This is a genomic window from Bacillus sp. PPSBB_2, assembly GCF_045291115.1.
Taxonomy (GTDB): Bacteria; Bacillota; Bacilli; order Bacillales; family Bacillaceae_G; genus Bacillus_A; species Bacillus_A cereus.
On the sequence record NZ_CP147983.1, the window covers coordinates 3,586,759 to 3,702,101 of the forward strand.

Below are 115,343 nucleotides of genomic sequence, written 5' to 3' on the forward strand. Positions count from 1 at the left end.
GAGGGTGTTGCAAAACTCATAAATATCCAAAAATGAATGCATAAAGAAACCCGTTTTCCTGGAAGAATGATAGTATCCTAAAACTATCTCCAGAAAGGACGGATTTACTAGTATGATAACCAATTTTGATCAAAATCAATCCATTTTACAAATTTTATTTGCCTACGTAGACAGTTTAACCATTGGAGGCGTTCCGCCTATGACAGGCCGCCCACCCATCTGTAGAAAAGCTTTACTCAAATGTTTTTTTATAAAAACGGTATTCCAGATCAATTCATTACGTAAGTTAACTCGTTTTTTACATCAATATCCTTCATTTCGTGTATCTTGTGGCCTTTCGCTTGTTCCTCATATATCTACTTTTTCACGTGTAGGCACTTGGTTTCGCAACGAAGAAATTCCGTTGCTTCATAAACAAATTCTTCAAGAAAAGAATTTAGGGTTAATTCCGTGCGTTTTAATTGATAGTACAGCCTTACGGAGTAGTTTATATGATTCTCAAGCGAAATGGGGAAAATCTACTCGCTATGGTTGGTATAAGGGATATAAAACTCATGTCTGTTCTACACCAGAAGGTGTTATATTGTCGTATGCATTTACAACCGCAAATGTACATGATAGTAAAATAGCTCCTGCATTGCTTCGGGATATACAAAACCAAAATGTGTTATTTTCCGTTGCAGATGCCGCTTATGATAGTCAGCACATTCATGAAATTGCCGGAGCATGTGATATCTTTGCGATCAATCCAATTAACCCGCGTAATAGCGGACCAATCAAAAGTACACATCGTCGTGTAGTGTCTCATTTTCTACAAACTACCTTTGGCAAACAGTTGATGAAAGAGCGTGGAAAAATTGAACAACAGTTTAGTCATCTCAAAGATAAAGGGCTGGAACAGCCACGTTGGTATGGTCAAAATCGCTATCTATTGCATGTTCAGCTAGTTTTTCTGATTCATAACATTGCATATTTATTTTAGTTTTGCAACACCCTCAAAAATAATAAAAAGGTTCACTCCTCGTAAATATAGAATTACTTACTATGTTAATAAAAGAGGAGTGTACTTGCATGTTACATATTTTAAAACAACAATATAATCTTATTAGTGCTACAAGAGAAACTCTATTTTCGTTTTTGGAAGAAATCCCAGTAGAAAAATTACATAGCACAGTTTCTAATTTCGGAAGCGGTAGCATTATAAAGACTCATATTCATGTAGCCGATTGCTATCGATACTGGCTTGGATCATTCGCATTCAAGCAAAAAAGAGCAGATTTTTCATTTGCTAGCGATTACGAAATTGAGCATGCAGATGTGGAAAAAGTTCGCGCTAGATTTAAGTTAGTAGATGAGACTGTACAACGTTTTTTAGATGAATACAATGACCGTTGGCTCGAAAATATAGCAAATGAAGTGAAATGGCAAAAAGAACCTTGGAGCACAACTCCGCTATGGCTTTTAACTCATACGGAGACGCATGAATTTCACCATAAAGGACAAATTGTATCTATGGCTCGTCACCTTGGATATACTCCTCCTGATACAGACCTTAGTTAATACATTCGTGTTCATTTAAAAGCGGAATGAGCAGCAAGAATAATAGTATGATCAAAAAACTCGTTGATACATTTTGTTGTGTATAAAACTTTTATTATTTGTTTTAGGTATACCATACCATTATAAAATTCATGTAACATCGAATTAAGATTCATATTTTTTATGTAACTCATTGAAGAAAGTTTAAGTATTTATACATTCAATTACTAACTAAAGGAGAAAATTATAATGAGATTAGAGAGCGAAAGAATTTATTTAAGGCCTCTTTGTCAGCTAGATGCTCCTATTATATTAGAAAGTACAATGGATGATAAAATAAGATATATGACTGGAACTAAGTCCACTTTTTCATTGGAGCAAATTACAAAACATATAGATCATATAAATAATGATTCAAGTCGCTATGATTTCGCTATTTGTTTACAAAGTACTGACGAGATGATTGGAGAGTTGTCGATTTTAGATATCGATGAGGAGAACAAAAGAGCAGGATTCAGAATATCAATGATTTCAATAGCATTAACAGGACAAGGCTATGGAACTGAAGCTATTAAAATAGTTTTAAGTTTTACTTTTGAACAACTATCATTAAATCGTTTACAGTTAGAAGTATTTAGCCATAATTTACGCGGAATTAAAGCTTATGAAAAAGTTGGTTTTGTAAAAGAAGGAACCTTACGTCAATCTTTATTTTATAACGATACATACTCAGATGAAATTATTATGGCCATACTTAAAAGCGATTATATAGACAGACCTTTGTAAATGGATGTACTTAATCTATTAAACAATTTTAAAGAACCTTACCACAATAAAATGCAGTAAGGCTCTTTCTTTTTTTATATCAAATAACAGCTCTTAAAACATGTATAATCGTATCAATACCAAATAGTCTCCGCATAATTATATGCATCACTATTCGGAATGGCATGTTTCCCTTGTGCTTGTGCCTTTCTTGGATCTAAATCATATACCATTGGCGCATAGCATGATGTTTGCCCTTTATTTACAACACCATTTCCTCCAGCACTTCCGCAAGTGTATGCCTTTCCATCTGTTTTTCTAACAATCCTTGCATCAGCTTCATTATTATAAATTGCCAGGCGAGTTACAGTAACTTTCGCCCATGCTGTCTTACATGTCGTGCTAAATTTTAATTCTACATAAGAATTTGAATCAATCCACTTCTTTTCTTTCGTTACTGCGGATTGATCACAGCTATTATAATAAGGACTTTTCCCATCATATGAATGGTCTTCTGCGTATGCTTTATCATTGTTGGTCGTACTAAACACACTAGTTACGATGAGCAATGCCAGACAAAGACATGCGCTTACCTTTTTAAAAAGCTTCATAGAATTCCACTCCTTTATTAATAACGTCCAGTTTTCCCGTAGCCGTTATTAATCGTCACCGCTTCGGCATCAGCTGTATAACCAAAATCAGCAGTTAAATCAAACACCATTCCTGTATACGTACTCGTTTGTCCTGTTTTTATTGCTCCATTGCCACTATTAGAGTCTACTGATTTTTGGAATACACCATTTTTATATTTATTAATAACAGCGTAAGCATATACCCCTCCAGAAACAGAAGGAGCTGGTTGATCTAAAACAAGCTTAGACCATGCTGCATGACATTTATTACTGTAACGTAAATACACTGTTCCTACTTTTTTACTACCTTCATAAACTGCTGTAGACTTTGCATTAAATCCATCTGCATCACACGTCGTACTTCCCCCGTATACTTTCGTTGTTGCTGGATTTTTCCCGTCATAATAACTGCTTAAATCAGTAGCTGCAAATGTACTTCCTTGGAAACTAAATAATACACCTATACTTGCCGCACTTAACACGCATACTTTCATTAACTTTTTAAACATTTTAAATTCCCCCTCAAAATGATTATATATACTAAAGACAACCTATACTGCTATGTAAGCCCTCCTTTCACGTTTCCTAGATGCATCTTACAGAAACGAATAAATGTTGTAAATTCCCTTATGATTATTGGAATATACGAAGGGCTTTACTTATCCTTGTAAGAAAAAAAGTTGAGAAATACAAATTTTATAGCATCCTTTATTTAAAACATAAAAGAACCGATACTTGTTATATTCAAGCATCGGTTCTTTATACAAAATTGCCATTGTTTCTTTTATATAAAATAAATATTTCTCCACTTAATCCGTTGTAAAAAATCCCCTCGTTACATCAATAAATTGCTGCAGTGGTGCTGTCATCCATTTATCTTTATGCCAAGCAATTTGTGTATAAATTGGAGATATTGTTTCGTTTAACATTAACTCCTTTAACGTCCCTTCCCGTATATCTTTTTCTACTACTATCGCTGGTAAAACGGCTATACCTAAATCTGCAATAACACATTGTTTAATTGCTTCAACACTAACAAACTCAATTTTATTTGCTGGATATACATCTTCCCCGCGAAATAGCTCTTCAAATAAAGTCCGATACGAGCAGCCTAATTCTGTTAGTAAAAGTGTTTCACTCTCTAAATCTTTTATAGAAACTGAAGGTTGTTCAAGTAAACGGTGCCCTGGAGCAGCTACTACTTTTAATTCTTCTTTCATAAGTGGTTCCACATGTAAAACATCTTCTGTTTTACACTCATCCAAAATAAATGCAAGATCTACTTTCCCCTCCATCAATTGTTCCTTCGCATCTTTATTGGAGTGTGCTGGTTTAAATATAAGTTTTATTTTTGGGAATTGTATTTTAAACCTCTTTAATATAGAAGGCAGTCTGTATGTACATTGACTTTCTTGTGCACCAATTATTAACGTACCTGCTATTTCTTCATCATCTTTCACAGCCATTTTCGCTTCGTTACTGAGTGCAATCAGCTTGTCGGCATATAGTTGAAACTTCCTACCTGCTTCAGTTAAGAAAAGACGTTTCCCTAATCTCTCAAATAGTGGTGTACCGAGCTCAGCCTCTAATGTTTTAATTTGTGCTGTAACGCTCGATTGGGCAAAGTTTAATTTCTTCGCAGTTTGTGTAAAGTTCAAAGTATGTGCCGCTACTTTAAATGTAATTAACTGTTTTATTTCCATTTATCATCCCTCTTTTCAATCGATATTTTCGATTGATTCCATCGAAATAATCCTCTTTGTCTATTGATATTTGTATTGTATGATAAAGAACATCTATAAACAATATAAATGGAGGTATTCCATATGAAAGCACTTTGTTTCGAAACATTCGGAGACGCTAATGTTCTACACTATAAAGAAATACACGATCCAATCATAAGTCCAAATGAAATTCTTGTCCGCACGAAAGCAATCGGATTAAACTTCGCTGATATTTATAGACGCCGCGGCGATTATCATCTTGCTGGCAATCCGCCTTATGTATTAGGTTATGAAGGAGCTGGAATTGTTGAAAAAGTAGGAGCTGACGTTACTACTATCAACCTAGGAGACCGTATTGCATTTGCGGACGTCCCATTTGCAAATGCAGAACTAGTTGCCGTTCCATCTGAAAAAGTAATCCCACTACCAGATTCTATTTCTTTTGAAACAGCCGCTTCTGTCTTATTACAAGGATTAACTGCACATTATTTAACGCACGATAGCTATCAACTAAAACAAGGTGATATAGCTTTAGTACACGCTGCAGCTGGTGGCGTCGGTCAACTTCTGATTCAAATGATTAAACTACAGGGCGGAACAGTAATTGGTCTTACATCATCAAAAGAAAAAGCAAAGATAGCTACATTAGCTGGTGCCGATCACGTATTTTTATATAACGAAGAATGGCATACGAAAGTACTTGAAATGACTAATGGAACTGGAGTAAATCTTGTATATGAATCAGTAGGTTCTACATTAGAGGAAAGTTTTAACGCTACTAAAATTGGCGGTACTGTCGTATTTTACGGAATGGCTGGTGGTAATCCTGCTCCAGTTGATCCACGTATGCTTATGGATACTTCAAAAACTTTAACTGGCGGAGACCTTTGGAACGTTCTTACCACTTATGAAGAACGTAAAAAACGATCTACTCAATTATTCGATTGGATCGCAACTGGAAAATTAAACATTTCAAATCCTACTACATTCTCTTTACAAGACGGTGCTCTTGCTCATGAATTATTAGAGAGCCGTAAAAGCACAGGGAAGATTTTATTAATCCCATAATTCACAAAATGAAAAGGAAGCTAGATTTCTCTACCTTCCTTTTCTTATTTCTATTTGAGATTTAATTATATTTCCACACTTTCTTTCCCTTTTGCAACATAACTCATATCTCCAACCGACTCGACTGTATATGTTCCATCTTGATATACAATCTTCGTCACACTAGCATTTTCCACCCCAAGTTTTGTTTTGCTACTGTCTAACATTTCTATTAAGGTAGTAATCAAAAGCCCATGAACGACAACTAAAACGTTACCACCACCATTTCCAGCAGCTTCTTCACTAATTTTATCTATCTCAGCTTTTATACGAGTAGAAAATAATTCCCAATCTTCCGCCTGTTTTGTAGGATCTGCTACTCTAATAAGATTAATCACTTCTTGAATAGAAAACTTCATAAGTTCTTCTGGTGATGCAACGCCTGCAGCTTTTCCAACCACATCCCACATATTCTCAAGTTTTTCACCTTCAAAAATACCGAAATTTAATTCTCGCAAATCTTTTCTTTGCTCAAGTTTTAATTTTGATTGCTCACTATATTTTAATACTAAATTAGCAGTTTCAATCGCTCGGCCGCTATCACTACTATACGCATTCATAAAATGAATATCTTTTAATCCTGTTCCTAAATTTGTGGCAACTTCAACACCTTTTTCTACTAATGGAGAATCAGCCCAACCTTGCGCGCGATGATTCGTATTTAATATTGTTTTACCGTGTCTTGTAACATATAACGTAACTGCATTCTCATTGCTATCTGTTTCTCGCTTATTCATTTCATTCTCTCCCTTTACGTTTCTATATCAATTTTACCACCTCAATTATTCATTGAGCAAAATATACGTCAGTAGATCCGCTTAATAAAAAAAGCTATCTTTCTGTATATCCATACAAAAAGATAGCATCTTTTATGATTACATTTCTTAACCGTTACTCCTACTCAGCAAAAGCACTCGAATATTGTACAATTCCTTCTACACCTAGAAGAGCATTTTCTGTTAATTCCTTTATCATAAATACCTCTTCAGGCACTTCAAACGGTGCTTTTACATTCCACTCACTTGCTTTCTTAAAACCAAATTTCGGGTAGTACTCTGGATGTCCTAATACTACAACTGATCCGTATCCAAGTTCTTTCGCTTTTTCTAAAGCAGCCGTAATCAGTTTTCCACCAATTCCTTTCTTCTGATGGCCCCTAGCAACTGAAACTGGTGCAAGTGCTAACGATTCTACAGAAGTTCCACATTGTTCTATTGTAATTTTCGATAACATAATGTGACCAACTATATCTTCATCTACCGCAACAATTGATAACTCCGGAACAAACGCGTCACATTCTCTAATACGTTTTACAAGTTCATGTTCTGTTTTATCACTAAATTCTTCCTTTAAAAATGCTTCTTTTACGACTTCTTCTGTTTTTCTATAATCATTTTTTTGTTCTTGTCTAATCGTTACCATTTTAACTTATCCTCTATTCTTTCTTATTTCTTTTTGAATTTTACGAAGTGCTTTTTTCGATCCGCGCTCAATATCGTGTTGCATTTTTCTTTCTTTATAATCAACAAATAGTGTATTTAAATCGTATCCTTCTGGATATAACTCCTTCGCTGCTACTTCTAAAGTAATACGTTTCACATTTACTTCAACGAATTCACCGTTATAATATACAACAACGTTATAAAAATTATCTTTTTCCTTATAGATGATACCAAAATCATCATGATCCAATAAATTAACACGATCTCCGATTTTGTACTCATAATGAGATTCTCTTTTTTCTTGTACAAATTTCGGTTTTCTAATTTTACTTTCATTCACTTTTTCTAAAGCGTACTCTTTATTTCCCATATACTCTTTCGCTCTTTTCAGCACATGTTCTTTTACGCTCATTTTATTCGCAATCCAAAGTGCATTACTTTCTCCTGATTTTCCGATAACTAATTTATAAAGCGGATCTAACGTTTCACTATTAAATTGCATCGCTGCATTCATAAAGTCATCGTGCATTTCTGAGAATCGTTTAATTTCTCCGTAATGCGTACTCGCAACGGTAATACATCCTGCAAGGTACAACTCTTCTAAAATAGATATTGCAAGTGCTGCACCTTCATTCGGTTCTGTACCGCTCCCTATTTCATCAAATAAAAGTAACGTATTATTATTTGACATCCTCATAATCTCAGAAAGATTTTTCATATGAGATGAAAATGTACTTAGTGCGTTTTCGATACTTTGATTATCACCAATATCTACAAATACATTTTCAAAAATAGCGATTTCTGTCCCTTTATCTCCTGCAATATGAAGACCTGACATTGTAGCTAATGTTAACAATCCAATTGTTTTTAACACAATTGTCTTTCCGCCCGCATTCGGCCCTGTAATAATTAAACTACGATACTCTTGACCAATTTTAAAATTTAAGGGTACAACTTGCCCTGTTAAAAGCGGATGCTTACAATTCACTAAATGAATGTAGCCATGATCATTTAACTTCGGTTCTATTCCATCAATCGATTTACTAAACTTCGCTTTCGCAAATACCATATCATACTGACTAATTAGCTCCATGTTAATCTTTATACTATAAATATTTTCTAATACCATCCCTGATAAAGTCGCTAAAATTTGATATTCTTCAACCGCTTCTTCTGCTTTCAAACCTGCTAGTTCTGCATTCAATTTCGTAACCGTATGCGGTTCTATAAATACAGTAGAACCTTTTGCCGAGGCTTCAATAATACTTCCGGCAACTTGGTTTTTATAGGAAGATTTAATTGGAATCGTATAACGGTCATCCTTTTTACTAATAAAGAATTCCTGAATGAATTTCTTATTTGCACTACTATTTAAAAACTTCGTTAAACGTTCTTTTATTTTCCCATCTACAGAATCGATATTATTTCGAATTCGTTTTAACTCTTTACTTGCAGCTGCATCAATACTATTTCCTTTAATTGAAAAGTTAATTTCCTCTTCAATACTTTTATATTCAGTCATTGAATTTGCATAAGAAGCTAATACTGGTGCAAAAAATTCTTTATCTAACATAAACTTTTTAATCTTTCTACATCCACGTAAAAAGTCTGAAACACTCACTAATTCTTCTGGATCTAAAATCATACCTTTTTCTAATTTTTGAATTGTACTAGCAATATTAGAAATGCCGAAGAAAGGAACATGCCCTTCTGCATCTAATATAGCTCGTGCTTCTGTCGTTTCATTCAACCGATTTCTCACTACTTTTATACTCGTACTCGGCTCTAATTTGTTTAATAATTCCTTACCTAATCCACTTACACAATAAGATTTCACTATATCCTTTAATTCGTTATATTGTAACTTTTCAAAAGTCATCGTATTCATTTTGTTTCTCCTCACTATGATTGATTTTTATCATAAATGAAGATACCTACTCATTAGATTCCAATGAGTCATATATAAAATTCCATAATTATACAATAAAAACATATACAAAAAAGCTGCGGGGATACCGCAGCTTTTACATTTACAAGGCATGTGTAATAACATATGAGGAAATAAGCCATAAAAAATAGATGGCAGTCCCTTATTACACGCTTTATAAAGTATTGTAGGTATCTTCATAGGTTTTGAAATAAATGCATGACAAAATTAGGGGTATGATGTACATAAAAATCCCCTGGTCTTATCCGATTTATTTCATTAAATTTTTCCTATTTAATACCTACCGCACTCACAAAAAGCACCTCTCATTAAGTTATATTATAGTCATTGAAATCTAATTTATTGAAATCATCATACTATATGTTACGTGAGAAGTAAAGGTGTCATACTTTTATAACTATACAGAATGTAAAAAGGAAGAGGAAAACTTATATTTCAGTCTACCTCTTCTTTTTCATCACCAAATTACTGCTGAACATATATGGAAACTGATCCTCCACTTACTTGGAATTGCCCCCATCCGTCCTTATTAATTGTTACAGTATTTGTTTGATTACCCGTAATATCGTACCATACTTCCCCTGCGTTATTCTTTCCAACATCCATCCACTTCGCCCCTCCTGGTCCATCAGAGATTAATGTTGCTAAACCAGAATTAGCATGTACACTATCACCTTCTCTTGTCCAGCCAATCACATCTGGATGATCAAAATAATCCCGCTGCGTACCATATGCAAAGTTTTTTCGTGCCGTCAAAATCGGATCAATTTTGTCCTTTAACGCTGGAATTTCATAGTTACTATTTCCTTTTGTACCATAGTAATCACCATAGAAAACAGAAGGATACCCCTCTGCACGCGTTAAAATAAATGCATATGCCAACGGTTTGAACCAAGGGCTCACTACAGATTCCAATGACTGACCAGGCTGTGAATCATGATTTTCAACTAGAGTAACCGCAAGTGTAGGATGATTCGCAACTACCGTTCCTTTTAAAATATTTCTCATATCATAATTCCCATTTCCTGTTGAAGCATAGTGAAAATTATAATGAAGTGGTGCATCGAACACAGATTGATTATAATTAACCTTCGCTAAATAATTATTTAAAGTCTGGATATCATTTTGCCAATATTCAGCTACTGTAAACATTTCTTTCCCTGTTTGCTGTCTAACGTGATTTACCCAATCGCGCAAATATTCATGATCAATATGTTTAACAGCATCTAAACGAAAACCATCTAAATTTAATTCATTCGCATACCACGTTCCCCATTTTTTCATTTCATTCGCAACATCTGGATGATCAAAATCAAGATCCGCATACATCAAATAATCATAATTCCCATTCTCGCTAGACACTTCCCAGTCCCATGCTTTACCTATGCCCCTAAATTTATAAATTCGGTTTAATTTCCTTCCTTCATCCCAATCCGTTCCGTCAAAATGATACCATTTCCATTTGAAATTAGAATAAGAATCTCCACGCCCTGGAAAGTTAAATCCCGTCCACGCACTAATTTCATAATCACCTGATACTTCATTATTTCGATTGCTCGGGTCTACCTCAACTGCTGTGACAGTTTCTGTATAATCAGCCCCACCTTTATGATTCATAACTACATCACCGTATACATCGATGTTTTTCTTATGTAAAGCGTCAATTGCAGATTTCAATTGTGCTTTCGTCCCATATTTCGTCCGCACTGTTCCCTTTTGATTGAATTCCCCCAAATCATATAAATCATATGCTCCATATCCTACGTCATTTTGCGTAGTTCCTTTATATGCAGGTGGTATCCAAACAGATGTAATTCCTTTTTCCGCTAAATTTTCAGCATCAGTACGCAAACGATTCCAATGATTCCCATCATTCGGAGCATACCACTCAAAATACTGCATTAACGTTCCATTGTTAACTGTGTCTGCATATGCTTTACTCCCCTCATATATACTAGGTAAAAACATAACAAATGACAATCCGACTATTGTTATTCTTTTAAACATATGTACACCATCCCCTTCCAAGAAAACGTTTGCATGGTTTATCAGAATTATTATAATATTCGTCCCACCGTTAGTAAAGTAGCAATCTCTCACTCTCCCATATTATTTTTAATCTAATTTCAAATATTCAACGTAGTTTTCATTTCACATCCTATTCAAGATTGTTTACAATTTACCTATAAAAGCATAACGGAGGGATTTCGATGACAGACTTTCAAAAACAATTTTTCGCACGATTACATATAGAAGAAAAAGACACAGTTTCATTTGAAGATTTATCTAACATTATGTACGCAATGGCACAAACTGTTCCTTTTGAAAACTTAAATATTCTCGAAAAGAATTTTAAAGAAATATCAAAAGAAAATTTGAAAGAGAAAATTTTAGTAAATAACCGTGGCGGTCTTTGTTATGAACTCAATCCTACTATGTATTACTTCCTGAAAGATTCTGGATTCGATGTTCATCTCGTTTCAGGAACAGTTTATAACGCTGCAAACTCCATATGGGCTGTTGATTCTGGCCATATCGCAACCGTTTTAACACATCAGAATGAACTTTATTTAATTGAAGTAGGATTCGGATCATACTTACCTCTTGCCCCTGTCCCTTTCTCAGGTGAAGTCATTCACTCTGTTACAGGAGATTATCGTATTCGTAAAGAAATGACCGAAAAGGGAAACTACATTTTAGAGATGCGGAAAAACAATGAGTTCTTGGATCAATCTTCTGCTGATGATTGGACGTTAGGCTATGCATTTTATATAGAAGAAGTGGATGAAGAAAAAGCAAATATAGCACAAAAAATTATCGTTGAACATGAAGGATCACCCTTTAATAAAGTACCTCTTATTGTAAAACTAACTGAAGATGGGCATGCCTCTTTAACGAAAGATAGCCTTACAGTAGCGAAAAATGGTAAAAAAACGAAAGAAACCGTTACAGACATGCAATATACAAACCTTTTACATTCAAAATTCGGAATTACACTATAAGTATGTAAGCCTTGTTATTTTAGCAAGGCTTTTCAATTTTCAGCAGGGATTTTTTGCAATTTGTTGTATTTCATAGTTATATAGAAATATAACTACATGTTTAGAAAGGAAATGATTATGACAGAACTTAAAGATCGATTACAAGTAGCTGATATAGAAAAATGGGATTTAACAGACATTTACCATACAATTGAAGATTGGGAAAGTGATTTTCATAAAATTGAAGTATTAACGAAGGAATTACACGAGTTTAATGGCAATATTCACAATGGCAATAGTTTATTAGCTTATTTAACGAAGAGTGAAGAAATTTCTAGCATAATATCTTTAATGTTCGCTTATGCACGATTACAATCTGACCTTGATACACGCGATACTGACGCGCAATCTCTTGTCGATAAAGTATCACAATTACACGTGAAAGTAAGTGCAGCGAAATCTTTCTTTTCCCCCTTCTTACTTAGCATAGACGAAAACACATTACATTCTTATATAGAAGATACAGAAGGCTTACAATATTATAAAGAAGACTTATTTGAATTATATCGTTATAAAAAACACGTATTGAATAAGGACCAAGAAGCAATTTTATCACAAATGGGTGAAGCTCTTTCTTCTCCACAGCACACATTTGGTATGTTAAATAATGCAGATATATTATTTGGTGAAGTGACGACTGACGATGGAGAAAAAGTGAACTTAACACGCGGAATGTATGCAAAGTTAATAGAAGATACGAATCGTGAAAAGCGTAAAGAAGCTTATAAAGCATATTACAAACCATATGTTCAGTTAAAGAATTCCATCGCATCTACTTTATCCGCTGCTATTAAAAATAATGTTACTGTTTCGAAATTAAGAAACTATCCATCAGCGCTAGAGAAATCATTATTTGGCGATATGGTTCCGAAAGAAGTATACGAAAACCTAATTGATACAACGAAAAAAAACATTCAAACATTACATACATACAATGAAATTCGAAAAGAAAAATTAAACGTAGATGAACTAAGACAATACGACTTAGGCGTCGATTTAGTAGAAGGTGCAAAACAAGACATCCCATATAGTGAAGCATTTGACATTATGATTGCATCACTAGCTCCTTTAGGAGAAGAATATATTGAGACATTAAAAAGTTTTAAAGATAAAAGATATATAGACGTAAGAGAAACACCAGGAAAACGTTCTGGTGCTTATAACTTTGGTGTATACGGCGTTCATCCTTTCATTCTTTTAAATCATCACGATGATTTAAACAGCCTGTTCACTCTTACTCATGAATGCGGTCACGGTATGCATACGCACTATTCACATGGATACCAACCAAGAATTTCTGCACATTATTCTATCTTTGTCGCAGAAGTCGCTTCTACAGTAAATGAAGTGTTATTAATTCACTATTTATTAAAAGAAGCAAAAGATACGGACGTGCGTAACCATTTAATTAACCATTTTATTGAGAAATTTAAAGGTACTTTCTTTACACAAATTATGTTTGCAGAATTTGAAAAAATCACACATGAAATGGCTGAACAAGGTAAACCATTAAATGCACAAGTCTTCAGTGAAATTTATGAAAAGCTATTTAAAGAATATAACGGTGATTCACTTGTATTTGATGAAGAAGTAAAATACGGATGGGCTAGAATCCCTCATTTCTATCGCCCGTTTTACGTATACAAATATGCAACTGGATTCGCATCTGCCATTCAAATCGCTGATAAACTATTAAGTGATGATCCGAATGCTCAGAAAAATTATATTGAATTCCTGAAAGGTGGAAGTTCTGACTATCCACTAAACCTATTGAAAAAAGCTGGTGTTGATTTAACTACGCCAGAACCGATTGAAAGTGCATTGAAACAATTCACTCAACTTGTTGAGGAGTTTTCAACATTATAAAAAGCATGCAGAGTATATGCTCTGCATGCTTTTTATTTGAATTACTCTATTCTATATGCTGCTGCGTCACACAATGAATCATACCACCGTATGCATACAATTCGTTAACATATATACCGACAATTCTTCTCCCTGGAAATTGACCTTCAATGATTTGAAGCCCTAATTTATCATGTTCATCACCGTATATAGGTACCAATACAACTTCATTACCAATGTAAAAATTTAAGTACGATCCTTTACAATCTGCTTCTTTTACCAATTTTCTTGTTACTGGTACTGGAATGAGCTGAAATGGCTTGCCATCTATATTTCTTGCTTGTCGCAATTCTTGATAATGCTTTTCGTACGCCTCCAAAAGATATGACTCTCCTTCACCGAAAGGATCATATTCATACAATATCGTATTTTCATTTACAAACCGTGCTGCGCCATCAATATGATAATCCGTATCTTCATCATAATTATCTTCTCCACGTATACCAGTTATCCATATAAAATTTGTTACTCCTAAATATTTCGTTAACTCCATTTCAATCTATTTTCGTAACTAAAAAACAAATTTGTGTCACATACTCTTCTGCTAAACAATCACATTCAGATCCCTTTATATAAACCTCATATGGCGAATTAATTATCACATACCCATTTCTTTCAATCCATTCTTCTAACGCTATATAAGCGTAACCTATATAGTCGTAACTTCCATAATGCATAGTAGTAACGATATGATGTGGACTTAGTTGTTTCATTTCATACTCTTGTGCTACGTCTTCATCATTCCCCTGCATAACCGGAATTCTTAACTCAATATCACTGTTACTTGGAATATATTCTTCATCATAAAAGACTGCAGATGGAGAACCGACTATTTGAAAGTTATTTTTTTGTACCTCTTCATATAAGTCATAAAAATAATCATCCATATCATCTATATCTATTTTTACTCTTTGAGTAATTAGCGTTACTTCGTTCCTCATTCCCATTAATATATCGTAACTTCTATGACGAGCAATATTTAGACTACTATTCACCTTTACCATTTCATTCATTTCTGAAATAACCTGTAAATTTTGCTTCACTTCATGAGACAACTCGATAATTTGTGATTGTATATGTTGAACAAACGAATCTTGATCTGATGACTGCAAAACAATTTTAATTTTTGGAAGAGGAAATTTATACTCCCTTAACTTTTTGATTTTCAACGCTACTTCCAGCTGCTCTTGTTCATAATATCTATACCCATTAACCGGATTCACATATGCCGGTTTTAATATCTCCTCTTTGTCATAATGTCTTAACATCCGCGTACTCATTTTACAAATCCGAGAAAACTCAGCGATGGTATACATATCAATACTCCTTGAATAGATTTTCTTTTCATTACTTATTTATTAAAACCAATCAAAAATCTTCTTCATTGAAAAATCTCCATTCTGATTTTTCAATCTTCTCATTTTTGAAGGTAACAAATGACTTGGACAATACCATGTTAAACAATTCATTGCGCCTCCCATTGTTGATATTTCTCCTACATGAATTTGAATAACTTGTTTCTCCGTATACTGTTGAATATAACGTAAAACTTCCTCATCTTTAGCTAGTCCAAACTTAGGAACATAAAGAGCATCACATGATTCTAACATATTTATATACAACCCTTTTGCCGATGCTATCTCTTGATCATATTGTCCTTTCTCTGTATATGATGAGGGAACAACTATAAATTCAGCTTCTGGCATTTGTTCTTGAATAATCTCTTGAACACTATATCTAAATTCATGATCCCCTAAAAAATCACTAATAAACATTGTATGTTCATCAATAAATTTAACCATTCCGTCTGCGTGTGCTAGTACATCCCCTTCTTCAGCAGGAATAATAATAACTCGGCTCACATCTAAATCCCATTCTAACTGCTCAATAATTTCCTCTTCTGTCCAATCATCGTTATCATCAAATATGCGTTCTGTTAATATTACAGTATCTTTTTTATTCCAAATAAGATTACCGCCATCTAATATTAATGGGGATTTTTCATATTCAAAGTCATTCTTTTTCAACCATTTATTAAATTGTTGATCTAAATATCGCCCTTGATCATCTAGTAAATAATTTGGTCGATATTTAAATTTAACTAGATGATTTGTGACAACCGGTGCAACATCTCTTAGCCAAATATCATCATACTCAAAACAGCTCGTATGAAAGTCTTGTTCTTCAGCAGATAAAGATATAAGTTGATCCGCAATTGATTTCTTTTCATTTAAACATTCATTAAAGTAAATCAAGTCTTCATAAAATGGTTGATAATATTCATTTGATTCGTCTGGTATTGCAGTAAAAATAATTCCATTATGTTTTTGTTCCATATTATTTACCTCGCTTTTTAATAGTAGTTACATAATTGATTTCACAAAGCCAACTAATCCTCAATTCATGTCTTTTTCATTCCAACTCATGCAACATGTACATTTCATGAATGGATTATAGCATGGAGGAATATTATATATTTATATAAAAAATATAAAGCTGACGTTAAGCCTTAAATTGACTCTTGACAAGTTTTTAAATAACCTATTTTAAAACAACAATAAATGATTAAATGATTTTTTTATCAAGATTCAAACCCATTACTTCTAATAGATCATTTTGATTATATAGATTCACCAAATGCGCTTCTACTCCTATACAAATTCCTTCTAGCGGAAGATCATTTGGATCCTGACCAAAGGGATCTTCAATTTCAACCCCTATTGCTTCAATACCTATGAATGCAAAACTTATAAATGTAAACTATTTTGATTATTGTAATGAATCATATTTACAAAAACCTCTTTCTCTATTAACCTTTTATTCTTTTAAATCATGAAAGTATACAATTAAATAATAGAATCATAAACCCTATCATTATGAGGCTGGTTAAGATTATTTCTTTCAATACCGTTACTCCTTTTTTGCAAAAAGATAAAATATCTTATTTAATTCAACAACAAATGTCACTATTCTAAATCCCGACGCATCATTTTAGAATTCGCAATGAACAATGCACTAATTAATACAAAGATTGCACAGGCATATAACAATAAATCTAACGGACTATCGTGATCTATAATGATGAGACGCACAATAGCTGTTATACCTATATATATAAAATATCGTAATGGAAAATGAAAATTCATTTGAAAATACTTTATAATCATTACGATGAATTCAAAGTACAAAAAGAATACAACGATACTATCAATTAAATGATAACTAGATTCATTACTATCCAATTTCATTTCTTGTATAAACTGAATGACTTCTTTCATAAGAAACACACTTAGAACAACCCCTAAGCAAATTAAAGCTACATTTAAAATGTACTGCAAAACGATAGGGAAATACGAAAACACTATTTTAAAATTCTTTAACACAAACATTTTTCTCCTTTACCATATAAAACGAAAAGCGAACATACACTATAATTCATTCATCATTATATTGAATTTTATTATTATAAATAATAAGGAACGACAAAATAGGTAATAAGATTCCACCTATTTTGTCTATATAGCAGAACAACGAAATTACAATCAATTACTTCAATGCAATGGGTTGTTGTTGTGTCACACAATGAATCGTACCTCCGTTTTTATACAACTCTCTCACATCAATACCGACTACTTTACGATCTGGGTATAACTTCTGAATCGTATCGTTTGCAATTTTATCATTCGGATCATTATAATTAGGCACTAATACAACTGTATTTCCGATATAATAATTGATATACGCCCCCTTATAATCGAGAGTTTTTCCATTTTCTAAAGCAACCTTTTCTTTACTAAGCGGCAAGTATTCATACTTATATTTCTGTCCTGAAGCATTTTTTGCATCTAACAATGTATCCATATCTTTATTAGATAAACCCCATTCGGCTAGGTCATCTTCTTTCATCGTTACAATAGTAGATTTATTATGGAATTTAGCAAATCCATCAATATGAAAGTCCGTAATATCTAAATTAGGTACTCCGTCTAACCAAATAAAGTTTGATACCCCAAGGTCACTTATATATTTTTCAATTTCCTTTTCTGATAAATCAGGATTTCTATTTTTATTCGTTACTGCACTTCGAGTTAATAACGCAGTCCCATTGCTGTCTAATTCAATTGCGCCGCCTTCAAGGACAAATTTCCCCCAATCAACTCTTTCAATTCCTGATTGTTTACTAACATTCTTACGTATTTGAGCATCATTTTTATAAGGTGTTTTCTTCCCCCAACCATTAAATGCTGGATCTAATATTTTGAGATTTTTATTGCTGTCATAAACAAAAATTGGTCCACTGTCCCTTGCCCATACATCATCAGTAGGCGCGATAAAGAAATCAATCTTCTCCATATTCAACCCTTCATCTGTTAAAAGGTTATTGATTCTTTCTTTTTCTTCCTGGTCATATGCAACAATGTGGACTTTCTCACCCTCAGTTAAAGCACTTGCCATCTTAACCCAAATAGGTTCAACTTCCTTCTTATACTCTTCACCATATGTGTATTCATGTGGCCATTGCAGCCATGTACCTTCATGTTTATCTTTTTCATCTGGCATCGTATATTTCCCAGCATTTTTCTGTACCTCTACTTTTTCCCCTTCTTTCCCTTTAACATTTTCATTGTTACCCTCAAAAGAGCATCCACTAATAATTGTTGTAGATAATGTAGCTATTAAACAAAACTTTATTGCTTTTTTCATTTTTTCAACCTCCTGTTCTTGTCTCCAATAATATAAAGCTTCACATAGTGTGAATCTCAAGCTTTTTTATCAATGTAAAAATTACCAATTTTTCTTTGCATTACTTAGCATTTAACTACCTATTTAGATTTATTCATATGTCAATCACCTTTCTTACCTATTGATCCCGCTATTTATGAGCAGTAAGACCCTCACCTCAAAATTCAGCGGAAGCAAAAAAGTTAGGTGGGGGCCCTGCTGTCCGTAAAAGCCCGATTGATGAGGGCTTCTACTCAGTGGGGATGAACAAAGCCCCTCCACTGAATAAAGTTTCACTTTATTCAGTAAGTAAAACTTTACAAAATAAAAAAATCGGTATTGATAATTACATATCAATACCGATTTTTTATAATTATTTTCCTTCTATTAAATCATTCGCCATTTTCCTGAATTCTTGATTAAATGCGTCATTCATACCATTTTGGACGTTAGAAAATAATATGACAAACGTTCGTTTATCCCAGTTAAAATTATTAAAAGTGTTCCAGCCAGCTAATACACCGTGGTTATGATAATAATCTGGGTAAATATAGAAACTAAATCCATATTTTCTTGCAGGTGATGCAGAAAACATATCTGATACACTTTGTTTAGAAAGTAGTTTACCATCCATAATAGCTTCATCTAACTTTTTCATATCTTCAACAGTCGTATACATTTCACCACAACCATACAGCCAGTTCATTTTTAAGCGCGGCGTGGCTATTAACTTATTATCTTTTTTCGTATACCCTTCTGCTAAGAAAATATCTTCTGGAAGTGTTGCGCCCATTCCAGATTCATTCATTTCAACGGGAGTCAAAATATTTTCTTTCACATATTCAGCAAGTGGTTTATTCGATATTTTTTCTACAATATATGCAAGCACCATATAATTATAATCTGTATATTTCCATCCTGTCCCTGCTGGAAATTGTAACGTTTGTGCCCCAATCCACGTTACTAATTTTAACCGTGATGCTGCGTCAACACTACCTTGTCCCTGTTCTGGTAATCCAGACGTATGTGTTAACAAGTTTCGTAACGTAATATTTTTATCTGCTGGAAACGATGGGATATATTTATTTACATTGTCTTCAATGTTCAACTTCCCTTTTTCTTTTAGTTGCATAATAGATATTGCAACAACTGTTTTCGTAATAGAACCAATGCGATATTTCGTTCTTGGCGTTGTTAATACTTGATCTTTCACATTCGCATAACCGTAGCCTTTTCGTAAAATCACATGACCTTTACTTGCTACAAGAACACTTCCATTAAATCCTTTATCTTTTAAGTACTGATCTAGTTTTCCAGCTGCAATTTCATAACGCTTTTTCTCATTCGCATCAATTTCCTGCTTAACATCTTTTTGCTTACTATTTACATTAGAAAATGCCTTTGCATCATATTTTTTTCCTTTATTTGCATGTATTAGTGTAACAATACTTCCACAAAAAACTGCAAAAATAAAGAAAACGATTAACCATTTCTTTAACATACTAGGAACCCTCTTTTATCTAGTTTCACTTAACGTACATCCATTCTATTTTATATCTTTTAATTATCAAGTATATTATAATATTATTTAATATTCACTCTGTTAAAACTAGATTCCTTTTTCTCATTTTCAATTTTGACTACTCTCTATTGTATTTCTTTCTTGCAAAATTTCCAACATACAATCGGATGCATTACACTACAATTTCAAATTCTTTTGTAACATTTGTTACATACTAAAAAGAATGGAGATGTAATATGAAAAACACCGATAAACGCAATCGTTTAGATGATAAGATGTTTCATTATCGGATAACAAAAAATAACATGGTATTAATTGAATATTACGGAAAACAGATTATGGTATTAAAAGGAAATGATGCTGAAAAATTTTTAAATAAAATAAATCATGCAAATAACGATAAAGAAAAACAGCTAATTATGGCTAAAATTACAGGTAATTTCAAAAGAGGTAATGAACGAAATTGAAAACGAATCTCATTTCCATTTTGATTATACAACAAATAAAAAAAGAAATGTCGCTCATTCAACATTTCTTTAGACTTTCTTCATAAAAAATTTACATTGCTAACATTCCTTCATTTTCTATACTTCCTATATAAGCTAACCGCTGAAATAGTTAGTAATACAACTATGCATAACCACGCATACGTATATCCCTTCTTATCTACAATATAACCAAATAAAGCAGGCGCAGCAATAATGGCAATTTGATTTAATGTAAGTGCAAAACTCACTGTCATCCCTACCGATTCTTCACTTGCTGATTCCGCAACTTCAGTTATAAAAAGACTAAACCATCCAATTGAAAAGAATCCTAACAACGCACTTACACCATACAATACATTCGTTATTGTATGTATGCTCATTACTAATATTAGAATGAAGAAAATAGAAATACAAACAGTTATAAATAAGAGGGTACGCCTATTCCCCTTATAAAATAAATCACTAGTAGCTGCTAATATAACCCTACCAACCATTCCAGAAAAGAACATAACGGAAAATACTTTTCCAGCTAAAATTGGCGTGATTGATTGTTCCAATACTAAAAATTTTATAAAGTGCGCAACTAACACCATTTGCAATGAAATCATACAAATGCCAGTTATATAAATTGCATACAACTCTTTTTTACACATCACTTCTTTTAACTGCATCCAAAAAGAAAGTTTACTACGTTCTTGTTTAACTTTCTCTTGAATATATGGTTCCTTATAAAATATAAAAAATAAAAACCCTCCAATTATACAAATACATGCAATACTATTTACCGCATAGGCCATATTATATTTTATTGTAAGAAACGGGATCAATACTCCCGCTAATGTACCACCAATCGGTATACCGGCTTGTCTAATCCCCATCGCTAACCCGCGATTTTCTTTTGAGAACCACTTCATTATCACCTTACTTCCTCCTGGCTGCGAAACACTATAAAACGTTCCTACTAATAAAAGTACAAAGAGTAACCCATTAAATCCATTGACCATATTAGTCAGTAAAAACGAACCTCCTAGTAAAAATGAACTTATCGAAATTAACAACTTTTCATTGTATTGATCAAGTAGCCGCCCGACAAAAAGCATACAAAATAGCGGTCCTATATTTACAACACTTACTAACAATCCAATCTCCGTATTCGTAAGTGCATATTCTTCTTTCCAAAATAAAGCAAACGCTCCAACACCATACGTTATAAGTGTCGCTGTTGTTTGAGCAACCGTCGCAAAAATTAACATAACCCACTTATAAGTACTATTCACCCTTTCTTCCATTAACACAATAATCCCTCCATCCCCTTCCATTGTATGAAAGTTCTGATATCATATAAAATAAAGATTTATCATGTAATCCATCAAAAAAAATGATACCTTTTCTGGAGGGATGATACTTGGATATAAAAGATTTAACTGTATTTTACGAAGTTGCGAAAGAAAAAAACATATCTCACGCAGCTAAAAATTTAAACTATGTACAGTCTGGCGTAACAATGCGTATGAAACAACTAGAAAATGAACTAGGTGTACCTTTATTTTACCGAAACGGAAAAGGTGTAACTTTAACTTCTAACGGTGAGATTTTATTAACATACGCTAAACAAATTATTCACTTAATGGATCAATCTATTAAAGCAGTTCAAAGTAATGGGATCGAACCAAGGGGCACTTTAAAAATTGGATGTACAGAATCTACAACCGCTGTAAGACTTCCATCTATATTAACGGCCTATTATGAGAAATACTCAAAAGTCGAATTGATTTTAGAATCAAATACGACGGAACAATTGATTAGGCTTGTACTAGAACGAAAACTGGACGGAGCGTTTATAGCTGGCTCTACTCAGCATGCTGAACTTCATACAAATATATTTCGTGAAGAAGAATTAGTTCTCATTAGTAAAAAGCCTTTATCTTCCTTTAAAGACATAGGAGACATGAATTTACTTGCATTTAGTCACGGGTGCTATTATAGAAATTTATTAGAAGATTGGCTTCAAGAAGAAGGAATTTCACCTAAGCGAGTATTAGAGTTTGGAACAATTGAAGCGATACTCGCATGTGTAAAATCAGGTATGGGCATAGCAATTATGATGAAGTCTATTTTAAATGGTCATCAACATGACATATCATTCAACCCTTTGCCAAATAGCTTCAAAAAAGTTCCTACTACTTTTATTACTAGAAAAGATATATATCACTCTGCTGCATTACAAAAATTTATGGAGATGACTCACAATGCGTGAAAAGAAAATACGTGGTATGAAACGAAAAACAAACACTATGATAAAGCGAATTGAGGAACATACAAAACCGTTCCCTTCTACTTTCTATAACGATGAATATTGGAATATGCTATTGCCAGTTTCTCAAGCTTTTATCGATTCTTGTAAAACGGCTAGAAAAGTAAAACGATTATGTATTCAAACCTTATTAAATCAAGCAAATCATTTAATAAATATAAAACCTAGGGATACACATACATATCGAGTTGTTGTTTTGATTTCTATAAATAATTTGTGGGATTCGCAAATCATTATATTTAAAAATGAGGACTACTTTCATAATTTCTTTAATAGAGATAGTGAATTTCAAAAATGGATTCTTCTTTCAAATGAAATTGATTTTTGGGAGACATGGGAAATGTCAGTTTGTCATTCCTTCAAAACGCTTCACTTTCAAGAAATTATTTATGATGCAGATGAATGCTATGAAAAAGAGATTCTGTTTATCGGAGAGTTAGATTAAAAAGGGTATACCTAAAACACTGGTATACCCTTTTCCACTTATTTTTCCTTCAATACACTATGTAATCGATCCGGATAATTTGTAAACATTCCTGTAGCACCCCATTTGATTAACAGTCTCATATCTGGTTTCTCATTAATTGTATAAGGGTGAATTAACAGTCCATTTTTCCTAGCCATTTTCATATAGGACTCATCAATAATTAGTTCCCCGTTATCATTACGTAAGTTTGGTCCAATACCCGCTGCATACTTTTTAATTTCTTGAAAATCATCATTTGTTACACTTTTCGGTTCATGTGTAATGCCAGACCATTCAACAATTTCATTGTTTTCATTTGGATAATACCAAAGCAATTGAACTAACGGAATATTTTCATTCATACTATGAATCTTTTTCAAACTATCTTTACTAAATGATTGAATCATAACACGGCTAGAAGACATGTTTTGGCCTACTAAATTATATTTTTGTAACAACGCCAACAATTTCTCTTCCATTCCTGGATACACATCTGGTGATTTTGTTTCAATATAATACTTCATACTTCTTCCATACTTTTGGAAGATTTCTTCAAGAGTTGGAACCTTTTGCCCAACATACTCTTGCTTAGCCTTTTCTGGATACGCTTTATTAAACCATGATCCAGCATCTAAACTCTTTATTTCGCTTAACGTTTTATCGCGTACTTCGCCTGTTCCATTTGTAGTGCGATCAACTGCTGTATCATGCATTGCAATTAATTGGCCATCCTTTGTTAATTGAATATCTAATTCTAAATAATCCGCTTTCATTTTTTTCACTAAATCATAAGAAGCAAAAGTGTGCTCAGGTGCATGCCCACTTGCTCCGCGATGTGCAATATTTAAAAACTTATTCGTATTCCATTCATGCTTTCCTTCTGCTTTCGCATGAACAGCTCCCCCAGCAAAGATACTTCCAGTCATAAAGAAAATAACTAAAACGCTAATAATCTTTCTCATTCTTCTAACCCTTCCTACGTTGCAAATTTCAACAAGCTAATGAGATTTACACGAAACAGAAGACACACTTTCATTATTTTTATAAACCTATATTAAAATTCCAATCTTACAAATGTTTTCTATATTATTAATATAGAAAACTAGTATTATCCTATTTAATTTCTATAACCCTCCTTTTCACATGTAACTCCCTATTTTGTACGGTTCATTCAATAAAAAAAGCCATAAATTATTTAGGCTACACTCCTGTGTCCCTAAATAAATTTATGGCTTTTCTCAAATATCTCCGGCCTCTATTAACTTGTCGAATTTAATCATATCAAACCTATTGAAATTTGTGAATATTTTTTTCAGTAGAGTGAAGCACATAAAACAATATTTCTGTAGTTACTTAAAAATCACATAATAAATTTCTCATTACCTCTTCCAATACTATATCTGGATTTACTACCGTTTTTTCCGAACGCCATCCGATAAAGCCATCTGGTCTAATTAATACAGCACCTCCATTCTCTATACCATATAATTTGCTAAAAATATCTTCTGGAACAACAAAGTCTCCACTTAAGCCAACACGATACCCTTTTATATTTATTCCTAATTTAGCTGAAACAGCATGTGCTGCCTCAGCCCAAGAACTATTTTCTACTCCTGTAAGTAATACAAAACTGTTACCGAATAAGTCTAATGTAGAAACTTTCTTCCCTTCATACGTTCCCCATAAATGTGGCGCTCGCGTTCCAGGTCTTCCGTTCAACTCTATGCTATCCATTCTATGCGGAGTGACTGAATCATCTATAATTGCCTCTGAACAATACTGATATCCAACTGTAACAGCTAAACCATCCATATTATTCAAACTGCCTTCCTCTCTATTCGCAGCACGAAACAGTAAACTACTTGCATAAGCTGTCGTTAATTTTGCAACAGAGTGTCTCTCCTCATGATATGTTTCTAACAGTTTTGGTTTTGCCTTCCCTTTTATAACAGCCGCTAATTTCCAAGCTAAGTTATGCGCATCTTGTATTCCTGTATTTGAACCAAATCCTCCTGTTGGCGGCATAATATGTGCTGAATCTCCAACTAAAAAGGTTCGATTCCCTTGAAATTTCACCGCTGTACTTTCGGCCGCTTCCCACGGTAAAACACTTAATATTTTTGATTCAACATTTGTACTTCCAATTGCTATTTGAATAATTTGTTTACAACGTTCTATAGTGAAGTCCTCTAGCCCCTCTCCTTTTAATGGATCGTAGGCTACATGATAAATCCATTTTTTTACGTTATCAACCGGGATAAGTGCACCAAGAACCTCCGGATGAAGTACCATCGAAAAACCGAATGCGTCTCCTTGTATAAACTCTCTTAAATCAGCTTCAAAATAAATATTCATATAATAGCCACCAATGGTTCCACGACCCTCAGTTTTAATCCCTAACTGCTCACGTATTTTACTTTTCGCTCCATCCGCTGCAATTACATAGTCACAATGTATGACACTTTCTTTTTCTGTTTCACGATTTCGAATCTTTGCTTTTACCCCGTTTTCACTTTGTTCAAATGAAACTAATTCATGATAAAAAGATAGTTGCCCGCCTAGCGTTTTTGCCTCTTGTAACATCATCTCTTCTAAAATAATTTGATAACATGCAGTTTGTTTTGATGGACTAATCTTTTCTATTTTTTGAAGTAACTCTTCATCGTTTCTGTATTGCGTCGCTCTCATTTGTTCCAAGTCTTCTTTATTCGCTTCAGCTATTGTATGAACCGCTATTCTTCCTCGGCAGTTCTCTAATGCTTTACCTGCCAATTTAATTCTTTGTTCCAAGCCTAATTCTCGAAATAACTCCATTGTACGTAAAGTAAGACCACCTGCTTTCGGATGAATGGCAGTAGACGGATGCCTTTCAATAAGTAAGTACTCAATGTTATGTTTTGCAAGAAATAACGCAGACGCTAACCCAGATAATCCCCCTCCAACAATTAAAACTGGTACATAATTCGATTTCATATATTTACCCTCCACATCATTGTTCTGAGCTCAGTGACATAAATATAATCAAAAAAAACATTAAAATATAGACTTATATTTCATTTTGAATTATCATATAGATAGATTACGCCCCAAAATTCCTTTTACCTTTTCATACATCTATAATCCACCTGAATTGTGTCTGTATGAAAGTGTAAAACAAAAGAACTTACTTTACGTTGAACCATGTTCTATCGTAAAAATCAAAAATAATATAAACATTATAAGCGGTCGTAACCTTATGGATTATACAAGGTTACGACCGCTTATTTTATTGTTACATCATTTTTTGTTTTTAAAACTTCACCTATTGTGTTATGTAATCCTTCCAATCCCTTTTCTATCTCCCTATAATTTTCAACAATAAAAAATTCATTCGTCTCGATTTTCTTTCTCAATATTGCACCTCATGCAACAATCATGTAGCATTACCGTATCGAAGTAATGGTTTATCATCTTAAACCTTTCGACTAATTACCTGGAGGCAAAGTGATTGAAATGAATAAACAAGAACAATTAAATATTATAAAAAAAGATTTTATTGATTCTCAAAAAGTATTATTGGCAATTGGTGATGAAACACGTCAAGCTATTTTATTAGTGCTAATGGAAACAGAATGTCAAACAGGATTACGTGTAGGAGAAATCACGAAGCAAACACACCTTTCCCGTCCAGCAGTATCACATCACCTTAAGATTTTACGAGAAGCTGGCATTATTTTAATGAGAAAAGAAGGTACAAAGAATTTTTATTATATTGATATACGTACAAAATTAGGTTTATTAAAAAATCTTGTATTAGATATTGAGAAGCTATTGCAAAACTTTTATTAAAACTTGGAGGTATAAGATATGAAAGCAATGATAATTGATAGATATGGAAAAGTACCAATGCGTATGGCAGAGGTACCTACTCCTGAAATTAATGAGTATGAAGTGCTCGCAGAAATTCATGCAGCTAGTATTAACCCAATTGATTTTAAAATACGTGATGGAAAAGTTAAAATGTTACTGAAATATGAAATGCCTCTAATCCTTGGGAATGACTTTTCCGGTGTCATCACGAAGGTTGGATCAAAAGTGACTCGTTTTAAAGTCGGTGATGAAATATATGCTCGTCCAAGAAAAAATAAGATTGGTACTTTCGCGGAGTATATAGCCATTCATGAAGATGATATTGCTTTAAAACCAAAAAATCTAAGTTTTGAGGAAGCGGCTTCGATTCCACTCGTTGGCTTAACTTCCTATCAAGCTTTACATGACATCATGCAATTACAAAAAGGACAAAAGATTTTAATTCACGCTGGATCCGGTGGTGTTGGTACTTTCGCTATTCAGTTAGCAAAAATAATGGGTGCTACTGTTACAACGACTGCTAGTGAAGCTGGTGCAAATTTAGTAACGTCTCTTGGCGCAGATGAAATTATTAATTACAAAACAGAAAAATTTGAAGATATACTAAAAAATTATGATGCGGTATTTGATACAATCGGCGGTGCAACACTTGAAAAATCATTCAATATTATAAAAAGCGGAGGAAACATTGTTTCCGTTTCAGGTATGCCGAATGCTCGCTTCGGTAAAGAATTTGGTTCAGGATTCTTTAAAACTCTCTTATTTTCATTAGCCAGCAAAAAACTTACTGCACTTGAAAAAAAGCATAATGCTCAATATTCATTTTTATTTATGAAGCCAAGCGGGGATCAATTACGTACTATTGCAAACTATATTGAAGCCGGAAAAATTAAACCGGTAATCGATCGAGTTTTCCCTTTTGAAGATGCGCAAAAAGCAATGGAATATTCAGAGTCTGGAAGAGCAAAAGGAAAAATAATTGTAAAAATTAAATAATAATAAAACCTCCATTTTCTTAAAATGGAGGTTTTAAATTTGCTGTTAAATAGACATAGTGCAATGAAGTCCTTACAATAGATTGCAAGGGGAAATATTATATTATACTTTTAGTTAACTTTACAAAGAATACATACGTACAAATACATAACTTAAAATACAAAAAGGAGGAGATACAATGACTAAAAATAATGAAACAAGTTGGAATTTAGATAATAGTTATACGACTTTACCACAATCATTTTATACAGAAATCCCCCCTACTCCCGTAAGTTCACCGGAGTTAGTTAAACTAAACCATTCATTAGCGATATCTCTTGGCTTGACCCCTGAAGAACTGAAAAAGGAAGCTGAAATTGCTATTTTCGCTGGTAATGCACTCCCAGAAGGAGCTCATCCATTAGCTCAAGCATATGCTGGTCATCAATTCGGACATTTTAATATGTTAGGCGACGGTCGTGCTCTTTTAATTGGCGAACAAATTACTCCTTCAGGTGAGCGTTTCGATATTCAACTGAAAGGTTCTGGCCCTACTCCCTATTCACGCCGAGGAGATGGCCGTGCTGCACTCGGTCCGATGCTACGTGAATATATTATTAGCGAAGCAATGTATGCACTCGATATTCCAACTACCCGCAGTTTAGCAGTTGTCACAACCGGTGAACCAACCTATCGTGAAACAAAGTTACCTGGAGCAATTTTAACTAGAGTAGCTAGTAGCCATATTCGCGTCGGTACATTTCAATATGCTGCAGCTCGTGGTTCAATAGAGGACCTGAAATCACTAGCTGACTATACGATAAAAAGGCATTACCCAGAAATTGAATCTCATGAAAACCGATATACTGCATTACTACAAGAAGTCATTAAAAGACAAGCCAGTCTTATCGCAAAATGGCAACTTGTTGGATTTATTCACGGCGTAATGAACACTGACAATATAACGATCAGTGGCGAAACAATTGATTACGGTCCTTGTGCATTTATGGACAATTACGACCAAGGAACTGTATTTAGCTCTATTGACACACAAGGTCGTTATGCATATGGAAATCAACCATATATGGCCGCATGGGATCTAGCACGACTAGCTGAATCTTTAATACCAATTCTGCACGAAGATGAAGAAGAAGCATTAAAAATCGCTCAAGACGAAATTTCGAAATTTAGCGTACAGTATGAAAAACAGTGGTTCCTTGGAATGAAAAAGAAATTAGGACTATTTAGCAACGAAGAACAAGATCACTCATTTATTGAGCAACTTTTAAAAATGATGGAGAAATATAAAGCGGATTACACAAATACATTCCGTTCATTAACTCTTGATGCTATCGAAAATACAGCTCTATTTGAAAGTCCTGAATTTAAAGAATGGTACAAACTGTGGCAATCTCGATTAGACAGACAAGAACAATCGAAAGAAAACGCCTACGAGATGATGAAAAATAATAACCCATCAATCATCCCGAGGAACCACCGTGTAGAAGAAGCATTAGAAGCAGCTGTTACAAATGACGACTATAGCGTAATGGAGAAACTTCTTGAAGCTTTATCAAACCCTTATGCGTATTCTACAGATCAAGAAGAATACTACGCTCCGCCTGCACCGACGAATCGCCCTTATCGTACTTTTTGTGGCACTTGATTAAAAATTTGTTTTTATTTTAACCCAAAAATTTATTAAGTTAACTATTAATCACAAACTTAAAAGTTGCTTTCAATATTGAAAGCAACACATTTAGTATCCAACCTTAAACAAGTCACAAATTATAATTTGTGACTTGTTTAATTACCCACGTTCAATAGAAGATTTGTTTTGCAGGCATCGTTGTATCTTCAGAGACAGCATATGGATTTTCATTAGGTTTTATAATTATAAACGTTCCACCATATCCACTTTGAGCTAATTTATTACAAAGACCTTCTACCATAAAACCCCATAACTCCAGCTGCTATTCCCATTATAGATAATCCAAGTTTTTTCTTTATTTCAATGCTGCTTTTTCAAGTATTCTCTTTTTTATTTCATAACTCATAAAAAAATACTTTTCTGCTTTTTCTATATTACCTACTTTATGAAACTCTAATGCCAGACTTTCAGTATATTCGTGAATATACTCCGATAAATTTTTTCTTTCAAAGTAAGAAAAACCTTCGAGAATAATTTTTTCTATTTTTTCTACCTCTAAATGCTGACAAAATCCCTTTAGAATTAAAAAGTGATATCTATATTCATCATTTTTTAATTCCTCACAAACCTTCAATCCACTTTCAATTAATTCCTTCGCTTTTTCTATTTCACCTAATTTATAATATTCTCTTGCCTCTAAAAAGATTGCCTTATAATGAGTAGGCATTTTTTTAGAAACCTCAGATAAGTGTCTAATTGCTAAAACTGAAAGATTTTGACTCGCATACAATAAACCTAAATTATGTCTGATTCTTAATACTAACATTTCAGCATCATTTTTTTGTAAAATGTTTATTGCTGACGCAATATATTCCTCACCTTTATCATGCTGCTTTAATTCCGAAAAAGATAATCCTAATATATTTTCGCACAGCGCTATGTTCACTTCATACCCTGCTTGTTTAACAAAGATATCTCTTGCTTTTGAAGCGTATTCAATAGCTGAATATGCGTAATGCAAGTGGTATTTTAATATAGCAACTCTATAATTAAACTCTGCATATTCAATTTCATCTGAAATATGCTCTAATAACCCTTCAGCTTTTTCAAAATAGTTGCTAGCTTCACTATAATTAGTAAGAATTGTATAATGAATGGCTTTGAATAAATAATAATAATAATTAGAATATTCATCATTTGGTTTAGGCAATGCATCTATTTTATCAAAAGCTTTTTTCAAATTACCTAAACCATCTATTAACACTTTATATCGAAATTCTAACAGATAATAGTGAAATGAAACCTTTACATCTGATTCGATAATATAAAGCTTTTTATCGATCTCCCCTTTTAATTTTTTTGCTTCACTTATACGTTGAGCTCTAATATCTCGATACCAATCATTCAGCATCTTAGTAATTAATTCATTGCCAGTGATTTGTATATTCATCAAATCCACTCTCCTTCTTTTAATTATCATAAAAATAACATAATTCGATTTTTTATATCTATCTATATATATATTTCTCAACAATTGAACGAAATTCATTCACTGAATTTCGTTCAATATTTTAATAAATCCGCTGTAAATATGAATACTTTTTCTTATAACCTCTGAATATGAGTATCCTTAAAACCCGTCTCATATTTCAATCCATATCCAAACATTCGATCCATTCCAATATGCGCTGTCCATATTAAGCCAATCATTATAACGGTATCTATCTTAAAATAGACACCTATTAGAACAATTAATATGGATATGATATATGTGTGACATACATTATATATTTTCGCACCAACGTGATTATTAATCCCATATGCTAACATTGATAGATCCGGCGCTAAAAGGAATACAAAAAATATAATCCAACTAAACTCATATATCGAATACATATAAATCGTGGCTAAAAATACAACCATTCCTTCAAAATGTACAATACGTTTTTGCATTATTTATCATTCCTATTTTTCTATATTTATTAATACATTTTCATCGCTAAAAGTATTCTTTTCATTTTTTGCATTTTTTGACCAGATGGTTGCTAATATTGGCCCTGCAATGTTATGCCATACTGCCGCTAATACACTTGGGAGTGCAGCAGCCGGTCCAAAATGCAAAATACATTCCAGCTACATTACTTATCGCTTCTAGTACTTTCATCCACTCAGCCCCTATCTTTTAATTGAAACACCTTATTCGGATTCAAAATATTTTGCGGATCAAGAGCTTTCTTTATTTTCTCCATTACAAATAATGCTGCCCCATGCTCTTCTTCTTGATACTTTCGTTTTCCGATTCCAACGCCATGTTCTCCTGTACACGTTCCTCCTCGTTTAAGAGCATACTGAACGATACTTTCATTTATTTCGTCTGCCTTCTTCACTTCCTCTTTATCATTTGTATCAATCATTAAGAGTACATGGAAATTCCCATCCCCAACATGACCGAGAATACCGCCAATAAGCCCTACTTTATCTAATACCTCTTTTGCATGTTGAATCGCTCCAGCTAATTCCGAAATTGGCACACATACGTCTGTACTCATTAGCTTTTTACCAGGATAACTATGCACGTAAGAGTACGCTAAGTTATGTCTTGCATCCCACAGTTTATTTCTCGCTGCTGTTTCCATCTCAAATGCAATTTCTATACATTTATGATCAAGAACGATTTCTTTCGTAAATTCAATATCTTGCTTTAACCCTGCTTCATTACCGTGAAACTCTAAAAACAGTGTCGGTTCTTCTCTGTAACTTGTTTCATTGTAATGATTTACTTGTTTCATAGATAATTCATCAACGAGTTCAATTCTCGCGATTGGAATACCTGCCTGTAATATGTTAATTACAGCTTCTACTGCATCATTTATAGTTGGAAACGATGCCCTCGCAGCCATAACATGTTCTGGTATACCGTATACTTTTAAAGTTAACTCCGTGAAACATCCAAGTGTTCCTTCTGAGCCTACGAAAATACCATTTAAATGATAACCTGATGATGACTTCGCCGCTAAATTCCCGGTATGTATTACTTCTCCATCAGCAAGAACGACTTCTAAATCTCGGACTTGATCACGCATTACCCCATACTTTACCGCTGTCGTTCCGCTCGCATTTGTAGCAGCCATTCCTCCTAACGTTGCATCAGCTCCTGGGTCTACACTAAAAAATAATCCATACTTTTTCAATTCTTTATTAAGCTGAGAGCGCGTCACCCCTGGCTGTACTCTCACAAGAAAATCCTTTTCTCTTATTTCAAGTATTTTGTTCATAAGAGAAAAGTCCATTGTAATTCCTTTTTCGTAAGGAATTACATGTCCCTCTAAACTGGACCCTACTCCAAATGGAACGACAGCTGTTCCGTGCTGACTCGCTATTTTCATTATCGCGCTAACTTCTTCGGTCGTTTTTGGAAAAACAACTACATCAGGTAAACTACTAACATGGTAAGATTCATCTTTACTATGTAACTCTCGTACTGTCATATTTATTACTACTCGATCTTCAGGAAGTATGCCTTTTAATTCATTTACTACATGTTCAATTGTTATTTCCATAATCAACTCTCCTTTTTAAATTTAAAACAAGTATACCATCTTTATGCAAAATAATTAGAAAAATGAGATTTTTAAACCTAAACATACAAAAAAGAACCTGCAGCACACGCTACAAGTTCTTTTCCACTACATTTTAAACGATTTCTTTATTAACAACATAAACCAAATTAAAGTAACTGCCATCAACGAATGAGAAAATCCTACAATATAAGTTAACCCTTTAAAGTCAGCTCCATTTAACTGAAGAAGCCCTCTCGCTGCTAGCGAACCTAACATTAATGTTAATGCAATGTTATGTAAAACAAACCACTTATTAAACCCTTGCACTTCATGAAACGCGAATACTTTTGCTAATCCTAAAGCAATTAAAAAGAAGAAAAAGCCAAGTACAAGTGTATGTGTATGCAAAAGATTTAACAAAGTAGATCCTAAAATCCCTTTATACTTACCATACTCCCTAGCGAAAATCCCTGATAATAAACCGATAATCAAATACGTAAAAGATGCATTATATAATTTCTTCATTATGTACCTCCTTGAGTAGAATGTGTAGTGTGTCATATTTAGTAATAATGATAGTTATATAGTAAAAACTCCTAGTCACCTAGGAGTCATTGTATAAGCATCTCACTCTTTACAATCAATCCTAATTATAAAATATCTCTCTATACAAAACAAACGAACTTTATGTGAACAAACAAAGCTCCATTAAAATATGTTGCACTTTTGTTTTACACAATCCATACTAATTGTTATAACTTTTTAAAGGTGGTGTAATAATTGATAGTTCTTGAAACCGAACGTCTTAACCTTCGTTGGTTTGATATAAAAGACGCTCCTTTTATTCTTGAGTTAGTAAACGATCCTGCATGGATTCAGTTTATCGGTGACAAAGGAGTTAGAAACTTAGAAGATGCAAAAAGTTATATTGTAAACGGTCCCATCGATATGTATAACAAACTCGGATTTGGCCTTTACTTAGTAGAACGAAAAGAAGATCTCACTCCACTTGGTATGTGTGGCCTTATTAAAAGAGATTCATTAGAAGACGTTGATATCGGATTTGCCTTTTTAGAGACATTTCGTTCACAAGGATACGGCTACGAGTCAGCTTCTGCGATAATCGAATACGGTGTACAAAAGCTCAGCATGAAACGAATTGTAGCAATTACTTCTATAGATAACATCGCCTCAGGAAAGCTTTTAGAAAAAGTAGGATTACGATTTGAGAAAATCATTTCAGATTCAGGAGAAGATTTAAAATTATTTGGGTATAACGCATAGTAAAGAAGGTCGCCGTGAATGGTGACCTTCTTTACTATTTTACTGATCTCGTCATAATACTTTTAGTTCCATTATAGTTTTGCAGTAATTCTTGTGATTACTACTATGCCTTTCATATCACATTTTTTGGAAATTCATAGAAATAAAACTTTCACATTTAAATAAATTATATTAATATATCAAATAAAGGAAGTGAGAATAAATGGAACAACCGCTATTTTTATTAGTTCTTCAATTCATTGCATTCATATTAATCATTTGTATCGTATATGGAATGTTGTACAATACCGTATTAAATTTAAATATGCCTAAATGGACTGCACATATAGTAGCTACGGTCTTTTCCCTTGGTATTACCTATCAAGCTTTTAGAAATTTTATTTAAAAAACTTTTGTAGCAATTACTTCTATTGTTGATGCAGTAAAGCTTTTAGAAAAAGCAGGATTGCAATTTGAGAGGGTTATTTCAAGATCAGAAAACGTAACCATTTTTTATAAAGTCTTTCCAGCGCAAAATAGTGAAGAAGTTAGTTCCGCTGAAAGTGTGTTTGCATAAAAAGAAATGAATTTAATTGATGCTACAAAAATTTTATTTTAATTCTGGTTCTATTGTTTGGAATCGTTCTAGGGTACCATTTGTGTGGACTTTAAAAATTTTCATTTGCGCACCAAAATGTTGCGTTAAGTAAAATGTATCACCAGTTATTAAATTTCCAATCTTCCAATCAGGTTGATATGTACTTTCCATGGAACTTTCTAAATCCCCAATCATTATTAAATTGATATATAATGAAGATGAACTACTCAACATTTTCGTTAAAGATAGTCTATCAACCTCTAACTACCTAATGAACTCAAGTAAACACATCTTCAGTCATTTTAAGAGGTACAAAAGGCACCCTTTCGGGTGATTTTTGTATAAAAATTCTATTTTTTTATATTCGATACCAACCACGAACCTTTTTAAAATAATAGTATCATTATGTCTCCTTTTTAGAGATTATTTTTAATTACCTTGAATTTTTTGCACCAGAACCGGAAAATCCCTGACTACTCGAAATATCAACTATCAGGTGCTAATATTCAATAACGCGTACTGAAAATGATTAAACATTTTTATAAACCAGTGGAACATTTAAGAAATCAATTTTTCTCTTATCGAAATTTAATTAGCTTACAGTAATACAGTGGTCATATATTTTTAAGAATAACGGAAGAATATATAGAAATTGCTACAGAAATGTGAAGTTTAATTAATTTAGGAGGAACAAACTTGTTTAATCAGCTTGTAAAAGTTATACCGAATTTATTTACGATTGGAAATTTATTGTGCGGTGTTTTCTCAATCACCTTGAATATGAGTGAATATTTAGGAGCAGCCTCCATTCTCATTTTCTTTTCAGCTGTTTTAGATTTTCTTGATGGAAGAATTGCAAGAAAATTAAAAGTGAACAGTGAGTTTGGCGTAGAATTGGATTCCTTAGCTGATATTGTTAGTTTCGGCGTCGCTCCTGCGCTTTTATTTCATACGATAGCAACACCTTCTATTTTAACTTCTTTGGCATTTATCCTATTCCCAACAATGGGTGCTTTAAGATTAGCTAAATTTAGTATTAAACCAACTATTGGATATTTTAAGGGATTACCTATTCCAGCTGCAGGATTATCATTGGCTGGTATGGCATTGTTTTCATATAGTAATGCATGGATTACTTTAATCCTCGCCCTCTTAATGGTAAGTCCCATTAGGTTTAAAAAATTTTAATGAAGGTCACGCCCAACGCCATTAAGGAGCATTTTAAATGGATTTAACGCGTCAATAAGTATAAAAAAGCGGGACAATAATATTAAATTAGGTGCCCTTCGAAAAATTAAAACCTTGTATTTATGGCTATTGGGTTAATCCATCGATATGTTATTCTGAAACGTCAGTCCACTTTTAACAGGAGCTCCCTTTATCAAGAGAGCTCCTGTTCTTATTTCTTCTTCTTTTCTGTTGGTTGGCTTTGTTTAGCAAAATTAGATGAATCATCAAAATTTGGTTGCTTTTTACCAGCATTATTACTTCTACCTTTTCCCATATGTAATGCACCTCCCCTCCCCCTTACTATTCCCAATAAAAAAATTCTCTTGCATCCAAGAGAATTTTAAATTAGGTTCTTATTGATAATACCTAAGTACTTCCAACACTGCCATTCCATAAAAGATGGATCCAATGTTAAATTATTTAATGCTAAAACAAATATTACATTTTCATATTTAACTGGATAATCAATTAATAATCCTAATGTATTTCCTGAATCTGCGACAATTATGATTCCCTTTTCTAACACGTCATCTATAACTTCTTTTAATTATTCTTACCTAGCATATAATATTTTCCTACACATTGAGATTGCATGTTGTATAAGGAAGCCCTTCTTCTTTCCATGCAAGAAATCCTCCCTTTAAATTCACTACTTCCTTTATACCAGCTCTTTGTAAAATACTAGCTGCTATAGCGGAACGTAATCCGGTTCGACATTGCAAAACTATTGGAAAATCTTTCGGTATATAATCTAGTTGTTCAAATAGATTACCTAAAGTGATATGTATTGCATCATGAAGGTGTCCTTCCTCCCACTCTTTTTTACTACGCACATCGATAACCTTAACGCTTCCACCTTTTATATGCGGATATAATTCAATCGATGTTTTTTCTTTGTAACTTTCAAATCTATCAAGTCTTTGTATTACTTTTAAGGGTGCAAAAGCAATAATATTATCTAACCCAATAGATTCAAATTCTCTAATAACTGCCTCTACTTTAACCTTTTCCTCATCTAGAATTATTAAAGTTTCTTTTTTATAATCTAATAACCATCCACACCAAGTTGTGAAAGAATTGTTATAAGGTATGTTAATTGACTTCTCGATATGACCTGCAGCAAAACTCTCTACATCCCTTATATCAACTATTTGATAAACGCTCTTCAAAATTTCTTGAAGTTCTTCTACTGTATTAATAGCAGTACTTTTTCTCTTCTTACGAATTGGCGGACCATACTTATTTAAATTCTTCATTAATGAAAAATACTTTGGAGGCTCTGGCTGTCCCGTCAATAAAGTCGATATAAAATCACTTTCTTCATTACACCGAAATGCCCAATTGAACATCTTTTCATAACCTAATGTAGAAGTTGGAATTGCTCCTAATGCTTTTCCACATGCGCTTCCCGCACCATGTGATGGCCATATTTGCAAATAATCAGGAAGTATTTTTATTTTTTGTATAGAATCAAATAATTGTTTCGCTCCTATTTTTGCAGTATCTTTAATACCGACTGCAGTTTCTAATAAATCCGGTCTTCCTATATCTCCTACAAATATAAAATCACCTGTGAATATTCCTATCGGTTTATCATTCGTATAATTATTTTGACTTGTATCAGTTACTAAAAAAGAAATACTTTCAGGCGTATGCCCTGGGGTGTGAATTACATTAAATTTTATATGACCTACTTTAAACTCTGTGCCCTCTCTAACCAATTTGTATCGACCTTCGTTAAGATATTGATATTTCCAATCACAATCTCCTTCATCAGATACATATAAATTTGCATGGTAAAGATTAGAAAGTTCTCTAGACCCAGAAAGAAAATCAGCATGAATATGAGTCTCAGCCGCAGCAATTACTTCCATCCCCTCTTTCTTAGCAAATTCTATATATTGTTCTATATAGCGACTAGGATCAATAACGATTGCTACGCCTTCTTTCTGACAACCGACTAAATAGGAAGCATGTGCTAATTTTTCATCATAAAAATATTTTAAAAGCATAGCTATTCCCTCCAATTAGTTATTTCAAATTAATTTTCAATTTTTGTAACCACTTTTTATCTTCTCCTATAGAATCCCTTTCAACATTAAATTCCAATACATATATGGCAACATATATCTTTTAAGTAAAAACATACTATACCGTTCTTTCGCTTGATTAAATGGAAACGTTTCTTGAGGCTCATGTTCATAGTTAAATTCAGCAAGTATAAGACTTTTATATCCTGTAACAATCGGACATGATGTATATCCATCATATTTAGCCTGTAAATCTCTTCCGCTAAGTACGTCCATAATATTTTGTTTTAAGACGGGTATTTGTTTTCGAATTGCTGCTCCAGTTTTAGAGGTAGGTAAATTGGTACAATCTCCAAGTCCAAAAATATTTTTATATTGCACATGCTGCAAAGTATAAGGGCTTATATCTACCCACCCCTGATGATCACTTATCTCACTCTCTTTAATAAAATTAGGTGGCCCCATTGGCGGAACAACATGTATCATACTATATGGTACGGTTTCTCTTTTTAGTGTTTGCGTATCTTCAAAAATTGCCTCTCTCTTTTCGGCGATAATTTCCACTAGATTTTTATTATAATTCGTTATAATTTGCTTTCTTTCTAGTACTTGTTCTAAAGTATTTGCATATCGTGGAACCTGAAATATGTTATTGTTTGCAGAATAAAATATTACTTTACTTCTGTTTCTTACACCACTATTACAAAAATACTCCTCTGCTAAGTACATAATTTTTTGTGGAGCACCACCGCATTTAATAGGAGTATTAGGGTGGGTAAAAAGCGCATTTCCTCCTTTAAATTTTTCGATTTCTCTCCAAGTAGAATCAACATATGTATAAGAATAATTGCTACATACCCCATTAGTGCCAATAGACTCTTTTAAGCCTTTAATACTGTCCCAATTTATTTGGATACCAGCTGCTACAATAAGAATTTCATACTCAAGTAGCAGTCCGTCATCTAAAAGTATCTTATTTTCAGATGGAAATAACTCAACAACACTTTTAGGGATCCACGTTGCCCCTTTTGGAATAAGCGATTCCTGATTACGCATCGTACTTTCCTTTGAAACAATTCCTCCCCCCACTAAACTCCATAGTGGCTGAAAGTAATGTTTTTTTGATGGATCAATAATTGCTATACTTTCTTTCAATAGGGGTACATTTCGTAATAAATGTGCAGTAGAAGATAGTCCTGCTGTCCCAGCACCAATTACAATAATTTTATAACTATCTCTGGTCTTCATTATCCTCTTCCTATCTAAAATTGATTTTTAAATTAACTAATTAGTAGCCTTTTTTTCATCGTAGTAACATGATTATAAGTTAAAAACATCATAGTTTTATCTGATTTAAATGAAAATTTTGTTAATTTTACCATCAACATTACTATATGCGTAAATCCCCTATGTTACTTCCATATTTTAGTTTTAATATTAAAACTAAAATATTATTATATAAAATAAAAATAATTCATTAAAATACTTTTCATGAATCCGGATAAGTAATGTTTAAAAAACAACATCTAACATCTTAGATGTTAAAATAAACAAATTCACATACTTTACAAATATGAAAAGTATTAAATATCGCTTAAGTTTCGTTACCTTTTTCTGTATATATTGATAAAAAATTGTGAAATTTTATCGCATTATGCAAGACATTTAATATTAAATATATTACTTTTACTATGAACTAAATGGTTTATAGGGCTTTTCTAAATAAACAAGGTGCTAAATTAATTCTTAAGAAGCCATTATCATTGCATTTATCTAAAAATTTAAAAAAATACACGCAGATGGATATCATCTTAAATACATATATAATTACCTTTAATTTTTTGACACGATTTCACATAATTCTTAAACTGATTTTTTTGCGTGCATTATGAAAAAAAATGCACCGTGTCAGTCTTTAAAAGATTATATATCATAACTTTAAGAGAGGCAGGAAAACTATGAAGATGAAAAGAAAAATCTACTGGTTAAATGCTAGCCAATAGATTTTTCTTTTTTATCTAAGGATTCTTTTAAAAGAACAACAATTTTACTACAGTAATCAAGAACAGGTTTCTAAATTAAGTTACTGGAGAATATATAACTCTGGCGCAATATCCCTACCAGCTTTCATTCCAATAATAACTCCATGATATAACGTCAAAGATGAAATCCCTCAACTTAGGTATTTGACTTTTTAAATTTATACAAATGTCTTAGCTCTATGTACTGTGATATATAGGTCCACATCAATATGTTATTGCATCATATACTGAACAGATAATTTAAATTACTTTTATAAAGGATGATGAGGATGAACCTAGAAGATATACAAAAATCCTATGGCGTAATTGTAAGTTTAGGAGGATTGTGTCAAGTCACCAACCAAATCAAAAGACACAATTTAAGAACATTTTCTGGACCTTTAGATTGGTTTTATTATCCATCACTTTCAGATGTAAACAGATTACTTCAAAATCGATTTAAAAAATTCATGAAGTTGGAAAATATGGTTATAGAAGGTTCAGAAAGTTACGGTCTTATTGAATCAGAATTTGATAATCAAATTAAATGGGCAGAACGAATTACCTACTGTATAAAGGACACTTATTATAATTGTTTTTCAATGCATGATTTTCCTATTAATTCCGAAAAGGATTTGAAATCAACCTATCCTTCTTTTAAAGCTAAATTAGACACTAGAATTAATCGATTCCTTGAAAAAATAAATAGTAGTGAATCCATTTTATTCATTAGAATTTGGGGAAATCGAGATGAAGCGGTTGAATTACAAAACGTATTATCTAAAATTACAAATAAGGATTTTAATATTCTTATTGTTAATTTCAAGGAGGGTATATCTAATATTGTTGAACAAAATTGGGGAATATCGAGGGTTTGTTCAATTGAACTCCCACGTTATCAGGATAGATGGGAAGGTGATGATTCCGATTGGGATGTTATTTTAAACAAAATAACATTAACTTAATAATTTTCTTCTTACTTTTAACATGATTTGGCCCGTAAAATCAAATAGGTGTAGAAAAATAAAATTCCTGTCTAATTGATACACACTTAATTAACAAAACGTTCATATAATAATTCGTAAGTCCTTCTTTATTGAATAAATAGTTCTTTACAAAATTAGTTCCATCACTAGAGCACCTTTATGCGGTGCTCTTTTTTGAATTTATAAAATGTAAAAATAGTTGTTCCATTTTCCTTTAAATGGCTAATTCCCTTTGTTATTCTTCTATTGATTTCTGTATAATCATTTATGCGATCAGCATATTCTGCTTATGTAGTGCATTCACGACTACTTACTTCCATACTTTATCTTATATTTTGTCTTCTTGGATATTTCATTATAAGCTTCTTCAATTCCCTTGATTTCCTTCCCCTTCTTTTATCTTAAGAACAAGCAATTTCTTTCATTAATATTAAATAAACTAAAGCATAGATTTTAAAAGAACCTAATTTACATATAATTAATGATAAACTACAGTGTGTATTCTCCACGTTTAATCAGCATCTGAATTATAAATCTAACATATTTTTTTTTAGTTGATTGTCATTATGGTACAACCGTGTATACATTTACCAAACAAACTACATAGTTTAAATTAGTAAAATATATAGAGAGGAAGGAAATAAATCTATGAAAGTCATAATTTTGTGTGGCGGAAAAGGGCTTCGGATGCAAGGAATTTTAGAGGACATTCCCAAACCATTAGTTCGAGTTCAAGGAAAGCCTCTCCTCTTGCATATAATGAATTGGTATAGAAAATATGGACATTCTGATTTCATTTTACCCTTAGGATATAAAGGTGAGAAAATTAAGGAATATTTTATGGACTTTAGCTGGAAAGAGAATGACTTTAGTTTGAATTTTAAAACCAGTCAATATACGCTACTTCAGAAATTAGAAAATTGGAATATACACTTTATAGATACAGGAATTGATACAATGACCGGGGCAAGACTAAAAAAACTTGAATCCTTTGTACAGGGTGAAACCTTTTTATTAACTTATGGTGACGGATTAGCCAATATAGATATTGATCAACTAATAGCATTCCATAAAGAAAAAGGAAAAATTGCTACATTAACTGGAATTAAAAAAAATAGTCAATACGGCCTATTGGCGGTCGAAGATGGAATTGCTATTGATTTTAAAGAAAAACCATTACTTGATGAAGTAATTAATGGCGGTTTTTTTGTATTTAACAAAGAAATATTCAATTATTTAAGTAATAATGATGATTGTGTTCTAGAAGAAGATCCTCTTCGAAATTTAATAAAAGACAATGAGCTCGCCGTCTATGAACACAATGACTTTTGGGCTAGTGTCGATACACCTAAAGATTTAAAAACTGTAAATGAAAGTTGGAATCCAAATAAATTTTAGTGGAGAGGACTGAATAAGCATTGAACTCTAATGATAAAAAAATAAGTTTACCTCGATTGTACATCCCCTCTAATGAGAAAATAGTTAACCCACTTTCAACAGGAATTAAAGCTTCAAATCTCTCCAAAAAAAATACTCAAAAAAGAATTAATCCCCAATTCTATAATCAACAACATGATCTAAATAATCATTTCTGCGTCATTGTAGGTAGTGAGTATGTCTTGAAAATTATTGCTTTACAGCAATCATTAATGCAGTACTCAGAAAAATTCACATTGTGGATTTGTTGTATAGATCCTTTTGCATATTCACTATTAAAAGAAATGAGTTTAACTAATGTAAACCTTTTACAAGTTGAAGAATTAGAAGATCGTGAACTAAAAGCAATTAAGAGAAAAAGAAAAGTAAATGAATATTGTTGGACTTTAAAATCTGTCTTGATAGAATATTTATTGGTCAATTATGATTTACCATCTATTCTATATTGTGATGGTGATTTATGCTTTTTCTCTGACCCTAATATTATTTTTGAGGAATGGGGTGACCATTCTATCTTCCTAACCCCCCAAAGAGATCGTGATTGGGTAGAAAAAATGTACGGAAAATATCAGGCTGGTCTAATTGGATTTAAGAATGATCTCTATGGACTAAAAAGTGTAAGATGGTGGAAAAATAAATGTATAGATTGGTGCAGTGCCGAGGCTGAAGAGGGGAAATTTGGAGACCAAAAGTATTTAGATTATATCCCTATATATTTTCCAAAAGTAAAAATTTCAAATAACTTAGGTATAAATGCTGCGCCTTGGAACTGTATATATAATAACGATTATAAAATTGACAAGACTAAAAATGATATATTTATTGAAAACGACAAACTAGTTGTTTACCATTTTGCATGTATTACTATCTTTACTGAAAATGATTTTGATCTTTGGTCTTTGGGAGAAATTTCAATACCCAATAATATATTAAACCATATTTACACTCCGTATTTAGAGAGAATTCAATTTGTTTTAAAGCAATTAAAGGATAAATTCAATAAAGATACTAAACAATTTTTAAGTAAAAAAGATATAAATAAAGCTCAAACTTTATATAAAGATTCACAATTAAGAAGAAAAATGAATCAATCCAATCATTTTATGAACTTTTCCATGATTATAAGTAAAGAACGATTAATTCAAGGATTGACCTCTTATTATTCCTTAGAAAATTTCAACGCTAAATTTACTGTATGGATCTGTTGTATGGATGATCTAACTTATCAAATATTAGAGAAATTAAAATTAAAGCACGCCATACTAATTCCGGTAAAAGAAATTGAAAATCATGAACTCCTCAGTATAAAAAATGATAGAAGTTTACAAGAGTATTGTTGGACATTAAAAGCGCCCCTATGTCTACATGTCCTTAGTCTTTATCCGGAAGTTGATCACATTATATATTGTGATGCTGATATGTATTTCTTTACAGCACCTAATATCATTCTTGATGAGTGGTGGAAATACTCTGTATTCCTTTGCCCTCAAAGAAGCTCTACTGAAATTGAAAGCATACACGGTATATACCAAGCTGGTTTAGTAGGCTTCAAAAACGATCAAAATAGTAAAGAAATTTTAACATGGTGGAAAGATAAATGCCTAGAATATTGTAATAATCATTATGATGTTGAAATGGATAGATGGGGTGATCAAAAATATTTAAATCACATTCCTAACATCTTTTCTAATATAAAAATCATGACTCATAGAGGTATTGATGCAGCACCTTGGAATGTCATTTTAAATAGCAGTTCTATATCCAAAACAGATAATAAAGTTTTTATTGATCAAGATGAATTAATAGCTTTTCATTTTGGAAGTATGCAAATTATTAATCCAAATGAGTTCGATTTATGGAAACACGAAACTTTAGAATTACCTCCAGCAGTTTTAGATTATATATACATTCCTTATATTGAACAATTGAATAAGACATGTCATACCCTTCATAATACCTTTCAAAAACCTTCCTCCTCTTTATTTGCTGATCAAATTGATACAACAACAATAAAAAATTATTTTAAATACCCCTCCCCTCATCACAATTAAGACTGATACTTTCCTTATTTAAAAATAAATCTATTTATTTCAGCAACTAAAAATACATCTTAATAAAGGATAGATTATCACTATGATTGCTTCATTTAAAAATAAAACTTTCCTTATTACTGGTGGATACGGTTTTATTGGTTCTCACTTGGCACGAAGACTTTTAAATTTACAAGCAAAAATTGTTCTTTTCATAAGAACACCATCAAACTCTTGGAGACTAAAGGATATTCTAAAATATATTGAAACCTATGAAATAGATATACGAGATAAAAAACAAGTACAAGATGCAATAAAGAAAATTAATCCCGATTATATCTTTCACCTGGCAGCCTATGGTGTAAATTCTGCCCATACAGATTACATCCATGCTATAGAAACAAATGTTATAGGGACTTGTAACATTATTCAAGCAGCAAAATTGGTGAATTGTAAAAAAATCATCAATTTTGGGAGTAGTTCTGAATACGGTAACAAGATGGAACCTATTCATGAAAATATGTTACTAACTCCTGTGGATATCTATGGAAGTACCAAAGCTGCTGCTACTATACTCGCCCATCAAATTGCTAGCGAAAACAATATTAATCTTATAACATTAAGACCTTTTGGCATATTCGGAGAAGGCGAAGAGCCGCATAAAATTTTTAGCTATATAATCTTGCGAGTATTACAAAACAAAGATGTAAATTTAACTTTATGTAATCAATTAAGAGATTATTGTTATATAGAAAATGTAATAGATGCCTGTATCCTAGCAGTAGAAAATACTACTGTACAAAATGAAATTTTTAATATTGGGAGCGGCACTATTCACCCCTTGAAACATTATGTAGAATTATTATTCAAACATTTGAAAACCAATTCCAGACCAAATTACGGTGCAATTTCCTCTAGAACAAATGAAAGATGGGTTCCTGAAGCGGATGTGCAAAAAATAAAAAACTCTCTTTCCTGGGAACCTAGAATTAATATTGAAGAAGGAATTATAAAAACTGTTAATTGGTATAAAAATAATAAACATTTATACCTAACCCCCTAAAAATAGGGTACTAAAGGAGGTGGACTAATTGTTAAACCAAAACTTTAATAATGCTTTTTACGGAAAAACAATTTTAATTACTGGACATACTGGTTTTAAAGGTTCTTGGTTATCCCTATGGTTGAATGAATTAGGTGCTACTGTAATCGGATATTCATTAGATCCTAAAAATAAGAATGATAACTTTAACATTACTAACCTTCAAAATAATATAATTGATATTCGTGGAGACATTAGAGATTTTAATAAATTAAATAAGGTTTTTACAGATTATAAACCTGAAATTGTATTCCATTTAGCTGCCCAACCTCTAGTTAAGTATTCATATGAATATCCTAGAGAAACATACGAGGTAAACGTTGTAGGAACTATGAATGTACTAGAGGCAATTCGATTACATGAATCAGCTAAAATAGGAATCATGGTGACAAGTGACAAGTGCTATGAAAATAAAGAATGGCCTTGGGGTTATCGTGAAATTGACCCTATGGGCGGCCATGACATATATAGCTCAAGCAAAGGATGCTGCGAACTTTTAATTTCTTCCTATCGAAATTCTTACTTTTCAGAAGAAAACTTTTCTCAACACAAGAAAATAATTGCAAGCGTTCGAGCTGGTAATGTAATTGGTGGTGGTGATTGGTCAATAGATAGAATTATTCCTGATTGTATACGAGCATTAGAATCAAACAAAAACATTATTATTAGAAACCCTACTGCTATTAGACCCTGGCAACATGTACTAGAACCCTTAAGCGGGTATTTACTCCTTACAGAAAAAATTATAAATAATGGTATCCTTTATTCAGGAGCATGGAACTTCGGGCCATCCCTAAGCAATATTGTTTCAGTAGAAAAATTAGTGACCAGTTTACTAGATATTTGGGGCTGCGGGGATTGGACAGCAGAAAATATAGATCCAATAAATTTTCATGAAGCAAATTTACTAAACCTTGACATTAGCAAAGCAAAATTCAATCTTAATTGGCAGCCAAAATGGTCCCTACAACAGACTTTAGAAAATACAATAGAATGGTATAAACATTATAATTCTTACACCAGTTCTGAGATGAGAAATCTATGTATTAGCCAAATCAAACAATATTGCATGCTTTGAACTACTCCCACTTACCCATACTTGCTGTGAGTTCCTTATGGAGGGAGTCTTCTTGGTTAAAATAATAAAAGATACATTAATTTTTATAGTCTAAATTATAAACCTACTATACCTAAAATTATGTGATTGTCCATTAACAAAAATTTTATTTCTTCGGTTATTTCAAATCAACTATTGACATTATATTGAAGAATAAAGGAATCACGTATTTTTCTAGTGATTCCCTTGTTCTGAGAAAATAATGTCTTGCTTTAACGACAATACAGTATATGTGATTATTAATTTATTTGTTCTAGTTATGAAAAAATCTATTCCTGTCAAAAGAGCTTTCTTCAAAGAAAAACTTCCTTTTTTTCTACTTATCCTACTCGAAAAGTAAATAATGTTATTTTTCAGATAATTTCATCTACTATTTATAGAATTACACTGAGCTTTAACAAGTTTATGCTTATATATTGATTCTCTTATTTATTATCACCAATGTTGATGAATTTATGCATAGCTTATTCTATACACAAATAGCTTTTTGAATTATCTTTTCAGAATAAATAAAGGAGACTTTCTCTTTTATGCACTTTCCCCTTACCAGTCTTAAATTTCCCTTTAATCAACAATAAGAACAAATCTTCAATATAGTACATCTTCTTTGAACTACCCCCACTTTCACTTCGTTTAGAAGTGAGGGATTCCTAAGTAAAGAGTTCTATCGAACTCTAATTGATTAGGCTAACCCCGCAGTCCTTGCGGTTAGAAGCCTTATCGCTTCACTCTTTAGATTGATACTTGCGTTAATATCCCTATCATGGTGTGTACGACAAGAAGGACAGTCCCATTCACGTAGGTTTAGATTTTTAACGTCTTTATTTTGATATCCACAACAAGAACATAATTGGCTAGAAGCAAATGTTTTCGATACGACAATGACTTGTTTGCCATACCATTTTGCTTTGTATTCTAACATTGATCGAAATTGCAACCAAGATACCTCACTAATTGCTTTTGCTAACTTATGATTCTTTAACATATTCGATACTTGCAAATCCTCTATACCGATAACATCGTGGTTTTTGATGATTTCAGTTGAAATTTTGTCCAAGTAATCTTTTCTAGTATTTGATATGTATTCATGAATTCTAGCTACCTTTACTCGTTGTTTATTCCAGCGAGAAGATCCTTTCATTCTTCTAGAAAGAACACGCTGTGCTTTCGCCAACTTATCTTCTAATGATCGGAAAAATTTCGGATTTTCATAGTGTGTTCCATCTGACAAAATAGCGAAATCTTTTAGTCCTACATCTATTCCAATGTAAGAATGTGTTTTTGGAAGTTCTTGTACTTCTGTTTCAACTAATAGTGACACGAAATATCTACCAGAAGGGTTCTGTCTAACTGTAGCATTTACAATACGCCCCTCTACTTCGCGACTTTTGGCAAATCGAACAAGGCCTAGTTTCGGCAACTTTATTTTGTTCCCTACAACGGCAATGTTTTCATTTGTTTGTTTTGTGGTATAAGATTGTACGTTGTTCTTCTTAGATTTAAAGCGCGGTGCGCTGTTTTGTTTTTTGAAAAAGCGCGTATAAGCATCCGCAAGGTTGCGAACAGACGACTGAATCGCAATACTATCCACTTCTTTTAGCCAAACAAGCTCTTTCTTCATGGCAGGTAGTTTGGCAGAGCATATACCATAGGTCAAGCCTTTTCCTGTCTCTTTGTATGCGTGATCCCATAAGGATAAAAAATGATTGAATACAAAGCGAGAACACCCAATCGTTTTGTTGATTAGAATTGCTTGTGCTTGATTTGGATAGATACGAAACTTATAGGCTTTATTAATCATTATTTGATTCACCTCCATTTCGGTATATGACTATTATACACCAAACGTACATTCGATAGATAGTAGAGTAATACTTTCTATATGTCGAACAATTAAGATGGCTTCCTGCCATCTCTTGTTCGAGGCCAATTCATCTCCCACCTACTCACTGGACTGTGGCCCTTCACGCCCCTTGAGGAAGGAGTCTTCTTGGCTAAAATGATAAAATAAAATAAAACAAAACCATACGTAAGATAATTTTACTATTACAAATAATGACATAGTCTGTTTCACCTTTTACATTATCTAAAAAAGAACTTGTAGGAATTCTTACAAGTTCTTTTTTGTTTTCTTTATTGTCTTCTTATTTACATACGCAAGATTTATATATTTTATCGGATACATACTATATGTATCCGATAAAATAATTTAAAAATTAATATGTAATTGATCCGTTTTAAGAAAAGGAAATTTCATAAATCTTCAATCACAGTTTCTAAGTCCACCTGATAGAACGTATAAAGACTCATATCATCTTTTGATAATTTTTTGGATGTTTTATTCTAAGTATATTCGACACAAATTGATTGTTTTTTATGAATTTTCTTGAAAAATATTGTAATATCACTCCATTTTTTCTTCTATTTTGTTATGATGTTTATAATTAAATTGGATTAGGATTTTTTTAGAAAATGGGGGCGTATATTATGAGTGTTTCAGTAAAGGGAAATGAGCAATTAACCTCTCTATTGAACGACTGGTATCGAGCTATGCTATCTCAACAAGTTATAAAAGCTACTAATCTAAAAAAGAAAATTGATGAAAAAATTAATAAGTTAAGCATTGAGCCGGATCAAGAACATCAGGATCAAAATTTGTTACTATACTATTCACTACTCGAATTTCGTTACAAGGTCTTAACAGATAGCCTTGGTATTCAACAAAATAGTTTTGATACTATTAGCGATTATGATATGCCTACAGATCAATTTCTACAATTCTATTATCATTTTTTCAAATCCATTCATTCCACTTTTATATCTAATTATACTGAGGCAGAGGAACATTATAAACTAGCAGAAAAAATATTGGTAGCTATACCAGATGAAATTGAACATGCTGAATTTTACTATAGAATTGCTACTTTCTATCACCATACCTATAACAATCTCGCTTCTATCGAGTACGCAAATAAATCGAGAGCAATCTTTTCAAAGTACGAAGGTTATGAAGTAAAAACAGCCTTTTGTAATAGTTTGCTAGGTGGTTGCTGCATCTATTTAAAACAGTACGAACAAGCAGAAGAATATCTACATTGCGCAATTGATTTACTACAAAAAAATAGGGAAGAAGATTCCTTGTTATACGTAAAAAATACTATGGGGTGGCTGTATTCTGATCAAAGTATGTCTACTTTAGCTATTCGTCACCTTTCAGAAGTAACAGAGAAAATCCCTACACACTTCAAGGCCATCTTCCTACAAGCTAAGGAACATTATAAGTTAGGAGAACAATCAACGGCCAGCCAACTCATTGATAAGGGACTACAGATTTGTAGAGAAATTCATAACGAAGAATACACACACCACTTCTCTATTTTAAAAAAATTAAACGAAAATATTCCATTGGAAGAATTAGAAAAAATCATTCAAGAAGGAATCTTATACTTTGAGGAAGAAGAATTATGGGAATATGTTGTCGAATACGCCGAATTATTTGCCACAAAATGTAGACAATTAGAGAACCACCAAAAAGTAAGTGACTATTTCCATATTTGTTATCAAGCAAGACAAAAATCAATCGCAAAAGGAGTGTTAAAATAATGAAAAAAATTAGCTTATTATTATCAGGCATTGCTTTTATTGGGGTATTAACGGTGGGAATTTTTCAGTTTTCTAAAACAGATCAGCTTGCTACTCATGGGCATTATCCTGCTCCTTCATATAGTGTTGGCGATTATGGTGGTGCACCACCACAAATTTAATGTAAATGTATTTAAAAACCCTCCAAATGGAGGGTTTTTAAATGGCTTATCTGCCTGTTCAATACGCATAGAGAGTACATATTATACTTATTTACTATGTTATAAGATTTTTCATTTCCACTCTGTAACAAGATTCTAGCATTCTCTCCTAGAATCTCAACTTAAATCTCAAATCCACCAATTAACTCTTGAAGTTCTTCCGCCATCTGTGCTAATTGTATTGCTGAAGAATTTATCTCTTCCATAGAAGCATGTTGTTCCTCAGATGAACCAGCTATCGTTTGCATACTTGAAGAATTTTCTTTTACAGCCATAGCTATTTGATCAATCGATGTATCAACTTTCATTGCATCAGTTGTCATTTTATTTGATAGTTCTACCATACCATGCACTTTTGATACAATATCATTTGCAGATTTTGAAATCTCATAAAAACTTTGTTTTGTATCATTCGCAACCTTAATTCCCGACTGTACTTCTACGCCTACTTCATTCATAGCTTTTACAGTCTCATGTACGTCTGCTTGTATTTCCTTAATTAAACTTCCAATTTCCATTGAAGATTCGGATGATTGCTCCGCCAACTTTCTAACTTCATCAGCAACAATTGCAAACCCTCTCCCCTGTTCCCCAGCTCTAGCTGCTTCAATCGCTGCATTTAATGCTAATAAATTTGTTTGTTCCGCAATATTTTGAATCGCTTCTAATATACTGCCAATTTGCTGTGATTTCTTATCTAATAATTTTATGACATTATCGGATTGAGAAACAGAGTGATGGATAGACTGCATTTGTGTTACAGTTTGTTCTACTAATTGTTCACCTTCATTGGCTTTTTGTTTAGTGTATATGGATGAAGCCGATACTTCAGAAGCATTCTCAGCTACGTATTGAATATTTCGTGTTACCTCACCAATTAATTCAGCTCCAGACTCAACTTCATTATTTTGAACCTCTGCACTGTTCGAGATTTCTTCCATCTCTTTTGTAATTTGTTCTGTCGCAACACTTGCTTGCTCTACACTAGCAGTTAGTTCCTCAGAAGACGCAGCTACATGTCCTGCAGATGTGTTAATTTGAGAAATAATATTACGTAACGACTCTGCCATTGTATTGAAACTACCACCTAATTGACCAAGTTCATCCTTTGAACGAATATCTATTTTCTCGGTTAAATCTCCTTGACTAATTCTTTGAGCTGAAATGACTAATTATCTTAGTGGAGTAATTATAGATTTGAGTATGAATAGAATTACAATTCCACCTAACAATAATGAAGCACCTATTATAGTGAGCGTTTTATAAAAAATAGGATTGGTAGCTTCTTCAATTTCTTTCGTAGGCATTACGCCAGCTATTTTCCAACCTGTTTTTTTATTTGTCTTAAAGCTTATGTTTCGATCTTCACCATTGAGGCTATAAGTAATTACTCCATCTTCTGTCTTGTACAATTCATCTACTAAAGTTTTATCTAATTTCTCTCCAGGTTTTAGTGATGGATGAACAACTATAGTTTTATCTTGACTAACTATAGATACAAATCCTTACTTCCCAATTTTTATCATTTTGGATGTTTTTACGATATCTTTAATATTCAAATCTACGCCAATGACACCACTTTTATCTGCATTCTGCTTTGCAATTGCAATTACCATATTTCCTGTAGACTTTGATTTATATGGAGATGAAACAATAATCTCTCCATCTGCTTTTACTGCATCCTTATACCAACTGCTTTCTAGCGGATTAAACCCTTCTGGTATTTTTCCAACAGGTGCATGAATAAATTGATTGTTACTGGATGCCGTATAAATCGTTTCTATCTCTGGATGTAACTGTATATATTGATCAAATTTATTCTGTACATTTTGCGATTGTTCAGGATTATAATCCCCTTGTGTGAGTACCTTTGCAAAATGAGTGATATCTGTATGCTTATTTTCTAATTCATCATCAACAATCTTATCTAAAATACTTATATTATCTTTTGCTGATTGTAGAATTGTTTCATTAAGATCTGTTTTTGATTTATTATAAGATGATACTCCTACGATAAGGCTTGGTATAATTAATATTGCTATAAATGCCATAGACAACTTCGTTTTAAGCTTTATTTGCCCCAATCTTTCTTTTATATTAAACACTAGCTACTTCTCCTTTTCATTTTTACTACTTATATAGTTTATTTAAATTTTTCTCCTTTACTTTTCCACATTCATTTATGGTACCATTCGAAATGAAACCACAATTACATCCTATTATCCATACTTTATAATTTAGAGATTTAATTTTCACAGACAGAGTTTTATCTGTCCTCCTTTCGAATATGTTATTTTTCTAGATTCAGCAATTATTAGACTACGAATTATTCCAAATAAACTTGATGCAACATATACTTCATTTAAAAAATAATTATTGGATTTGTTTGGATAAAAATCTAGTTTAGCGCTAATCCAATCGGATGAAATTCTTACCATAATACATTCACTAAACATAAATAAGTAAATTTATTTCTTTTAATACTTATATTTAACTGCCTTTTAACCATTCTAACTGTATTATTTCATCGTTTTATCTATTTATTACAACCACTTTTGTTTTATTGAATCACTAAACTATAAATTCTAAATAGGAGAATAAAATAAATTAGAAAATTACATTGTAACACATATATATAAGTTGTTAATATTAAAATTTAAAACTTTACTATTTTTCATATGCAATATTACATGCGAAAAGCCATAATTTTTTTGTTATACTATGCATGTGGATTTTTCATCCAAAATCCACCCAAACGCATATTTATGTATATGCCACCCTAATTGATGAAAGTGAGAAGAGTGTTTATCATTTTTCTCACTTTTTTATTTAGGCTCTGTTAATATTGATTATTGATAAAAAGTATTAAATAAGGGAAGACACCTTAGAACCTGTCTAAAATCTTTTTAATAAAATCGCCACACCTGCCAATAAGCAACTTTGTCTACTATTTTCAAGCGTTCGCTCACAGTTCTTCCAAAGTCTGCGGTAATTTTCCAACCAAGCAAAGGTTCGTTCCACAATCCAGCGTTTTGGTAACACGACAAATTTGTGAAGTTCAGAGCGTTTGATGATTTCAACCGAGCAATCAATCGCTTCTTTTATCGATTGTGCAAAGGATGGCCCCGTATATCCACCATCACAAAGTATATTGGTCACTTTGTCCAATGCTTTTGTATGCCTTTTACACATTTGGATGGCACCCTCTCGGTCTGTTATATTCGCAGTTGTTACCTGAATCGCATGAATGAGACCGTTGGTATCTACAGCGATGTGTCTTTTGATACCTGAAACTTTCTTTCCGGCATCGTAGCCTTTTTCACCAGCTGTCCATGTGTTTTTCACACTTTGAGCATCTACGATGCAAAAACTCGTCTGCTTCTTCCATCCGTCTTGCTCACGATATGTTTCGACCAATTTTTTTATGCACTTTTTCGAGAAGACTTGTGTCATTCTCCTCTACTTTCCGCCAAATTTGATAGTAGGAATACACGGTTTTCCAGTTTGGAAAGTCACTTGGTAGATTGCGCCATTGGCAGCCTGTTGTGAGCAGGTACAGTACGCCACAGAATACTTCGTATAAATCTACTGTGCGTGGGCGCGTCGTTTTCCGTGCATTTTCTAAATCCTCTCGAATCACTTCAAACTGTTCACGAGTAATATTACTTGTATAATTGTGTATCATGGAAAACATCCTTTTTACATAGATTATACCAAAGATTTCAGACAGGTTCTTAGAGTTGGTGCTTCCCTTATTTGTTGATTATTCAAATCTAAAATAGGTATTTTCTAAACCTATTCTTTGCTTTAATGTTCTGCCCAAAGCATAATTATTTGGTAATTCTTTTTCAATGACACAAATAATATAACCTGCTTTTCCTGTTGTTAAATTAGTTAGTTGTAAGTAGTTAGTGTTGTCGTAGATATAAGAAATAATATATTCATAGAAATTATTTTCTTTATCTTCTCTATTCATACCAACATTGTACAACCTAACTCTTGCTCCTACCCAAATTTCCTCATCATCATCAACATTACTTAAAGGCATCCATTTCGAGTTATCCAATATTTCACCCTTTTCTTAATTCATTCGTTTATACACGAATGTTGCTAGACACAAACTATCATAAGCATCCGTCATTTCATTGATTAGACGACCACCAACAGAGAAAAAAGACTCAACATAGCTTTTTACCCATTGAAACACTTGCTCTTTTAGTTATTTTTACATTTTGAATCTACGAAAATGAATTCCCTTATAAAAACTCTAACAGAGAATGTTCCCTCCAAATTTCACCTAGGGAATTATTTGTTTTCCAAAAAACCTGCCAACATCTTTATCAACTCATTTTAGAATATTTAAACAATAATTCCATATACATTACCTGCATAAATTATTCATTTTCTTTTATATAAGACCTACCTTTTTACTTTTGGTAGATTATTAGACATTGGATTATTATACATAAACCCGAAAAACATGCGGTATTTTGTAGAATTTTGTCTATCAATATGTATGTACACCCTTTTGTAGTGGATATAGACTGTGAGGTGTAAGGAGATACCTTACAAAATAATAAAAAGGAGATTATAGAATGAGTAGATTAACAAAATTCTCAAAGTTAGTATTTTCAACTTTAATCGCGGGAAGTAGTCTAAGCACCTTTGTTTCGTCACACAATGTACAAGCTGACACCTTAGATCCTAATTACCAAGACAATGTAAAATTCATACCACCTTCTAGTGCTAGACCAACATTGGAACAAAAAAACACTATTGTTCCAGAAGCAAAAGTTGTTAAAAACCATTATGTAAAGTACTCTAAAGCACATTTCCAAACTAAAGAAAGTATACCAAAAGAGATTTATTATTCTTCAGAAGGCTTTAAGGGCTATATACAGGCAAGTACCGTTTGGGATATGGGAGATCATTTCGCAACACTATATTCCGGAACCGTTATTCGATGTTAGACTTTTAATCCATTCTCCCCTAATGCTTCAAATGATTAATAGCTCACTGCCAATACTGTAATATCTATTGTTCATAAAATAAACCACAAAATCTTTCGATTTCATGGTTTATCAAATATAAAGATAATGCTAAACGAATACTCTAACATTACCTTCCCCAAAGTTAATTATAGAGTATTTTCAAAAAAAAGACACTCTTGTAGTGTCTTTTTTATAGTATTTTAAAAAGAATTCCACCTACTAACACCTTTTTGCTGCGCCTATTTGTTTATTTCAATATGATACTTTTCCATCTCGTATATGCAATAGACAATGATAGCTAAACTCCAACTGACACTATAATAATTATGTGTGTAGAAGTCATATCCCGCTTTAATACCTTTCTCTATTACAACTAATGTAAATCCTAAAGCCACCCATCTGTTAATTTTCATCTTTATAAACGTTAAAGAGATAATTATTAAAAATAAAATATTTGTAAGATGATTTATCATTAGCTCATATTTTTGAATGTATACTGCCATTATACAAGCAACGATATTAGTCGCAATGCCAAAGGCAATCACCGCTCCCCAAACCCTGTCCGAAAGTCCCACTCCTGAGTCAGTCCCTTCCTAAACAAATATCCCTTTCTTTAATTCGTTCCTACACCCTATTCAAGATATGCTAAATTATCCTTGTCTGATGAATATCTATTTATCTTTTCATATAGAGCAAACAAAATTTCTACTCATAATTTTTTCTTTATTAGACAAACTATGTCTAAGCCGTTTGAACTAGCGGCTTCACTCTTCTGGTAATGGGATAGCACAATTTATTGAATTGACTAACTCATTCAACCCACTGGCACCGGCAGGCAACAAAATAGTTGTCTGCCATTTTCATGTATACTTTTTCTAATTTCATTTCAAACCAAGTGTGTGCTGTACTGATTTCAAAAGGACAGAATTTCATTTTTTAAAATGTAAAAAAGATAAGGTCCTGTCTACTTTTGGTATAGGACTTTTTCTTTTCACACATACTATTTTTGAACCTGTTTACCAATACGTGTCCTAATGGTGTCTTGAATTCCTCCTAAAAAGGGCTGCAGATACGACTGCATGCCCTTTTATTTACGTTGCTTCTCTATATTGAATAAAATAATTAAAAACTAAAAATGTAATATTACATATTTTTTCTGTTCAGATTATGTTAGGATTTACTTCGTAGTCGAATTATAGTTTCGTATCTAATTCAGCAATATGTGAACTGTTTACTTAAAGAAAAGACACCCAAAAGGTGTCTTTTCTTCTTTTAATCTAAAAAACATTTTTTCTTTTCAGTAAGATCCAATTATCCCTCTAACCTAAACCTCATAATTAAAGGCAATTTAATCATGGTACTCAAGAGTTTTCATCCATTTCAATATACCTATAGCTTAATTTAAAATCACATTTCCAGCACTATATTTGCTTTCCTACAGATTTTCTGTCTTGTTCTTAATTCTGTCAAAATCCTCATGTAGCTATACAAAGAATATATGCTACTATGATATTAAGAAACTATGCGTTCCCTTAACCCTGTATCCGGCCCTGTATTTATTACAGGGTCTTTGTTTATTTTATTTACTTTTATTGGCTTATAAGGGTTAATACACAACCAATTTCAATTAAAATTGTTTAAATGTTAGTTAGAATTTGAAATAATATATCTATTAACTTTTTTAACAAATGTAATCTAATATTAAATTTCTAAATCTATACTGTACTATACACCAGTTAACACTATATAAATAGTATTAACTATCTTAATTGAATATTAGTAATAGTAAGTATAAATATTATCAATTTACTACATCTTACATTTATGTGAAAATAAATACATGTTAAGCTTTTTCAAAATCTTTCCCCTAATAAAGATTTGAAGTAGCATTTCATGATTCTCCTTACTGTTAATATGCCTTGAAAAAGAACCCTATAGGGTTCTTTTTCTTCTCATTATAACCTCAGTAAGTCCATGCAAAAAGGACTGCTAATTATTAGAACATTGCTTCATTTTCAAAGAAACAAAAAAAGGAATCCTTTACGGATTCCTTTTTGCAATGCACTCTTTTTCAAATGGTACATTTTGTACCTACTTTTAGTATAACTTATAATCCCTATAAGATAAATAAGATTAAATTGAATTTACTTCATTTATTTTCATAAAAGTATATAAATCTATAAATTAATACTACTAGGTTCACTTCCAAAAGGTTTGTATTTTTTCAATAAAAAGAATACATTATACTTCTTTATAATTTTACACTTTAGGTTTATCTGTTAATGCAGTAACAATCCTGTCCACTAAGTCTTCTGGCATCCATTCATGATTTGTATCATTCGTTTCATTTGGCCCTAAAGAATCAATAAACTTTTTAAACTTTGGAAATAAAACAATAGAAGTGATCCAATGTATCGTATGATTTATGGAGAAGAAATGAAAAACTCCTTGCTTTTCACCCTCCTGTAATATTTCTTTTAACTGTTCAAAATTACCTATGAAATACGGTTTAATCTTTTCTAATCGTGCACTTTCCTTAATAATCTCCTCATATGCCAATGATCCAATTTCAGGGTTCTCTTTTATATGTGTAGTAAAAACCGTTAAATAGTCTCTAAGGGCATTGATAGGATTAAATTGATTCTTCTCAAGAAAATTGGGTAGCTCATTAGCAAGACCATATTTCTTAAACACCTCATAATATAGGTTTTCTTTCCCGTTAAAATAGTAAGAGGCCATAGCAACATTCACTTTCGCTTCTTTTGCAATTTCTTGTATGCTCGTACCTTCGTAGCCACGCTCTCCAAATTTTTTCTTAGCAGCCTTTAAAATATTTTCCATCGTCTGCTCTCGAGATTTCCCCATTTCACACACCTCAAATAGTATATATTTCACTTCAAAAGCCCCATAAGGACTTTGAATAGAGTATCTTTTTAATGAAATTTAATTATATATTTAAAGTGGTAACTTAACAACCGATGAAGTTCTGATTACTTTAAACAATATCCCCTTGCGTAATATCAATAGCTTTCAAATACTTTACGCTCTTTTCTAATCGAGTGAAAGTCTGGACAAAAAACATCTAATATTATCTTAACTTCGTGTGCAAACAAAAAAATAATAAGGACCAAAGTTTATCTATTTTATAGATAAACTTTGGTCCTTTCATTACATTATACAGATTTAAAATAAACTCGTATATTGATGAGATAATTATCCATCAATCGGCCATCATTTACTGACTAGATCTGTTTAATCTCGATATAAGGTCCTTTAATGTTTAATTTGTTAATATCATTAGAGATATTGCCTACAGTTGATTTTTCATTAAAAGTATAGACCTTTTCACCATTTACAAAGATACCCCAATCTTTATCTTCGTAACTGATACCATAACCAGCATTGCTAGATGTAGCTTTAAGTTGATTTCCATTCATTGAAAGAGATAATTTCCCTTTTCCTTTGTTAAGTTTATCATTCACGCTGTTGATACTATTCATTTGTTCTTCAAGGGCTTTTTGGTTATCAAGAGTAACTTGATGGTTTTTCCAGTCTAATTTATAGTGGTTCGTAAAGAATTCATTATATGTATCTTTATTATTTGTTCCCCACCATTTTGAACTTACCCATTCGATATTGTACTGATCTGAAATTCTACGATTTGTTATTTTTAAATCTGATGTAGTTTCTGTTTTATCAGCAGTAATAACCGCTACTACGTTTGGAGAAAAACCATATCCTGTTAAAGCTGGTACTGTATCTTTTGAAACAAAATTATTCGTTCCTTCATTATAACTACGTGATTTCATAAATAGTTGATTACCATAGAAAGTATTGAATGAATTACGATTATAAATTCCCCACTCTGGGAAGTTAAATGATTGGAATCCTACTTTCTATTAATCATTGAAATCTAAGTTTTAAAAAACAAATAAAATGCTTATATATCAACGGTTTGTATGTTTTCAAAAATCATGAATAAACTCTAAATTTTATTCATTCGTTACCAAAATGTGACCATAAAAAGCAAAAGAGCACAGCGTGTATATAAAGTGCGTCAACACTCTATATACCGTCCACCTGAGCTGACCAGGTAAACACTTGCTATCCTCTCATGAGTATTGTACCTCATATTAGGTTTATTAAGCAACGTTTACCCAATAAATAGGTGACGTTGCTTTTTTGTTTCCAAAAAGGAGACAAACCGTTATGAAAAAACGTATTGATGTATTGGCTCAACCAGAGTCCTATCATAATTTATCAACATTTTCAACTGTAGAGGAATTAAATAAAGCCATTAGAGTATACAGAGATGTAATTAAAACGTCTATTAAGCGTACCGATGTACAATCTAAAATAATTATATTACTTGAAATTTTAAAACGTCACAGCTGCAAATACACAGGTGTTAGCTTCCTATGTAAAAATAGAATAGCTGAGATAATGGGCGTATCATATAAAACTGTACAACGTTTAATGACGAAACTTGTGACTTTAAGAATGATTAAGCAAATAGCTATGAAGCGCAAAAAAGATATGCGTCAAACTTCTAATGCAATTATTATCCAACCAATCATAAATGAAGTGTCCCACAAGCATCCTGCTGAAACGACTAAGAAGTGTCCTACCGTTAAAACAACTACTAAAATCTTAAAACAAAAGAGTAAAGGTATAAATAAACGTAATGGTAATGACAAGAATGCTGTACCTAAAGAAAACATTAAATGTGCTGAATTTGTAGCCCATTGGGTTCCGAAGCGTTTCGTTTCCCTAACTTCTGCTTTTTATTCAAGAGCTAAAACAATTCAAGAATTTTGGAAGGTCGTAAAACAATGCAATCGTGTAATAAATCATACAACAGACCAAACGGCGTTTGACAAAGATCAAGAACTACAAATTGGTATACAAGCTATGAAAGAATTTGCGATGAAAGTAAAAGATGGAGTCAAAATGAAAAAGAGTAAGTTTGCGTATTTCAACGGTATCGTGAACAACTTGATGAACAAATATTATTTTGACCTCGAATTTGGTATGTGATAATCCCTTTTACACTTCGGGTACCACATATACCTTTGCATATACACCTTGCTGTACAGCAAATTGTTCTAGCGTCTTTTGCCTATATGGTGTGAGTGTAAAGAAGTGAACAATAGGAACTTTCCCGTTATATTTGTTTTGATAATACAAGGTGAATTCACCATACTTATTCATTTTTTCACTGTTCACATTCATCATTTGTGTACGATCTATTTCGACTGCGTTTAGAATCCCGTCACTATCACGGTACTTTACATCCGGAATAATCGTTCGTTTCGTGTCATGTACTTTATAACGTATAGGGGCTTCTATCTGCCAATCTTCAGGACAAAACAGATACAACCACGCTTCGTTTCTCATGAGACTATGCGCTAATCGGATTGTAGGTACAACCTTTTCCGTATCATCGAATAGCGCACGTCCTTGTTTATTGAGGTAGTATACATGCTCTTTTTTATAAACGGTACTGTTTACATATGGACTTAAATCTTTTAGAATCCGATTTGCATTCCTTATTCCTCCCATATCGTGAATGGCCATTAAATGTCTTCTGGTGGCGAATTTCAACTTTCTAATCGAGGTCAAAATCATCATCTGACGATTCATTTTGATATGTGTCTGCATATGCATCCTTTTTCACCTCGTATTGTTTTAATACCTCCCACATCTGTTCATTTGAGATATAAGGGACTTGAATTTCAGTTAATCGATCCGTTTTAAAAAGCGCGCGCCCTGGTATGCTTTCAATCGATTCAAGACCATTTTCATCAATGACAACTTGAGAAGCTATTTGAGTTGGTAACCGAAATCCTAATTTTGCATCACTGTTTTGTTTCACTTGACGTGGTAAAGTGTCGCTCGTAGGGTATTGCGTACAAAATATCAATCTGAATCCTAGTGCTCCACCAATTCGTGCTATATGAGAAAGCATCTGTTGACAAGCTCCTAATAATTTTTGTTTTTCTTTGCTCATGCTCTTATCTGGACAAAGTTCTGCACCTTCATCCACGATGATAAAATAGCGTTCTCTTATATTTGTTTCTACCACGTTAGTATAATGATATTCTTTCATAAAAAGCATTTTCTCTTCCATCTTTTTCAATACCAGGTTCAATATCTGAAAAGCTTCGATTGGCTTTTCTGCAATCGACTCAATCTGTTTTACACTTTTGTATGGCCCGAACTCTAATCCTCCTTTTAAATCAATAATAAACAAGTGCGTATATTCTGCTTGTGCAGTAATAAGAGATGTCATCACATTCTTTAGAAATACAGTCTTTCCCATACGTGTTAAACCACCTAATGTCATATGTGGTGTTTTATCAAAATCGTGATAAATCAATTGTTCTAAACTTTGCCCGATTGGCACAAGCCATTTTCCAACTTTCATTAAATTTTTCGACCATTCCCACTTCTTCGGTATTTCTTGATCGAATACACGAATGTTCAATCTATAATTGTCATACTGAATTCGAACAGGTTTATTTAACCCTTCACTTACAACATCTTCAACCTTTCGAATAATTTTACTTGGCATACCAACAGGCAACTCATACACGTATGTTGTACTTCTATCATCATGAGTTCGTTTCTTAAATTTTGGATAATGAATCTTATCATCTTTTTTGATTGCAATTCCTGACACTTCAAAAAACACTTGTATCTTCTTTTTATCATCTATTTTCCTTTTAAACCGATCACTTACGAATGCAAAAGTTAAAGCTGTCATCGGGACCCATAGTAATTCCAACATAAACATTTCTCCTTTAGATATCCTATAAGGATATCATTGCACTTTATTGGAAGGGAACAGGACTAGCATTTTTGCTTGTGAGGTCTATTGTCCCTCTCTTCCACATCGTATTCCTTCATAGAAACATAACGAGAACATAACGTAGAAGATATAAGAACGAGCCCGTAAGCGTTGTATACATAGTCATACGCGGAAGCCAATGTGGAACACTCTTCCCCATTTTTCCAGCTACACTCATCGCAACTACAGACAAGCCTGTTGCCGTCCAAATAATAACGACTTCTCCTGCAAGTGTCATAGCCATTCCTCCTCGGTCAATTCATCTTTCTCACGAAATTTAATCCCCGATTTGGTAGCTACAATCTGATACCGCTCTATTAAATCTTGCCAATTCAATATATCTTCCTCTTCTCCATATAAATCTTCTTCAATTACTTGTGATAAGCTGAAATATCCTTTGTACTCTTTGTTATCAAATACTTCATGGTTCCTCATATGAGTAAGAATTGATTCCGTTTCTTTTCTGGATCTAGATTCGTTATACATGTGACGTAGTTCTTTTGATGAGTATAAATAAGGCGTTGCATTGAGGTAACTATACTGAGAACGCATGTAACCCTCTCCTCTCTTGATATCTACAATGCCATACGGAAGTAATATAGGTATATGAACCAGAAGGAGGATTATTGCCTGTACACCTGAAATTTATTTTTTAAGAGGACAAAAATGATTTCACTAGAATATACATACTAGGAGGTGGAATAATGCTTCAAAGTAATTTAAAACATATTGTAGATAAAAAAGGCTTTCGATATGGATTTATAGCGAAGAAAGTAGGTATAGCAAACTCAACAATGACTAATTTGCTGCAAGGCGGAACACCGACACTTTTAGTAGCAATTAGAATAGCTAAGGTTCTTGATATGCGTGTTGAAGATATTTGGATTGAAAAAAATAAGGAGGATACATAATAAAATTTAAGCTTCGTGTTATTTTATTTTTAGCAACTATTTTTTTTAGCAATCATTACCTTTTTCGCACTGAATACTAGAGATGATAATAAAATATCTAAAGATGAATTTAAAAACATCCATCAAGGAATGTCTATCCAGGAAGTTCGAAAAATTATTGGCGGTGATGGAGAAGAAAATAAATTAATTGATACTATTACTGAAATTACATATAAATCAATTGACGGTATAACCAACGGAGAGGTTAAATTTTCATTTAAAGATGATAAATTATTTTCTATTGGAGATTTTGCCTACGCTTCATCTGAAAGTAAAACTTATCAATCTGATCAAAATCAAAACTCAAATAATTCCAATGAAAGTCTTTCCACAACAACACTTCCTACAAATAATAATTTAGAAAAAAGATTAAGAATATTGTAAAATCGAGCATTGGTTCAAAATCATTAACAAATTTAGAAATCAACAAAAATATGGGGACAGCAACTGAAGATGATAAAATTGCTATACTTACTATCCACGCAAGTGATAACCTTACAGATAATATGTTTAAGCAAGGAATTTGGATGGACACACAAAAAATCTTAAAAGGTATAGCCAATGAAAAAGAAATAAGTGAGATTGCTTTCTTTTGGCAATTTGAAACAGTTGATCCATACGGTACTAAGAAAGTTGATAATGTGATGAAAATAATTTTTAATCGCGAAACAACTGATAAAATTAACTTTAGTAATTTTATCTTTGAAAATATCCCTAAAACAGCGACCACTTATTGGGAGCACCCATCTTAAAAAAAAGAATAAATTCTAGGTGAAACGCAAAAAAATCCGCCTCCAAAAGGAAACAGACTTTTCACTATACATAGGTAGATTAAAGAACGTATTTAAAATATAAATTACATTCATTTTACAGTCAAGACCCTGTTCTATCTTTCCTTATTATTGCATATATTATTTATACATCTAGAAAATCACCACGTGAGAGGCACCTTCAACTGAGGGAAGGTGCCTTTTTGTTTTTACAGAATATTACGCACTTTAGAAGCATATAATAAACTACTCCTGGCATGATGCCGCTTTATATACAGAAAAAGCAATCCGGCCTCACCACCCCGGATTGCTTTTTCTATTTTTGAAGTCATATAACATGATTCTGCTGCATATATATAAAGTGGTTCAAGAGAAACCACAAAAGAACATTCCTCCCATCCAACCAGGAATATTCTTTTTTGTATACTTACGTCTTATTGTACATAGAATGAATTGTCATTAGATTTTTCTCCTTTTTACAGAAGTGCGCCCTGGTCAGGTGCACTTCTTATTACTTCATATACAAATAGCTTTGTATCCGTACAATCAACTATCCCTCAAACCTCACATACTCCCCAGAAACCCATTGATTTCCACCAACGTTGTACCAGCCATTTTGAATGCCCCAAGATTGATAGCGTTCCCCTCGGTACACATTCTTTACAATATCATAATTCGTTCCTGGTCCTGTACGAACACGTAAGACATCCGCTGTAATTGTAACAACACCTACACCATTATTAGACGGTTGTGTAGATGGAGCTGTATTACCACCACCGTTATATGCGTTTTGCACCCTTTCAATGAAAGACCCCCAACGCCCTTCTGCTAACATACGATGAGGACAGTACTTTCCGCTCCATGATTGATGCGTACGGACTTTGCTAAGAGGAATATTGTATTGTTTCATTAATTGTGCTACAACGATAGCTGCATTATTTTCTGCTTTATAATATCTATCCCCGCCGCTTAAAGAATAACAGATTTCCACACTAATCGACTTTCTGTTGCCTGAACCATTCCCATCTCCACAAGCCCATGCATTCCGTTCTAAAGGTAATCCTTGTACAGCTTCTTTATCGTCTACCACAATGTGGAATGACACTTCATTATTATTTCGTATCATATAAGCAATTTCATTCTCAGCTGGCGCATCATTATACGTATTGTGAACTGTGATAAATTCTGGATTCATTGTATAAGGGCACTTTGTACCATATTTACTTGAGTCAACTAACTTTTTTCTAATTTCCATTATTGAACATCTCCTTTTTTCTCTTCTTGTTTTTCTTTGCCACCTAAAATTTCAACTGCATTTTTTAAAGCTTGCGGAAGTGGAATGCCCATTCTTCCGGCATTTTCTAAAAGCGAAAGTAACTCATTACCCATAAAGAAAAAAATTGTTGCTTCACGGATTGCACTATTACTTCCTAACGCTGCATCTAATTGCGCTGCTGCCCCAACCAAAAGAAAAAGCACCACCTTTTTGGCGATGCCCTTGAAACCAACTTTACTTTTTAATTCTCCGTTATATCCTGCTGCAATCATGCCAGTTACATAATCAATAACTGCCATTGTCACTAAGATTTTCAATGTTGCATCCCATCCTCCCAAGAAATAACCACAAAACCCACCGAAAGTGGCAATAAAAACTTTTAATAATACATCGATACGATCCACATTCTTTCCTCCTCCTTCTTCAAGATAAAAAAGAGAGACACTTGTCCCTCTTTCACAAATACTTTTATATAAACACCCTAAATCCCACCTTTAAGTATCAAACCCAAAATTGCCATAACTATTGCACTGACAACAATTCGTAAAATCCAAGTGGTATTTAGACTGATTTTTTCTAATTGCTTATTGATGGTAGAAATATCTTTTTCGTTTATCGTTGTACGAGTTTCTAAATTACGAATATCTCGCATGATTTCTTTTTGTTCTGCTTTTAAGCTATCGATTTTTGCATATACATCTTCCAATGCATTCACGTCCTTTTTGAAATCTTAATAAAACAATCTATATATACTATGAGACAACCTTGTTCATAGTGAATGCATGGTAGCCATTTTTATGCCCATGCTGTATGTGGCGCCAAATAAAAACAGCTTATGGCTGCTTCGGTTTCTCACTTATTAAATTTCGAACTACATCTTTTAATGTGGACACATCGTTTATTAGTGTAGTGATTTGCTCTTTTAGTTGTTTATTTTCTTCTTTAACTACATGTAACTCTTCAGTATTCTGCTTAACCTGCTCCTTTAACGATATGAATTCATCATACAACTGTTGGAACGCTGCAATAAGAATAGAAACAGTATTATATAAATTAATGGCTCTTTTCTCTTTGTCTGTAAATATACCGTCAGTATCATCTGCAATCATACCGAAATACGTTTCAATTTCTTTTGTTGTATATGGTTCTGTTTGTTCCTCTGGTTTGTTCACACGCATTTGATACAGATCATACATGTCGTCTCTGAAATTGTACTGTTTGATAGCTAAACTCATGATTTTATCAAGAGCCGAGAACGGAATGTCTTTTATATTCTCTTTCATATTTCTAGCTGACGTAGGATTAAATGCTTTCGCCCACATTTGACCATTGGCATTTACATTTTCATTCGCTCGTAGTGTTCTTAATTCTATATCTCGCCATTGACCACCAATACCATTCTTTATTTGTAGTCCGTTATCATAACCAGTCACATAACTTGCTCTTATCTTTATATCTGCTAAATTTAAATCGTCATCATTCTCACCAGCTGAAAAATAGATAGATCTAACCCCAAGCGCATTTTTTCTTTTGAAATAGAATTCGCCTCTATTATTTGTATAAAAATGCGGTTCTGTGGTCGTCACTATAAACTTGCCGTACCCAGGAGCCCATCCTTCTGAGTTGAAAATAATATCATTCAAATTATCAAAGTATAATCTTCCGGCTGCATATGCATACAGATGTCCACCGTCATTCTGCATTTGAATATATGATGACCATATATTGGTACCTTCTGCATTTTCCCCTTTAGAAATCCCAAATTTCGCATACGCTTTAGAAGGTTGATCGACTCCATTAATTCTTGGCATGACTTGATAAATATAAAACGATCCTGTACCAGCGTATTTTCTATTATCAGAACCAAGGACTAATGAAGGTTGAATACTTCCATCATTTGCTTCCATAAATCCTATATAACCACGCGGCCTATCTGCATCGAAAATCTTCATGTCTTGCTTATTTATTTCAACAAATCTGTTTCCACTTGTTTTAAGTGTTACCCCTTCTAAAACTTTTCCTTTAATATGATTTGCTGTAATAAAACCTACTAAGTTAATTCTGTTCGCATTCAAAGTAATGTTTTCTTTACTCATATTGAATGCTGCGATTACATCGTTTTCTTTTACAGATAGACTAACGCCCTTTTCAGTCAACTGAAGACGGGTTTCCATATCTCTTACATAAGATGATGTGGCAAATTGCCCATTTGCTTGCTCTTTTGTATATACCTCTGTCTTTTTGGCCGAAGCATTGATACCCTGTTCATTGATAATAAATCGATTATCAATCAAAGTCATTTTTTGATTAAATTGCTCAGTTGCAAGCTTGTTGGCTAATTCATCTAATAAATCTTGTTTATTCTGATTAACTGTTTGCTTCAACTCTGGAATCTTAAATCCAGCAACATAATCCTCTACTTGCTTAAGTTCAACTTTACCTTCAAGTGCTTTCGCAGTATTTTCCCATCCAGCTTTCGCCTCTTGTAATTGTCTTCCTTGTTCTGTCTGCGTATTTTGTATGAAAGAGACATTTTGTTTAATAGTAGTTGCATCTTTTTCTACAGTAGCAACACGCTTATCGAATCCACTTTGATTATTCTCTACTTTTGTTATTGTTTCTTTGATACCATCTACGCTTTTCATAATTTCATTGGTTTTCTTAGTGAATTCATCTGTTGTTACCTGCTCTTCAGGCGGTGACGTCCAATCCTGCGGCTTATTCCCTTTATACAAGGCAACCCATTCCACAATAGATTTCGTAGCACTACTCGGATAGTTATATAAGCTTAACTTTCGTTCATTTCCACTTGTAGCCGCAACAGCTTTGAAGGTTACATAAGTAATTCCATTCGTGTAAACACTTGTTGCATATCCAACATTACTAGACCCACCATTCATCCATATACCAAACTTTTGACCTGCAGGTACAATTCCTTTCATTACAAAGGTGTATTCTTCACCTGCAAAGAAATTTTCAGTAAGAGAATATTGATTGATTAGATAGTCTGTTTTTTCATATTTAACATTTGATTTTAATAAAAGGTTTCGTCCACCAGCTTTATCGCTATTAACCTTTGTTTCTACACTTGTTAACTTCTCACTGATTTTCCCAGCTTCTTCTTTAATATCAGTTGTTGTTTTCTTAAGCTCACTTGTTGTTTGTTGCACATCAGAAATAGTCTTCTTTGTACTTTCTACAGTTTGTTCGACTGTATTTAATTTATTGCTAATATCATTATCTTTTTTTGTTAACGATTCAATAGACATTTTAAATCCATTAGAATCCTGCTCAAACTGAGTTACTCTCTTATCAATTTCACCTTGCTTATTTTCGATATTAGAAACTGTACGACTGACACCTTGTAACCCTTCCTGTACTTCGTTGAATTGTCTTGTAGCTTGATTTTGTGCTTCTTGAACCTTTTTGCTTAATTCTGTTTTTGTAGATTCGATATCCTTATTAACCTGTGTTAGTGTTTCTTTCTTGATAGTTTCTGGATCAGGAACAACCGATTCCCACGCTGCACCTGTCCATATTTTTAAAATACCAGGCTTACCATTACTAGTATCACGCCAAAGTGTTTTATAAGGTTTAAGCCCTGTTGTTGGTGGATTCTTAGCTTCTATAATTTCAACAGTATTGTTTTTAATATTCTCTTGTACCTTTTCAGCGAGTGTTTTCGCTGCTTCTGATTCTTTCTTAGCACTACTTGCTGTTTCATTCGCTTCTTTCACCAATTTATCTAGCTGATCCAGCATTTCTTGTTTCTCGCCGAATTTACTAAGGATTCGATTGTAAATCTTTCGTAATTCCTCGTTCGGATCCGTAATTTCACGATAATCACCAAACACATATTTATCTTGTGTAGGATCCGTAAAAGATTCATCACCGGCAATTACACGTGCTTCCAGGTATAACTTAGGTGTGAAGCCCGTATCTTTAATTCGGATCGTGTCACCCTCGTTAATGAGTTCATGTGCTAGTCCGAAAATACGTCCAATTGATTGTGCTTCTACTTCATACGAAACGGAAGAATTAACACGTTTTTTTAATTCTATTTCCATTAACATCATTAAACGTTGTGGCGTCATATTTAACTCTTCTGTTTCTGGCGTATAAAAACCAAACTTATGCTTACCACGTTCGTTCCATCGTTGAAATGCATCATGATCAACAATATACGGAAATCCCCTGTTGATACTTTCGATGGTAATTACATTGTCGCCTTCACCTTTCACAAATCCAACTAACGCTGTACAAATATCTCTTGAATGTTCCATACGTGTAACACCTATCAAATCTTTACCTAACTCTATTTCTTTACCAGTGTCTCGGCCACGCCTTTGAATCATATCAACATACCATCCAATGATTTGTGAACCTTGAACCTCAACACGGTACTGAATTTCTAATTTGAATAAAGAAGCTATTTTCTTTAAAAATGTTAGAGGATCCATAAATTCATCAATGGTCATCGTATGGAATCCTGTATAATCCGTTTTCCCACGTTTCCATTTCATGCCTACTAGGGCCATATCAATATATTCATTTACCGTTTTTCCTTCTATTCTTTGCGGTTTTATAATGCCTGACTTAGCAATTTGAACCCAAGCTCCTGAGGCATATGTTGTAATGGATCGTTTATCTGAATTCTTTTCTGTCTCTCTAATAACATATGGTATAATTCTTCCGTCGCGAACTTCTTTTAGAACAAGGTTTTGTTGTTGTAGTGTAGCCGAATGAGTTGTTCCATCAAAAACAGTAAAATCCAACATATCAACATTGTTTTTGATTCCCCACTGCCTTTTATCATCCCAATAGTCCTGCGGCTGAATAGCTGCAACGATTTGATCTGTTTTAAAATCCACAACATGCAAAATGCCACTTGGTGTTCTCATCTATATCTCTCCCTATAATTAACGGTTGCTTTAGCGTCTGGTGGCATGATATCAATACGATTCTCACCACGTATGACAGTTGGAAAATTACTAAAAATGTCTTTTAAATGAATCGCATTTTTACCGTTAATGGTTACAAGACTTTTTTCTGTATCAATTATAATCTTGTCTCCCGTATCAAAAATGTAAGGCGGATTATTTTGAGTATTTAAATTTATTTTCCAGAATTTCAAATCTGAAACGGTCATTGCTTCTGCTGACGGCACATCTTGCCATTGCATAATGCTAATCTGGATTTGTGCTGCTTTTTCCATATGATATTTATTTTCATCCGTCCACCGCACAAATCGTTCTGAATCATCTTTTTCCGTCCCCGGAAGGAATTTCGAAATATACGCTTCCCATACATTTCCCGTTCTAGCTATCCACAATCGCCCTTGATATTGGTTCCAAGTGTTTGGATAATCACCACTCTCATAAATCAAACCTATTTTTCCCGGCTTATTATCATATCCAATTACCATTGTTCCGAAATTTTGTTCAGCTTGCCAAAATACATCAGTCATAGCTATTTTCGAAAGCACTTTACTGTTTTCATCTAATATCGCTATTTCCACTCGGCCCATCTCATTGATTCGTTTACTTTTACATGTAACATAAGCCTGCATAATAAAGTCTTGTACGGGCCCATTAGGTATATTTTTTTTAACAGCTGCACCATTCCACCCTTTCCCTGACCCTGTACCATAATTAGAACAATAAAATTGATAACCGTCTGATTTCATTTCACCGACTGGGTTGCCATCTTCCATCGAACTGACTTTACTCCAACCTACAGTAGTAGCCATTTCATCCCATATCAGCCTTTGATTTCTTTCAACAGGTAGTTGTTCGGTTTTCAAAGGATAACCGATTCTGAAATAGTCACGATTATATGGATACTCTCCAAACCATACATCTAAAAATGCACTCGGTTTCTTGGCCTCAATCTCAATAATTGGAGGCGCTTCTATATTACCTTGATTGACGAAAGAAGTAGTGATTTCAGTGGACCAGTTTTGAGTGAATGTATGCGTATTTTTTTTACCTAGTTTATACGGCATTGGACAAATAAAAGTAATAACTCCTCTACCTCTATTGACTATTTCATCCAAATCGACAGAACCATCAATTAATGCTAAATAAGTCCTGTCTAACTCATCATCAAAAATAAGTTCAGCTGGTTGCTCTGTATATAGCCAATCCGCTAAATCTTCTTTTACCTTTTGTAAATCAGCCATATCTTTTGCTGCCTTAATTACAAGAGGAACATCAATACGACGTTCCTCCGTTTCTGTATGAAGAAAAAGAGCCCCTGCGCGATGAGGGACCCTTACTAATTTTCTTTTAACTGGAGCCCAGGAAGGGCGTTTTCTTCCAACTAGCATTTGAATATAATCTTTTCTGATTTTATTAAAAGTAAAACCGAGTTTCCCCAACTTGCTCACCACCCTTAAAATTCCGCCCTTCTTTTTTGGTCACGATTTTGAAGCTTTGTCGTATATGCGTAACTTCCGTTCGCTAATTCTTTTCCATCTAAAACGTTTGTCATATTTACCGTTACATTCAGTTCTTGTTCTCTACCTGATCTATCCGAGAACATAGTTTTTGCTGTAGGTGCGTTGTTATAAGGTGATTGTGGTTGCGTATACCCATTGAAATCACCCAGTGCATTATGCGGGATACTATAATGCGAAGTTTGGAATCCAAAATCAAAAACAGATGGCATATTACTCATTTGTTTTTTTACAGTTCCAACTACATTTTTTGCTGCATCCACAACAAATCGTTTCCCCTTATCCATACCAACGCCAACACCTTCTGGTACGGCACTACCAACTGGAATCATCACTTTAGATGGACTGTTAATTTCTAGCGCTCCAGAAATAGTCTTTTTAATCTCTCCAGCAATGCTTTTCGCCTTACTATATAAACCACCTGTCGCATCATCCAACCCTTTTTCAAGACCTTCTATAATGGATTTACCAATGGAACGTAGATTTATAGCGCTGAAGAATTTTTCAACTGTATTCCACTTATCTTCAATATCGCTCTTTATTTCTTTCATTTTATCAACGACAGCTTTTTTCTTTTCTTCAAATTTTCTTGAAACAGTATTTTTGATTTCTTCTACTTTATTGCTGGCTGCATTTTTCATCTCGTCATATTTATTGGAAACATCCGAACCCATTTCTTTCATTTTTCGAACAACATCATCTTTCATAACTTCAAACTTAGATTTTACTTGTCCGGTTTCCCAATCTACTTGATTTGCATGTTCCCCAGCTTGGGATTTTGCTTCACTCACAATTTCCTTATGCTTATCTCTTGCCGTGGAAACTGTACTATCATACTGACGTTTTGCCTCAGCAATGATTGCATTAGCTTCATCAGCAGTAATTGTTTTATTTTCATCACGCTGACGAATTGCCTCTGCAATTTTTTCATCGCGAGTCTTTTTCGCATCTTCAATAACTTTATCTCTTGCTTTGGCACTATTCTCTACAACTTCCGCTGCCTGTCTAGCTGAAATCTCACTAGCCTGTACGCGCATATTTTCAAGAATAACTTTTTGCTCCATTTGATTTTTAGACATATGCTCTACAGCAACTCTGTCCATTTCATCCTGCAATGCTTGTAAAGAGATGCGTTCAGAGGTCGTCAATTCTCTGTTTTCTCTAGCTGCTGTTTGTAAAATTTCTTTAATTTTATTTTCCTTTTCCTGTGTTTTTAGCTTTTCTTGTTCATAATGTTGATTTAACTGTTCGATTCGTTTGTTCTCTTCTTCAGCGGTCAATACATATGAATCCGCAAAGAATTTTTTAAGTCCTTCAATTTCTTTTTGCTGCCTTGCATTCGTTTTTTCAATGATTGTATTAGCTAACTTGTCATATTGACCTATTAACTTCTGTGACTGCTCCTCTGTTATCACTTCATGGTTCAATCTAATTTCAGTTAACTTTTGTCTAATACCATCAGACAACTTGAAATACTCACCAAGAACTTTCTTTGTGGACGAACTTATTTTCCCTTCTGTATTTGTAGCAAAACGATCTACCGAAGCGATACTGTCTTCAGTTGCTTTTTGATATGCTTTATATGCGACAACTCCGGTTCCAATAAGAGCTGCTGCTATTAAACCAACAGGTCCCAGAAGCACTCCTAATGCACTTCCTAACATACCAACCGCAGCACCAGCAAGACCTGCAGCACCACCAGCAATCCCTAACGCTGTTGCTAATGCCCCAATTCCTGACATGATCATACCGAATGCTGCAAGAACTACACCTATTGCTGTTGCTATTGCTGTAAGTGCAAGAACAACGCCACCTGTAATTGCGATAGCCTTTTGTACTGGTCCAGGTAATGCGTTGAATCCATCCACAAGTTTCTGCAACCCAGCGACAAAAGCACTAACCACAGGAGCGAGTGCATCACCAATTGTTTTTTTCATTGTGTCAAACGCTCCACTTAATTGTTCGATACGACCTTTCAAAGTGTTCATTTTCGTATTAGCGGTCTCTAAAGCAGTAACTTTGGACATCTCGGTATACATTTTATTTACACCTTGTGATCCTTCATTAAACAGAATCGTTGCACCACGAACTGCGTCTGATCCGAATAATGTTTCTAAAGCCATACTTCGTTGCTGGTCTGTTAAACCTTTCATGGATTCGTGGAGAATTCCAGATATATTTTCTAAACTTTGGATGTGCCCTTCTTGATCGTAAAATTTAGAAGATAAGAAAGCCGAACTAGTTGCTAATTCACGAAATGTAGTATCACATTTATCATTCCATTTCTTTACGCCTTCCGTTTTCATTACATAACTCTCTAATGCAACTTCAATATCTCCCACACTTCTAGATGCTGGCGTGATTCCGTTTTTAACCAAGAAGTCAAATCCAGCCTGCGCATTATAAGTGATAAGACCTAAATCCGCCATCTTGTTATACGCTTCTTTAGTAGATGGATTTAATCTCATAAGCATTGTTTTTAAAGACGTACCTGCATCTGAACCTTTTAACCCATTCTGTGCAAAAACTGCTAAGGCTGTTGATGTATCTTTAAATGTCATACCTGCCCCAGCAGCAACTGCTGCGGAAGCTGACAGACCATATTTTAATTCGTGTACATCAGTGGCTGAAGCGTTAGCGGCTCCTGCAAGTAAGTTAGCGGCATCTGTAACACTTAAACCATCCTTTTTAAATGCATTTAAAGCGGTTGAAGCAACTTCAGCTGCTTCGCCTAACTCTAATTCTCCTGCGGCCGCTAAGTTTAATGCTCCTTCTAATCCACCATTGATAATGTCCTTTAAACTAACGCCAGCTTTTATTAATTCTTCAATCCCTTTTCCAGCTTCAACAGAAGAATATTTTGTATCTTCCCCATATTTAACAGCTAATTCAGAGAGTTTACTCATTTCTTGTCCAGTCGCACCTGATACAGCTTTTATGTTAGCCATCTGCTGTTCGAAGTTCATAGATTCTTCCACAGCTGATTTTAGACCTCGACCAATTGCATAAGTCATACCACCAAATACCATACCAATTTGCATTCCGGCATTTTGCAAATGATTACCTAAGCTTTCCATGCGATTACCGAAGTTCAATAGACGATTACCTTGTTGCTCTAATTCTCGATTTGATTGCTGTAATTCAGTTTCAAATCGATTCAGTTCAGCTGTTGCCCGATGAATTTGTTCTGCGTATCGTTGTGCGGATTGACTCGCTTCACCTTCTTCTATTTTTGCGCGATTATAAGCTTGTTGAAGTTCCCTGATTTTCTCTTTTTGCTTATCTACCATACGAGACAGAACGTCTACTTTCGCTCGCGTTTGCTCCGTTGCATTAGAAAAACCGCCCATGCCTGTTGTAATGGACTGGAATTCAGCCTGTAGGGATTTTAAAGAGTTATTTAACTTATCTATCCCTTTTTGTTCAGCTTGACGGTTTACTTGTTTTAATTCATTTTCAAATCTATTTAAATCAGCAACTGCTTTATTAACTTGCGAAGCATATCGCTGGGTTGCTGCGTCATTTTCACCTAATTTTGCTTTATTTTGATCATAAGCTTGTCGTAATGCCTTAACCTTTTCTTTTTGCGCTTCAATCAGTCTGTTAAGTGCATCTGTTTTAGCACGCGTTTGATCACTAGCGTTAGCGAAGCCACCCATACCAGTACTGATTGATTTCAATTCATTCTGCAATGTCCTTACGGCACGTCCTGAATTGGCTATACCTTGACGAAAATTCACATTATCAAGGGACAGCCTAACGACTAAATTATTCATTTCATTTGCCATCATCTTCCCCCTCCTTAGATAATGTTTTCTGCTGGAACTTCAATTTCATTCGAACTCTGATTTTGGCTATTCGATTCACCTTGTTCACGATATTTCTGATTCAACCTTAAATAATGCCAAATATCCATTTCATTATCGATGTGATGATGTTTATATCCTTGGCGTAATAAAGAGAGGTAGAGCTCATCTATAAACTCACTGAACGTTAGCCCCCCTCCCTCTACACGTTTGGGTTTGTTTCTTCCCCAGTTCCTGGTGTGCCACCAGCCGCTTCCACAGTTGCATTAATAATTGCATTAATTACGTCTGAAGTTGTCGATAAGAATTTACGAGCATCCACACCATCCCAATATTGATCCAATGTAAATTGTTCTCCGTAAACTTTTACTACATATTGAACCATTTTATCCATATCCTCAGGCCCAGGATTGTTTGGAATACCAGCAAGTTCAGGTGCTTGACGAATCAAACGAGCCGGAATAAACTCCGGTAAATTAAAAGTTTTCTTTTCTTTATTGATTATTAATGTTAGTTTCATAGGTATTCCTCCTTAGTTAATAAAAAAGAGAGAGCTTTTGCCCCCTCTTACTTTCCTGCTGGTGGTGTTGCTGTTTTTTCATATACCTTTTTGAACCAGTTATCACCAACGGCTTTTGTAAATGTAGGCTCATCAGCATCAGCTGTAAATTTAGGTCTATCATCAAAGTCACGTTCAATGAATGAGCCTTTAAGTTTTGTAGTTTGGAAGTTTGGTTTATCCTTCTTAGTTTCAGCTTCTTCTTCCTCTTGTGAAAGCTTCCCTTTGAGTAACCAAACATAACGGTATTTACCATTGCCCTTTAAAAAGCGCCATCCAATTGCTAAATATGGCTTTTCTCCCTCTCGTTTTTCATCTAATACGCCATCTGTAACTTCTGGATACCCTTCAATATCTGCTTTCGCTGATAAGGAAAGTCCACGAACTTCAATTTCAACTTCCACTTCTCCGTCAGATTCAGCAATCTCTGATTTTTTATTATCACTCCACATAATTTCTGAAGCTACTTTTTTAGAAGTTTTAACCTTTACTGCCCCTTCTAACTTCTTTACATCTGCATATGAAACACCTGATGCATCATCTTTTAATAGTTTTGCATAAACAAGACTATCTACACCGACAGTCGAACTAATTGTAATAATTTCTCCAGCCATCTATAACTCCACTCCTTTCGCGAATCGCATCGCGTAATGAAAAATTTGTGTATCATCTTCATACAAATCAGCTACTGCATAACGTGAGAAACCAATATCTTTCATGATTTCATTTACTTTTTGATGGATTGCTGTTGTACTACCTTTTGACCAAATATCGATTTGGAATGTGATTTCACTTTCACTTTCATCATTATCCGCAAACCCATCTGGCCTATTGTCTAATTCAAAAAATGTAATCCGTGGAAACTCTTCAGCATTTTTGGCTTTACGATAATAAATACGTCTTCCACCTAATAAGGAAACAAGCTCCTGATTATTTTCAAGAGCTTGCACGATTTCTGGTCGTAAATTTATCATACATTCAGCCTCATCTCATTCTTTAAGATGTCTGTCATAGCACGTACTGCATCCGCTTTAGAAGCGTTAAAACCTGGTTCTATAAATGGATGTGCTGGCATTTTAGAAGTACCCCACTCTAAAAATTTCCCATAAAAATATGGAGAACGATCCGCTTTGTCTAGTCCAATCTTAATCGTTTTCACACCATTTTCCATTCGCGCCTTTGTAACCCGTATATTATCAAGCAAATGTTGGCCTGTACGCCAAGGTTCACTTTTGGACGGTTTCTTAGGGCTTAAACTCCTCGGTTCACTTCTTTCAGCAATGGCTTTTCGAATTTGCTCACCACCAGTCGCAAGTGCTCTATCTTCAATCTTTTCTCCACGTAAACCCATTTGTTCTAATTCAGATATCAAGCGATCAAAGCCTAAAAAATCAACACCATCAGCCATTCATTCCACCACGCTTCCACATAATTGATAAGGTGTGTTTTTCAGTTGGAATAACTGAAACAATGTCATACATTACGTTCTTATATTTAATCTTCATATCAGCATTCACATCAGCACGATATCGGATTTCTGTTTCACCTTGAATTTCGCTATTAGCTGCCGCTGCTTCAAAGTATTTTCTTCCTTTTAAAAAAATAAAAGAGCCCCATACAGTAATAGAATCCTTATAACCTTCTATTGGATCACCGTCTGGGCTCTTTGCTTCATCGTCTTTCACTTGAAATGTAAGACGTTTATCTAATTTACCTGGATTCACTTGCATCACCACCACAATATTGCAACTGAACTAATATCGACTGCAAACTAAATGCCAATTGTTCAGCTTTTCCAACTGCTTCACGGTTTTCATGCCAATGAGCAATTAAAATACGAGCTGCTAATTTAGCAAGCTCGCTCTTCAAATCTACATTTTTACTTGTAGCATTTTTAATATATATTTCAGCTGCAATTACGAAAGATGTAATGAGATCATCCTCCTCATCACCATCCACACGAAGATACTTTTTTGCTTCCTCTAATGTTAGTACCAAGAAGGACACCCCCTACCTTATTAAGCTCCTGTTTTAGGCGTAACAATAATTTGTCCATACACAACTGCTTCTGTATCCCATGGCGTAACATCTTCACGCTCGATTGCTCGAAATTCAGAAGTATTTGTTCTCCAAGCATTTCCACCTTCTGTAGTCATATCGATAGATAATTGTTTTCTATCCCAAAGAATGATGGCTTCTTTTAAATTACCAACAATGAAAGGTGCTTTCCCATCTTTGTCTGTGGCGATTGTCTTATTGGACAAAGTAGTAACCGGTTTTCCTGACAACAAACTACGTGTTGGATTTGTTGGATCTGGTTGAAGAAGCGGACGACCATTTTTATCTTCTAATTGATCTAAGTAATTGAATCCATCTTGGTTAGTAAAAATATTAGCTCCACCTGCAAATGCCGGGTCTAATGTAACATTTAACGCTGTTTTAATGCCTTTATAATCTTTAAAATCGACCTTTGTCAATTTGTTGAGTTCTTGTAAAATTAGATAGTTACGAGTAGCAATAGATTTCTTAGTGATCCATTGGCGTAAATATTCTTCTAAAGCTTGATCTGTATCATCTAATAAATCATTTGGTACTGGTAAGAATCCTGCATAATCCTCAATAGCATAAGATAAACGATCAAATTCAGGAGAAGCAATTTCTTGCATTGCATTCGGCTTACCATACTCAGATAATGGAGCAAATGGTGTTGATGTCGCACGCTTTTCTAATGTACGAGCCCCTTTATTTGTTGAAACAGGTTGTACATTTACATATTGTTCTAGGCTATCAACCGTTTGTTTTAATTGATTAATAGTTGTCGTAATATCTTCTGGAACAATATAGCCACCATCTTTACCTGTATTCTCAGATAAGGCCGCTTTGTATTCCTGCATAACGCTTGCTTCTTCATGACTTAAATTTTGACCACGGATAGCTTTCATAAATACATCTTTGTATGATGGATCTTCATTTTTAACTGATGCTGGAGGTAATACTCCTGCTTGTGAGTTTACAGGCTCAGGAACTTGAATTTGCATCATTGCTAGATAGTTATCCAATTCATTTTTCACGTTTTTCGCTTCCTCAATTTTTGCCTTTGCATCTTCATATTTACCGCTATTGTTAAATTCTTCTGCTTTCGCTTTTAAATCAGCAATTTTTTGACGTAACTCTTGTTCACGTTTATCCATTCGGTATTTCCTCCTTGTTTTGGCACAAAAATAGACCTATAGCTCTAACAGGTCTAGTGCGTTTTGTATTTTTAATTGTTCGTTATTATCCTTCTTTGGAATAGAAGGAGCCTTTGCTACAATCTTATTTGGTGTTTTTTGATATTTATCAAAGTAATCACTGCTACAAGCTGCGATGTCTTTCGCTTCTACAACTTCAATATTGAAGTATTTTTCAGCTTCTTCACCACTTAACCAAGTCTCAGCATCTACTAATTGTTGAATTTCTTCAATTTCAACGCCTTCTTTTAAGTTTTCTTTGTATACATTCATGATTCCTGACTCGATGTTATCAAGGTCCTCTGCTGCTTTTCGGAAATCAATTGCATTTCCAGCTGCATATGTCCAAGGCTTATGAATCATTAAGAAAGCATTAGAAGGGACAACAACACGATCACCAGCCAGGGCGATTACGGAAGCGATAGAAGCTGCAACACCATCTACATAAACAGTTTTCTGAGCCTTATTGCGCTTTAACATGTTATAAATGGCTAAACCAGCAAATACAGAACCACCACCACTATTTACATAGATATTAAGGTTACTTTTATCATCCAATTGCCCTAAAATGTTTTTTACATCATCCGGCATAATATCAGAATCATCCCATTTCCAACCTGTATTATTTATGATGTCACCATAGATAAATAGATCTGCTGACGATTCCGTTTGATTTTTAATAGTAAATACGTCTTTAATTGTCCTCACCTCCTTTCAGCGACAAACCTCCACTAGCTTTTGCTAATTGGTATTCATCCGCAATCTCAATGGATACATGGTTTAGATCGACACGATGTTTATCACCATATTCTCCAATTCCATCTATATCTTCAAGCTCTAATACTTTATTGATCGAGAAAGCACCAGCATCTAACATAATCTTATAAAATTCCGCTCTAGATTTAGAATCAGCACGAAGTAAACTTGTTAGATTAAATTTTAAATAATAACGCTTTTGTTCATTAAATGAAAATGTTTTATAAGAAAATTCTTCTTCATACTGGATAAGAATTGGACTCAATGTATTTTGGATGAAATCCAATGCCTGTTGCTCAATGTTTGAGAATGTAGCACGATCTAACTCATTAATCATGTGTAATGGAATATTAAAGATGTTTGCAATCTCAGCCTTATCAAACTTCATACCTTCAATAAATTGAGCATCCTTTAAGGGCATCCCGACTTTCTCAAATTCTAAACCAGCATCCAAAATTGCTATCCTTTGAGCATTATTCAAACCTGTATTTGCTTCTTCCCAAGCGTCACGAAGCACATCTTTCGCTTCTTTTCCAAGGGCTTGTTGAGTTTTCAATATCCCACTATGGGCTGCACCATTTGTAAAGAATTTACCTTTAAATTTTTGTGCCGCTTGTGAACTACCTATAGACTCTCTTGCAATCTGAATAGGTGGTTTACCCTTCAGTCCATCAGTAGACAACGTAGTAAGATGAATAATGTCATCATCAGTTATTTTAATAGGTGTACCATCTGGTAAATTCGTAAAATACCATAACTTATTTGTCTTCAGATCCACGATTGGAGTTGTTACAGCCGGATTTAGTGCCCATAATTCTTTCGGTCTACCATCCGCACCCCAATGAATATTGATGTAAGCATTTCCCCATGTATTGCGGTGCGTTTCGATTAAATGCTTGAATTTAAATGGGCTTTGATAAGGGTTCGGTCTTCTTTCTAAAACAAACGACACTTGATGCATCTTATCTCGTTCTCTTCCTTTTGATGTCTTTCTAAAAACTTGAAAAGGAAGCATTGCAACACTGTTTGCAAGGATATTAATGCATCGATATACTGTCGGAACCCCTAAAGATGATTCAACCGTAACCTTTTCACCACTTGCGGCTTGATAACCAAATAGACTTTTAAACCAAGGAGACGGATTTTTCAAATCGGTCGTATCTTGATTCTTAAATAAATGCCGAAAAATCAAAAGTTTCACCTCCTTTCTATCTTCTTATCATTACCACCCCCAGCATTGTGAGAATAATCCCTAACAGATACCATCCATAAATTGGATTAACAAAAAAGGTCGTCCCTATAATAATGGACAACCCTGAAATGAATAAAATATCATCTAAAATACTAAAAAAGCACCTTAAAAACCGCATGTAATTCCTCCTAGAATGAGAAATTTTGACTTAATATATATGAATTCAAATCCATTTCACTAGAATTGAGCATGCATCGGACGTGTGAATTCATTATAGCTGCTATTGGGTCAATTCTCTCCGTTGACTTTGACTTGTCCAACATGATATTTTCGTTAGCATCTTGCTTAGTAACAGCATTTCCGATTGCCCAATCAAGTACAGGATTGTTATTATGAATAATTTTATTTTGATACACTTGTTCACGAAAATCTTTCGTTGGTCCTGATAAAGTAGCCATACCTTGCCTTATCTCAACTACAACGTATCCTTCCGATTCAAAGTCTTGCATAAACTGTGTTGCATTCCAAGGATCAACACATATTTCCTTTATTTTAAAATCATTATCTGATTCCATCTCTTTTATATACTCTTTAACAAAATTATAGTCTACTACTGAACCCGGTGTTACAGTAATCCAACCCTGCTTCGCCCAAATATCATATGGTACTTTATCTGTTTTCATTTTCTCGAATAAAGTATCTTCTGGTATAAAACTATGACTAATTACGATGTATTTTTCATCTTTCTTGAATTCAAAATCCACACTAGTTAAGTCAATTTTCGCTGATAAATCGGCTCCTACTGTACATTCCATACCTTTCAATTCAGATAACTCAATTACTTCATCACACTTATCCCATCTGGACATATCCATATATCCATTTTCTTTTCTGTTAACCCATATATTCATACGTTTTGTTAAAAAAGAGCGCATTTTTTCAGGGTTATCAAGAGCAACTTTCAAGTCACTACGGAGCTTTTTCATCCCAGCTTCATAAGTTGCTACAATCGGATTGGCTTTTATCCAGTTAGTTTCATCCTTAATATCATCATCTTTATCAAGTTCACAAATAACAACAAAATACTCATCATTTTCCACACCTAAATCGTTTGGATCTAATATCCTTGAACAGTATTTATATTCCTTGTAACAAGGCCCATTTATGTTAAACCCTGCTGTGGTAATAATGAACATCAGTGTATTCTCACGCGCACCCATCCCAGAATCAATTACATCGTAAATCTCACTAGTATCATGAGCATGATATTCATCAACGATACCAAGCGATGGGTTTGTACCATCACCAGTCTTTTTTGCTTCTTTAGAAAGTGGTGTTATTGTTGAACCACTTTTTATATGCGTGATTTTTCCATAAGAGTCCTTATATTTTTTGGATAACATATCGCATGCGCCTAGTTGCTTTAAAATATCGTTATAAACAAGGCTTGATTGTTGTCTATCCCAACCAGCTATGTAACACTCTTCTTGTTGGTCAGATAAAAACGTGATATAAGAAGCGATAAGGGCCAAAAATTGTGATTTTGCATTTTTTCTTGCAAGTTCAATAAATACACGTAGAAAACGTCTATTATTTGTAGCTTTAATAAGAAAACAAAATATATTAGCTGCTACGAATAGTTGAAAATCGGTTAATTCTATATATTGACCTGCTAATACACCTTTAAAATGTTTAAATTGCTTGCACCATTCATAAAAATCATATAACGGTTCAATATCAAAATAGAATGGACACTCTACCTCTTGTGTACGTTCTAAATCCCTTAAAAAACGTTCGCAAGCCCATTTATGTTTCTTACAAGCCAATATGCTACCATCCGAAATGTCATAAACATATTGCATTAATCTTTCTTCTATCCTCATACCCTATCACCAAATCGCTTTTCAGCATTGGTTTTTGGTTTATCATCACCCTTTGGTTTCGCTAAAGATGCCCTAGAACTTGGCGTTAATCCAAATTCAATTGCTAACGACTTCATTTGTTCATGCAATTGTTTCTTTTTAGTTAATAAAGGGTGCGGTACTTTATTGGTTTCAGCTGCTTTATTTGTGTACTCTACCATTAACCCTTCTTCACTAATAATTTTTGTACATTCAACATAATCAGAGTAGGCGTCACAATAAGCCGCCAAAGCATTAATATCTACATTTGTAATAAGATCTAATTCCATTAATTCTTTAGAAATACGATTGAATTCTTTTTTAGCTACTGCATTTAACCAAGTTGGAGCTTTTATTCTATTCGTTTTCGGTTGAATACTTTGCTCAGCCTTCACTCGTTGTTCTATTTCCTGTTTAGTTAATCGGTTTTTATTACCTTCAAGTATTTGCAAATGAATTGGCTTCGCTTTTCGTCCTATGTGAACCACCTCCTTTAGTTGAACCCCCTTTTATGAAATAAAACGAATTTTTTGCACGGAAAGCTAGGCGGCGGTCTCCAAGGAACCGCCTTTTACTTTTTTTACACGGGGGTGTTTTTTGTCCGTTTTCAAGACAAATTTATCCGTGTTTTTATATAGATTCAATGTTATCCTTATATTTGTAACTTGTAAGTTACATGCAGTTTCCCTAAACAAGTATCCTGGAGGCCCTAGACTCATTCTAGGGCCTTTTCCCGTTTATCTAGCATGATATACTGGTACGCTTGCTTCCCTTTCTTTTTAGTTATCTTCTGTATTTCTTCTCGTCTTCTTTTGTTTTCTTGTTATGACAAGCATGACAAAGTGTTTGTAAATTATTTGAATCTAACCGCCTTAGCCAATCCACAAGCAACGGAATGACATGATCTACTACATCTCCTATCTTAATAATGCCCTTCCTTCTACACTGAACACATAATCCATAATCTCTACGATAAACAAACTCACGCATAACTCTCCATGGTTTGGAATTATAGAATGAACGTGAGCTTTTGTTTCGAATATGTTTGTCATAATATCTTACGGTTTCTTTTTCCTTTGCGATATGTTTAGCACAATACTTATCCCGTGTTAGTTCATTGCAACCTAATGACTTGCACGGCTTGAATGGTTTACTTGGCACCTGCCATCCTCTTCCTCAATCATTGCATCTCATCCTCAACAGCAAGATTCTTTTTATTAATCCGTTCATGCACTTGATTATAGCCAATTGACACTTACGAATTTTATCATTCACATATGCAGCAACATGCTCATGGCCACAATGAGGACACGTGAAGTAACACTTCTCAATACGATTACAAATCTGCGCTACGTGTGGTTGCATCTCATAAGTTTCATTACAGCTAAAACAATAAACTTGTATCTCCCCTCACTCCTTGTCCTTCAGAAATTCATCCACCGTTTTACTTAACACACTAATCATCGCTTCTCTGCATTGCTTTGGTGTCATATCATCACTTATTTCATTATGCAAAAATACGGCTTTTTCTAATTTCTGTGGATGAATATGTTCCTTGACTAATTCCAACCCCAGAATGTTATTAATTAACTTACCAATAATAACGGTTTGTTCTTGTTTATTTAGTATCATTTGTTCTCACTCCTCTTCAAAAATAAAGTATCCATATGGATACTTTCACTCTAAATCCTTATTTATTTTTTCAATTCTAAATACTGAAGGTATATGAGGTTGCATTCTTATATTAAACTCTTCAATCGCTACTATATACCGCGGATTTAAAGCAACTTGCATTTCGTTTCCTGTTTCCACATCTATATGAGGTAACGCAACAAAAGTATTAAGAAATTCTCCCTCACCATTTACAAGTGTCTTTCCAATGAGGGAACCAAGCTGAATCGATACAATATATTCTTTCCCATTTGATAAAATAATTTTAGCCAAACTGTCCATCCGTATCCCACTCCTCACTTTGTCAAAATAACCAATTTATCATATATTTTCTATATACTTTATATGCCCATTCTTCATATCTATGCCTCTTTCTATAAAAGTACATATGGACGTAAAAAGAAAGCAGCCAAGGGAATGGCTGCTCTTGCATCATTTATATAGAAAGGAAGGTCTTTGGAAAAGTACTATCAATAAGTGTTGTCCGATGCTTCATTATATGCTTATTCTTAGAAAAAAGTTCTAGACAACACATTGATTTTTGGTTTTAAAAACCATTTTTCTGCATATACTAAAAATGGTTGGAAAATTGACGCTGTCTACTGTTTATTTCAGACCCTTAACTTAGTAAGCAGTTACAATCCATCTGTTTTCCTCCAACATTTCTTTCAGAAGGGTGAAGAATGCGAATGGATATCCCTTATCCCAAAATTAACCTACCACACATCTATATCTTTGCATTCTTCATTCCTTCATACATTTCTTACCGCCTTCATCCATCACCCCATTATAAACCCTATAAAAAAGAGCACCTCAATAATAAAAGTGCTCTCTTCTAGTACAACTTGTACTGCATGTACTTATTATTAAAAAATTACCCTAAAAACTTAATCTAACTTTATGTATTATTTAGCCCCTCTTTCAACCGCTAAGCATATATGTTTAACTTTCCCGGTTATACATTCATGTCTAAAACTTAGCGGCTGAAAGAAGAGCAAAAGCTCTTCCGAATTACAATAGATGCCCGTAAATCTGCTTATACATATATTGTAAAAGTGGTTTCCGCCATCATTTACCTAATTTAAAATACCATACAATCCTATATTCAACTATCTATTTTTTGTCCTTTATTAAAGAACACTTTTCTCTCCTCACTACAAGCCCTGCATATTAAAATACATATACCCTAATTAAATTTCTGTGAGGACGTAAAAACTCACTTGTCCTCCTACTCACTTCCAAAGCTACATGACCTGTCTTATACAGACCATGTAGCTCTCTTTTTTATAGCAACCTATAGGCTTATCTTGCACATTAGCATTCTGCGAGAACATACAAAAAAATTATAATTTTTTAATAACTTTATGCCTATTTTTTCTTTTCCTCATTACATATAAAAATAATGATTATATTCTTATCACCATAATCTAAATTTCATCATATAATACTATTAATATAATTCACTTGTAAAGGATGAATAACTATGAAGCTCAAAAAATTCCTCTTAACTCTCTTATGTTGCTCATTATTCCTAATCATACCCCCGATTAGTGTGAGCGCTCAAGAAGGACAACCTATCATTTCTGATAAAAATACAACGAATCCCTCTACCTCTCCTTTCTTTCCATCCACCCTTCGGAATTTCCCCCCCCCCCCACACACCATCACCGGCGAATCTTCCTCAACAACTTATCATCGTCCAAACCTCCGGCAACTATAATCAGCAAGAAGCCGCCAATATGATACAGCGTATTAACAACATTGATAGCAAAACTCTATATGCTCTTTACCATAAAAATATTCGTATTAAACTCATTAACTTTCCAATCACTTATTTACCCGAATATTCTTATTTAAGAGGACAAATCCCTAGAGGCTGGGAAGGTACAGGCTATACCTGGGACTCTGTTCCAGGTATTGGCGGGAATCCCGTTGTTGCTTGTATAGGGTATAGTAATTACGGTAATATGCATACTTCAATCAATCTTGAATTACACGAAACAGCTCACGCTATTGATCGTTATGTATTCCAAAACATTAGCTATTCACAAGAATTCTTAAGGATCCATAGTCGTGAATATAATTCCTTTTCCAACAGTTCTTATTACTACTATCCAGAGGAATATTTTGCTGAAGCCTATGCCTACTATTATTTGAATAGTTCTACTCATGAAACTTTAAAAACACGCGCTCCTTATACCTACGAGTTCATACAAAAACTACCTCTTCGTTTATAATTGTATCCATGCACATATTAGCAATACAACTCTTTTCCAAGTCATTCCTACCACATCAAAGATTCCCTGTTTACTCTAAACAAAGAAATCAGATGACTGAGTAACATTCTTTTTTGTAAACATAATTACTACACGAATTAGTATTTTTCTATATACAAAATAAAGAGCATCTTTCAAGATGCTCTTTCCATTCAACGGCTACATTCAATCTCGCACCATCGAAAACTGGTTTCGGATTTTAGATACCGTCATTATGAACCGTTTAGAATTTTAATAACAACATCGTGAGTTGTGTTTTCCGACACTTCCCACCATACAAATATAACACATTACTTCCAAAATAACCGACACATTTTCTGCCAAAAAGCGGCCACAACTCTGCCAGTCTGTTTCATAGTTCAAATTTTTCCACCGCATCTGTTACTTCTACTGGTACACCAAATATACTTTTTTTCATTTCTGTCATCTTCTTTTTAATAATCCATTCTGGATAATTCAATTCTTCTAATATAGTTCTAAAATAAGTTGGGTTCAACTTTAACATATCAGGATTTCTTCCCATATTCCTTTTATATTTAATGATTACTTCTAATAGTTCTTCATTTAACATGAATCACAATTACCTCCCCTTACAGTTTATATTTATGTATATACACCATCCGATTTCTCGATACCTGCAGTTACCCATATTTTATATTGTGTGTAAGTGACCCTTTCGCTGAATCCCTTGGTATCATTGACTTTATAATACTTCCCCTTTTGAGTTACACAGTACGAAATTTATGAGTAACTGTATAGATTTAAAAAGAAAAAAGCAATGATTAGATTTTAAACCTAGTCATTGCTTTATCCATTGCATCTTGGTTTACACCTATATAACGTAACGTGACCTTCTCTGACGAATGATTGAATATCTCCATAAGTAATGCTATGTTTTTCGTTTGCATGTACATGTGATACCCGTACGTCTTTCTCAACGTATGTGTTCCTATTTCATCTAATCCGAACTCTGCTGCCGCTCCACTTAGTATCTTATATGCTATACTACGACCGATTGGACGATTTTTTCCCTGCCTACTTTTTAATAGGTACTCATCATCTTCTCTATTTTCATTAAACCATCGAAGCTCTCTCTTTAGTGCTGCAGTAATTTGTATTCGTTTCTGTTTCCCAGTTTTCTTTTCTCTCATAGATATATGACTACCTTTGACATCTCCTACCTTCAATTTCAAAATGTCCGATATTCTCAAACCTGTATTGATTCCCATAATGAAGAGAATGTAATTACGTAAGCTCTTTTCTTTAAAATACTCTTTTAGCTGCTGTATTTGCTCTGGATCACGTATTGGTTGAACGAAATTCATGATTCATTACCTCCAGTCTCTTCTGCCTCGTAAACTTCTAATCTAAGAGCAAAAGCTAAATTATAAAATGCTCTGGACTTCCAACGACGATATGTACGTTCAGCCATTCCAATCTCGTTATAAATCATATAGTCGCATACATCCTCTTCTTCTAAATAACGCTTATTAATAATATCCCTCTGATTTCTTCCCGCACTACCATTACCTAAGCGACTTAAAAACTGATCAATGCGGAATGAAATTGACTCCAGCCACTCTTCACGTTCACTTTGTTGTAGATTTGCTATCGCTACATCTTCTAAAGGTTTTCCAACTACATGCGTAGGCCCATGTTCTCTCATTTCATAAGAAGGAGTGACTTTCATTTCCTTACGAATCATTCCGAACTGTCTATATATACGTACACTTTCAAGAACACCTTCTAACTTCTCTTGTGTTGCTGCTCTATCAATTTTTGGTAAAAAAGATAATTGTTTCGTCATGCAAGACCACCCCTTTTTATTTTTTATTACTTTTGTCTTAAAGCTCTAAGTCTACGTTCATAACGCAAGCCACGAATCCCTATTCATTCTTCAATTTCACGAATACTTAATTTTTATTTTTCACTTGTTTTCCCCACTCATGTAATTAATCCTTTAGTACCTTCCTTCCCCATCTCCCTTCCAAAATAAAAGAGGCCACCATTTCTTAAGACAGCTACAATTGCTGTTTTAAAAATTGGTGTCCTCTAGTTTTCTAGCCAGACTCTATTCAAATTCTATCTATTTCAAATAACCAGTTCGTACAAAAATATTCCTCCAAGCCTTATCAAACTGATATTTTTCCACTACCTTCGCACGACGCGCAATTGCTTTTCTAATTTTTCTTTTCTTCAAAGCTTTCATTCTTCTACCCTCACTTTACAATAGTATTTTCATTTTATGGTTTTAAAAACCATTTTTCTCCCTAATTAAGAATAAATCATTTAACTTCGAATATATTGTAAACATCTCCCCTTCAGGAGACATCCCATATTTGAGTCACCTTCGAAGTTGAGCACTTAGTTTTACTAACTTGCTCAACTTTGGTTATTTTAACCAAATTATTCGATTGTCATACATAAAAATACAATCAACCACTGCAAGGGGGAATTAATAATGAATGGTATTAAGCAAAGAAACTTCTTTACTAACAATACTGATTTTTACATTTTACTTGGTAATTATACAGATATTGTGAGCTACCATGAAACATGGGACGATGCCACAATAGCTTTAAGGTCTATCCATATCTCTGATAGTAGCTGGACTTCCATTTGGATTTTGAAGCCAGGCGAAATCCTTTCAGGCACTTGCATAACTGCTCCCTACGAGGAACATAAGAAGATTTCATATGGCTCATAAAACTCCCTCTAATTCGATTGAAAACATCATAGGTGTTAAAGAAGCTGCTAAAGAAATTTTTTAAAAAATAGATTCTCGATACAACTAGGCTTACGGCACTAAAATGAAAACCCTTGTCTTTCTACAAAAGGTTTATTTCGTTCAAGTTTTAAATTATGAGATCACTGTGGAGTGCACCTCCTATCTCTACTAGGTCCGATACAGTCACACCTAACAATTCATTCAGTGGCTCGCCAACACCTTCTTAAACAGGTTGGTTTTTGGTTTTTATTTTTGATTGCTTAATTTCTATCCGTCTATCTTTTTTAATTATCACCTCTCTTCATTTGGTTTAAAAAACCATTTCTTACGATTTCTTCGTATAAAAAAACGGATTCATACGCATACTGTAAATACCTCCTTAAATCGAGCTTTTGTCATTTCAGTCATCCTTTTGTTTAAGCAGTTAGCTTTTGCTATCTGCTCTTTTTTTGGTTTAAAGAACCATTTCTTTTTGGCATACATATACTGTCGCGACCCCTTACTTCCCTAACTATTTATTCATGTTCATGACTCACACACATAAACTTAGATAAATAGTTTAAGGTTCCATCAGTGTGCACCATGGAACAAACCGTCATTTTTTACGATTTACTATCAATTACTTTTCTATAACGACTATAAAATATTCCGTTCCTCATAATGGTTATATAAAATGTTTGTAAGATTATTGCCCTGCTATTCCTTTTAAACACAATATCAACGCACTTTTATTCCACTGTAATTTAATCAAATTTGCTTTCATGATTTCTCTTTCTACTTAAACATGAACAATTTGATTCGCCATATTTTTTAAATATAGTCATCCCTTGAAAAAGGAGCTATCAATAATGAACAACTTTAAACAGCAAAGGATTTTCACTAACAATACAGATTTCCACATTTTATTTGGAAGTTATTATGATATACTCAGCTACCATAAAACATTGGATGCTGCTACAGTAGCTTTAAACTCTATTCTTGAATCTGATTATAAATGGCCCTCCATTTGGATTGTGGCACCTGGTGAAACCCGTTTATGGCCTTATATAAAAGCAACTCCCGAGGAAAATAGTCGTACTTCATATGATTCTTTCACTTCGCTAAACAACATCATAGGTGTGGCGGAAGCTGCTAAATTTTTAGGACGTTCCTCTCAAACAGTAAAAAATATGTGCGCTGCCGGCAAATTGCCTGCTAAAAAAATTGAAGGAAAGTGGATTCTCGATAAAACTATACTTAAGTTCTTAAAATAAAAACGCTTACCTTTCTGTATAATGTGAGCTCGTCACCTCCATTATGATTAGGTAAAAAGAACGCTTTCTCCCGAACGCTCTTTTTCTGTTCAAATAAAAATTTTGTTAAAATTCCTACTCGCCTTTATTCTTTGATGACAGGCTCCATAATTCCAAATAAAGCATACTATATTAAAAATTTACTCGTAAAAATCTGATTACAACCTTTTAGATTTCTACATCTCATAAGACATTCATCTACCGTACTAAGGGTGCATATAAAATGCGCTCTTTTATTTGTTGTTAAATAAGAATTTTGTTTAGTTATCATTTGATTAATCATATTTAGATTTTATTAACATACCTTAATATTAATCAGGAATTACACTACCCCCAGTAGATTTGTAGTTCCTGTAATTGAGCCTGTTTGTATAAGCAACAGGTTCTTTTTAATCCCCCTTTACGAATATCCTTCTCCACATTACACATACTATCTACACGTCAACTTCCCATGACTACACTCTTTCAAAACGGAGCTTGTTCCTCCGAATTGTTTAGGCACTCGGCAGGTAACTTAGTCAATTACCTGCCATTTTCTATTCAAATAACGCTTTTGTTTAGTTTTCTTATGAGTTTCCCCAATCTAAATCCGAACAATATACTGTAATTCTTTCGCCCTCGATATCTGGATCATCTCCAGATTTCCACTCTTCATCCCCAACAATAATATCCGTTTCTTGTGGAGTAAGAACCGGTATACGATGACCTTTATTTTCTAAGATATATTTTTCAGCTTGTTCAACAAATTCTTTTTCGCCTTTGAAATTTCTAATATCACTCAGAACAATCAATCCATCATAATCTTCAGGAAACCCTTTAATAACTGTTTCCATCTCACATTCTCCTTTTAATAAAATTCAAATTTTATTTCATTTCGGTTGACTATCATTTGAAAAATCGGAAATATTTACTCGATATTTTTTCTGAATACTCATGCTATTATGTAGTTGCTGATGTTCACCATCCCGTGCACTCAGTAGTTGCATCCATTGATTCTACTCTCACCCTTTTGAGAGTAGGGTTTTTAATTACAGGATTACTTTCGAATAACATAATTTTATTTGAGCTTATTTGTAATCGTTGTTTGTGTATGAGACACTTTTCCCTTTACCCAATATAAGACTTGCTGCCCGTAGCCGCTCTTTGGTGGTTCTTCAAAGTTGATCTTCCCATCCACCACAATGTAGATGCCGTTTGTTTTCATGTCTATTTCTCTTTTCATCTATGTTCGTTCTCCTTTGCATAGGCTTGTCCATTTTAGGAAATGCATGTGCTTTCTGGATGAAAATGTCCTTAGTCCAGCTCCATAATTTCTTTCAACGTTCGATTGGACACATATACTTTTATAATTTGAATTCTCCCGTATTTTTCTTCGGCCATTTCTTTTGCTTGTGTCTCTGTACTTACTTCAAACCAACGTAACTTCTGTTTTTCATCTCTGTCAAAAAATTCTACTGCATAAGTTGGTGTTACTGAATGATTAGAGAGGAATTTCTCAGCCGTACTATGTGCTGTATAATCCATGTTTCCTACGATATCTTCAAAGGTTAATTGTTCCATGCTCTCAACTCCATTCCCTCAAAATGATTCATTTCTCTCTTTTACCGTCTATAGCTTTCTCCCTCGACTTCAATCAAATAATCGTTTGCCATCCCTAGCAATCTATCAGCAGCTGCAAACCCAATTTTTTCAGGTAAGGTATATTCATCTTCATTTGAACTAAAAATGATGGGCGCTTTACGCTTATATCGCTCATTAATGATTTCGTAATACATTTCTTCACGAGATTCTGTATGTTTACTCTTACCCAAATCATCCCAAACCAACACATCCGCATAATCTACGACTGTATGAAGCTTTTCAAAGTACTCTTTTTTATCATCACGCTTTGCTGACATAATCTCTGTCATAAAAGTGACATCACTTATACAAACTACTCTGCAACCTCTCGGTTGTGCATTTATAATGTCTTTATTTACAGTTTGAACATTTTGTATGATCCATCTAGCAGCTGCTATTTGTAGATGTGTTTTACCTAATCCGTAATTGTTGTGAAGTTTCATTTTTTCAACTCGTTCATCGATGGATAAAGCTTTTAATCTTGCCTCGCCATATGTAGCGATATATCCAAAACTATTGCTCTTCGTATCCCTGATTTCATTAAACTTTTTTAAGTATTCCATCATCCTGTTAAACATTTTCTTTTGCATATCGGTATGACGAATATAATTTTTAAAACGTGCTTCTTCAAATTCTTCTGGTATCATCGCATTTTTCAACCTTGCTATTTCAGATTGTTTCTTTTGGCAATCACACATTTTACCTGTCCATCCATTTAAGATCATTCCCGTTCCACTGCATAACGGACAGGTATCATTAAGCGTCTTCTCCGAGCCATTCAATGTTATTTTCATATTCTTGTTGTGATTCCTCTCGTTCTTTTTCTGTAAGCTCTCTCCACTTTCTTGTCGGCTGTGGCAGTTTTTCATAGCCCTCTTTTGCAAATCTGCCATGACTTCCGCTATGCTTGCGAATCTGCTCATTTTTCTTCACCTCGTGTTCTTCTTTGGCTTCAATCACTAGCCTGTCCCATTGCTTTCTCAACTTACTAGGTGACAATATATTTTTTTTCCAGAAGGAATGATTCTGGGACCATCCCAAGAGATACACAATTTGTTGATTTGTTTTCTTGTCTCTTTCGCGAATTAAGCGGAATTCATTGGCCCATTTCTCGAAGTTCGGTTCTTTATGTTCTGGATGGGTTTCTAAAATTAACTGAAATAACAATTTGGCATGCTCCATGTCGCAAGTTTCAAACTTGTGACAAGAAGTCTTTTTATTTGTAGTAATCTCTGTAGTATTCTTTGTATTTGTCCCACATTCTAATGTGAGAGCCTCCTCCGTTTTAATGTGTGAGTCTCTCTCATTAGAATGTGGGAGGGTGTCACTTTCTGATGTGATAGGGTCCTGATATAAAATAGAAATTTTTTCGATGTTCTTCACAATTGGTTCCACATACATAACGTTGTTATGCCTAGTTCCACTAACTATTATTGTACGAAATTCAATTGCAATTAATTCTCTTTTTATTAAATATTTGCATGCTTCTTGTACTTGTCTTTTGGTAAAACCAAATGAATCAGCCAATTGTTGATAACTTTTTTGAAGTTTGTCTGCTTTAAATTTTTGTTTATACTGGATTTCATTTGTTCTTTCATCCTTTATTTCAGTTGGTTTGTACCAATAAAAAATCTCGCTAAGTATTGTAATCGCAACCATATATGGCTTGCCATTTTCTAGAGTAAGGTACTTAAACCACCCCTGGTCTAAAGTGTTACCTTGAAGATTTATTCTTGCGACTTGTATTACATTGCTATTCATCCCGTCACCCTTCTCTATCTAACATTTTTTCAATATATCTTTATTGCCAGGGTATTTGATATTCCTCAACATAAAGGTCGAATATTTTTTATTTTCAATCTTTATTTTTTTGTTTTTTACTGTTAAAATCATTATTAAATCGTATTCTTTCACGAAATGCCCTTTCTCTTGGCCTGTGAAAACGGGTCTTTTTTTGCATCTCGTACGCAACATGTGTTATGATGAAACCACATGTGTTTCTATTAGATCACCAGCCCCAACTGGTGGTTTCTCTTTATCATTCTTTTCCCTAAGAAAAAGGATTTTTGTTTTATTGGCTTATAATCTGGATTCATCTTTAAAAATGCCCGTGTCTTTCTTGTTTGAACAGTAGATTTTTTCATCTCTAATTTCCTAGCTATTTCTTCTGTGGTATACCCTTCACCGACGTGCAGAATAATTGACTTTTCTTGTTCTTCCAGTACACTCGTCACTTCTTCAAATTCAATGGATAATATCGCTTCTTTTTCCACATCAATAGGAGATACTGCATAAAATTCTTTTACTGTCTCCTCATCTTGATGTAAATCAATCGAATGAATATTCATTTTATTCCTTTCCTCATGACTAAGTCGTCTACTCACCTTAAAAGGTGTTCCTTTCAAGTGAAGCTCATCACTCATTGCCCATTTCATACCTTTCATCACGTATGCATTGAATGTATCTACTCTCTCTGGATTATAATTCACACAATGCTCCCATAAATACAGATGGCCAACTTGTATTAAATCCTCCAAATCCATATTGTTTATTTCTGCAATCTGTCCAGCTCTTGCGATACTTCCAAATTGTTGCTTAATTGCCGCAATTACTAAATGTTTCTTCTCTTCAAATAATTCTTCTGCTGTCATTTTCTTTTACCATCCCTTCTTGTTTTTAAATATAATAGTTTGCTATACTATAAGAGCATTCCGGTTACTTAACTCACTCCTGTTAGGTATACTGTTCTAGACTGATATTGCCGATGAGAAGACCTAATTTTAGGTCTTTTCGTCATTCTGAAGCATTTTCATGAAGATAATTCATAATATATCTGATATACTATTTATGATGAATGTCAGTGCACGAAACAAGTAGTATGACCTATGTACAGAAGAAGTCCTATTTTATAGGGCTTTTTTACTTTTAACAGCACTCCTCAGAAAGCGTATTATGATGCGCCCTCTTCACAACTGAAGCATTAATTCCTCTACTTTTCAAATGTTCCACAATCCCTAGAATGCTTTTACGATCCCGTACAAGTTGGTTATCATATTTTTCTTTCTCACGGTATAGCGCTATACGCTCCCTTCGAGCCAATCTTGCTTCTTTAATCCAAGTACAAAGTAACAATGGATCTTTCTTTTGAATCGCCTCTATTTGCTTCTTTTCACAATGCTGCAAGAATTCATCTAATATTTGTTTTTTCTGTACATCTTTCTTTAAAACTGATAACGTCATAGCACTTTCTCCCCTCAAATTCATTCCACATCTTTTGTAAATTCTTTAATTGGTTTATCGAGTGCATAAACAACAGGTAAAAGCCCACAGATCAGAAACCCAGTGATACATACTGAAAAAACACTTTCTTCCATCATGGTTATTTCCTCCTTCCACCTTTTTTTACATCTCAGAGAACTTAATTTAAGAGTTTACTATATTAATTTTCTCACTCAGCACAATAGGTAACGTATACGCTCCAACAATCTTTGTTGCGAGTGCCAAATGACCACGCTTAATTGCTTTATGGCTTGTTACTCCAAATTCACGGTACAGCTGCTTATAGATATCACGGTAGACTTGGCCTCTAATTCCAGCATGCTGGTATGCATTAGACTGTTTACCACCTAATAGCGCAACGCCATGACGCTTGACTGCATTTAATATTTCATCGCATTCTACAGCGAATAACGGAGCATTCTCTCGTAAGTCTTTGACATCTGATTTGATGTGCTGAAGTTCTTGCTTTTGCCCTTCTAACGCTTCAAAAGTAAGCTTTAAGATACTCATGGGATCTGTTGGAACTTGTTGCTGTTTTTTGATGTATTCCTTCATACGTTTAAATTCTTGTATAAATCGAATTTTTGTTTGCACTGCTTCTTTCGTGTTGTACCCAAAAACAACTAATGTAAATGCTTCTTCTGTTAAATTGTACTTGGGATACATTCGACCACGTTCATTTGTGTAAGTTGACTCCTCAAAATTTAGGAGTGAGAATTCTGCTCCTGCATAATCCATTTGAAGTTTAATATCTGATATAACATTATCGTGTCGTTTACCGAAAATCTGAGCAATTGTCAAACTATCTGTTACTACCTCACCATTACTTTCAAATACCAGTTCGTTTGCTACTGTTAATCCATCCATGTAAAGCCCTCCTAAATTTTAATAATGCTTGTCCAGTCCACCACCCTGTGCACTTGGAATGACTCGTATTGAGTTTGTGTGACGATGAACTAAATGTAATTCGCCATCTACCTTCTTAAAGATTAACCAGCTTTCAGGATTCAATTTGTATGATTTAAGGTGCATTTTTTCACGCTTTGTCAATTTTTTACCGTTTTTCATTAAAATTCCCCTCCAGTTACTTCGCAAATAGGTCGTCTACTGTTGTCTTAAAATGTTGTGCGAGTAATTTTGCTTCTGTAAGAGTAAAATCACGTTTTCCTTTTTCCTTTAGGTAATACGTTTGCTGGCATATGTTTACTAACTTCCCAGCATCCTCTTGCGTCATACGATGTTCTCTTCGAACAATAAATAGGTTTTTATACATCTCTATCATCATCCTTTATAAACTTTTCAATTGGCTCATCCAAAAAACAAACTGCTAAAGAGACTATACAAATCAAGATTGCAACTATCATTAATGAAAACGTGCTTTCCTCTATCATTTTGTTATCACCTTCTTTCAGTTACCTTAAGAATTTTGTTTTTTCTTTTGGTAATAATCTCGCATGTAATCATTTCTTTTATCTTTATTTTTCTGATACCAATTGCGATTGTAATCATTCTTAATTTCACTTTCTTCCATATTCATTTTCTGCGCCACTTTCTTCCAATATCGTTCCTGAGTTGCTTTAACCTTTTCTTTATTAGCTGCTCTCCAGGCTCGCATGTAAGCCTTTTTGCTTCTCGAGCAGATAAGTCTTTTTTATTACACACACTATACACCTCCCTAGATATTTGCTACAAGCAAAGATTTTAATAATGAAAATTTGCTTGTTGCAAAGTATTTTTCTGAAAAAAACAAAAAAACTTGTCTTTAAGCAAAGTTTTATTGTACATTATATATAACAAAGAGAGAAATAAACGTAAAGTTAAAAGGAGGTTTAATAATGTCTGAAACTATGGGTAGTCGTATAAAAGAGGTTCGTAAATCTTTAAAAATGAAACAAAATGAACTTGCAGATGCTGTCGGTGTAAACTACACAATGATTTCGCTATATGAATCAAATAAACGCGAACCTAGTAGGGAGACCGTAGAAAATATCGCTCGTGTTACAAACGTTTCTGCTGATTATATTATGGGGCTTTCAAAGCATAAAACTATTGATAAAGAAACATCAAAAAAAATAATAGATGATGTTGAAGATATTATGAAACGTATCAATCAGCTCCCTGCGGGTAAACGAGAAAAAATTATAAACATGATTAATGATTTATAAAAAAAGAACTTGGCAGATTAATTTCCACCAAGTTCTTTTTTTATAAATCATTAATTTCTCAATCGCTTCTTGATTTCCTTTATATGCAAGTTCAACTAACTCACTTATTTTTTCTTTAACATCTACTCCTACTGTTTTTAGCATCAAAACCCCTCCTTTTTATATTGGTAAAAATTTACGGTTGTTTTTTTGGACATGTACATATAATCAACCAGGCCTAGAAAGCACGAAAGACGTCGCCATTTGGCAACGTCTCCCATTTATCCCCATTAAACTCAAGACCCTCCGGGTTCTGAACTCATATATTGTACATATTCGTTATTTGTTTGCTTACTAACAGCTTGGTCTTTCTCCAATACCCCTGTTTTTAATACTAGTGCGAACGCACCGACAACACTTAACAATAGTATACCAACTTTTCTCATACTCTCTCGACCTCTTCCTGCTTATTTTTTAACAATTGAATTGTACATCGTACCGCTTTAGCATAATGGTAGTTTGCAACCCGCTCAAAGCGTATAAGAGCCTTTTTCAAGCCCTCTAAATCTTCATTTATCCTAGCGATGTAGTAATCAGTAAACGGTGAACTACCACGTTCTTTAACTAAATTATATATCATTTCTAACCCTTTTTCCTTATCTTCATACAATCCTATATAGTAACCTAATTCTGAAGTATCAATGTAATCGAAATTAATTTTGTCTAAATTAAAACCAAATTCGATATATAAGTAATTTAGCGTAGTATTAAAAGCTTTGTACTTTCTGCTTTCGCGAGATACTCCATGTTTATCTAGGTAAGCGATACTATCCGAAATCCACTTCTCAGCAAGGAATTTGTCATCAAACATATAACTTTCGCCAATGCAACACATACTAGTCGTATAAATTAGTGGAACATTATTAGCCTCTTTTAGTAACTTTTCACATTTTTGACGACATAATTCTAAATTATCATCAAACAAATTAACATATGCCATCCTTTCATCGAAAAACATTGTTAACCAATTGTTTATAAATTTATCATGAACCTCAATTAAATTTTTTTCCACCTTATCCATATACGGATTCATCGCTCTTATATTGAAGGTGTCATGCATAGACAAAGCGTATAATATATTGATTACTACTTGGAGTTCTGCATCACTTGAGAATAACTGTTCATCCATCTCTTCAATTAATGGTTGTCCTTTTTTTATGTTTTGATTACGTTTGTTGAATAACTCATACACTCGAATATATTTATTTAATAAACGATCTCCTTGATGGATTTTCACCAAATCTGCTATTACATCATACTCACCAGTACCTTGACAATAAACCAAAGATTTACGAATATTAAGATCATTTCGAGAAAGTTTAATAAAATTCCGTATCACTTCTTGCCGTTCTTCTAAATTTTCATAGACAACATCCATAATTTTCATAAATGTGTCTAATTTCATTTCAGCTGTTTTACCAGTTACAATTCCGTCAGTAATAACAGAACGATCCACACCTACTTTCTTTGCTAATGGACGAATCTTAAATCCTTTATCATCCATATCTTGCTTTATCCTCTTCATTAGTTCTTTCATCAAATTGTGCTTAAATTCTTTTTGTAGATGTTTTTTAGAATTTTTTATCGTCCTTTCTTTTAACTCCTTCACAAACTTACTTCCCCCTTCTCCGAACATAAATTTTCCATCCTAACAATTTTTTCAATAAGGAACATTGCGTAAATGTGATATACTAAGATGGACTCATACGAGGCAAGTGTTTCCTAAGGCTGGGTTAGGGAACGGTGTAATTGTGGTAGGACACTCTTACACGCGCTTCTATGGGTCTTTATTTATGTTCAATAATATTATTTTGTTAATTTCATAAACTTTCAAAACTGCAAATTCTCTTCCATAATTGGATATACGCACCCAATATAACACAATCCCCTTTAAAATAATTGTCTTTTTTGATTTTTTCAACAATTGTTTCTCTAAAATGACAATTATTTCCCATTCCCCCATTGTTTTGTTATTATATTTTAATTTTAAAGGTGAAAAACCAGCCATTATGAAAAATTCACAACCAGCCAATCATTAATTTCTATCCATTCCCCAAAAATCCCCTTTTATTTTTTATCAATATTAACAGATAGCACTATATGGTAATATGAAAGTATCCTTTCTGTTTTTATCAATATGATGGTTTAATAATAATTGAGTTCCCTTACTCTTCTGTTATTAAAAGTAAGATGGTTTAATTTCGTAGACATCCTTATTTGGATGTCTTTTTTTGTTTTGTAGAAACTGCAATAATGTAATTTTGCATAATCACCAAAAAATAAACCATGTGCATAATAAAAGAGGTACACCTCTATTTATTTAAAGAAATATTAAGCTGAAAGAAAAGGCACTTTCATATTGATTGTGCCTTTTCTTTTTTTATACACGCTGATATACTATCCATACAAGGACCTTTAGCTCAGTTGGTCAGAGCAGACGGCTCATAACCGTCCGGTCATAGGTTCAAATCCTATAAGGTCCATTTGGTTTTTAAACGTCATATGTTATTTTCGAATTTCCATCACAAAACGTCTTAGTTGCTTCAAACTTCTAAGACTAGAATCCGTTGCAGATTGTAGCGGATTCTTTTTATTGGACTGTCTCCTTTTATTAATAAATGGCATAACATAAAATTAGCCGTTTACCAATTGTTATTTCTTCAAACTTAAATCGATTATTAAGATGTTCTCATTAGAGCATCTTTTTTTGATACTTAATAATATGGAAGTTTTCTCAAGTTCCGAAAAACCTAAATATGGTATTATTTAATGGTATTCCTAACTCTTCTATGCCATATATTTTTGAAATAGGCGCTCAATTTAATTGAAGCGTCTTTTCTTTTTATAAAACACAATGTTATACTATTTTCTAAACAATTAATTTATTTATAATTCTATACGCATACAAGGGGGAATTCCTTTGGTAATCTATAAAGATGAACAACGTGGAACATACTACTTCGTCACTAGAATCCGACAATTCGATGGAACACTAAAACAAGTAAAACGTCGTGGGTTCAAAACAAAGAAAGAGGCACGGGAAGCTGAAGCAAAAATGTTAGTGGAAAAGGAGACAACTTCAAGTTTAACTTTTTCTCAAGCTGCTGATAGCTATTTTAATTGGTATTCGCAAAGAAGAAAGCAATCATCAATAGAAACAATAAAAAATGTAATCTACAATCATTTAGTAATAGAGTTTGGAAATTTAAAGGTGGATCAGATTATTCCTAAACATGTCATGAATTATCAAAATAAGATTATTAATAAGTATTCAGCTAAGCATCTAAAAAAGATTCATGCAGTCCTTTCTGCTATATTTAATTTCTCAATCAAATTTCATGGTTTAACAAATAACCCCGCAAAAATTACAGGGAATTTTGAAAAAGAAGCGAATAAACGAATGAATTTTTGGGAATTTGAAGAGTTTAAACAATTTATTTTAGCTGTGGACGATCCATTATATAAAACATTTTTTTCAGTACTTTATTATAGTGGAGCTAGAAAAGGAGAGCTTATGGCATTAACATGGTCAGATATTAATTTTGATGAGAAAACAATTAACATTAACAAAACTGAATATAATCGGCAAGTTACGGAACCTAAAACAAAAGCATCTAATCGAATAATAATGTTACCTAGCTTTATAATGGATATGTTACACGACATAAAAAAAACTGCTGCCCTAAACGCACCAGTTAAAAGTGCTTATGTAGTTTTTGGTGAGTTTTACAATAGTATATCTTCAAGTACCTTACGACAAAAATTTATAAAATACATAAAAATCGCCCAAGTAAAAAAGATCGTGCTACACGAATTCCGACATTCTCATGCATCATATCTAATAAATAAAGGTGTTAGTCCACTTATAGTAGCACAACGTTTAGGTCATTCAGATGTTGCAACAACTTTAAATACTTATAGTCATTTATATCCATCAAAACAAGCGGAAGTAGTTGCTTTTATGGAGAACGATTTGGTATAATCGTTACCAAGATGTTACCAACACTATTCTAACCGTTGATATTGCTTAATTCACAAAGAATCCTACTTTCCAATTTAATTTTTTATCTGTGTGAGTCTCTAATACCGTTTTATAATCTACTTGATCATAAGATACACTTTCTTTCCAAGCAAAGCTACCTGTGATACTTGCATCGGCATTTGGCCCTTTATCATTTACTCCTACTTTAACACTTCCACCAAGTGTATACCCTACCTCCGAAGTGACCTTTGCTGAAGTCATTGTATTAACTGGGGCAGCTTTATGGAATTGAGCACTATCACCACTTGTTATTTCTGCTTCAGTATGATAGGCTGATGGCCATTTTAAACCTGCGTTATAGTATCCGCTATTAATTGTATATTTAGCATCTATATTACTACCATCAGTGGTAACAATTGCAATCTTTTTATCTGCGTAAGGATCCTCAATAAAAGAAACCTTTATTGAATTTTTGATATTTTGCTTCATGTCATAAGTAGTTTTAAAACTATTATAGACCTTCCCACCATTTTGAAGATTTTCTACAGTTCCTTTAGAATCTGCAAATGCAGATGTTGCTTGTAAACCAAATGATCCAGACATAATAACGGACGCTACCGCAACGCATTTAGCTATTTCTTTTGCTTTTTTCATACAGACAGCCACTCCTTCTTAAACATTTAAAAGATATAAATATATTATTTCTAGTTCACAAAAATAGAGATATATTCATAGCCATACAATATAGAAATTCATTAACTTTTATGACACTAACTAAAAACACATATTTCACTAATCTTCCTCTCACTATTATTGATAACTATTATCAACATTATTAAAACATAAAATAACGATTTAAACAACAATTTTAAATACAAATTTAAAATTGTTGTTTAAAAAATTTTAAAAAAATTATAGAATTCTTCATTTCGAGAATTACTATATTTTCAATTACTTATTACAGCCTATATTCAGATACATTATTTCCTTTCCATTCATAATAATCTAAAATTCCTTCATAAATGGCTTCTGCTGCAATTTGTCTGCCATTTTCCGTAGATAATTTACTGTAATCAATACCATTATCTATAAATGCCAGTTCCGTCAACACAGCTGGCATGTCATTTTCCCTTATAACATGAAGGTCTCCATGTTTAACTCCTCTGTCTCGTGTTTGAAGTGCCTCTACTAAACGTGTTTGAATTTTTTCCGCTAAAACACGACTTTCTTCCACATGAGGATTTGTTTTTTCAGATTTAGAAGATTTATAGTAATATGTTTCTGTCCCTTTTGCATTACCATTAAAAGCATTTGCATGTACGCTTATAAAGATATCACCCCGATTTTTCTTAGCAAATTTAACACGTTCCTGTAAAGAACTTTTTTGATCATGTCCTGGTCTATTATCAGATTGACGAGTTAATAAAACTGTAAATGGTGTATGCTTTTCAAGTAATTGTTGTAGACGTAAAGAAGTGTCTAGTACAATCTTACTTTCAGGTAATCCCTTTGTGGATTTCCCAGGATCTTCGCCACCATGTCCAGGATCAATAATAATTGTTTTGCTTTCTAATGGGTTTTTTTGACGATGTTGCATCATATCTGTTTTTGCAGTAAGTTGAGCAGCTTCAGCACGTGTTATAAATCTATTTGGTTGCCAACCGTTCTCAGTACCATTGGAAATTTTCAAACCGATTAAAATATTGGCATATTTTTCTCCCCAATGCCCTTTTAAATCTTCAAATTTAACCTGCTCATTATGATTTGGTGTGCTTTGTAGTTTATATGCATTTACTAGCATCGTAGCCATAGCAGCGCGAGTTACTTTTCCGGATGGATTGAAGATTCCATTACCCTCACCTTTAACAATACCAGCTTTTTCAGCAGCAGCAATATACGGAGTCGCCCAGTGGTTTTGTGAATCTGTAAATGATGGTTTTGCATTAGAGTCAATTTGTAGACCTAAAACTTTTGTCATAATTTTTGTAGCCGAAGCTCTGTCTAATAAGTCATTTGAACCGAAAGTTCCGTCTGGATAGCCATTCAATACCTGTTTATCAACTAAATAATTAACGGATTTGTCCGCCCATGCAGGAACATCTGGGAACTTATGAGTATTTGCAAATGTATTAGATGAGTAGGATAATAGACTTCCAGCAAGAATTCCTGTAGCAATTAATTTGTATTTCAAAATGTAACACCTCTATCAAGTTATTACAATTTGGTAAATATATCATTTATAATTAATCTTTAAATAATACGACCTTGAATAAAGAATAGATTAAATTGTTCGTATTACTATATAGCAGATAACGAATTTAAAATAGAACTATTACTCCAAAATAATCCTCGGACACACACTTATAGATAGAGATTATTAAATATACTCACCAACATTGTGTAACCAGTATAGTTACTTATACATACGAGTGTCAATTAAAATAACCTTACACTTTTGTAAGATAACCACCTTAATAGTAAACCAAGTAATTATTAAATAATATAAACAGTTACTTGATATAATAAAATAGCAGTCTTAAATTTTGAGCAAAGACTAATTATTTTGATAGGAGAATAACTTATAACAACCACATTTTTAACAATGCTTTTGAATCCCACTTTACTCTATAATTCTCTGTTATATCCCAACGTGAATGCCCCTATAATATAGTCAATTGCTGCAATGAATACTACAACTTATAATATTGTATTCCCCCAAAAAACATCTCTAGAAGTCACCGAAAGTGGCCTTTATTAATACACCCACACAATCCATCTTTTCACTCCCTTAGGACATCCTCAAATTTTACAAGGAACGAAAAAAGAAGAGGGATACCTTCCCTCCTCACCAATGAAATTAAAAAACACCTTAATTTATATCCCCTACCTTTTACAATCTCACTTCTATTGCTAGCCAGTTTAATTCTTCAATTCTATTTTCATAGATTCATATATTCTTCTAAGGTCTGCTTTTGTTTATATAGTTCTTAACAGAAAGAATGTATATCCTTCTATTTGTTTGACATCATTAAGATGCTCACAAATAGAAATAAATTCTATTCCTATATATAGATAAACAATCTAAAAATTTATATAATAAGATTAGAAGTGTAGCATATTATTATTGAAGGGTCTTGGTATAATGCTAGGCATTAATGTAAAAAAAACAAATGAAGAATTAATTATTTCATGGCAATTGGCGGAGATTACAATTCCATTACGTGATGTGATTGAGGTTACCGAAGATGCTACCTATGCTGGTGTTGAAGAAGTAGATGTAATACGTATTGGAACATCTTATGGGACAACAGACCGTATTTTAATTAAAACAGTAAAACAAAATTATGTATTGTTTACTACAAATAAAGTTGCTATTTTAAATGCCATTCACGCTTAAATATAGGAGTCTTCTTGGCTAAAATGATAAAAATAAGCACATCTTGTTATAAAAATGAACTGCACCCCAATTGTTAGACACAGTCTAACAATTGGGGTGCAGTTTTTCTATGGCTAAATTTACAGCTGATGAAAAAATACAAATCGTTCTACGTTATTTGAACGGAAATGAAAGTTATCGAGAAATGGGTAGATCGCTCGGTATAAGTGACACAATCATTTTGAATTGGGTAAACCAATATAAACAGAATGGTCTGGAAGCTTTTCTAAAACGATGTACAAATTACACACAACAATTTAAACTAGACGTACTAAACTTTATGATTGAAAACGGTATGTCCTTATTTGAGACGGCAGCTATCTTTAATATTCCTGCCCCTTCAACGATTTCTGTTTGGAAAAAACAGCTCGAAACACAAGGAATTGATGCCCTTCAATCTAAGAAAAAGGGGCGTCCATCCATGAAAAAAGATTCAAATAAACAAGTAAAACAACCTTTAGCTGAAGGATCAGTCGAAGCACTTGAAGCACGCATTAAACAGCTTGAGATGGAAAATGAGTACTTAAAAAAGTTAAATGCCTTAGTTCAAAACAAGGAAAAATCACAAAACAAGACAAAGCGCAAGTAGTCTATGAATTAAGGCATAAATATTCGGTGAAGGCACTCGTGGAGCTAGCTACTATTCCTCGAAGCACGTATTATGATTTAGTAAAGAAAATGAATCGTCCAGATGTAGATGCCGATTTGAAAGCCGAGATTAAAGCGATTTATGAGGAAAATGAAGGTCGTTATGGTTATCGTCGCATTCGTGATGAATTAACGAATCGTGGCCAGAAAGTGAACCACAAGAAGGTTCAGCGCATTATGAAAGAGCTTGGGTTAAAGTGTGTTGTGCGTATGAAGAAATATAAATCCTATAAAGGAAAAGTCGGTAGAATTGCACCTAATATTTTAGAGCGTAATTTTCATACAGATGCACCGAATCAAAAGTGGGTAACAGACATCACAGAGTTTAAATTGTTTGGAGAAAAACTGTATGTATCACCTGTATTAGATTTGTATAATGGTGAAATTATTACCTATACAATTGGTTCTAGACCGACGTATTCGCTTGTTTCAGACATGTTAGAGAAAGCATTGGAACGTTTACCTGAAACCCACCAGCTACTGATGCATTCGGATCAAGGATGGCATTATCAAATGAGACAGTACGTCCGGACACTTGAATCAAGAGCTATCGTCCAGAGTATGTCTCGAAAAGGCAACTGTTACGACAACGCAGTAATAGAAAATTTCTTTGGGATTATGAAGTCGGAGTTCCTCTACATAAAAGAATTTGAAAATGTAGAGCACTTTAAAATAGAATTAGAAAAATATATAGATTATTATAATACGAAACGGATTAAGGCAAAATTAAAAATGAGCCCGGTACAATACCGGACTCACTTTTATCAAGCTGCCTAATGAAATAACCGTGTCTAACTTTTAGGGGTCACTTCAAAACAGATGTGCTTATTTTTTAATTTCTATGCATTTTTACGTTTTAAGAAAATCACTCCACCAACAATTAACAGTAATGCTCCTGCAGCCATAGAGAACCAACTTGTAAGATTAGTACCTGTTTGCGGTAACCATCCAATTTTAGATTGAATTTCTTTCTTAGGTTGTGGTTGTTCTTTTACTTGCTCGTTAGGTTGCTCTGGTGTTGGCGTATTTTTATCTGAATTTGGCTGTTCTGGTTTAGGTTGTTCCGGCTTTACCTCTTTAAATTTCACTGTTTGTCCCTTATCTTCAATTTCAGCGTGAATAGCTACTAATATATTATCTTGATACAGTTCTTCAAATACTACTACTTCTTTACCTTGTAATGCAGAAGCATTAAATGTGAAATCTAGTGTGATAGAACCATTCTTCTCTTTAGCAATAAACTTAGATTCTACTGTTACTTCTTTACCCTCAACTAATAATGGCTTGTTTGTTGCTTTATCCATCAGTTTACCTTTTACAACATACTCTTTACCCGCGATTAAGTCTTTGTATTCCACTTTATCTTGGATTGTTACAGATTTAGAAGCGTCTAACTCTTTAGAACCATCAGCTTTGTTTGTTGCTGTCGTTTTTACTGATGACTTAACGAACTTAACTGTTTGACCTTTATCATTGATATCAGCATGTGTCGTAACAACTTTTCCGTCTTTCAGTAACTCTTCGAATACTACTACTTCTTTTTCTTCTAAACCAGTTGCATCAAAAGTGAAATCTAGTGTAATAGAACCATTTGCTTCTTTTGGTGTAAACTTCGTTTCAGCAGTTACTTCTTTACCATTTACAACTAATGGTTTATTAGTCTCTTTATTCATTAATTTACCTTTTAAAGTGTACTCTTTACCTACTTGTAGGTCTTTGTATTCCACTTTATCTTGGATTGTTACAGACTTAGACGTGTGCATTTCTTTTGTACCATCTGTTTTATCAGTAGCTGTTGTTTTTATTGAAGGAATCTTTTCATCTTTGACAATGTGTTTAATGATTTGACCATTCTCTTTAATTTCAAAAGAGAACGTTTCTTCATTTAATACATAACCTTTTGGTGCAACAGTTTCTTTATATGTGTATTTTCCAAATGGTAACTTTTCAAATTTAGCGATTCCTTTATCGTCTGTTTTTCCTTTTACTACTTCTTTTCCTGCTTCGTTATAAATCGTAAATTCTGCATTTGGAAGCTTGTTATTTCCATCAGCTACATCTACCTTTGTAATTTCTAGATCACCTTTGATAAGATGATTAACTGCCAATAGCTCAATAATCTTTCCATGTTCCTTTATTTCGAACATAATCGGTTCTTTAACAAGAACGTAACCATTTGGAGAAGCCTTTTCTACAAATGAATATTTACCATACGCTAAATCTTTGACGTTAATCTCACCATTTTTATCTGTCTTATATTCCCCAACTACTTTTCCACTTTCATCTTTCAATTCAAATACTGCACCTTCTAATTTTTTACTAATATCTTCATTATCTACTTTTAGTAATTTTACACTACCTTTCACTTCGGTATTTTCCACTGTAAAAGTAAGTGTTTTATTGTGCTCTTTAATTTCAAAAGGATACTTTGTTTTATTTCCAATATATCCATTAGGTGTTTTTGTCTCTAAGAAATAATATTTACCATACGTAAGACCTTCAACGTTTGCAATTCCATTTTCTTTTGTTACTACTTTTTTCACTTCTTTTCCATCTTCAGTGAAGACTGTGAATTCAACATTTGGTAAAATCTTTCCTGAATCACTAAGCTTTTTAATTTCGATGCTACCTTTTACTTTGTTATTTACTATTTGGACAGCTCCTGTTTCTCCTGTCTTAACTTCAATAGTTTGTGGTTTATCATCTGAAACATAGCCTGTTGGTGCTTTAATTTCTTTTAATGTGTAAGTACCAATTGGTAAGTTGTTTAATTCTGCCATACCATCAGCACCAGTCGTGATTTTTCCGACTGATTCATTATTTGCATTAAAGACCTCAAATACTGCACCAGCTAAAACTTCTTCATTTTCTCCAACCTTTTTAATTTTTAAAGAACCAGCTGCTTCCCAATTTACTGCAAGATCACTACTAAGCTTTTCTTCATTTCTCTCTAATAGTACTGTAGCATTCTGAACAGTATCCGTACCACGGTAAGCAATTGCTTGAACTTTAGTTAAATTAGCAGCAACACTTAAATTAAATTCACCCGTTTTTGTATTCTTAGGAATTTGGATACGAAATTTTTCTCCAACTGAAAGCTGATCTTTCACTTCTCCACTTTCACTAACAATTCTAACTCCATTAGGTGCATTTTTCGCTACTACCTTATAAGAACCACTCTTAGCATTTGTTTGTACTGAATATAGATTTGTTTCGAAGAATTCACCCTTTAATTCTGCTTTTTGCTTTTCAGCAGGAATCACATTCATAAAAACATCTTGAGTCTCTTCACTATTATTAGCATTACTAATAATAGCCTTAGCTGCTTTTTCAACATTTTTATTCTCATGTTTTAATTCATTTACATCGAGTTGACCTAATGCATTCCAAACCGCAAGTTGCGTTGCATAATGCGCTTCATTTTTATTAGCTACTCCCAGCTGTTCAGCACTTTTTTGCGGGAAACCATTTAATAAGACTCTATATACTACATTATCTGTTTTCCCCATTTCAGGAAGATCTTCACCATTTGGTGATTTTAATCCAAGGGTTAAGCAATAAGCAATTTGACCACTTGAATTTTTAATCATTTCAGTGCGAATGTACTTACCTAGACTATTACTATAACTCCAGTCCATTGAATATTTCTCATGCGTCATAACCTCTGCACTAGCCCTAGGTAAAAATACATTAAGGAATAATGCCAGTACTGATAATAATGTAAAAACTCTTATAATGACTCTCTTACCCAATTTTGTAACCTCCCTAGAATAAATTAATCCGAGTATATATCGCAATATCTAAAACATTCACGATCGACTCAATTATCATTATAAAACAATAAATTACAAATATTAAATAATTTTAATAAAATAGTCAAAAAATTTACACATTTTATTATTTATCAAGTTTTTTAACGAATTTACTATATACAAATTCTAAAACACGCCTACAATTTAAAAGACAAATATGTATGTTAAATATATAAATAGCAATTCCTTTACTCCAGTTATTAAGCTTTCCCCTATTTAAAATAGCCTTTTCATTTTCTTGTTAACCTGAGTAATTTATATACCTCTTTTAATCTATTACACTCCTCCATTTAAATATAAAGGTGAGTTCTCGTTCAAATAATAAAGTGAAACTTTAATCTGCCCGATTCTCACCTAACTTCTTTGCTTTCATTGAATTTTTGGGCGGGAGTCTTACTCCCCAAAAATAGTGGGATATATTATGCAATATTGCATTTGATAATCATTTTCACTGTAACTATAATGATTACAGGGTTACTATTAATCCAATATTCTATATGGAGGTTTTATTATGTTTAAAAAAATTATTGTATCTTCTATGGCGCTTACTATGTTCGGTGGAGCTGCAACTATGCTAGAGGCACCTACTGCTCAAGCAGCTTCTTATAACTCAACGTCATCCTCTTACTTTGATGTCACTCCTGAAGAGGCCGTGGCTTTCTATCAATCTCAAGACTATAAAAAATTAAAAGTATTTTTGGATGACTTTGAAGCTAGAAACCCTTATACTCCAGGTGGAGGCTACGCTCAAGGGAGTGTACGTATGCAAAAATTCAACGATGCTCTTAGAGATGCCAAATTAACAAATGTCTACCAAGAATTTATTAGAATCTCATACTACAATCATTATCCAGAACCAAAATAATAACAACGGATTAAATGTTTATTATTTCTATAACTTAGCCTAATTTTAAATGTATAACCTAAAAATAATTACTAAAACCACTCATATAAGGGTGGTTTTTCTATTTCCCCATATAATTTAGCGGAATGTTATATCATCTTTATTTTAATATGTTTTATAGTAGACATTCTCTAGTTGACACAATCTAGTAGGTTAGCAATGGGAATATCAAAATATATTTATAATTATTTTCTGTTTAATAGCAAAAAACGAACACCCTCTCACAATTAGATAAGGTGCTCGTTTTCATTTTTATCGGTAATTCTCAATTCATTTTAGCTTCTTTCCAATAAGCAAAGATTAAATTAATTTAAAAACAAAGCGTTTTAAATTTAATTCATAGATCTTACTGAAACTTGGAATTGCCCCTTAGAACCATCATCATTTGAAACGTAAATTTTATATGTTCCATTCGGTAATGGAGATACAGCATTCCGTACATTTGTAACATTAATTTGTTGTTCTCCAGGTTTTATATAACCACCAACAATTAGCTCTGTATTTGGACCTTTTACACTATATCCCATTGTATTTTGACCATTATTTTTCATAGAGAAGCTTAAGTCAGCACTCCCATCATATACGAAAGAAGTTACAGCCTCGCCACTATAATCCATTGTTTGGGTTAATAATAAGTCTGCAGAAACATGTTCAACTACATGAATTGGATCGTTCGTTTTGTGTACTTCTTCAGCATAAGTATTATTCCCTAACACACCAAGTGTTAATGCTGAAACTACTCCACAACTAAGCACTAGTTTATTTAACTTCATTTTAAGTTCCCCCTTGATGTTTGTATTCTATTACCATCATACATCCTTTTTTAAGTGCGTTTTTATGTAATAATTCATATCTATAAACCTATATATTTTAACTTTCCGCCTTAATAGTTATTGAGAAAGCCACATAGATAAAGCTACAATATTACACTTCATAAAAAACATGTAAATTTTAAAATCTTTTTCTAACAAAGTTTTCTACGATTAAGTACCAAAATACTCAAATAAATAGCATTTCTATTTCAGATAAAATGTACTAATAAAATTTTTCTAAAATTTCACTTTGTAATTTGATATATTCCATGTTAATATAACGAAGGCTACAAAACAGGAGTCACCACGCATATCATTTTCACAGAATATTCATACTTAAAAAACCTTATTTTATCAGTAACTCAATCCCAATTTTACCTATACAAAAGTTAGTTTATAATTTCATATATTCATAAATTTAAATAGATTTTTTATCTATTATTTTTTCTATTTTCCTTATCAATTTTAATACGAGTAATATAACAGCACTTTTCAAGTACCCTTCCTTTTTTAGATAAAAAGTCTACTAATACTAAACATCTATGTCCAACTCATACATAATTCTACTTACAAACTATCGGAGATGCAAAACTATGGGAATTTCTACTCTTTTATTAAATACCTTTATTATAATAATTTGTATCCTTAGCTATCACGTATTTTGGCTAGAGTTTAAAGAAAAAATAACATGTAATAATATGTTATTTTCTATCCTTTCCTCCATTGCTATTATTTTTTGTATGACTTTTCCTTTTCATTTACATGTGGGATTTATTTATGATTTACGTTTTATTCCTATAATATTAGTTTTTCTATATGGAAATACAAAAAACATTGTTTTTATAGAGATTTTATATCTTTCTTACCGGTTTTACTTAGGCGGAAATGGCGTTCTTCCATCATTTATTATCTTTACTATCATTTCTGTTATAACAATGCTCTTTCGTTACTTATTACCTATGTATTTTAAAGAAAAAAAGATATTATTAAGCTTACTTCTTATTTTAGTATGTACAGCTTCCCTTTCTATTTGCGGTATTGTAACTCAAATAAATACAGGAGGTAAAATAGACTCTACTCTCATAGAATTTTTATTAAATTATATAATCATTAATATTTTCACAGTATTATTATCAGTTTATTTTATAGAGGAAATGATTGAGAAATATAAAATGAAAGAAAAACTGCAACGGGCTGAAAAGTTTTATATAGCTAGCGAACTAGCAGCGTCAATTGCACACGAAATCCACAATCCACTAACCACGGTACATGGATTCACTCAATTATTAAATGAAAAACATGCCTCTAAGCTATCTCAGGATCAATACTTAGAAATCATGTTAATTGAAATGCAGCAAATACAATCTACTATTAATAACTATTTATCTTTAACCAAACCACAGAATACCCTAAAAGAAAAAATAGATATTAATCACATTTTAAATCAGGTGAAAGATACTATTTCACCACTCGCTTTATCATACAAAGTTGAAATCAAACAAAATAGTACAGATTCCTTTTATATAAATGGGGACCCCGAAAAATTCAAACTCTGTCTAAACAACATCATCCAAAACGGAATTGAGGCTATGAAAAATGGTGGATTATTACAAATAAATATACAAAAAGTAAAAGGAAATATCATAATTGATATTATTGATTCAGGAATTGGGATGTCATCTCAACAAATAAAACGAATTGCTTTGCCATTCTATTCAACAACAGAAAAAGGAACTGGGCTTGGTACTATGATTGCTTATAGTATTATTAGAGAATTAAACGGAGATATAGAAATAGAGAGTGAATTAGGTAAAGGGACACGCTTTTCTATTAGTATCCCTTGCTAATGTGATAACAATTTTCTGTTTAGTTAATTACATAAATGAATTTTAAGAATCCCGCTAGCTAGCTTATTTATTAATTATCTTAAATTCATATGCGTTAATTAAATATAATAAGGATCAGAGCTTATCTATTGTTACAGATACACTCTGATCCTTTAGTTTAACTACATTAAACGCACTTAATATTTATAACTTTTCTTACATCGTGATGAAATACTAGTTCATCGATTTTATCTCATTTACTGATTAGATTTGTTTAATGTAAATATAATATCTCGCGACACTTAATTTGTTATTATCACTAGTGACATTTCCTGCAGTTGTTTTTTCATTAAAGTACAGACCTTTTTCCATTCATTGAAAAAGACAACTCCCCTTTTACTACTTTACTTCCACCGTATAATTCCCTGTCCCCCCGCCATACTGATACACATGTAAATAATACTTCCCTGGATACGTGTAGTAGCTACCTACTAATTTATTCCCTTGTTGCTGAGCATACGTAACATAATTATTTAAATCTGCTTCAGAATAAAGTACCCAGTTCATTCCAATATTATTTTCATTCGTTACGTTAATTTGAAGGTTTTTAGCAGTTTCCACATTAATTTCAAAGAAATCACTTGTATCGCCATTTCCTAAACTAGCACGTAAGACTTGATTTAACTGCAGTTTGTTTGCTGTTTGGAATGAGTTATTCGGTTCTTTTTCTACACTGTTATCTTCTTTCTTTTGAACAGCTACAGTCGCTGTAGCAGTATTAGTTGCTCCTTTATCGTCTGTTACTGTTAATTTAGCCGTATACGTTCCTTCTTTTGTATATACGTGAG

The 115,343-nt window shown here is 33.4% G+C and carries 112 protein-coding genes, 1 tRNA gene and 8 pseudogenes (1 of these 121 running past the window's edge); 37 read left to right on the forward strand and 84 right to left on the reverse strand.

Annotation, left to right across the window (positions count from 1 at the left end; all coding sequences use genetic code 11):
* Positions 1 to 112 precede the first annotated feature (112 nt).
* The 3 genes from V6946_RS17775 to V6946_RS17785 all read left to right on the forward strand — a co-directional run bounded on the left by V6946_RS17775 (position 113) and on the right by V6946_RS17785 (position 2,325).
* A complete protein-coding gene (locus V6946_RS17775) occupies positions 113 to 982 on the forward strand; it encodes an ISNCY family transposase (RefSeq protein WP_023520903.1) in 870 nt (289 codons plus the stop codon).
* 89 nt (positions 983 to 1,071) lie between these two features.
* Positions 1,072 to 1,560: a DinB family protein gene (locus tag V6946_RS17780; RefSeq protein WP_006925360.1), complete on the forward strand. Its 489-nt coding sequence runs from the start codon at positions 1,072 to 1,074 to the stop codon at positions 1,558 to 1,560.
* Positions 1,561 to 1,788: 228 nt separating this feature from the next.
* Complete coding sequence (locus V6946_RS17785) at positions 1,789 to 2,325, forward strand: GNAT family N-acetyltransferase (RefSeq protein ID WP_006925364.1); 537 nt, start codon at positions 1,789 to 1,791, stop codon at positions 2,323 to 2,325.
* A gap of 113 nt (positions 2,326 to 2,438) precedes the next feature.
* Here V6946_RS17785 and V6946_RS17790 read toward each other — a convergent pair whose 3' ends face one another.
* The 3 genes from V6946_RS17790 to V6946_RS17800 form a co-directional block, all read right to left on the reverse strand.
* A complete protein-coding gene (locus V6946_RS17790; RefSeq protein ID WP_006925366.1) occupies positions 2,439 to 2,915 on the reverse strand; it encodes a DUF2690 domain-containing protein in 477 nt (158 codons plus the stop codon).
* Between the two features lie 17 nt (positions 2,916 to 2,932).
* Positions 2,933 to 3,445: a DUF2690 domain-containing protein gene (locus V6946_RS17795; RefSeq protein ID WP_044307094.1), complete on the reverse strand. Its 513-nt coding sequence runs from the start codon at positions 3,443 to 3,445 to the stop codon at positions 2,933 to 2,935.
* Between the two features lie 300 nt (positions 3,446 to 3,745).
* On the reverse strand, positions 3,746 to 4,639 hold the full coding sequence (locus V6946_RS17800; RefSeq protein WP_006925376.1) for a LysR family transcriptional regulator: 894 nt from the start codon (positions 4,637 to 4,639) through the stop codon (positions 3,746 to 3,748).
* Between the two features lie 123 nt (positions 4,640 to 4,762).
* On the opposite strand from V6946_RS17800, the gene V6946_RS17805 reads away from it, so the two are divergent.
* Positions 4,763 to 5,728, forward strand: coding sequence for a quinone oxidoreductase (locus V6946_RS17805; protein WP_000645266.1), 966 nt, complete (start codon positions 4,763 to 4,765; stop codon positions 5,726 to 5,728).
* A 65-nt stretch (positions 5,729 to 5,793) separates the two neighbouring features.
* Here the strand turns inward: V6946_RS17805 and V6946_RS17810 are convergent, their stop codons facing one another.
* The 4 genes from V6946_RS17810 to amyS form a co-directional block, all read right to left on the reverse strand.
* Positions 5,794 to 6,504, reverse strand: coding sequence for a histidine phosphatase family protein (locus V6946_RS17810; RefSeq protein WP_001042044.1), 711 nt, complete (start codon positions 6,502 to 6,504; stop codon positions 5,794 to 5,796).
* A gap of 160 nt (positions 6,505 to 6,664) precedes the next feature.
* Complete coding sequence (locus V6946_RS17815; RefSeq protein WP_006925380.1) at positions 6,665 to 7,189, reverse strand: GNAT family N-acetyltransferase; 525 nt, start codon at positions 7,187 to 7,189, stop codon at positions 6,665 to 6,667.
* A gap of 6 nt (positions 7,190 to 7,195) precedes the next feature.
* Entirely contained in the window at positions 7,196 to 9,097 is a 1,902-nt protein-coding gene (locus tag V6946_RS17820) for an endonuclease MutS2 (protein WP_061113217.1), read from the reverse strand.
* Positions 9,098 to 9,622: 525 nt separating this feature from the next.
* Positions 9,623 to 11,164, reverse strand: a complete 1,542-nt coding sequence (gene amyS, locus V6946_RS17825) for an alpha-amylase (RefSeq protein ID WP_006925383.1) — start codon at positions 11,162 to 11,164, stop codon at positions 9,623 to 9,625.
* 203 nt (positions 11,165 to 11,367) lie between these two features.
* Here amyS and V6946_RS17830 point away from each other — a divergent pair, with 203 nt between their 5' ends.
* Entirely contained in the window at positions 11,368 to 12,159 is a 792-nt protein-coding gene (locus V6946_RS17830) for an arylamine N-acetyltransferase (protein ID WP_006925385.1), read from the forward strand.
* A 117-nt stretch (positions 12,160 to 12,276) separates the two neighbouring features.
* Positions 12,277 to 14,064, forward strand: a complete 1,788-nt coding sequence (pepF, locus tag V6946_RS17835; protein ID WP_006925387.1) for an oligoendopeptidase F — start codon at positions 12,277 to 12,279, stop codon at positions 14,062 to 14,064.
* A 46-nt stretch (positions 14,065 to 14,110) separates the two neighbouring features.
* On the opposite strand, the pseudogene V6946_RS17840 reads toward pepF, so the two are convergent.
* The 7 genes and pseudogenes from V6946_RS17840 to V6946_RS17870 all read right to left on the reverse strand — a co-directional run.
* Positions 14,111 to 14,602 (reverse strand): annotated as a pseudogene (locus V6946_RS17840) (agmatine deiminase family protein); the annotation flags it as partial.
* The gene (locus V6946_RS17845) at positions 14,598 to 15,419 is read right to left on the reverse strand and encodes a MerR family transcriptional regulator (protein WP_006925389.1); all 822 of its coding nucleotides are present in this window, start codon (positions 15,417 to 15,419) and stop codon (positions 14,598 to 14,600) included. The gene V6946_RS17845 and the pseudogene V6946_RS17840, both read right to left, overlap by 5 nt.
* Before the next feature lie 42 nt (positions 15,420 to 15,461).
* Positions 15,462 to 16,439, reverse strand: coding sequence for an agmatine deiminase family protein (locus V6946_RS17850; RefSeq protein WP_366981765.1), 978 nt, complete (start codon positions 16,437 to 16,439; stop codon positions 15,462 to 15,464).
* Between the two features lie 229 nt (positions 16,440 to 16,668).
* A pseudogene (locus V6946_RS17855) lies at positions 16,669 to 16,860 on the reverse strand (bestrophin family ion channel); the annotation flags it as partial.
* Between the two features lie 209 nt (positions 16,861 to 17,069).
* Positions 17,070 to 17,486 (reverse strand): phosphate-starvation-inducible protein PsiE, encoded by a 417-nt coding sequence (gene psiE / locus V6946_RS17860; protein WP_006923430.1) that lies wholly within the window; start codon positions 17,484 to 17,486, stop codon positions 17,070 to 17,072.
* Between the two features lie 163 nt (positions 17,487 to 17,649).
* Positions 17,650 to 18,807, reverse strand: coding sequence for an agmatine deiminase family protein (locus tag V6946_RS17865; protein ID WP_366981766.1), 1,158 nt, complete (start codon positions 18,805 to 18,807; stop codon positions 17,650 to 17,652).
* A gap of 391 nt (positions 18,808 to 19,198) precedes the next feature.
* Entirely contained in the window at positions 19,199 to 20,326 is a 1,128-nt protein-coding gene (locus V6946_RS17870; protein ID WP_000915192.1) for a serine hydrolase, read from the reverse strand.
* A 257-nt stretch (positions 20,327 to 20,583) separates the two neighbouring features.
* Between V6946_RS17870 and V6946_RS17875 the strand changes: the two genes are divergently transcribed.
* Positions 20,584 to 20,814 carry a hypothetical protein gene (locus tag V6946_RS17875; protein ID WP_000798794.1) on the forward strand — a complete coding sequence of 77 codons (231 nt, stop codon included), beginning with the start codon at positions 20,584 to 20,586 and terminating at the stop codon, positions 20,812 to 20,814.
* A gap of 110 nt (positions 20,815 to 20,924) precedes the next feature.
* Here the strand turns inward: V6946_RS17875 and V6946_RS17880 are convergent, their stop codons facing one another.
* Entirely contained in the window at positions 20,925 to 22,154 is a 1,230-nt protein-coding gene (locus V6946_RS17880; protein WP_006923421.1) for an MFS transporter, read from the reverse strand.
* 86 nt (positions 22,155 to 22,240) lie between these two features.
* Here V6946_RS17880 and V6946_RS17885 point away from each other — a divergent pair, with 86 nt between their 5' ends.
* The gene (locus V6946_RS17885) at positions 22,241 to 23,092 is read left to right on the forward strand and encodes a LysR family transcriptional regulator (protein ID WP_000351681.1); all 852 of its coding nucleotides are present in this window, start codon (positions 22,241 to 22,243) and stop codon (positions 23,090 to 23,092) included.
* Positions 23,085 to 23,594: a DUF3916 domain-containing protein gene (locus tag V6946_RS17890; RefSeq protein ID WP_006923418.1), complete on the forward strand. Its 510-nt coding sequence runs from the start codon at positions 23,085 to 23,087 to the stop codon at positions 23,592 to 23,594. The genes V6946_RS17885 and V6946_RS17890 overlap by 8 nt, the downstream gene beginning before the upstream one ends.
* Positions 23,595 to 23,632: 38 nt before the next feature.
* On the opposite strand, the gene V6946_RS17895 is transcribed toward V6946_RS17890, so the two are convergent.
* From V6946_RS17895 to V6946_RS17905, 3 genes are all read right to left on the reverse strand, one after another.
* Entirely contained in the window at positions 23,633 to 24,577 is a 945-nt protein-coding gene (locus tag V6946_RS17895) for a glycerophosphodiester phosphodiesterase (protein ID WP_001226340.1), read from the reverse strand.
* A 391-nt stretch (positions 24,578 to 24,968) separates the two neighbouring features.
* A complete protein-coding gene (locus tag V6946_RS17900; protein ID WP_098905915.1) occupies positions 24,969 to 26,588 on the reverse strand; it encodes an FAD-dependent oxidoreductase in 1,620 nt (539 codons plus the stop codon).
* Positions 26,589 to 26,875: 287 nt separating this feature from the next.
* A complete protein-coding gene (locus V6946_RS17905; RefSeq protein ID WP_006926296.1) occupies positions 26,876 to 27,007 on the reverse strand; it encodes a hypothetical protein in 132 nt (43 codons plus the stop codon).
* Between the two features lie 91 nt (positions 27,008 to 27,098).
* On the opposite strand from V6946_RS17905, the gene V6946_RS17910 reads away from it, so the two are divergent.
* From V6946_RS17910 to V6946_RS17920, 3 genes are all read left to right on the forward strand, one after another.
* Complete coding sequence (locus tag V6946_RS17910) at positions 27,099 to 27,443, forward strand: helix-turn-helix transcriptional regulator (protein WP_000571870.1); 345 nt, start codon at positions 27,099 to 27,101, stop codon at positions 27,441 to 27,443.
* Between the two features lie 18 nt (positions 27,444 to 27,461).
* Positions 27,462 to 28,460 (forward strand): NADP-dependent oxidoreductase, encoded by a 999-nt coding sequence (locus V6946_RS17915; protein WP_000646442.1) that lies wholly within the window; start codon positions 27,462 to 27,464, stop codon positions 28,458 to 28,460.
* A gap of 178 nt (positions 28,461 to 28,638) precedes the next feature.
* Complete coding sequence (locus V6946_RS17920) at positions 28,639 to 30,105, forward strand: protein adenylyltransferase SelO (protein WP_366981768.1); 1,467 nt, start codon at positions 28,639 to 28,641, stop codon at positions 30,103 to 30,105.
* 154 nt (positions 30,106 to 30,259) lie between these two features.
* On the opposite strand, the gene V6946_RS17925 is transcribed toward V6946_RS17920, so the two are convergent.
* The 6 genes from V6946_RS17925 to V6946_RS17950 all read right to left on the reverse strand — a co-directional run bounded on the left by V6946_RS17925 (position 30,260) and on the right by V6946_RS17950 (position 34,175).
* A complete protein-coding gene (locus V6946_RS17925) occupies positions 30,260 to 30,391 on the reverse strand; it encodes a hypothetical protein (RefSeq protein ID WP_000229167.1) in 132 nt (43 codons plus the stop codon).
* A 54-nt stretch (positions 30,392 to 30,445) separates the two neighbouring features.
* Positions 30,446 to 31,540, reverse strand: a complete 1,095-nt coding sequence (locus V6946_RS17930) for a tetratricopeptide repeat protein (RefSeq protein ID WP_366981769.1) — start codon at positions 31,538 to 31,540, stop codon at positions 30,446 to 30,448.
* A 155-nt stretch (positions 31,541 to 31,695) separates the two neighbouring features.
* The gene (locus V6946_RS17935) at positions 31,696 to 32,043 is read right to left on the reverse strand and encodes a DUF4260 domain-containing protein (RefSeq protein WP_001172064.1); all 348 of its coding nucleotides are present in this window, start codon (positions 32,041 to 32,043) and stop codon (positions 31,696 to 31,698) included.
* Positions 32,044 to 32,055: 12 nt separating this feature from the next.
* Positions 32,056 to 32,211: a transporter gene (locus tag V6946_RS17940; protein WP_000545391.1), complete on the reverse strand. Its 156-nt coding sequence runs from the start codon at positions 32,209 to 32,211 to the stop codon at positions 32,056 to 32,058.
* Positions 32,212 to 32,258: 47 nt separating this feature from the next.
* Positions 32,259 to 33,650: an FAD-binding oxidoreductase gene (locus V6946_RS17945; RefSeq protein WP_000406580.1), complete on the reverse strand. Its 1,392-nt coding sequence runs from the start codon at positions 33,648 to 33,650 to the stop codon at positions 32,259 to 32,261.
* Positions 33,651 to 33,776: 126 nt separating this feature from the next.
* A complete protein-coding gene (locus V6946_RS17950; protein WP_000737896.1) occupies positions 33,777 to 34,175 on the reverse strand; it encodes a DUF2871 family protein in 399 nt (132 codons plus the stop codon).
* Positions 34,176 to 34,430: 255 nt separating this feature from the next.
* Here V6946_RS17950 and V6946_RS17955 point away from each other — a divergent pair, with 255 nt between their 5' ends.
* Positions 34,431 to 34,934 (forward strand): GNAT family N-acetyltransferase, encoded by a 504-nt coding sequence (locus tag V6946_RS17955; protein WP_000636205.1) that lies wholly within the window; start codon positions 34,431 to 34,433, stop codon positions 34,932 to 34,934.
* A gap of 202 nt (positions 34,935 to 35,136) precedes the next feature.
* Positions 35,137 to 35,319: a hypothetical protein gene (locus tag V6946_RS17960; RefSeq protein ID WP_006922728.1), complete on the forward strand. Its 183-nt coding sequence runs from the start codon at positions 35,137 to 35,139 to the stop codon at positions 35,317 to 35,319.
* A gap of 204 nt (positions 35,320 to 35,523) precedes the next feature.
* On the opposite strand, the gene V6946_RS17965 is transcribed toward V6946_RS17960, so the two are convergent.
* Positions 35,524 to 35,706: a DUF5065 family protein gene (locus V6946_RS17965; RefSeq protein ID WP_002000399.1), complete on the reverse strand. Its 183-nt coding sequence runs from the start codon at positions 35,704 to 35,706 to the stop codon at positions 35,524 to 35,526.
* Between the two features lie 501 nt (positions 35,707 to 36,207).
* On the opposite strand from V6946_RS17965, the gene pssA reads away from it, so the two are divergent.
* Positions 36,208 to 36,699: a CDP-diacylglycerol--serine O-phosphatidyltransferase gene (pssA, locus tag V6946_RS17970; RefSeq protein WP_000483080.1), complete on the forward strand. Its 492-nt coding sequence runs from the start codon at positions 36,208 to 36,210 to the stop codon at positions 36,697 to 36,699.
* Positions 36,700 to 37,316: 617 nt separating this feature from the next.
* On the opposite strand, the gene V6946_RS17975 is transcribed toward pssA, so the two are convergent.
* Both V6946_RS17975 and V6946_RS17980 read right to left on the reverse strand, forming a co-directional pair.
* Entirely contained in the window at positions 37,317 to 38,753 is a 1,437-nt protein-coding gene (locus V6946_RS17975) for a rhodanese-like domain-containing protein (protein ID WP_000925322.1), read from the reverse strand.
* Positions 38,754 to 38,819: 66 nt separating this feature from the next.
* The gene (locus V6946_RS17980; RefSeq protein ID WP_000857313.1) at positions 38,820 to 40,019 is read right to left on the reverse strand and encodes an FAD/NAD(P)-binding oxidoreductase; all 1,200 of its coding nucleotides are present in this window, start codon (positions 40,017 to 40,019) and stop codon (positions 38,820 to 38,822) included.
* A 1,063-nt stretch (positions 40,020 to 41,082) separates the two neighbouring features.
* Between V6946_RS17980 and V6946_RS17985 the strand changes: the two genes are divergently transcribed.
* The 5 genes from V6946_RS17985 to rfbG all read left to right on the forward strand — a co-directional run bounded on the left by V6946_RS17985 (position 41,083) and on the right by rfbG (position 47,425).
* On the forward strand, positions 41,083 to 41,757 hold the full coding sequence (locus tag V6946_RS17985; RefSeq protein ID WP_001047153.1) for a papain-like cysteine peptidase: 675 nt from the start codon (positions 41,083 to 41,085) through the stop codon (positions 41,755 to 41,757).
* Positions 41,758 to 42,426: 669 nt separating this feature from the next.
* A complete protein-coding gene (locus V6946_RS17990; protein WP_000864434.1) occupies positions 42,427 to 43,176 on the forward strand; it encodes a sugar phosphate nucleotidyltransferase in 750 nt (249 codons plus the stop codon).
* Between the two features lie 20 nt (positions 43,177 to 43,196).
* Positions 43,197 to 45,266, forward strand: coding sequence for a hypothetical protein (locus V6946_RS17995; protein ID WP_006922731.1), 2,070 nt, complete (start codon positions 43,197 to 43,199; stop codon positions 45,264 to 45,266).
* Positions 45,267 to 45,348: 82 nt separating this feature from the next.
* Positions 45,349 to 46,308 carry an NAD(P)-dependent oxidoreductase gene (locus V6946_RS18000; protein ID WP_000561952.1) on the forward strand — a complete coding sequence of 320 codons (960 nt, stop codon included), beginning with the start codon at positions 45,349 to 45,351 and terminating at the stop codon, positions 46,306 to 46,308.
* A 28-nt stretch (positions 46,309 to 46,336) separates the two neighbouring features.
* Positions 46,337 to 47,425, forward strand: a complete 1,089-nt coding sequence (gene rfbG, locus V6946_RS18005; RefSeq protein WP_000934345.1) for a CDP-glucose 4,6-dehydratase — start codon at positions 46,337 to 46,339, stop codon at positions 47,423 to 47,425.
* Between the two features lie 721 nt (positions 47,426 to 48,146).
* Here the strand turns inward: rfbG and tnpB are convergent.
* Positions 48,147 to 49,265 (reverse strand): IS200/IS605 family element RNA-guided endonuclease TnpB, encoded by a 1,119-nt coding sequence (gene tnpB, locus V6946_RS18010; protein ID WP_006922732.1) that lies wholly within the window; start codon positions 49,263 to 49,265, stop codon positions 48,147 to 48,149.
* Between the two features lie 686 nt (positions 49,266 to 49,951).
* On the opposite strand from tnpB, the gene V6946_RS18015 reads away from it, so the two are divergent.
* Positions 49,952 to 51,067: a Rap family tetratricopeptide repeat protein gene (locus V6946_RS18015; protein WP_000116953.1), complete on the forward strand. Its 1,116-nt coding sequence runs from the start codon at positions 49,952 to 49,954 to the stop codon at positions 51,065 to 51,067.
* On the forward strand, positions 51,067 to 51,228 hold the full coding sequence (locus V6946_RS18020) for a hypothetical protein (RefSeq protein ID WP_000724107.1): 162 nt from the start codon (positions 51,067 to 51,069) through the stop codon (positions 51,226 to 51,228). Before V6946_RS18015 ends, V6946_RS18020 begins: the two co-directional genes overlap by 1 nt.
* 161 nt (positions 51,229 to 51,389) lie before the next feature.
* Here V6946_RS18020 and V6946_RS18025 read toward each other — a convergent pair.
* The 3 genes and pseudogenes from V6946_RS18025 to V6946_RS18035 all read right to left on the reverse strand — a co-directional run bounded on the left by V6946_RS18025 (position 51,390) and on the right by V6946_RS18035 (position 55,315).
* Positions 51,390 to 53,372 (reverse strand): annotated as a pseudogene (locus V6946_RS18025) (methyl-accepting chemotaxis protein).
* A 790-nt stretch (positions 53,373 to 54,162) separates the two neighbouring features.
* Positions 54,163 to 54,952, reverse strand: a protein-coding gene (locus tag V6946_RS18030) for an IS5 family transposase (RefSeq protein WP_406622083.1) whose coding sequence is annotated in 2 segments (ribosomal slippage) — positions 54,163 to 54,693 and positions 54,695 to 54,952 — 789 coding nt in all. Because the reading frame shifts where the segments join, the coding sequence is not laid out codon by codon here.
* Positions 54,953 to 55,030: 78 nt separating this feature from the next.
* A complete protein-coding gene (locus V6946_RS18035; RefSeq protein WP_002024558.1) occupies positions 55,031 to 55,315 on the reverse strand; it encodes a hypothetical protein in 285 nt (94 codons plus the stop codon).
* A gap of 547 nt (positions 55,316 to 55,862) precedes the next feature.
* Between V6946_RS18035 and V6946_RS18040 the strand changes: the two genes are divergently transcribed.
* A complete protein-coding gene (locus V6946_RS18040) occupies positions 55,863 to 56,237 on the forward strand; it encodes a hypothetical protein (RefSeq protein ID WP_000088972.1) in 375 nt (124 codons plus the stop codon).
* Between the two features lie 260 nt (positions 56,238 to 56,497).
* Here the strand turns inward: V6946_RS18040 and V6946_RS18045 are convergent, their stop codons facing one another.
* The 3 genes and pseudogenes from V6946_RS18045 to hlyII (V6946_RS18055) form a co-directional block, all read right to left on the reverse strand.
* Complete coding sequence (locus V6946_RS18045; protein WP_033692926.1) at positions 56,498 to 56,833, reverse strand: hypothetical protein; 336 nt, start codon at positions 56,831 to 56,833, stop codon at positions 56,498 to 56,500.
* A gap of 1,684 nt (positions 56,834 to 58,517) precedes the next feature.
* On the reverse strand, positions 58,518 to 59,123 hold the full coding sequence (hlyIIR, locus tag V6946_RS18050; protein WP_006928663.1) for a hemolysin II regulator HlyIIR: 606 nt from the start codon (positions 59,121 to 59,123) through the stop codon (positions 58,518 to 58,520).
* A 377-nt stretch (positions 59,124 to 59,500) separates the two neighbouring features.
* Positions 59,501 to 60,154: pseudogene (gene hlyII / locus V6946_RS18055) on the reverse strand (hemolysin II HlyII); the annotation flags it as partial.
* A gap of 313 nt (positions 60,155 to 60,467) precedes the next feature.
* Here hlyII (V6946_RS18055) and V6946_RS18060 point away from each other — a divergent pair.
* On the forward strand, positions 60,468 to 61,295 hold the full coding sequence (locus V6946_RS18060) for a hypothetical protein (RefSeq protein WP_006928661.1): 828 nt from the start codon (positions 60,468 to 60,470) through the stop codon (positions 61,293 to 61,295).
* 9 nt (positions 61,296 to 61,304) lie between these two features.
* On the opposite strand, the gene V6946_RS18065 is transcribed toward V6946_RS18060, so the two are convergent.
* From V6946_RS18065 to V6946_RS18080, 4 genes are all read right to left on the reverse strand, one after another.
* Positions 61,305 to 61,925: a replication-relaxation family protein gene (locus tag V6946_RS18065; RefSeq protein ID WP_033692925.1), complete on the reverse strand. Its 621-nt coding sequence runs from the start codon at positions 61,923 to 61,925 to the stop codon at positions 61,305 to 61,307.
* A complete protein-coding gene (locus tag V6946_RS18070; RefSeq protein WP_006928659.1) occupies positions 61,867 to 63,048 on the reverse strand; it encodes an FtsK/SpoIIIE domain-containing protein in 1,182 nt (393 codons plus the stop codon). The genes V6946_RS18065 and V6946_RS18070 overlap by 59 nt, the downstream gene beginning before the upstream one ends.
* 115 nt (positions 63,049 to 63,163) lie before the next feature.
* Positions 63,164 to 63,346, reverse strand: coding sequence for a hypothetical protein (locus V6946_RS18075; RefSeq protein ID WP_006928642.1), 183 nt, complete (start codon positions 63,344 to 63,346; stop codon positions 63,164 to 63,166).
* On the reverse strand, positions 63,343 to 63,660 hold the full coding sequence (locus V6946_RS18080) for a hypothetical protein (RefSeq protein WP_065484704.1): 318 nt from the start codon (positions 63,658 to 63,660) through the stop codon (positions 63,343 to 63,345). The genes V6946_RS18075 and V6946_RS18080 overlap by 4 nt, the downstream gene beginning before the upstream one ends.
* 152 nt (positions 63,661 to 63,812) lie before the next feature.
* Between V6946_RS18080 and V6946_RS18085 the strand changes: the two genes are divergently transcribed.
* From V6946_RS18085 to V6946_RS18095, 3 genes are all read left to right on the forward strand, one after another.
* A complete protein-coding gene (locus V6946_RS18085) occupies positions 63,813 to 64,019 on the forward strand; it encodes a helix-turn-helix transcriptional regulator (RefSeq protein ID WP_006919664.1) in 207 nt (68 codons plus the stop codon).
* Positions 64,020 to 64,148: 129 nt separating this feature from the next.
* Positions 64,149 to 64,442: a hypothetical protein gene (locus V6946_RS18090; protein ID WP_006919662.1), complete on the forward strand. Its 294-nt coding sequence runs from the start codon at positions 64,149 to 64,151 to the stop codon at positions 64,440 to 64,442.
* Positions 64,443 to 64,492: 50 nt separating this feature from the next.
* On the forward strand, positions 64,493 to 64,810 hold the full coding sequence (locus tag V6946_RS18095) for a hypothetical protein (protein WP_006919661.1): 318 nt from the start codon (positions 64,493 to 64,495) through the stop codon (positions 64,808 to 64,810).
* 568 nt (positions 64,811 to 65,378) lie between these two features.
* Here the strand turns inward: V6946_RS18095 and V6946_RS18100 are convergent.
* The 21 genes and pseudogenes from V6946_RS18100 to V6946_RS18200 form a co-directional block, all read right to left on the reverse strand.
* Complete coding sequence (locus V6946_RS18100; RefSeq protein WP_006919659.1) at positions 65,379 to 66,083, reverse strand: N-acetylmuramoyl-L-alanine amidase; 705 nt, start codon at positions 66,081 to 66,083, stop codon at positions 65,379 to 65,381.
* A complete protein-coding gene (locus V6946_RS18105) occupies positions 66,083 to 66,508 on the reverse strand; it encodes a holin family protein (protein WP_000373903.1) in 426 nt (141 codons plus the stop codon). Before V6946_RS18105 ends, V6946_RS18100 begins: the two co-directional genes overlap by 1 nt.
* 77 nt (positions 66,509 to 66,585) lie before the next feature.
* Positions 66,586 to 66,810, reverse strand: a complete 225-nt coding sequence (locus tag V6946_RS18110) for a hemolysin XhlA family protein (protein WP_006919657.1) — start codon at positions 66,808 to 66,810, stop codon at positions 66,586 to 66,588.
* Positions 66,811 to 66,937: 127 nt separating this feature from the next.
* Positions 66,938 to 71,005, reverse strand: coding sequence for a phage tail spike protein (locus V6946_RS18115; protein ID WP_366981780.1), 4,068 nt, complete (start codon positions 71,003 to 71,005; stop codon positions 66,938 to 66,940).
* Positions 71,002 to 72,483, reverse strand: coding sequence for a distal tail protein Dit (locus V6946_RS18120; RefSeq protein ID WP_366981781.1), 1,482 nt, complete (start codon positions 72,481 to 72,483; stop codon positions 71,002 to 71,004). The genes V6946_RS18115 and V6946_RS18120 overlap by 4 nt, the downstream gene beginning before the upstream one ends.
* A gap of 14 nt (positions 72,484 to 72,497) precedes the next feature.
* The gene (locus tag V6946_RS18125; RefSeq protein ID WP_406622354.1) at positions 72,498 to 76,349 is read right to left on the reverse strand and encodes a phage tail tape measure protein; all 3,852 of its coding nucleotides are present in this window, start codon (positions 76,347 to 76,349) and stop codon (positions 72,498 to 72,500) included.
* A gap of 220 nt (positions 76,350 to 76,569) precedes the next feature.
* Positions 76,570 to 76,887 (reverse strand): phage tail assembly chaperone G, encoded by a 318-nt coding sequence (gene gpG / locus V6946_RS18130; protein ID WP_006919640.1) that lies wholly within the window; start codon positions 76,885 to 76,887, stop codon positions 76,570 to 76,572.
* Between the two features lie 47 nt (positions 76,888 to 76,934).
* Positions 76,935 to 77,540 (reverse strand): major tail protein, encoded by a 606-nt coding sequence (locus tag V6946_RS18135; RefSeq protein ID WP_006919636.1) that lies wholly within the window; start codon positions 77,538 to 77,540, stop codon positions 76,935 to 76,937.
* Entirely contained in the window at positions 77,541 to 77,900 is a 360-nt protein-coding gene (locus V6946_RS18140; protein ID WP_006919635.1) for a DUF3168 domain-containing protein, read from the reverse strand. It abuts the gene before it with no gap.
* The gene (locus V6946_RS18145) at positions 77,897 to 78,334 is read right to left on the reverse strand and encodes an HK97-gp10 family putative phage morphogenesis protein (RefSeq protein ID WP_006919634.1); all 438 of its coding nucleotides are present in this window, start codon (positions 78,332 to 78,334) and stop codon (positions 77,897 to 77,899) included. Before V6946_RS18145 ends, V6946_RS18140 begins: the two co-directional genes overlap by 4 nt.
* Positions 78,327 to 78,650, reverse strand: a complete 324-nt coding sequence (locus V6946_RS18150) for a phage head closure protein (RefSeq protein WP_033692114.1) — start codon at positions 78,648 to 78,650, stop codon at positions 78,327 to 78,329. Before V6946_RS18150 ends, V6946_RS18145 begins: the two co-directional genes overlap by 8 nt.
* A complete protein-coding gene (locus V6946_RS18155) occupies positions 78,637 to 78,924 on the reverse strand; it encodes a head-tail connector protein (RefSeq protein WP_006919625.1) in 288 nt (95 codons plus the stop codon). The genes V6946_RS18150 and V6946_RS18155 overlap by 14 nt, the downstream gene beginning before the upstream one ends.
* A gap of 20 nt (positions 78,925 to 78,944) precedes the next feature.
* Positions 78,945 to 80,117: a phage major capsid protein gene (locus V6946_RS18160; RefSeq protein ID WP_406622084.1), complete on the reverse strand. Its 1,173-nt coding sequence runs from the start codon at positions 80,115 to 80,117 to the stop codon at positions 78,945 to 78,947.
* A 36-nt stretch (positions 80,118 to 80,153) separates the two neighbouring features.
* Positions 80,154 to 80,864 carry a head maturation protease, ClpP-related gene (locus V6946_RS18165; RefSeq protein ID WP_006919621.1) on the reverse strand — a complete coding sequence of 237 codons (711 nt, stop codon included), beginning with the start codon at positions 80,862 to 80,864 and terminating at the stop codon, positions 80,154 to 80,156.
* On the reverse strand, positions 80,851 to 82,104 hold the full coding sequence (locus V6946_RS18170; RefSeq protein ID WP_097947042.1) for a phage portal protein: 1,254 nt from the start codon (positions 82,102 to 82,104) through the stop codon (positions 80,851 to 80,853). Before V6946_RS18170 ends, V6946_RS18165 begins: the two co-directional genes overlap by 14 nt.
* 188 nt (positions 82,105 to 82,292) lie before the next feature.
* Positions 82,293 to 83,987, reverse strand: coding sequence for a terminase large subunit (locus V6946_RS18175; protein ID WP_006928877.1), 1,695 nt, complete (start codon positions 83,985 to 83,987; stop codon positions 82,293 to 82,295).
* Positions 83,984 to 84,493 (reverse strand): phage terminase small subunit P27 family, encoded by a 510-nt coding sequence (locus tag V6946_RS18180; RefSeq protein ID WP_006928884.1) that lies wholly within the window; start codon positions 84,491 to 84,493, stop codon positions 83,984 to 83,986. The genes V6946_RS18175 and V6946_RS18180 overlap by 4 nt, the downstream gene beginning before the upstream one ends.
* 295 nt (positions 84,494 to 84,788) lie before the next feature.
* Entirely contained in the window at positions 84,789 to 85,166 is a 378-nt protein-coding gene (locus V6946_RS18185) for an HNH endonuclease (RefSeq protein ID WP_001139453.1), read from the reverse strand.
* A 19-nt stretch (positions 85,167 to 85,185) separates the two neighbouring features.
* Positions 85,186 to 85,409 (reverse strand): annotated as a pseudogene (locus tag V6946_RS18190) (hypothetical protein).
* Between the two features lie 6 nt (positions 85,410 to 85,415).
* A complete protein-coding gene (locus tag V6946_RS18195; RefSeq protein WP_000602688.1) occupies positions 85,416 to 85,637 on the reverse strand; it encodes a hypothetical protein in 222 nt (73 codons plus the stop codon).
* Between the two features lie 45 nt (positions 85,638 to 85,682).
* Complete coding sequence (locus V6946_RS18200) at positions 85,683 to 85,958, reverse strand: hypothetical protein (protein ID WP_406622085.1); 276 nt, start codon at positions 85,956 to 85,958, stop codon at positions 85,683 to 85,685.
* Positions 85,959 to 87,415: 1,457 nt separating this feature from the next.
* Between V6946_RS18200 and V6946_RS18205 the strand changes: the two genes are divergently transcribed.
* On the forward strand, positions 87,416 to 87,913 hold the full coding sequence (locus tag V6946_RS18205; protein ID WP_366981783.1) for an anthrax toxin lethal factor-related metalloendopeptidase: 498 nt from the start codon (positions 87,416 to 87,418) through the stop codon (positions 87,911 to 87,913).
* A 391-nt stretch (positions 87,914 to 88,304) separates the two neighbouring features.
* Here the strand turns inward: V6946_RS18205 and V6946_RS18210 are convergent, their stop codons facing one another.
* The 4 genes from V6946_RS18210 to V6946_RS18225 all read right to left on the reverse strand — a co-directional run bounded on the left by V6946_RS18210 (position 88,305) and on the right by V6946_RS18225 (position 90,161).
* Positions 88,305 to 88,523: a hypothetical protein gene (locus V6946_RS18210; protein ID WP_006929355.1), complete on the reverse strand. Its 219-nt coding sequence runs from the start codon at positions 88,521 to 88,523 to the stop codon at positions 88,305 to 88,307.
* A 211-nt stretch (positions 88,524 to 88,734) separates the two neighbouring features.
* Positions 88,735 to 89,277, reverse strand: a complete 543-nt coding sequence (locus V6946_RS18215; RefSeq protein ID WP_006929356.1) for a site-specific integrase — start codon at positions 89,275 to 89,277, stop codon at positions 88,735 to 88,737.
* On the reverse strand, positions 89,274 to 89,759 hold the full coding sequence (locus tag V6946_RS18220) for an ArpU family phage packaging/lysis transcriptional regulator (RefSeq protein WP_006929358.1): 486 nt from the start codon (positions 89,757 to 89,759) through the stop codon (positions 89,274 to 89,276). Before V6946_RS18220 ends, V6946_RS18215 begins: the two co-directional genes overlap by 4 nt.
* A 279-nt stretch (positions 89,760 to 90,038) precedes the next feature.
* Positions 90,039 to 90,161, reverse strand: a complete 123-nt coding sequence (locus tag V6946_RS18225) for a DUF3983 domain-containing protein (protein ID WP_000645584.1) — start codon at positions 90,159 to 90,161, stop codon at positions 90,039 to 90,041.
* A 252-nt stretch (positions 90,162 to 90,413) separates the two neighbouring features.
* Between V6946_RS18225 and V6946_RS18230 the strand changes: the two genes are divergently transcribed.
* Both V6946_RS18230 and V6946_RS18235 read left to right on the forward strand, forming a co-directional pair.
* Positions 90,414 to 90,659 carry a hypothetical protein gene (locus V6946_RS18230; protein WP_050566530.1) on the forward strand — a complete coding sequence of 82 codons (246 nt, stop codon included), beginning with the start codon at positions 90,414 to 90,416 and terminating at the stop codon, positions 90,657 to 90,659.
* A gap of 869 nt (positions 90,660 to 91,528) precedes the next feature.
* On the forward strand, positions 91,529 to 91,933 hold the full coding sequence (locus V6946_RS18235; protein WP_006929360.1) for a helix-turn-helix domain-containing protein: 405 nt from the start codon (positions 91,529 to 91,531) through the stop codon (positions 91,931 to 91,933).
* 605 nt (positions 91,934 to 92,538) lie between these two features.
* On the opposite strand, the gene V6946_RS18240 is transcribed toward V6946_RS18235, so the two are convergent.
* From V6946_RS18240 to V6946_RS18295, 12 genes and pseudogenes are all read right to left on the reverse strand, one after another.
* Positions 92,539 to 92,805 (reverse strand): hypothetical protein, encoded by a 267-nt coding sequence (locus V6946_RS18240; RefSeq protein ID WP_006929361.1) that lies wholly within the window; start codon positions 92,803 to 92,805, stop codon positions 92,539 to 92,541.
* Between the two features lie 224 nt (positions 92,806 to 93,029).
* Positions 93,030 to 93,194: a DUF3954 domain-containing protein gene (locus V6946_RS18245; RefSeq protein WP_006929364.1), complete on the reverse strand. Its 165-nt coding sequence runs from the start codon at positions 93,192 to 93,194 to the stop codon at positions 93,030 to 93,032.
* A gap of 71 nt (positions 93,195 to 93,265) precedes the next feature.
* Entirely contained in the window at positions 93,266 to 93,532 is a 267-nt protein-coding gene (locus tag V6946_RS18250) for a hypothetical protein (protein WP_006929366.1), read from the reverse strand.
* Positions 93,533 to 93,573: 41 nt separating this feature from the next.
* On the reverse strand, positions 93,574 to 94,386 hold the full coding sequence (locus V6946_RS18255) for a DnaA ATPase domain-containing protein (protein ID WP_033692961.1): 813 nt from the start codon (positions 94,384 to 94,386) through the stop codon (positions 93,574 to 93,576).
* A complete protein-coding gene (locus V6946_RS18260; protein WP_006929370.1) occupies positions 94,349 to 95,353 on the reverse strand; it encodes a hypothetical protein in 1,005 nt (334 codons plus the stop codon). Before V6946_RS18260 ends, V6946_RS18255 begins: the two co-directional genes overlap by 38 nt.
* A 242-nt stretch (positions 95,354 to 95,595) precedes the next feature.
* Positions 95,596 to 96,243 (reverse strand): sigma-70 family RNA polymerase sigma factor, encoded by a 648-nt coding sequence (locus V6946_RS18265; RefSeq protein WP_006929372.1) that lies wholly within the window; start codon positions 96,241 to 96,243, stop codon positions 95,596 to 95,598.
* Between the two features lie 274 nt (positions 96,244 to 96,517).
* Positions 96,518 to 96,832 (reverse strand): hypothetical protein, encoded by a 315-nt coding sequence (locus tag V6946_RS18270; protein WP_006929374.1) that lies wholly within the window; start codon positions 96,830 to 96,832, stop codon positions 96,518 to 96,520.
* Between the two features lie 183 nt (positions 96,833 to 97,015).
* Entirely contained in the window at positions 97,016 to 97,738 is a 723-nt protein-coding gene (locus tag V6946_RS18275; protein ID WP_006929381.1) for a phage regulatory protein, read from the reverse strand.
* Positions 97,739 to 97,756: 18 nt separating this feature from the next.
* Positions 97,757 to 97,939: a DUF6906 family protein gene (locus V6946_RS18280; protein WP_006929382.1), complete on the reverse strand. Its 183-nt coding sequence runs from the start codon at positions 97,937 to 97,939 to the stop codon at positions 97,757 to 97,759.
* Between the two features lie 16 nt (positions 97,940 to 97,955).
* Positions 97,956 to 98,144 (reverse strand): helix-turn-helix transcriptional regulator, encoded by a 189-nt coding sequence (locus V6946_RS18285; RefSeq protein WP_000277643.1) that lies wholly within the window; start codon positions 98,142 to 98,144, stop codon positions 97,956 to 97,958.
* Positions 98,137 to 98,262, reverse strand: coding sequence for a hypothetical protein (locus tag V6946_RS18290; protein ID WP_006929383.1), 126 nt, complete (start codon positions 98,260 to 98,262; stop codon positions 98,137 to 98,139). The genes V6946_RS18285 and V6946_RS18290 overlap by 8 nt, the downstream gene beginning before the upstream one ends.
* 26 nt (positions 98,263 to 98,288) lie before the next feature.
* Positions 98,289 to 98,533 (reverse strand): annotated as a pseudogene (locus V6946_RS18295) (hypothetical protein).
* Between the two features lie 173 nt (positions 98,534 to 98,706).
* Between V6946_RS18295 and V6946_RS18300 the strand changes: the two are divergent.
* Positions 98,707 to 99,036 carry a helix-turn-helix transcriptional regulator gene (locus tag V6946_RS18300; protein ID WP_006929389.1) on the forward strand — a complete coding sequence of 110 codons (330 nt, stop codon included), beginning with the start codon at positions 98,707 to 98,709 and terminating at the stop codon, positions 99,034 to 99,036.
* Here the strand turns inward: V6946_RS18300 and V6946_RS18305 are convergent.
* The 4 genes from V6946_RS18305 to V6946_RS18320 all read right to left on the reverse strand — a co-directional run bounded on the left by V6946_RS18305 (position 99,031) and on the right by V6946_RS18320 (position 101,083).
* Positions 99,031 to 99,180, reverse strand: coding sequence for a hypothetical protein (locus tag V6946_RS18305; RefSeq protein WP_366981787.1), 150 nt, complete (start codon positions 99,178 to 99,180; stop codon positions 99,031 to 99,033). The two genes, V6946_RS18300 and V6946_RS18305, sit on opposite strands and share 6 nt — an antisense overlap.
* Positions 99,181 to 99,311: 131 nt before the next feature.
* A complete protein-coding gene (locus V6946_RS18310; RefSeq protein WP_006929390.1) occupies positions 99,312 to 99,461 on the reverse strand; it encodes a hypothetical protein in 150 nt (49 codons plus the stop codon).
* Entirely contained in the window at positions 99,458 to 100,711 is a 1,254-nt protein-coding gene (locus V6946_RS18315; protein ID WP_006929391.1) for an AimR family lysis-lysogeny pheromone receptor, read from the reverse strand. The genes V6946_RS18310 and V6946_RS18315 overlap by 4 nt, the downstream gene beginning before the upstream one ends.
* A 141-nt stretch (positions 100,712 to 100,852) precedes the next feature.
* The gene (locus tag V6946_RS18320) at positions 100,853 to 101,083 is read right to left on the reverse strand and encodes a hypothetical protein (RefSeq protein WP_006929392.1); all 231 of its coding nucleotides are present in this window, start codon (positions 101,081 to 101,083) and stop codon (positions 100,853 to 100,855) included.
* Positions 101,084 to 101,484: 401 nt separating this feature from the next.
* Here V6946_RS18320 and V6946_RS18325 point away from each other — a divergent pair.
* Together V6946_RS18325 and V6946_RS18330 are read left to right on the forward strand one after the other, a co-directional pair.
* Positions 101,485 to 101,558 (forward strand) — tRNA-Ile (locus V6946_RS18325).
* A gap of 437 nt (positions 101,559 to 101,995) precedes the next feature.
* Complete coding sequence (locus V6946_RS18330) at positions 101,996 to 103,057, forward strand: site-specific integrase (protein ID WP_006922645.1); 1,062 nt, start codon at positions 101,996 to 101,998, stop codon at positions 103,055 to 103,057.
* 57 nt (positions 103,058 to 103,114) lie between these two features.
* On the opposite strand, the pseudogene hlyII (V6946_RS18335) reads toward V6946_RS18330, so the two are convergent.
* Both hlyII (V6946_RS18335) and V6946_RS18340 read right to left on the reverse strand, forming a co-directional pair.
* Positions 103,115 to 103,711 (reverse strand): annotated as a pseudogene (hlyII, locus tag V6946_RS18335) (hemolysin II HlyII); the annotation flags it as partial.
* Between the two features lie 304 nt (positions 103,712 to 104,015).
* On the reverse strand, positions 104,016 to 105,248 hold the full coding sequence (locus tag V6946_RS18340) for an N-acetylmuramoyl-L-alanine amidase (RefSeq protein WP_366981788.1): 1,233 nt from the start codon (positions 105,246 to 105,248) through the stop codon (positions 104,016 to 104,018).
* 951 nt (positions 105,249 to 106,199) lie between these two features.
* On the opposite strand from V6946_RS18340, the gene V6946_RS18345 reads away from it, so the two are divergent.
* A complete protein-coding gene (locus tag V6946_RS18345; RefSeq protein ID WP_000900696.1) occupies positions 106,200 to 106,454 on the forward strand; it encodes a hypothetical protein in 255 nt (84 codons plus the stop codon).
* A gap of 109 nt (positions 106,455 to 106,563) precedes the next feature.
* Positions 106,564 to 107,918, forward strand: a protein-coding gene (locus tag V6946_RS18350) for an IS3 family transposase (protein WP_085961003.1) whose coding sequence is annotated in 2 segments (ribosomal slippage) — positions 106,564 to 107,017 and positions 107,017 to 107,918 — 1,356 coding nt in all. Because the reading frame shifts where the segments join, the coding sequence is not laid out codon by codon here.
* Positions 107,919 to 107,980: 62 nt separating this feature from the next.
* On the opposite strand, the gene V6946_RS18355 is transcribed toward V6946_RS18350, so the two are convergent.
* Positions 107,981 to 110,893: a SpaA isopeptide-forming pilin-related protein gene (locus tag V6946_RS18355; protein WP_033692510.1), complete on the reverse strand. Its 2,913-nt coding sequence runs from the start codon at positions 110,891 to 110,893 to the stop codon at positions 107,981 to 107,983.
* Between the two features lie 571 nt (positions 110,894 to 111,464).
* Here V6946_RS18355 and V6946_RS18360 point away from each other — a divergent pair.
* On the forward strand, positions 111,465 to 111,818 hold the full coding sequence (locus V6946_RS18360; protein ID WP_000473483.1) for a hypothetical protein: 354 nt from the start codon (positions 111,465 to 111,467) through the stop codon (positions 111,816 to 111,818).
* A gap of 371 nt (positions 111,819 to 112,189) precedes the next feature.
* Here V6946_RS18360 and V6946_RS18365 read toward each other — a convergent pair whose 3' ends face one another.
* Positions 112,190 to 112,630, reverse strand: coding sequence for a hypothetical protein (locus tag V6946_RS18365; protein WP_000773520.1), 441 nt, complete (start codon positions 112,628 to 112,630; stop codon positions 112,190 to 112,192).
* 632 nt (positions 112,631 to 113,262) lie between these two features.
* On the opposite strand from V6946_RS18365, the gene V6946_RS18370 reads away from it, so the two are divergent.
* Positions 113,263 to 114,516 carry a HAMP domain-containing sensor histidine kinase gene (locus V6946_RS18370; protein WP_366982351.1) on the forward strand — a complete coding sequence of 418 codons (1,254 nt, stop codon included), beginning with the start codon at positions 113,263 to 113,265 and terminating at the stop codon, positions 114,514 to 114,516.
* A 378-nt stretch (positions 114,517 to 114,894) separates the two neighbouring features.
* Here the strand turns inward: V6946_RS18370 and colA are convergent.
* Positions 114,895 to 115,343, reverse strand: a pseudogene (colA, locus tag V6946_RS18375) (collagenase ColA) (its annotated part continues 1,918 nt past the right edge of the window); the annotation flags it as partial.

Bases quoted from the DNA above. Each gene is read 5' to 3' on its own strand.
- V6946_RS18345 (WP_000900696.1), top strand. From the start codon at position 106,200: ATGCTAGGCATTAATGTAAAAAAAACAAATGAAGAATTAATTATTTCA.
- V6946_RS18230 (WP_050566530.1), top strand. From the start codon at position 90,414: ATGAATGGTATTAAGCAAAGAAACTTCTTTACTAACAATACTGATTTT.
- V6946_RS18090 (WP_006919662.1), top strand. From the start codon at position 64,149: ATGTCTATCCAGGAAGTTCGAAAAATTATTGGCGGTGATGGAGAAGAA.
- V6946_RS18240 (WP_006929361.1), bottom strand. From the start codon at position 92,805: ATGGAAACAGTTATTAAAGGGTTTCCTGAAGATTATGATGGATTGATT.
- V6946_RS18300 (WP_006929389.1), top strand. From the start codon at position 98,707: ATGTCTGAAACTATGGGTAGTCGTATAAAAGAGGTTCGTAAATCTTTA.
- V6946_RS18145 (WP_006919634.1), bottom strand. From the start codon at position 78,334: ATGGCTGATGGTGTTGATTTTTTAGGCTTTGATCGCTTGATATCTGAA.
- V6946_RS18370 (WP_366982351.1), top strand. From the start codon at position 113,263: ATGGGAATTTCTACTCTTTTATTAAATACCTTTATTATAATAATTTGT.
- V6946_RS18320 (WP_006929392.1), bottom strand. From the start codon at position 101,083: ATGGCTGGTTTTTCACCTTTAAAATTAAAATATAATAACAAAACAATG.
- V6946_RS18285 (WP_000277643.1), bottom strand. From the start codon at position 98,144: ATGTATAAAAACCTATTTATTGTTCGAAGAGAACATCGTATGACGCAA.
- V6946_RS17950 (WP_000737896.1), bottom strand. From the start codon at position 34,175: ATGAAGAAATTATATAATGCATCTTTTACGTATTTGATTATCGGTTTA.
- V6946_RS18160 (WP_406622084.1), bottom strand. From the start codon at position 80,117: ATGGATAAACGTGAACAAGAGTTACGTCAAAAAATTGCTGATTTAAAA.
- V6946_RS18100 (WP_006919659.1), bottom strand. From the start codon at position 66,083: ATGGAAATTAGAAAAAAGTTAGTTGACTCAAGTAAATATGGTACAAAG.
- V6946_RS17880 (WP_006923421.1), bottom strand. From the start codon at position 22,154: ATGGAAGGGGATGGAGGGATTATTGTGTTAATGGAAGAAAGGGTGAAT.
- V6946_RS18220 (WP_006929358.1), bottom strand. From the start codon at position 89,759: ATGACGAAACAATTATCTTTTTTACCAAAAATTGATAGAGCAGCAACA.
- V6946_RS18070 (WP_006928659.1), bottom strand. From the start codon at position 63,048: ATGTTGGAATTACTATGGGTCCCGATGACAGCTTTAACTTTTGCATTC.
- V6946_RS18255 (WP_033692961.1), bottom strand. From the start codon at position 94,386: ATGAAAATAACATTGAATGGCTCGGAGAAGACGCTTAATGATACCTGT.
- V6946_RS17895 (WP_001226340.1), bottom strand. From the start codon at position 24,577: ATGAGAAAGATTATTAGCGTTTTAGTTATTTTCTTTATGACTGGAAGT.
- V6946_RS18305 (WP_366981787.1), bottom strand. From the start codon at position 99,180: ATGCTAAAAACAGTAGGAGTAGATGTTAAAGAAAAAATAAGTGAGTTA.
- V6946_RS17945 (WP_000406580.1), bottom strand. From the start codon at position 33,650: ATGGAAATAACAATTGAACATGTAGTAAATGAATTAAAAGGCATACTT.
- V6946_RS17780 (WP_006925360.1), top strand. From the start codon at position 1,072: ATGTTACATATTTTAAAACAACAATATAATCTTATTAGTGCTACAAGA.
- V6946_RS17775 (WP_023520903.1), top strand. From the start codon at position 113: ATGATAACCAATTTTGATCAAAATCAATCCATTTTACAAATTTTATTT.
- V6946_RS17915 (WP_000646442.1), top strand. From the start codon at position 27,462: ATGAAAGCAATGATAATTGATAGATATGGAAAAGTACCAATGCGTATG.
- V6946_RS18035 (WP_002024558.1), bottom strand. From the start codon at position 55,315: ATGCCTTTAAGTAATGTTGATGATGATGAGGAAATTTGGGTAGGAGCA.
- V6946_RS17925 (WP_000229167.1), bottom strand. From the start codon at position 30,391: ATGGTAGAAGGTCTTTGTAATAAATTAGCTCAAAGTGGATATGGTGGA.
- V6946_RS18265 (WP_006929372.1), bottom strand. From the start codon at position 96,243: ATGACAGCAGAAGAATTATTTGAAGAGAAGAAACATTTAGTAATTGCG.
- V6946_RS18250 (WP_006929366.1), bottom strand. From the start codon at position 93,532: ATGGAACAATTAACCTTTGAAGATATCGTAGGAAACATGGATTATACA.
- V6946_RS18195 (WP_000602688.1), bottom strand. From the start codon at position 85,637: ATGATACTAAATAAACAAGAACAAACCGTTATTATTGGTAAGTTAATT.
- tnpB (WP_006922732.1), bottom strand. From the start codon at position 49,265: ATGATTAATAAAGCCTATAAGTTTCGTATCTATCCAAATCAAGCACAA.
- V6946_RS17890 (WP_006923418.1), top strand. From the start codon at position 23,085: ATGCGTGAAAAGAAAATACGTGGTATGAAACGAAAAACAAACACTATG.
- V6946_RS17985 (WP_001047153.1), top strand. From the start codon at position 41,083: ATGAACCTAGAAGATATACAAAAATCCTATGGCGTAATTGTAAGTTTA.
- V6946_RS18270 (WP_006929374.1), bottom strand. From the start codon at position 96,832: ATGACGTTATCAGTTTTAAAGAAAGATGTACAGAAAAAACAAATATTA.
- V6946_RS17870 (WP_000915192.1), bottom strand. From the start codon at position 20,326: ATGTTAAAGAAATGGTTAATCGTTTTCTTTATTTTTGCAGTTTTTTGT.
- V6946_RS17795 (WP_044307094.1), bottom strand. From the start codon at position 3,445: ATGTTTAAAAAGTTAATGAAAGTATGCGTGTTAAGTGCGGCAAGTATA.
- V6946_RS17990 (WP_000864434.1), top strand. From the start codon at position 42,427: ATGAAAGTCATAATTTTGTGTGGCGGAAAAGGGCTTCGGATGCAAGGA.
- V6946_RS18225 (WP_000645584.1), bottom strand. From the start codon at position 90,161: ATGAAAGCTTTGAAGAAAAGAAAAATTAGAAAAGCAATTGCGCGTCGT.
- V6946_RS18360 (WP_000473483.1), top strand. From the start codon at position 111,465: ATGTTTAAAAAAATTATTGTATCTTCTATGGCGCTTACTATGTTCGGT.
- V6946_RS17975 (WP_000925322.1), bottom strand. From the start codon at position 38,753: ATGCTTTTAAAATATTTTTATGATGAAAAATTAGCACATGCTTCCTAT.
- V6946_RS18065 (WP_033692925.1), bottom strand. From the start codon at position 61,925: ATGCATATGCAGACACATATCAAAATGAATCGTCAGATGATGATTTTG.
- V6946_RS18075 (WP_006928642.1), bottom strand. From the start codon at position 63,346: ATGACACTTGCAGGAGAAGTCGTTATTATTTGGACGGCAACAGGCTTG.
- V6946_RS17805 (WP_000645266.1), top strand. From the start codon at position 4,763: ATGAAAGCACTTTGTTTCGAAACATTCGGAGACGCTAATGTTCTACAC.
- V6946_RS18175 (WP_006928877.1), bottom strand. From the start codon at position 83,987: ATGAGGATAGAAGAAAGATTAATGCAATATGTTTATGACATTTCGGAT.
- hlyIIR (WP_006928663.1), bottom strand. From the start codon at position 59,123: ATGGGGAAATCTCGAGAGCAGACGATGGAAAATATTTTAAAGGCTGCT.
- V6946_RS18245 (WP_006929364.1), bottom strand. From the start codon at position 93,194: ATGAAAAGAGAAATAGACATGAAAACAAACGGCATCTACATTGTGGTG.
- V6946_RS18060 (WP_006928661.1), top strand. From the start codon at position 60,468: ATGAAAAAACGTATTGATGTATTGGCTCAACCAGAGTCCTATCATAAT.
- V6946_RS18080 (WP_065484704.1), bottom strand. From the start codon at position 63,660: ATGCGTTCTCAGTATAGTTACCTCAATGCAACGCCTTATTTATACTCA.
- V6946_RS17845 (WP_006925389.1), bottom strand. From the start codon at position 15,419: ATGTATACCATCGCTGAGTTTTCTCGGATTTGTAAAATGAGTACGCGG.
- V6946_RS17810 (WP_001042044.1), bottom strand. From the start codon at position 6,504: ATGAATAAGCGAGAAACAGATAGCAATGAGAATGCAGTTACGTTATAT.
- V6946_RS18235 (WP_006929360.1), top strand. From the start codon at position 91,529: ATGAACAACTTTAAACAGCAAAGGATTTTCACTAACAATACAGATTTC.
- V6946_RS18040 (WP_000088972.1), top strand. From the start codon at position 55,863: ATGAGTAGATTAACAAAATTCTCAAAGTTAGTATTTTCAACTTTAATC.
- V6946_RS18315 (WP_006929391.1), bottom strand. From the start codon at position 100,711: ATGTTCGGAGAAGGGGGAAGTAAGTTTGTGAAGGAGTTAAAAGAAAGG.
- V6946_RS17875 (WP_000798794.1), top strand. From the start codon at position 20,584: ATGAAAAACACCGATAAACGCAATCGTTTAGATGATAAGATGTTTCAT.
- V6946_RS17830 (WP_006925385.1), top strand. From the start codon at position 11,368: ATGACAGACTTTCAAAAACAATTTTTCGCACGATTACATATAGAAGAA.
- V6946_RS18275 (WP_006929381.1), bottom strand. From the start codon at position 97,738: ATGGATGGATTAACAGTAGCAAACGAACTGGTATTTGAAAGTAATGGT.
- V6946_RS18020 (WP_000724107.1), top strand. From the start codon at position 51,067: ATGAAAAAAATTAGCTTATTATTATCAGGCATTGCTTTTATTGGGGTA.
- V6946_RS18215 (WP_006929356.1), bottom strand. From the start codon at position 89,277: ATGAATTTCGTTCAACCAATACGTGATCCAGAGCAAATACAGCAGCTA.
- V6946_RS17820 (WP_061113217.1), bottom strand. From the start codon at position 9,097: ATGAATACGATGACTTTTGAAAAGTTACAATATAACGAATTAAAGGAT.
- V6946_RS17800 (WP_006925376.1), bottom strand. From the start codon at position 4,639: ATGGAAATAAAACAGTTAATTACATTTAAAGTAGCGGCACATACTTTG.
- amyS (WP_006925383.1), bottom strand. From the start codon at position 11,164: ATGTTTAAAAGAATAACAATAGTCGGATTGTCATTTGTTATGTTTTTA.
- V6946_RS17785 (WP_006925364.1), top strand. From the start codon at position 1,789: ATGAGATTAGAGAGCGAAAGAATTTATTTAAGGCCTCTTTGTCAGCTA.
- V6946_RS18140 (WP_006919635.1), bottom strand. From the start codon at position 77,900: ATGATAAATTTACGACCAGAAATCGTGCAAGCTCTTGAAAATAATCAG.
- V6946_RS17965 (WP_002000399.1), bottom strand. From the start codon at position 35,706: ATGATTGGGGATTTAGAAAGTTCCATGGAAAGTACATATCAACCTGAT.
- V6946_RS18135 (WP_006919636.1), bottom strand. From the start codon at position 77,540: ATGGCTGGAGAAATTATTACAATTAGTTCGACTGTCGGTGTAGATAGT.
- V6946_RS18280 (WP_006929382.1), bottom strand. From the start codon at position 97,939: ATGAAAAACGGTAAAAAATTGACAAAGCGTGAAAAAATGCACCTTAAA.
- V6946_RS18115 (WP_366981780.1), bottom strand. From the start codon at position 71,005: ATGAGAACACCAAGTGGCATTTTGCATGTTGTGGATTTTAAAACAGAT.
- V6946_RS17960 (WP_006922728.1), top strand. From the start codon at position 35,137: ATGGAACAACCGCTATTTTTATTAGTTCTTCAATTCATTGCATTCATA.
- V6946_RS18260 (WP_006929370.1), bottom strand. From the start codon at position 95,353: ATGAATAGCAATGTAATACAAGTCGCAAGAATAAATCTTCAAGGTAAC.
- V6946_RS18310 (WP_006929390.1), bottom strand. From the start codon at position 99,461: ATGAGAAAAGTTGGTATACTATTGTTAAGTGTTGTCGGTGCGTTCGCA.
- V6946_RS18085 (WP_006919664.1), top strand. From the start codon at position 63,813: ATGCTTCAAAGTAATTTAAAACATATTGTAGATAAAAAAGGCTTTCGA.
- V6946_RS17865 (WP_366981766.1), bottom strand. From the start codon at position 18,807: ATGAAAAAAGCAATAAAGTTTTGTTTAATAGCTACATTATCTACAACA.
- V6946_RS18000 (WP_000561952.1), top strand. From the start codon at position 45,349: ATGATTGCTTCATTTAAAAATAAAACTTTCCTTATTACTGGTGGATAC.
- V6946_RS18125 (WP_406622354.1), bottom strand. From the start codon at position 76,349: ATGGCAAATGAAATGAATAATTTAGTCGTTAGGCTGTCCCTTGATAAT.
- V6946_RS18365 (WP_000773520.1), bottom strand. From the start codon at position 112,630: ATGAAGTTAAATAAACTAGTGCTTAGTTGTGGAGTAGTTTCAGCATTA.
- V6946_RS17850 (WP_366981765.1), bottom strand. From the start codon at position 16,439: ATGGAACAAAAACATAATGGAATTATTTTTACTGCAATACCAGACGAA.
- V6946_RS18290 (WP_006929383.1), bottom strand. From the start codon at position 98,262: ATGATAGAGGAAAGCACGTTTTCATTAATGATAGTTGCAATCTTGATT.
- V6946_RS18210 (WP_006929355.1), bottom strand. From the start codon at position 88,523: ATGTTAAATGAAGAACTATTAGAAGTAATCATTAAATATAAAAGGAAT.
- V6946_RS18095 (WP_006919661.1), top strand. From the start codon at position 64,493: ATGGGGACAGCAACTGAAGATGATAAAATTGCTATACTTACTATCCAC.
- V6946_RS17930 (WP_366981769.1), bottom strand. From the start codon at position 31,540: ATGAATATACAAATCACTGGCAATGAATTAATTACTAAGATGCTGAAT.
- V6946_RS18200 (WP_406622085.1), bottom strand. From the start codon at position 85,958: ATGGACAGTTTGGCTAAAATTATTTTATCAAATGGGAAAGAATATATT.
- V6946_RS17815 (WP_006925380.1), bottom strand. From the start codon at position 7,189: ATGGTAACGATTAGACAAGAACAAAAAAATGATTATAGAAAAACAGAA.
- V6946_RS17935 (WP_001172064.1), bottom strand. From the start codon at position 32,043: ATGCAAAAACGTATTGTACATTTTGAAGGAATGGTTGTATTTTTAGCC.
- V6946_RS18205 (WP_366981783.1), top strand. From the start codon at position 87,416: ATGATACAGCGTATTAACAACATTGATAGCAAAACTCTATATGCTCTT.
- V6946_RS17900 (WP_098905915.1), bottom strand. From the start codon at position 26,588: ATGAAATCGAATTATGTACCAGTTTTAATTGTTGGAGGGGGATTATCT.
- V6946_RS17980 (WP_000857313.1), bottom strand. From the start codon at position 40,019: ATGAAGACCAGAGATAGTTATAAAATTATTGTAATTGGTGCTGGGACA.
- V6946_RS17790 (WP_006925366.1), bottom strand. From the start codon at position 2,915: ATGAAGCTTTTTAAAAAGGTAAGCGCATGTCTTTGTCTGGCATTGCTC.
- V6946_RS18015 (WP_000116953.1), top strand. From the start codon at position 49,952: ATGAGTGTTTCAGTAAAGGGAAATGAGCAATTAACCTCTCTATTGAAC.
- V6946_RS17920 (WP_366981768.1), top strand. From the start codon at position 28,639: ATGACTAAAAATAATGAAACAAGTTGGAATTTAGATAATAGTTATACG.
- gpG (WP_006919640.1), bottom strand. From the start codon at position 76,887: ATGAAACTAACATTAATAATCAATAAAGAAAAGAAAACTTTTAATTTA.
- pepF (WP_006925387.1), top strand. From the start codon at position 12,277: ATGACAGAACTTAAAGATCGATTACAAGTAGCTGATATAGAAAAATGG.